111 protein-coding genes and 1 other annotated feature (2 of these 112 only partly in view) are annotated in these 115,343 nt (G+C 46.4%); of the genes, 39 read left to right on the top strand and 72 right to left on the bottom strand.

Going from position 1 to position 115,343, the window contains the following annotated elements:
- Both hpf and KNQ14_RS01850 read right to left on the bottom strand, forming a co-directional pair.
- Positions 1-289, bottom strand: the 5' portion of a protein-coding gene (gene hpf, locus KNQ14_RS01855; RefSeq protein WP_023469247.1) for a ribosome hibernation-promoting factor, HPF/YfiA family. It extends 275 nt beyond the left edge of the window; 289 of the gene's 564 nt are visible here — the first part of the coding sequence; the start codon lies at positions 287-289; the stop codon falls past the left edge of the window.
- Positions 290-568: 279 nt separating this feature from the next.
- Positions 569-769, bottom strand: a complete 201-nt coding sequence (locus KNQ14_RS01850) for a cold shock domain-containing protein (RefSeq protein WP_023469248.1) — start codon at positions 767-769, stop codon at positions 569-571.
- Between the two features lie 252 nt (positions 770-1,021).
- Between KNQ14_RS01850 and KNQ14_RS01845 the strand changes: the two genes are divergently transcribed.
- From KNQ14_RS01845 to KNQ14_RS01810, 8 genes are all read left to right on the top strand, one after another.
- Positions 1,022-1,528: a competence protein ComK gene (locus KNQ14_RS01845; RefSeq protein ID WP_023469249.1), complete on the top strand. Its 507-nt coding sequence runs from the start codon at positions 1,022-1,024 to the stop codon at positions 1,526-1,528.
- Between the two features lie 94 nt (positions 1,529-1,622).
- Positions 1,623-3,464, top strand: a complete 1,842-nt coding sequence (locus KNQ14_RS01840; RefSeq protein WP_214859436.1) for a hypothetical protein — start codon at positions 1,623-1,625, stop codon at positions 3,462-3,464.
- An 11-nt stretch (positions 3,465-3,475) separates the two neighbouring features.
- Complete coding sequence (locus KNQ14_RS01835; protein WP_053454192.1) at positions 3,476-3,766, top strand: EscU/YscU/HrcU family type III secretion system export apparatus switch protein; 291 nt, start codon at positions 3,476-3,478, stop codon at positions 3,764-3,766.
- Positions 3,763-4,155 carry a flagellar export chaperone FliS gene (locus KNQ14_RS01830; RefSeq protein WP_214859433.1) on the top strand — a complete coding sequence of 131 codons (393 nt, stop codon included), beginning with the start codon at positions 3,763-3,765 and terminating at the stop codon, positions 4,153-4,155. Before KNQ14_RS01835 ends, KNQ14_RS01830 begins: the two co-directional genes overlap by 4 nt.
- Positions 4,152-5,039, top strand: coding sequence for a flagellin N-terminal helical domain-containing protein (locus KNQ14_RS01825; protein ID WP_214859431.1), 888 nt, complete (start codon positions 4,152-4,154; stop codon positions 5,037-5,039). Before KNQ14_RS01830 ends, KNQ14_RS01825 begins: the two co-directional genes overlap by 4 nt.
- A gap of 16 nt (positions 5,040-5,055) precedes the next feature.
- Positions 5,056-5,496 (top strand): YaaR family protein, encoded by a 441-nt coding sequence (locus KNQ14_RS01820; RefSeq protein ID WP_214859429.1) that lies wholly within the window; start codon positions 5,056-5,058, stop codon positions 5,494-5,496.
- Positions 5,497-5,520: 24 nt separating this feature from the next.
- Positions 5,521-6,189: a DUF2225 domain-containing protein gene (locus tag KNQ14_RS01815; RefSeq protein WP_214859427.1), complete on the top strand. Its 669-nt coding sequence runs from the start codon at positions 5,521-5,523 to the stop codon at positions 6,187-6,189.
- A 29-nt stretch (positions 6,190-6,218) separates the two neighbouring features.
- Positions 6,219-7,952, top strand: a complete 1,734-nt coding sequence (locus KNQ14_RS01810; protein WP_214859426.1) for a GGDEF domain-containing protein — start codon at positions 6,219-6,221, stop codon at positions 7,950-7,952.
- A gap of 38 nt (positions 7,953-7,990) precedes the next feature.
- On the opposite strand, the gene KNQ14_RS01805 is transcribed toward KNQ14_RS01810, so the two are convergent.
- From KNQ14_RS01805 to KNQ14_RS01750, 12 genes are all read right to left on the bottom strand, one after another.
- A complete protein-coding gene (locus KNQ14_RS01805) occupies positions 7,991-8,167 on the bottom strand; it encodes a hypothetical protein (RefSeq protein ID WP_214859425.1) in 177 nt (58 codons plus the stop codon).
- A gap of 27 nt (positions 8,168-8,194) precedes the next feature.
- Positions 8,195-8,548: a hypothetical protein gene (locus tag KNQ14_RS01800; protein WP_214859424.1), complete on the bottom strand. Its 354-nt coding sequence runs from the start codon at positions 8,546-8,548 to the stop codon at positions 8,195-8,197.
- Positions 8,545-8,913 (bottom strand): flagellar export chaperone FliS, encoded by a 369-nt coding sequence (gene fliS / locus KNQ14_RS01795; RefSeq protein ID WP_214859423.1) that lies wholly within the window; start codon positions 8,911-8,913, stop codon positions 8,545-8,547. The genes KNQ14_RS01800 and fliS overlap by 4 nt, the downstream gene beginning before the upstream one ends.
- Before the next feature lie 15 nt (positions 8,914-8,928).
- Complete coding sequence (gene fliD, locus KNQ14_RS01790) at positions 8,929-10,512, bottom strand: flagellar filament capping protein FliD (protein ID WP_214859422.1); 1,584 nt, start codon at positions 10,510-10,512, stop codon at positions 8,929-8,931.
- 18 nt (positions 10,513-10,530) lie between these two features.
- A complete protein-coding gene (locus KNQ14_RS01785; protein ID WP_214859419.1) occupies positions 10,531-10,887 on the bottom strand; it encodes a flagellar protein FlaG in 357 nt (118 codons plus the stop codon).
- 167 nt (positions 10,888-11,054) lie between these two features.
- Positions 11,055-13,022 (bottom strand): hypothetical protein, encoded by a 1,968-nt coding sequence (locus KNQ14_RS01780; protein ID WP_214859417.1) that lies wholly within the window; start codon positions 13,020-13,022, stop codon positions 11,055-11,057.
- A gap of 93 nt (positions 13,023-13,115) precedes the next feature.
- Complete coding sequence (locus KNQ14_RS01775; protein ID WP_214859415.1) at positions 13,116-13,943, bottom strand: flagellin N-terminal helical domain-containing protein; 828 nt, start codon at positions 13,941-13,943, stop codon at positions 13,116-13,118.
- A 216-nt stretch (positions 13,944-14,159) separates the two neighbouring features.
- The gene (locus tag KNQ14_RS01770; RefSeq protein WP_235504907.1) at positions 14,160-15,422 is read right to left on the bottom strand and encodes a methyl-accepting chemotaxis protein; all 1,263 of its coding nucleotides are present in this window, start codon (positions 15,420-15,422) and stop codon (positions 14,160-14,162) included.
- Positions 15,423-15,607: 185 nt separating this feature from the next.
- Complete coding sequence (locus KNQ14_RS01765) at positions 15,608-17,116, bottom strand: peptide ABC transporter substrate-binding protein (protein ID WP_214859414.1); 1,509 nt, start codon at positions 17,114-17,116, stop codon at positions 15,608-15,610.
- 98 nt (positions 17,117-17,214) lie between these two features.
- Positions 17,215-17,452, bottom strand: a binding site (T-box leader).
- 62 nt (positions 17,453-17,514) lie between these two features.
- Positions 17,515-17,907: a hypothetical protein gene (locus tag KNQ14_RS01760; RefSeq protein WP_214859413.1), complete on the bottom strand. Its 393-nt coding sequence runs from the start codon at positions 17,905-17,907 to the stop codon at positions 17,515-17,517.
- Between the two features lie 277 nt (positions 17,908-18,184).
- Positions 18,185-19,015 (bottom strand): GNAT family N-acetyltransferase, encoded by an 831-nt coding sequence (locus KNQ14_RS01755; RefSeq protein ID WP_214859412.1) that lies wholly within the window; start codon positions 19,013-19,015, stop codon positions 18,185-18,187.
- A 63-nt stretch (positions 19,016-19,078) separates the two neighbouring features.
- Positions 19,079-19,561 carry a hypothetical protein gene (locus tag KNQ14_RS01750; protein ID WP_214859411.1) on the bottom strand — a complete coding sequence of 161 codons (483 nt, stop codon included), beginning with the start codon at positions 19,559-19,561 and terminating at the stop codon, positions 19,079-19,081.
- Between the two features lie 137 nt (positions 19,562-19,698).
- Between KNQ14_RS01750 and KNQ14_RS01745 the strand changes: the two genes are divergently transcribed.
- Positions 19,699-20,202, top strand: a complete 504-nt coding sequence (locus tag KNQ14_RS01745) for a hypothetical protein (protein ID WP_023469278.1) — start codon at positions 19,699-19,701, stop codon at positions 20,200-20,202.
- Positions 20,203-20,281: 79 nt separating this feature from the next.
- Here KNQ14_RS01745 and KNQ14_RS01740 read toward each other — a convergent pair whose 3' ends face one another.
- Positions 20,282-21,547, bottom strand: coding sequence for a HAMP domain-containing sensor histidine kinase (locus KNQ14_RS01740; protein ID WP_214859409.1), 1,266 nt, complete (start codon positions 21,545-21,547; stop codon positions 20,282-20,284).
- A complete protein-coding gene (locus tag KNQ14_RS01735) occupies positions 21,544-22,200 on the bottom strand; it encodes a response regulator transcription factor (protein WP_214859402.1) in 657 nt (218 codons plus the stop codon). Before KNQ14_RS01735 ends, KNQ14_RS01740 begins: the two co-directional genes overlap by 4 nt.
- A 130-nt stretch (positions 22,201-22,330) precedes the next feature.
- Between KNQ14_RS01735 and KNQ14_RS01730 the strand changes: the two genes are divergently transcribed.
- From KNQ14_RS01730 to KNQ14_RS01710, 5 genes are all read left to right on the top strand, one after another.
- The gene (locus tag KNQ14_RS01730) at positions 22,331-23,482 is read left to right on the top strand and encodes a hypothetical protein (RefSeq protein WP_214859400.1); all 1,152 of its coding nucleotides are present in this window, start codon (positions 22,331-22,333) and stop codon (positions 23,480-23,482) included.
- Positions 23,483-23,681: 199 nt separating this feature from the next.
- Positions 23,682-26,504: a sensor domain-containing protein gene (locus KNQ14_RS01725; protein WP_214859397.1), complete on the top strand. Its 2,823-nt coding sequence runs from the start codon at positions 23,682-23,684 to the stop codon at positions 26,502-26,504.
- 86 nt (positions 26,505-26,590) lie between these two features.
- The gene (locus tag KNQ14_RS01720) at positions 26,591-27,472 is read left to right on the top strand and encodes a YitT family protein (protein ID WP_035396207.1); all 882 of its coding nucleotides are present in this window, start codon (positions 26,591-26,593) and stop codon (positions 27,470-27,472) included.
- Between the two features lie 23 nt (positions 27,473-27,495).
- The gene (locus tag KNQ14_RS01715; RefSeq protein WP_214859395.1) at positions 27,496-28,392 is read left to right on the top strand and encodes an alpha/beta hydrolase; all 897 of its coding nucleotides are present in this window, start codon (positions 27,496-27,498) and stop codon (positions 28,390-28,392) included.
- A gap of 15 nt (positions 28,393-28,407) precedes the next feature.
- Positions 28,408-28,575: a hypothetical protein gene (locus KNQ14_RS01710; RefSeq protein WP_214859393.1), complete on the top strand. Its 168-nt coding sequence runs from the start codon at positions 28,408-28,410 to the stop codon at positions 28,573-28,575.
- A gap of 60 nt (positions 28,576-28,635) precedes the next feature.
- Here KNQ14_RS01710 and KNQ14_RS01705 read toward each other — a convergent pair whose 3' ends face one another.
- From KNQ14_RS01705 to KNQ14_RS01640, 14 genes are all read right to left on the bottom strand, one after another.
- Entirely contained in the window at positions 28,636-29,460 is an 825-nt protein-coding gene (locus KNQ14_RS01705) for a squalene/phytoene synthase family protein (RefSeq protein WP_023469286.1), read from the bottom strand.
- A gap of 196 nt (positions 29,461-29,656) precedes the next feature.
- Positions 29,657-29,881, bottom strand: a complete 225-nt coding sequence (gene csrA / locus KNQ14_RS01700) for a carbon storage regulator CsrA (RefSeq protein WP_023469287.1) — start codon at positions 29,879-29,881, stop codon at positions 29,657-29,659.
- Positions 29,881-30,321: a flagellar assembly protein FliW gene (fliW, locus tag KNQ14_RS01695; RefSeq protein ID WP_041255192.1), complete on the bottom strand. Its 441-nt coding sequence runs from the start codon at positions 30,319-30,321 to the stop codon at positions 29,881-29,883. The genes csrA and fliW overlap by 1 nt, the downstream gene beginning before the upstream one ends.
- A gap of 4 nt (positions 30,322-30,325) precedes the next feature.
- Entirely contained in the window at positions 30,326-30,904 is a 579-nt protein-coding gene (locus KNQ14_RS01690; protein ID WP_214859392.1) for a DUF6470 family protein, read from the bottom strand.
- Between the two features lie 13 nt (positions 30,905-30,917).
- Positions 30,918-31,895, bottom strand: a complete 978-nt coding sequence (flgL, locus tag KNQ14_RS01685) for a flagellar hook-associated protein FlgL (protein ID WP_214859391.1) — start codon at positions 31,893-31,895, stop codon at positions 30,918-30,920.
- Positions 31,896-31,913: 18 nt separating this feature from the next.
- Entirely contained in the window at positions 31,914-33,470 is a 1,557-nt protein-coding gene (gene flgK / locus KNQ14_RS01680) for a flagellar hook-associated protein FlgK (RefSeq protein WP_214859390.1), read from the bottom strand.
- A gap of 12 nt (positions 33,471-33,482) precedes the next feature.
- The gene (locus KNQ14_RS01675; protein ID WP_023469292.1) at positions 33,483-33,890 is read right to left on the bottom strand and encodes a flagellar protein FlgN; all 408 of its coding nucleotides are present in this window, start codon (positions 33,888-33,890) and stop codon (positions 33,483-33,485) included.
- Positions 33,891-34,011: 121 nt separating this feature from the next.
- Positions 34,012-34,230 (bottom strand): flagellar biosynthesis anti-sigma factor FlgM, encoded by a 219-nt coding sequence (locus KNQ14_RS01670; protein ID WP_241492300.1) that lies wholly within the window; start codon positions 34,228-34,230, stop codon positions 34,012-34,014.
- Positions 34,231-34,296: 66 nt separating this feature from the next.
- Positions 34,297-34,605, bottom strand: a complete 309-nt coding sequence (locus tag KNQ14_RS01665) for a hypothetical protein (RefSeq protein ID WP_145981725.1) — start codon at positions 34,603-34,605, stop codon at positions 34,297-34,299.
- A gap of 114 nt (positions 34,606-34,719) precedes the next feature.
- Positions 34,720-35,268, bottom strand: coding sequence for a ComF family protein (locus KNQ14_RS01660; RefSeq protein ID WP_251138259.1), 549 nt, complete (start codon positions 35,266-35,268; stop codon positions 34,720-34,722).
- A gap of 86 nt (positions 35,269-35,354) precedes the next feature.
- Complete coding sequence (locus KNQ14_RS01655; protein ID WP_214859389.1) at positions 35,355-36,590, bottom strand: helicase-related protein; 1,236 nt, start codon at positions 36,588-36,590, stop codon at positions 35,355-35,357.
- 159 nt (positions 36,591-36,749) lie between these two features.
- A complete protein-coding gene (locus tag KNQ14_RS01650) occupies positions 36,750-37,592 on the bottom strand; it encodes a DegV family protein (RefSeq protein ID WP_058713362.1) in 843 nt (280 codons plus the stop codon).
- A 130-nt stretch (positions 37,593-37,722) separates the two neighbouring features.
- Positions 37,723-38,418 (bottom strand): response regulator, encoded by a 696-nt coding sequence (locus KNQ14_RS01645; protein WP_023469298.1) that lies wholly within the window; start codon positions 38,416-38,418, stop codon positions 37,723-37,725.
- Positions 38,415-39,587 carry a sensor histidine kinase gene (locus KNQ14_RS01640; RefSeq protein ID WP_023469299.1) on the bottom strand — a complete coding sequence of 391 codons (1,173 nt, stop codon included), beginning with the start codon at positions 39,585-39,587 and terminating at the stop codon, positions 38,415-38,417. Before KNQ14_RS01640 ends, KNQ14_RS01645 begins: the two co-directional genes overlap by 4 nt.
- Positions 39,588-39,684: 97 nt before the next feature.
- Between KNQ14_RS01640 and KNQ14_RS01635 the strand changes: the two genes are divergently transcribed.
- From KNQ14_RS01635 to KNQ14_RS01625, 3 genes are all read left to right on the top strand, one after another.
- Complete coding sequence (locus KNQ14_RS01635) at positions 39,685-40,326, top strand: YigZ family protein (RefSeq protein WP_214859388.1); 642 nt, start codon at positions 39,685-39,687, stop codon at positions 40,324-40,326.
- A gap of 67 nt (positions 40,327-40,393) precedes the next feature.
- Positions 40,394-41,425: an LCP family protein gene (locus KNQ14_RS01630; protein ID WP_023469301.1), complete on the top strand. Its 1,032-nt coding sequence runs from the start codon at positions 40,394-40,396 to the stop codon at positions 41,423-41,425.
- Positions 41,400-41,816, top strand: coding sequence for a GNAT family N-acetyltransferase (locus KNQ14_RS01625; protein WP_214859386.1), 417 nt, complete (start codon positions 41,400-41,402; stop codon positions 41,814-41,816). Before KNQ14_RS01630 ends, KNQ14_RS01625 begins: the two co-directional genes overlap by 26 nt.
- Positions 41,817-41,876: 60 nt before the next feature.
- On the opposite strand, the gene chrA is transcribed toward KNQ14_RS01625, so the two are convergent.
- The 6 genes from chrA to KNQ14_RS01595 all read right to left on the bottom strand — a co-directional run bounded on the left by chrA (position 41,877) and on the right by KNQ14_RS01595 (position 49,162).
- The gene (gene chrA, locus KNQ14_RS01620) at positions 41,877-43,028 is read right to left on the bottom strand and encodes a chromate efflux transporter (RefSeq protein ID WP_214859384.1); all 1,152 of its coding nucleotides are present in this window, start codon (positions 43,026-43,028) and stop codon (positions 41,877-41,879) included.
- A gap of 52 nt (positions 43,029-43,080) precedes the next feature.
- Positions 43,081-44,187 carry a DUF418 domain-containing protein gene (locus KNQ14_RS01615; RefSeq protein ID WP_214859382.1) on the bottom strand — a complete coding sequence of 369 codons (1,107 nt, stop codon included), beginning with the start codon at positions 44,185-44,187 and terminating at the stop codon, positions 43,081-43,083.
- Between the two features lie 54 nt (positions 44,188-44,241).
- Entirely contained in the window at positions 44,242-45,285 is a 1,044-nt protein-coding gene (locus KNQ14_RS01610) for a glycosyltransferase family 4 protein (RefSeq protein WP_023469304.1), read from the bottom strand.
- Between the two features lie 85 nt (positions 45,286-45,370).
- Entirely contained in the window at positions 45,371-46,180 is an 810-nt protein-coding gene (locus KNQ14_RS01605; RefSeq protein WP_214859380.1) for an SLAP domain-containing protein, read from the bottom strand.
- Positions 46,173-48,548 carry an accessory Sec system translocase SecA2 gene (gene secA2, locus KNQ14_RS01600; RefSeq protein WP_214859378.1) on the bottom strand — a complete coding sequence of 792 codons (2,376 nt, stop codon included), beginning with the start codon at positions 48,546-48,548 and terminating at the stop codon, positions 46,173-46,175. The genes KNQ14_RS01605 and secA2 overlap by 8 nt, the downstream gene beginning before the upstream one ends.
- A 212-nt stretch (positions 48,549-48,760) precedes the next feature.
- The gene (locus tag KNQ14_RS01595) at positions 48,761-49,162 is read right to left on the bottom strand and encodes a Rok-like winged helix domain-containing protein (protein WP_023469307.1); all 402 of its coding nucleotides are present in this window, start codon (positions 49,160-49,162) and stop codon (positions 48,761-48,763) included.
- 301 nt (positions 49,163-49,463) lie between these two features.
- Here KNQ14_RS01595 and KNQ14_RS01590 point away from each other — a divergent pair, with 301 nt between their 5' ends.
- Entirely contained in the window at positions 49,464-50,990 is a 1,527-nt protein-coding gene (locus tag KNQ14_RS01590; RefSeq protein ID WP_041255198.1) for an N-acetylmuramoyl-L-alanine amidase, read from the top strand.
- Positions 50,991-51,137: 147 nt separating this feature from the next.
- On the opposite strand, the gene pgmB is transcribed toward KNQ14_RS01590, so the two are convergent.
- The 3 genes from pgmB to KNQ14_RS01575 form a co-directional block, all read right to left on the bottom strand.
- Positions 51,138-51,800, bottom strand: coding sequence for a beta-phosphoglucomutase (gene pgmB, locus KNQ14_RS01585; RefSeq protein WP_023469308.1), 663 nt, complete (start codon positions 51,798-51,800; stop codon positions 51,138-51,140).
- A gap of 183 nt (positions 51,801-51,983) precedes the next feature.
- Positions 51,984-52,316, bottom strand: a complete 333-nt coding sequence (locus KNQ14_RS01580) for an Asp23/Gls24 family envelope stress response protein (RefSeq protein WP_035396186.1) — start codon at positions 52,314-52,316, stop codon at positions 51,984-51,986.
- A 57-nt stretch (positions 52,317-52,373) separates the two neighbouring features.
- The gene (locus tag KNQ14_RS01575) at positions 52,374-53,435 is read right to left on the bottom strand and encodes an acyltransferase family protein (RefSeq protein WP_035396182.1); all 1,062 of its coding nucleotides are present in this window, start codon (positions 53,433-53,435) and stop codon (positions 52,374-52,376) included.
- Positions 53,436-53,477: 42 nt separating this feature from the next.
- Between KNQ14_RS01575 and KNQ14_RS01570 the strand changes: the two genes are divergently transcribed.
- Together KNQ14_RS01570 and KNQ14_RS01565 are read left to right on the top strand one after the other, a co-directional pair.
- Complete coding sequence (locus KNQ14_RS01570; RefSeq protein ID WP_023469311.1) at positions 53,478-54,218, top strand: SGNH/GDSL hydrolase family protein; 741 nt, start codon at positions 53,478-53,480, stop codon at positions 54,216-54,218.
- A gap of 344 nt (positions 54,219-54,562) precedes the next feature.
- The gene (locus KNQ14_RS01565) at positions 54,563-55,030 is read left to right on the top strand and encodes a hypothetical protein (RefSeq protein WP_214859376.1); all 468 of its coding nucleotides are present in this window, start codon (positions 54,563-54,565) and stop codon (positions 55,028-55,030) included.
- 67 nt (positions 55,031-55,097) lie between these two features.
- On the opposite strand, the gene KNQ14_RS01560 is transcribed toward KNQ14_RS01565, so the two are convergent.
- Together KNQ14_RS01560 and KNQ14_RS01555 are read right to left on the bottom strand one after the other, a co-directional pair.
- The gene (locus tag KNQ14_RS01560) at positions 55,098-55,691 is read right to left on the bottom strand and encodes an alpha/beta hydrolase (protein ID WP_035396177.1); all 594 of its coding nucleotides are present in this window, start codon (positions 55,689-55,691) and stop codon (positions 55,098-55,100) included.
- Positions 55,688-56,626, bottom strand: a complete 939-nt coding sequence (locus tag KNQ14_RS01555; protein ID WP_174316564.1) for a VOC family protein — start codon at positions 56,624-56,626, stop codon at positions 55,688-55,690. The genes KNQ14_RS01560 and KNQ14_RS01555 overlap by 4 nt, the downstream gene beginning before the upstream one ends.
- A gap of 176 nt (positions 56,627-56,802) precedes the next feature.
- On the opposite strand from KNQ14_RS01555, the gene KNQ14_RS01550 reads away from it, so the two are divergent.
- The 3 genes from KNQ14_RS01550 to KNQ14_RS01540 all read left to right on the top strand — a co-directional run bounded on the left by KNQ14_RS01550 (position 56,803) and on the right by KNQ14_RS01540 (position 59,389).
- Positions 56,803-57,696 (top strand): ABC transporter ATP-binding protein, encoded by an 894-nt coding sequence (locus tag KNQ14_RS01550; protein ID WP_149427805.1) that lies wholly within the window; start codon positions 56,803-56,805, stop codon positions 57,694-57,696.
- On the top strand, positions 57,686-58,885 hold the full coding sequence (locus tag KNQ14_RS01545; protein WP_214859375.1) for an ABC transporter permease: 1,200 nt from the start codon (positions 57,686-57,688) through the stop codon (positions 58,883-58,885). Before KNQ14_RS01550 ends, KNQ14_RS01545 begins: the two co-directional genes overlap by 11 nt.
- Positions 58,886-58,951: 66 nt before the next feature.
- Entirely contained in the window at positions 58,952-59,389 is a 438-nt protein-coding gene (locus KNQ14_RS01540) for a hypothetical protein (protein ID WP_023469318.1), read from the top strand.
- A 45-nt stretch (positions 59,390-59,434) separates the two neighbouring features.
- On the opposite strand, the gene KNQ14_RS01535 is transcribed toward KNQ14_RS01540, so the two are convergent.
- The 8 genes from KNQ14_RS01535 to KNQ14_RS01500 form a co-directional block, all read right to left on the bottom strand.
- Positions 59,435-60,064 carry a helix-turn-helix domain-containing protein gene (locus KNQ14_RS01535; RefSeq protein ID WP_214859373.1) on the bottom strand — a complete coding sequence of 210 codons (630 nt, stop codon included), beginning with the start codon at positions 60,062-60,064 and terminating at the stop codon, positions 59,435-59,437.
- Positions 60,065-60,094: 30 nt separating this feature from the next.
- Positions 60,095-62,026: an ABC transporter permease gene (locus tag KNQ14_RS01530; protein WP_055969051.1), complete on the bottom strand. Its 1,932-nt coding sequence runs from the start codon at positions 62,024-62,026 to the stop codon at positions 60,095-60,097.
- A complete protein-coding gene (locus tag KNQ14_RS01525) occupies positions 61,992-62,756 on the bottom strand; it encodes an ABC transporter ATP-binding protein (RefSeq protein WP_023469321.1) in 765 nt (254 codons plus the stop codon). The genes KNQ14_RS01530 and KNQ14_RS01525 overlap by 35 nt, the downstream gene beginning before the upstream one ends.
- Complete coding sequence (locus KNQ14_RS01520; protein WP_214859370.1) at positions 62,749-63,741, bottom strand: sensor histidine kinase; 993 nt, start codon at positions 63,739-63,741, stop codon at positions 62,749-62,751. Before KNQ14_RS01520 ends, KNQ14_RS01525 begins: the two co-directional genes overlap by 8 nt.
- Entirely contained in the window at positions 63,738-64,424 is a 687-nt protein-coding gene (locus KNQ14_RS01515) for a response regulator transcription factor (protein ID WP_214859368.1), read from the bottom strand. The genes KNQ14_RS01520 and KNQ14_RS01515 overlap by 4 nt, the downstream gene beginning before the upstream one ends.
- 97 nt (positions 64,425-64,521) lie before the next feature.
- Positions 64,522-66,438, bottom strand: coding sequence for an ABC transporter permease (locus KNQ14_RS01510; protein WP_214859367.1), 1,917 nt, complete (start codon positions 66,436-66,438; stop codon positions 64,522-64,524).
- Positions 66,425-67,186: an ABC transporter ATP-binding protein gene (locus KNQ14_RS01505; protein WP_058264636.1), complete on the bottom strand. Its 762-nt coding sequence runs from the start codon at positions 67,184-67,186 to the stop codon at positions 66,425-66,427. The genes KNQ14_RS01510 and KNQ14_RS01505 overlap by 14 nt, the downstream gene beginning before the upstream one ends.
- A 157-nt stretch (positions 67,187-67,343) precedes the next feature.
- On the bottom strand, positions 67,344-67,847 hold the full coding sequence (locus KNQ14_RS01500) for a PTS sugar transporter subunit IIA (protein WP_035396161.1): 504 nt from the start codon (positions 67,845-67,847) through the stop codon (positions 67,344-67,346).
- Positions 67,848-68,022: 175 nt separating this feature from the next.
- Between KNQ14_RS01500 and KNQ14_RS01495 the strand changes: the two genes are divergently transcribed.
- The gene (locus tag KNQ14_RS01495) at positions 68,023-69,729 is read left to right on the top strand and encodes a M3 family oligoendopeptidase (protein ID WP_087681385.1); all 1,707 of its coding nucleotides are present in this window, start codon (positions 68,023-68,025) and stop codon (positions 69,727-69,729) included.
- A 104-nt stretch (positions 69,730-69,833) separates the two neighbouring features.
- Here KNQ14_RS01495 and KNQ14_RS01490 read toward each other — a convergent pair whose 3' ends face one another.
- Both KNQ14_RS01490 and KNQ14_RS01485 read right to left on the bottom strand, forming a co-directional pair.
- Positions 69,834-72,620, bottom strand: coding sequence for a putative bifunctional diguanylate cyclase/phosphodiesterase (locus KNQ14_RS01490; RefSeq protein ID WP_214859366.1), 2,787 nt, complete (start codon positions 72,618-72,620; stop codon positions 69,834-69,836).
- A gap of 136 nt (positions 72,621-72,756) precedes the next feature.
- Complete coding sequence (locus KNQ14_RS01485) at positions 72,757-73,179, bottom strand: CBS domain-containing protein (RefSeq protein ID WP_023469329.1); 423 nt, start codon at positions 73,177-73,179, stop codon at positions 72,757-72,759.
- A 173-nt stretch (positions 73,180-73,352) separates the two neighbouring features.
- Here KNQ14_RS01485 and KNQ14_RS01480 point away from each other — a divergent pair, with 173 nt between their 5' ends.
- The 3 genes from KNQ14_RS01480 (at position 73,353) to KNQ14_RS01470 (ending at position 79,148) form a co-directional block, all read left to right on the top strand.
- Positions 73,353-75,626, top strand: a complete 2,274-nt coding sequence (locus tag KNQ14_RS01480) for a methyl-accepting chemotaxis protein (protein WP_214859365.1) — start codon at positions 73,353-73,355, stop codon at positions 75,624-75,626.
- 118 nt (positions 75,627-75,744) lie between these two features.
- Entirely contained in the window at positions 75,745-76,905 is a 1,161-nt protein-coding gene (locus KNQ14_RS01475; protein WP_023469331.1) for a helix-turn-helix domain-containing protein, read from the top strand.
- Between the two features lie 101 nt (positions 76,906-77,006).
- Positions 77,007-79,148, top strand: coding sequence for a bifunctional glycosyltransferase/CDP-glycerol:glycerophosphate glycerophosphotransferase (locus KNQ14_RS01470; RefSeq protein WP_214859364.1), 2,142 nt, complete (start codon positions 77,007-77,009; stop codon positions 79,146-79,148).
- A gap of 49 nt (positions 79,149-79,197) precedes the next feature.
- On the opposite strand, the gene rlmD is transcribed toward KNQ14_RS01470, so the two are convergent.
- From rlmD to KNQ14_RS01425, 9 genes are all read right to left on the bottom strand, one after another.
- Positions 79,198-80,556 carry a 23S rRNA (uracil(1939)-C(5))-methyltransferase RlmD gene (rlmD, locus tag KNQ14_RS01465; protein ID WP_035396153.1) on the bottom strand — a complete coding sequence of 453 codons (1,359 nt, stop codon included), beginning with the start codon at positions 80,554-80,556 and terminating at the stop codon, positions 79,198-79,200.
- A gap of 25 nt (positions 80,557-80,581) precedes the next feature.
- Entirely contained in the window at positions 80,582-81,544 is a 963-nt protein-coding gene (locus KNQ14_RS01460) for a diacylglycerol kinase (protein ID WP_023469333.1), read from the bottom strand.
- A gap of 147 nt (positions 81,545-81,691) precedes the next feature.
- Entirely contained in the window at positions 81,692-83,125 is a 1,434-nt protein-coding gene (gatB, locus tag KNQ14_RS01455) for an Asp-tRNA(Asn)/Glu-tRNA(Gln) amidotransferase subunit GatB (protein WP_035396151.1), read from the bottom strand.
- 14 nt (positions 83,126-83,139) lie between these two features.
- Entirely contained in the window at positions 83,140-84,582 is a 1,443-nt protein-coding gene (gene gatA / locus KNQ14_RS01450; protein ID WP_023469335.1) for an Asp-tRNA(Asn)/Glu-tRNA(Gln) amidotransferase subunit GatA, read from the bottom strand.
- Between the two features lie 15 nt (positions 84,583-84,597).
- Entirely contained in the window at positions 84,598-84,888 is a 291-nt protein-coding gene (gene gatC / locus KNQ14_RS01445) for an Asp-tRNA(Asn)/Glu-tRNA(Gln) amidotransferase subunit GatC (protein WP_023469336.1), read from the bottom strand.
- A gap of 199 nt (positions 84,889-85,087) precedes the next feature.
- A complete protein-coding gene (locus tag KNQ14_RS01440) occupies positions 85,088-86,332 on the bottom strand; it encodes an Nramp family divalent metal transporter (RefSeq protein WP_214859362.1) in 1,245 nt (414 codons plus the stop codon).
- Positions 86,333-86,443: 111 nt separating this feature from the next.
- Positions 86,444-87,955 (bottom strand): sodium/proline symporter PutP, encoded by a 1,512-nt coding sequence (gene putP, locus KNQ14_RS01435; protein WP_023469338.1) that lies wholly within the window; start codon positions 87,953-87,955, stop codon positions 86,444-86,446.
- A 78-nt stretch (positions 87,956-88,033) separates the two neighbouring features.
- Complete coding sequence (gene pruA / locus KNQ14_RS01430; RefSeq protein ID WP_029342578.1) at positions 88,034-89,578, bottom strand: L-glutamate gamma-semialdehyde dehydrogenase; 1,545 nt, start codon at positions 89,576-89,578, stop codon at positions 88,034-88,036.
- A gap of 129 nt (positions 89,579-89,707) precedes the next feature.
- Positions 89,708-89,995: a HesB/YadR/YfhF family protein gene (locus KNQ14_RS01425; RefSeq protein ID WP_023469340.1), complete on the bottom strand. Its 288-nt coding sequence runs from the start codon at positions 89,993-89,995 to the stop codon at positions 89,708-89,710.
- 122 nt (positions 89,996-90,117) lie between these two features.
- On the opposite strand from KNQ14_RS01425, the gene KNQ14_RS01420 reads away from it, so the two are divergent.
- From KNQ14_RS01420 to KNQ14_RS01405, 4 genes are all read left to right on the top strand, one after another.
- The gene (locus KNQ14_RS01420) at positions 90,118-90,957 is read left to right on the top strand and encodes a hypothetical protein (RefSeq protein WP_023469341.1); all 840 of its coding nucleotides are present in this window, start codon (positions 90,118-90,120) and stop codon (positions 90,955-90,957) included.
- A gap of 12 nt (positions 90,958-90,969) precedes the next feature.
- Positions 90,970-91,419, top strand: a complete 450-nt coding sequence (gene bcp / locus KNQ14_RS01415) for a thioredoxin-dependent thiol peroxidase (protein WP_023469342.1) — start codon at positions 90,970-90,972, stop codon at positions 91,417-91,419.
- Positions 91,420-91,746: 327 nt separating this feature from the next.
- The gene (locus KNQ14_RS01410) at positions 91,747-93,396 is read left to right on the top strand and encodes a peptide ABC transporter substrate-binding protein (RefSeq protein WP_023469343.1); all 1,650 of its coding nucleotides are present in this window, start codon (positions 91,747-91,749) and stop codon (positions 93,394-93,396) included.
- 268 nt (positions 93,397-93,664) lie between these two features.
- Positions 93,665-94,315: a homing endonuclease associated repeat-containing protein gene (locus KNQ14_RS01405; protein ID WP_023469344.1), complete on the top strand. Its 651-nt coding sequence runs from the start codon at positions 93,665-93,667 to the stop codon at positions 94,313-94,315.
- Positions 94,316-94,412: 97 nt separating this feature from the next.
- Here the strand turns inward: KNQ14_RS01405 and KNQ14_RS16905 are convergent, their stop codons facing one another.
- Positions 94,413-96,110: a GGDEF domain-containing protein gene (locus KNQ14_RS16905; protein ID WP_214859354.1), complete on the bottom strand. Its 1,698-nt coding sequence runs from the start codon at positions 96,108-96,110 to the stop codon at positions 94,413-94,415.
- Positions 96,111-96,244: 134 nt separating this feature from the next.
- On the opposite strand from KNQ14_RS16905, the gene KNQ14_RS01395 reads away from it, so the two are divergent.
- A complete protein-coding gene (locus tag KNQ14_RS01395; protein ID WP_023469346.1) occupies positions 96,245-96,853 on the top strand; it encodes a YktB family protein in 609 nt (202 codons plus the stop codon).
- Positions 96,854-96,882: 29 nt separating this feature from the next.
- On the opposite strand, the gene KNQ14_RS01390 is transcribed toward KNQ14_RS01395, so the two are convergent.
- The 6 genes from KNQ14_RS01390 to KNQ14_RS01365 form a co-directional block, all read right to left on the bottom strand.
- Positions 96,883-97,392 (bottom strand): hypothetical protein, encoded by a 510-nt coding sequence (locus KNQ14_RS01390; protein ID WP_023469347.1) that lies wholly within the window; start codon positions 97,390-97,392, stop codon positions 96,883-96,885.
- A 162-nt stretch (positions 97,393-97,554) separates the two neighbouring features.
- Complete coding sequence (locus KNQ14_RS01385) at positions 97,555-98,628, bottom strand: ABC transporter substrate-binding protein (protein ID WP_023469348.1); 1,074 nt, start codon at positions 98,626-98,628, stop codon at positions 97,555-97,557.
- Positions 98,629-98,631: 3 nt separating this feature from the next.
- Positions 98,632-99,432: an ABC transporter permease gene (locus KNQ14_RS01380; protein WP_029342587.1), complete on the bottom strand. Its 801-nt coding sequence runs from the start codon at positions 99,430-99,432 to the stop codon at positions 98,632-98,634.
- Positions 99,432-100,241 carry an ABC transporter permease gene (locus KNQ14_RS01375; protein WP_029342588.1) on the bottom strand — a complete coding sequence of 270 codons (810 nt, stop codon included), beginning with the start codon at positions 100,239-100,241 and terminating at the stop codon, positions 99,432-99,434. The genes KNQ14_RS01380 and KNQ14_RS01375 overlap by 1 nt, the downstream gene beginning before the upstream one ends.
- Positions 100,238-101,332 carry an ABC transporter ATP-binding protein gene (locus KNQ14_RS01370; RefSeq protein ID WP_023469351.1) on the bottom strand — a complete coding sequence of 365 codons (1,095 nt, stop codon included), beginning with the start codon at positions 101,330-101,332 and terminating at the stop codon, positions 100,238-100,240. The genes KNQ14_RS01375 and KNQ14_RS01370 overlap by 4 nt, the downstream gene beginning before the upstream one ends.
- A 13-nt stretch (positions 101,333-101,345) precedes the next feature.
- The gene (locus KNQ14_RS01365) at positions 101,346-101,909 is read right to left on the bottom strand and encodes a helix-turn-helix domain-containing protein (protein ID WP_035396133.1); all 564 of its coding nucleotides are present in this window, start codon (positions 101,907-101,909) and stop codon (positions 101,346-101,348) included.
- 169 nt (positions 101,910-102,078) lie between these two features.
- Between KNQ14_RS01365 and KNQ14_RS01360 the strand changes: the two genes are divergently transcribed.
- Genes KNQ14_RS01360 through KNQ14_RS01350 form a run of 3 tightly spaced genes read left to right on the top strand, consistent with a single transcriptional unit; the run spans position 102,079 to position 104,114 of the window.
- Positions 102,079-102,924: a DegV family protein gene (locus tag KNQ14_RS01360; protein ID WP_058264628.1), complete on the top strand. Its 846-nt coding sequence runs from the start codon at positions 102,079-102,081 to the stop codon at positions 102,922-102,924.
- A gap of 59 nt (positions 102,925-102,983) precedes the next feature.
- Positions 102,984-103,715, top strand: coding sequence for a tryptophan-rich sensory protein (locus tag KNQ14_RS01355; RefSeq protein ID WP_023469354.1), 732 nt, complete (start codon positions 102,984-102,986; stop codon positions 103,713-103,715).
- Between the two features lie 51 nt (positions 103,716-103,766).
- The gene (locus tag KNQ14_RS01350; protein WP_055969076.1) at positions 103,767-104,114 is read left to right on the top strand and encodes an iron-sulfur cluster biosynthesis family protein; all 348 of its coding nucleotides are present in this window, start codon (positions 103,767-103,769) and stop codon (positions 104,112-104,114) included.
- Between the two features lie 230 nt (positions 104,115-104,344).
- Here the strand turns inward: KNQ14_RS01350 and KNQ14_RS01345 are convergent, their stop codons facing one another.
- From KNQ14_RS01345 to KNQ14_RS01335, 3 genes are all read right to left on the bottom strand, one after another.
- Entirely contained in the window at positions 104,345-106,387 is a 2,043-nt protein-coding gene (locus KNQ14_RS01345; protein WP_214859353.1) for a putative bifunctional diguanylate cyclase/phosphodiesterase, read from the bottom strand.
- 188 nt (positions 106,388-106,575) lie between these two features.
- Positions 106,576-107,313 (bottom strand): anti-sigma factor, encoded by a 738-nt coding sequence (locus KNQ14_RS01340; RefSeq protein ID WP_035396129.1) that lies wholly within the window; start codon positions 107,311-107,313, stop codon positions 106,576-106,578.
- Complete coding sequence (locus tag KNQ14_RS01335; protein WP_023469358.1) at positions 107,294-107,857, bottom strand: RNA polymerase sigma factor; 564 nt, start codon at positions 107,855-107,857, stop codon at positions 107,294-107,296. Before KNQ14_RS01335 ends, KNQ14_RS01340 begins: the two co-directional genes overlap by 20 nt.
- 227 nt (positions 107,858-108,084) lie before the next feature.
- On the opposite strand from KNQ14_RS01335, the gene KNQ14_RS01330 reads away from it, so the two are divergent.
- Positions 108,085-108,348: a metal-sensitive transcriptional regulator gene (locus KNQ14_RS01330; RefSeq protein ID WP_023469359.1), complete on the top strand. Its 264-nt coding sequence runs from the start codon at positions 108,085-108,087 to the stop codon at positions 108,346-108,348.
- Between the two features lie 91 nt (positions 108,349-108,439).
- Here KNQ14_RS01330 and KNQ14_RS01325 read toward each other — a convergent pair whose 3' ends face one another.
- Positions 108,440-110,647, bottom strand: coding sequence for a phosphodiester glycosidase family protein (locus KNQ14_RS01325; protein ID WP_214859352.1), 2,208 nt, complete (start codon positions 110,645-110,647; stop codon positions 108,440-108,442).
- A gap of 175 nt (positions 110,648-110,822) precedes the next feature.
- On the opposite strand from KNQ14_RS01325, the gene KNQ14_RS01320 reads away from it, so the two are divergent.
- Together KNQ14_RS01320 and KNQ14_RS01315 are read left to right on the top strand one after the other, a co-directional pair.
- Positions 110,823-111,629: an SMP-30/gluconolactonase/LRE family protein gene (locus KNQ14_RS01320; RefSeq protein ID WP_023469361.1), complete on the top strand. Its 807-nt coding sequence runs from the start codon at positions 110,823-110,825 to the stop codon at positions 111,627-111,629.
- A gap of 127 nt (positions 111,630-111,756) precedes the next feature.
- The gene (locus tag KNQ14_RS01315; protein ID WP_023469362.1) at positions 111,757-112,485 is read left to right on the top strand and encodes an MBL fold metallo-hydrolase; all 729 of its coding nucleotides are present in this window, start codon (positions 111,757-111,759) and stop codon (positions 112,483-112,485) included.
- A 74-nt stretch (positions 112,486-112,559) separates the two neighbouring features.
- Here KNQ14_RS01315 and KNQ14_RS01310 read toward each other — a convergent pair whose 3' ends face one another.
- Complete coding sequence (locus tag KNQ14_RS01310; protein ID WP_214859351.1) at positions 112,560-114,170, bottom strand: glycoside hydrolase family 13 protein; 1,611 nt, start codon at positions 114,168-114,170, stop codon at positions 112,560-112,562.
- A gap of 148 nt (positions 114,171-114,318) precedes the next feature.
- Here KNQ14_RS01310 and KNQ14_RS01305 point away from each other — a divergent pair, with 148 nt between their 5' ends.
- Positions 114,319-115,343: the 5' portion of an aminotransferase class I/II-fold pyridoxal phosphate-dependent enzyme gene (locus tag KNQ14_RS01305; protein ID WP_058264623.1), read on the top strand. It continues 163 nt past the right edge of the window; only the first 1,025 of its 1,188 coding nucleotides appear in the window; it begins with the start codon at positions 114,319-114,321; its stop codon lies beyond the right edge, outside the window.

Raw genomic sequence — 115,343 nt, 5'->3', positions numbered from 1 at the left:
GGTTCAACTTCGTTTTGTGTTTCCGGATTTGACGTTCGAGCTTATCGACGACGAGGTCGATGGCTGCATACATATCGCCATTGATATCCTCTGCGCGGAGCAAGAGGTTTGGCATTGGAATCGTCACTTCGACTTTTTGCTTCTCATTGTTGACTTTGAGATTGACATAAGCCGTTTGCGCTTCCGTAGGAGTTGTAAAATAACGAGTTAACTTTTCAAGCTTTTTCTCGACGTAATCCTTGAGAGCATCTGTGACGTCCAAGTTTTCACCGCGAATGTTGTAGATCATGTAAACTCCTCCTTAAGTAACCGGTTGAACCTATGAATTCGAGATGATCCAGTCGTTTCCTTCTGAATATTCGAAATTCTTTGGTTCGTTTTTATTATAGCACGATAAGTGAAGGAAGACCATGAAAACGATGACATTCTCATGAACGTTCACTTCGATTCTTAGCGTACGATAATATTGAAGCATGTTGATGTTAACGTATATACCCGTTTCAAATGGATTCAAAACAAAAACCGCTTTTAGGCGGATGGCCTAAAAACGGTGGCGGCTGCTATTGGATTAGATCTTTGAAACGTTCGCAGCTTGTGGACCACGATCGCCTTCAACGATTTCAAATTCCACTTCTTCGCCTTCTTCAAGTGATTTGTAGCCATCGACTTGAATCGCTGAGAAGTGTACGAAGACGTCTTTCGCGTCAGACGTTTCGATGAATCCATAACCCTTTTCAGCATTAAACCATTTGACTTTACCTTGTTCCATTCGAATTCACGTTCCCTTCGCAAACCAGAGTACGAGAGCAAGCTCTCACGAATTAGTCTATCAAAAGAAGGAATTATTGACAATTAAAAATTCTGATTATTTAGAAACCATTACCACGTAATTATCAATTTCCACCAAGACATTGTTCTATATTTCAAAAAATTACATTGTCATTACATTTGTAATATTGTATTATATCGTTAGTAATTACCTGTTTTATCCATTGTCCCATTTGAGGAGGATGTAGTCGACATGCGACCATTCCATAATGATGAAAAGTATCGAATCACGAAGCGGACCGTAGCGATCTTACCTTGCTACGACATGATGAAGCAGTCCATCATCGTGCTAGAAGATGGTTCTACCATCATGACGCCACTTCGACCGTATCAACTGTTGCAATTATCGTGCAGGCAGTACAATAGTTCTATTGAGGAACGGATCGTCACCGCAAAACGTGTCGCATCCGTGAAAGGAAAAGTCCCGATTGTCATCGAACCGTCACTCGGCCTCGTCTTTTTCCCTACCAAATCACCGAAACGTGATGATTGCGAATGGTACGCTTGGAGTCATATGATTGATGTCCTCGAAGAGGATGGACAGACTAAGCTGAAGACCCGCAATGGCATGATCCTTCCCGTGAACGCCTCTCCTTACATCGTCCGCAACCAAATGAAAGCAACAGGTGAGCTTATGGCTCGCTATCAACAATTGAACGCGATGACATTAGAGGAACGCTTTAATGCAATCAAATCTTGAAAAAACGAAGGTTGGGCGATATTTTCGCTCAACCCTTTTTCGTTTCTGCCGATATATAATAAGATGATGTATTTTGAAAAAAGGAGGACGTTTGATGAATATCCAGTTGAATCCAGCTCGTTCGACGGTACCTGCCGGACAAACCGTGCTTTCGGAGACGAAGACATATAAAGGAACCGTCTTGGAACAAACAGGACCGCATACGGCGCTCGTTCAAGTCGGACGGGATAAAATCGAGATGACATTCACTGGAGATGTTCCGACAGGTGATTTCCAGTTTAAAGTGAAAGGTCAAACGGCAGAAGGTTATCTGATCGAACAGCTACCGGCCGTCTCAGAGTCTGACGCTGAAACACCGTCCGCCGTCTCGATTCCGTCAAACGTCGATCCTGCTTTACTCGAAGGCGTACCAGCAGAACTGAAACCAGCTGTCGCAAAACTCCTTGCGAGCGGTCAGTTGCCTCAAACACCGGAAGTCGTCGCCCAACTGGTCACAGCTTTACAAGGCAGCTACAAGGATCTTGTCCTTGAACTCGTCTCGCGTCCTGACAATTCCCTTCCACCGGAAGCGGAACTATTGATCGATAGTCTGTTAGCGACGACAGAAGAATTCGTCGATGTCCTTCCGGAACGTGACGCCTTACGCGACCAACCGACATTCGAAAAAGCCGTTGCGCTTGACGTCGCACGCGCTACTTTACCGACGCAGCGTGATATCGAAGACGCAACACCATTGCATATGCGTCAGTACATTGAACACTTGCCAGCAAAGGAACGTCCCGCACTCATCACGGCGCTTGAGCAAGGAGACGTCGAAACGGTCCGTAAACAACTAACGCCTCACTTCCCGCAAGCTCCACTCGAGACGAAGACGAGTGTCCGTGAGCAATTGATCGGTCTGACGGCGCGTGCTGCAAGTCCGGTCGAGCCCGCAACTGCGACGCGTTCAGCTCTGACCCTCGTCCGAGAGGTGACCCCTCGCTTAGCGGAGGTGACGAACGACTTCAAAAGCCAACAGCGAACGATTGTGTCACAACTACGACAAATCGAACCACTCGTCGAGTCCCGCCCGGTGCAAATGGTCGCTGTCATTGAAAGTACGGCACACCGGTTGAAGCAAATGTTCCAGCAAACGGACGCGATGTTGCATACGACGATGCGGGATGAAAAACAGTTGATCCACTTTTTATCGAAGCTCGAACGCGGTGCTGAACTCGCTTCCCTCGGTCGGGGAACAGAAGCGAAGGCACTACTGCAAGAAGTCCGGACGGGCTTTGAAGCCTTCCGCTACGCGCCAGCAAACGTCCGTCCGACCTATTTACCGGAATGGAACACGTCAAGCACACGAACGCCAAATGACGCACCAGCAAAGCTCATACCGTATGAGCCAAAGCAAAATAGTCCGCGGGTCTTACAAGAAACGGTTCAAAAAGCACTGCAGCTACAAAGTGCCGAGTTGAAGCTCGCTGCTCCGACTCTCAATCCGGAAGCTTCGAAACTTCAGTCATTCTTGACGACGCAACAGCAAATCAATAAGCCTGATAATCAACAACAGTTGAATCAGATTCTATTATCGCTTCCGGTACAGATCGTCGAAGCGACAGCCGGTCTTCATGTTCACCTTCAAAATAAACGACCGGATGAAGTGATCGACTGGGAAAACAATACATTGTACGTCCAGCTGAATACAAAACGTCTCGGTGACATTGGCGTACGTGTCGAAACCGTCAACCGGAAGATGCAAATCACAATTGAAAACGATCTGCCGATTCTCGAGCGACTCGCTGCACCGTTCCTTGAACGGACGACGGACGCCTTAGAAGCGACCGGTTATCAAGATGTCCGGATTCAGTTCCGACCGTTCACGAAGGAAGAACGACAAGACGTCGCCAAACAAAAAGATAAGACACCAAACGGGTATGATTACCGGATTTAAAGGAGGAAGCCATGTACCAGAAAATCGATTTGAAGCACCGGAAATCTGCTGCCGTTCTGCGTTACGATGAAGCGTCCGGACAAGCACCTGTCGTTGTCGCCCGCGCGACAGGACAAGCGGCCGACCGAATCTTGCAGGAAGCACGCGCCAACGGAATCGCTGTCGAACACGATACCTCATTACTCGGTCATCTGCTCGATCTCGACCTCGGGACCGCGATTCCACCGCAACTCTACGACGTCATGGCAGAACTCCTCTTATTGATCGAAGAACTGGACCACGCGAAAGGACGACAGACATGACAGAACAAGAACTGTATCAGATGACCCCACAACAATTGACAGAAAAGATGTTGCAAGGACTTGTCTTTCAATATGAACAGGCGATATCAGCGATTGAAGTAAAAGCGTTTGATCACATGAATGAACGTCTGCAAAAAGCCTACGCACTACTGACGAAGCTTTCGGAAGGACTGCATGACGACGGCGGAATCATCACGTCCCAACTCGAAGCCTTGTATTTCTACCTCGGTCAACAGACGCTGCGTGCCTACACAGAACATCACGTGCTCACGGAAGCACTTTTCCTTGCTGAAGAACTGTTGGTTACATGGCAAGCAGCAAGTACAAATAAGCGCCCGCTCGCTCGGGCAGCCCATCATGCAGGATATGAAAGGATGGCATACGAATGAAAATCTCAAACAATGTCCAAGCACTAAAGGCGTATCGCAACCTGACGGCGAATCAATTAAATGTCAAGACAACGATGGATAAACTCTCAAGCGGTCAGAAGATTAACCGTGCTGCGGACGATGCAGCCGGTCTCGCCATCTCTGAAAAGATGCGGAATCGCTTGCAAGCACTCGATAAAGCGGAACAAAATGTTCTCGATGGCATCTCGATGGTGCAGACGTTAGAAGGCGGCATGAACGAAACGCATAGTCTCTTGCAACGGATGCGTGAACTCGCTGTCCAAGCAAGTAACGGAACTCTTGCGCCTGAAGACCGCTCTTCGATTCAATCGGAAATCGATCAATTGACGAATGAAGTGACACGGATCGCAAAAACGACCCAGTTCAACGGAAAAGATATCTTAACGGGTGACTTTGCTGAAGGGAAAAGCGCCCTCTTCATTCAAACGAACGCTGGGGCAAACGAAGGTATCTCGGTTACAGTCGAAGACATGCGTGGGCTGGCGCTCGGCATCAGTACGACAACTACACCAGCAACGGGTGGTGTCGCTATGACGGAAACGAGTGGCACGACGGAATATGCGTTAAGCGTCCTGTCGAGTGACAGTGCAAGCACTGCGATCACCCTCTATACGAAAGCGATCGACAACGTTTCGAATCAACGCGCGAAGCTTGGTGCGATCCAAAACCGCTTTGAAGCAACGAATTCCGTTCTCAGTATCAGCCGCGAGAACTTGACGGCGTCCGAGTCACGGATTCGCGATACCGATATGGCACGGGAGATGATGGAGTATGCGAAATATAACATCCTCAACCAATCCGGTATGGCCATGATTGCCCAAGCGAACGCATTACCGCAAGGCGTCTTGCAACTACTCAACTAAGAAGGAAGTGTCAGCTATGGACATTCGCCGCATTCAAGAAACCCAACGACTTCAGTCAGCTCGGTCCGGTCCTCGGGAAGTCGAGGCATCGACGACCTTCTCTGCCTTAATGCAGGATAAACGAGAACATAAAGGTTATGAACGTCTCCAGCAAAAGTTACTGCTCGTAGAAGAGCACGGTCAACTCCTCGCTGAGAGTCATACGATTGAAAACCTAGAGAGCTACAAGGAGAAGATCAAGGACTTCCTAAAGGATGCACTGGATCAGTCGCAACAACTAGAAGAGAAACGCGGCTTCAATCGCCGCGGACGGACGAAAATCTATAAAGTCGTCGAACAAGTCGATACGAAGCTATTGCAATTGACGGACACCGTCTTATCTGGAGAATCAAGACGACTTGATATTTTAGATCAAGTCGGGGAAATCAAAGGCATGCTCGTCAACGTCTTTGTCTAATCCGACAACACGAGGAGACTATCCATGCCTGAATTGTATTTAAAAAAATGTAAGTGTACCTATTGCTTAAAAGAAACAGAAACGAAGCGTGTCTTGTCTCGTCATATTCGGGTCGATCGAACGGATTTTGACGGCTTCGTCCATTACCAAGGATCGAATCCCTATCTGTACGAACCGATCCAGTGTTCCCACTGTCGCTTCGTCTTTCATGAATCGTTTGAAAAGTTGCGGACGGACGTGCGTCAGACACTCGAAGAGCAAATCTTGCCGACGCTCCCGGTATTATCGTTCGCAGCAACGGAACGAACAATTGAACAATCCTTACAGCTATATAAATTAGCGCTCTATACCGCGCAAGTGACCGGACAAAAAGAAGCGATTCTTGCCATGCTCGGCGTCCGGATTGCTTGGATGTACCGGATGCTCGGAGACGAAGCACAAGAATTACAGTGGATGGAACGGTCGGTTACGAAGTACGAAGCCCTGTATCTCAACTATACCGACGCTGTTCGTACTGGTATTCCTCACGATGTCCTCTTACTGCGAATCAGTGACTTATATGCTGTCTTAAAACGGACGGATGATGCAAAACAATGGTATGGTCTCATCTTCCAAAGTAAGACCGTGTCGGACCGGACAAAAAAAGAAGCACGGGAACATTGGGAATTGTATCGTGAAACACATAACGTCTAACGAAACTACATAAAAAAGGAGGATCATGCATGCGACACATGTCTCGCGTCCAGTGGTATGTCATCGTTACGTACATTGCCATTCTCGGATCAAGCTGGTTTCATGCTGGTCCGATTTTTGCTGTCTTCAGTACAATCACCGGACTTCTCTATTGCTCATGGGTAGCTCGTGCGTCTGGAACGTTACCAATCATCCGGCGAGCAATCGAGTGGTTCACGATCGGTATCATCTTGAACTTCGCCTTCAGCTTCTTACCAACTGCCTGGCACCCCCCAGAACTCGATACCGTCGTCAACCTGACGATTACCGGCTTTTTTATCCTGACAGCGATAACTTTCGCGAAACAAATCAATTGGTCGACGGTCCGGCGCTTACCGCTTCTATACGTCGACGGGATTTTACTCTTCGGTATGACATTCGTCTTCGGCTACACGATCATCTTGCGGTATATACCGGATATTGCTCGTTCTTCCATTGAACTCGTGGGGATGAGCGGTTTTGCACTTAGCTTCATTGCACAACTGTTCTTTTTCTTCTTACTTTATACGACCGGCTTACACAATAAATCGCATCGCTTACTGATTCAATCGATGCTGTTGTTCATCTTTGCGATTTTTGGTTACTATACGTTTTTCATCCGGGATCAGCTCGACATTGCCAGTTGGTTCTTTCCGCTTTATCCGGTCAGCTTATATGGTCTCTTGCAGTATTATCGAAAAACGTACTCTCCGGAAGCCTCTGAACGATGGACAATCTCGTACCTTCCCTACCTCAGTCTCTTGATTGTCGTTGGTGGCATCTCGTACGCGCCGATTCCATCTACCATATACTGGAGTAGTCTCATCGGTCTCTTCTCGCTCTTTTTCGTACGCCAATTTTTCTCCGAGCGTCAAAACACACGGCTCTTACGCGAGCTGAGCCTTTCGGAAAATGAGTTATTGCAACGCGTCAGCGAAAAAACGGAGCGCCTGGAACTGCGAAAGGAAGAGTACCGTCGGCTATTTTTGAATCATCCGTATCCGATCGTTCGGATGGATGCCAATGGTCATGAAAAAGCGATGAATCCGATCGCGGAACAGTATTTCCCTGCCGGACAGCTTCCGGATCAACTGATGGAACAGATCGTCCCAATCAGCTGGCAAGGAACACCAATCGAACATCAACTGATGCAACTCGACGACGGACGCGCCTTTGAAGTGACGGTCATCTCGATTCCGCGCGAGCATGACTTCTATATCATCTTAGCGGACAGGACGCATGCCTTGACGGAAGAACGGATGTTGCGTTCGCTCGGATACCAGGACGCGCTTACCGGATTACCAAATCGTCGCTATTTCGAGGAAGTCCTATCGAATGAATTAAAACATTGGCAAGAAGGATCGTTACTGTTCATCGACTTGGATGGCTTTAAAGGCATCAATGATCAGTTCGGTCATGATGCGGGGGACTTCGTTCTACAAGAGACCGCACGACGCTTAGAAGCCGATTTGCAGGAAGCGGAGATGGCAGCACGACTTGGCGGCGACGAATTCATCGTCTTCCTGCATAGGGATCGCACAGGTACGATCCATTACGCAGAAAGCATTCTCAAGCGGCTGAATAAGGTATTCCTTTATCAAGCGCAGACGATGCATGTCACGCCTTCGATCGGAATAGCACGTTACCCGGAAGACGGAACGACGACGAGCCTTCTGCTGATTCGCGCCGATGAAGCGATGTATACCGTCAAACAGGAAGACAAAAATGCCTATCGCTTCAAATAAAAAGAACGGAATCCGCGGATTCCGTTCTTTTTATCGTGTCATGATTCACGGCGGTACTTTTCTTCCTCATACACATCCGGTTGTTCCGAGATTGGACGCTCGAGCGCTTCCCACGACTCTGTCTCGACATCCGGTTCAATGAACTGATCATATGAACCGTCCGATTGGAAATAGGTTTGTGGTGCACGGCGTTTAGCTGGCTCTTGTTTCTTCACGAAAGATTCCTCCCTCACGCAAAAACATTACTGACGCGAATCAAAATACGGAGAAAAGCTATTGTCGACATCCTCATACGGATCGACGTATGATTTCCGACTCGACTGGGTCTGACGCAACTGACTAATTTGTACCCCTAATTTAGCCGTTTCTGCTGATAATTTCAAGTCGATTTGTCGACTGTCTGCTACCAACTCCTGAATGATTGCTTGATTTGCACCGGCTAGTAAATTGGAGTGTGCGGCAATGAATGCTTCCCGTTCGTTGAGCAGATGCTGAATTTTTTCAATCCAATCATCATACGTCTCGTCGTTCGGCGTCTGATCCAGTAACTCCATCAGCCGTTTCGTCTTGAAGCGAAGCGGGTCAAGCGGACTCATCGTTGCTTCGCGAGTTTCATCGCTTCTTTCCACGTCTCACGGAACTCTTCCGCAAAGCCAATCACTTCCTCGATTGCGACGACATCATTCTTGACGTTCGCATCCATCAAACGCCCTTGCATATAATCATAAAGCGCGTTCAAGTCTTTGGATAATGCAATCGACTGATTAAGTGTCAATTGAAGTTCACTGATGATCGCTTGTGCTTTTTGGATGTTCGTATTTTTTTGTTCGATCAATCCTTGTTCAATTGATCGTTTCGCGAGCATCGCGAATTTGATTAATCCTTCATAGAGCATGAGCGTCAAGTCTTGTGGTAATGCGGTTGTGACAGAGTTCGTTTGGTATGTGGCATATGGATTCATGTTAGATCCTCCTTCTTACTGGCCTTGTGTCAAATAGTTCGTCAATGTTGCCGATTGGCTGTTTGCTTGGTTCATCGCTTGTTCCATCGCCGCGAATCGACGATAGTAACTGTCTTCTTTACGCTTGAGCTTGTCTTCCCAAGACAACATACTCTTATCAATGTCAGCGAGCGACTTCCCGAGTCGATAGGTCGTCGCGACGGACCCATCACGTCCGGCGACGCTTGAAACTTTATCACGTAAAGTCGTCGTAAATGCTTGAATCTGACGAATGAATCCACTTAGTCCATCTGGATTTTTAATTTCTGTTCCATCAGGTTGTGTAACTTTTTGAGGTGCCTCGACTGTAAAGAGACGATAGACGCTATCCGGATGTTTTTCAAGCATCTCTTTTAATTTGGTTTCATCGAGTTTGATTTTCCCACCGTCTCGGAAATCACTCGTCGTCGTAATTCCGATTTGCGACAACGAATTCAGTGTGATGGGGCCTGACGCAGATGGAATCGTGTAGTCCGTATCAATCTTTGCTGATAACGTACTGCGGAAATCATTTATCCCGTCTCTTAATAAAGGATCATTCTTCAAGACACCGCTCATCGCTTTCTCTTCCCACTTCTTGACTTCATCTTCACTTAGTTCTTTTCGCTGGGCATCCGTCAATGGTTGATAGTCCCGGAACTTTTCTTCTCGGACTTTTTTATTCATCTTATCAATCAAATCATTGTATTTATCGACGAATTTTTTAATTGTATCAAAGTTCGTCTGTGTATCTAACTTTGTCGTCAACGTCGTCGGACTAGTTGTCGTATTGTTCAACGTAATCGTAAGTCCGTTTTGGACGAAAGTATTGGACGTTTGTTCTAGCGAAGTACCTCCGATTTGATAAGAGGCGTTCGCTCCCGCTTTAGCAGTTTGAGCAGGGAGAGTCGTCAGCGCACTTGCATTCTGATCCGTCCATTTAATCTCATCACTTGTATTCAATTGTCCTGTCGCTTGACGAGATAATACCAGTTTCCCCGTTAGATCGTTAAATACCGCACTGAGTCCTAGCTCTTTTGATCCATTGATTTGATTGACAAGATCACCAATCGTCGCTGTCTCATCCAAATGAAGTGTAACCGTCTTTACTGTTTTTGAACCGTCAGCTGCGTATGTCTGAAGCTCTAGACTTGCTTGTTTCGTTGCGCTGTCTATACCAAGTAGCTGACTATCTTTGAGCATCGTCGTAGTAGAAATAGGAGGTGTAGTGGGCGCCCCTTGACTAATAGTAAGTGATGCTGGAGTCGCTAATCGGTCGATTCTATCGATCGTGATACTTCCTGTTGCTGCTGTTGAGTTCGCTGTAACACTCAAGACATTCGAATTCGAACTCACCACAGACTTTGCCGAATAGTTTTTAGATAACAACATATCACTGGCTGCTGTACGTAGATCAAGTAAAGCGCGATTCATCTCACGATAGGCGTCACGTTGCCAGGTCAAGGTCTGTTTTTTTTGAGAAAGACGATCCACAGGTGCTCGTTCTGCTTGCATCAATTGTTTAATCATTGATTCCGTATCGATTCCACTCGCAAGTCCACTTAGACGTATGTTTGCCATCAAATCCGTCCCTTCTTCTTAAATTCGCTTGTCAATCAATTGATTGAATTCCATGAAAGCCGCAAAAAAATCGAGTTCCTTTTTATTCGGAATTTCTTTGACGACTTGATTATTGGCATCTACGACCTGAATGTAGTATTCATTTAGCTTTTCGTGTTTGACAAACTTCAATCCTGTCCGCTGGACTTCGAGTTTGATGTTCGCCTGTTCGATGGCCGTTTCTAATTTCGTAATATGCTGAGGGGTAGGAAGAATGATGACGCCCTCTTCTGACAAGGATTCCTGATTCGCTTCTATAAAAACGTTACGTGTCGCTTTATAAGGTAAAACATTTTGAGGCAAGTGTAGCCGAATTTCCGTATTAATGGAATTCATTCAAATTCCTCCTTCTATTCTCTACTCTATGTATCGGTCACTCCTTTTGTTTTTATAACAGTTCAGTGAAATTCCTAAAAGTTCTCAATAAAAAACTGTTACCATCAGGCTATAATTTGCCCGATGGTAACAGTTCTGTAATGGATCTTAATAATTTTTGATTAGTTTTAAGGTGCTACACCAATATCTGCTGTTTTCACTGTCAATTCAACCCATTTTGTGATTTTTGAAGAGCTATCTACTTCAACTACATATAGTCGATCACCCGCAGCTACAGAAACTTCAGCCGCGTTCACGATTGCAGTAGCGTACGTAGTAGCTGCGTCGCCCACTTTAGGTTTTGTTAAAGCAGTGCCGGCAGAAGCAACTTTTGCATACTTGAACTTACCCGTTTCCGGTAAAGTTACTTTTGTTTTACCTTCAGCACCAGCACTTAGCGATGCCGTCAATGCTGCTGCATCAGCCGCTACTACTTGTTTGTCTGTTAATGTTAATGCTTTGTACTTCAGTACCTGTCCAGCAGCATTCACTTCGTATACAGCCAAATATTTAGTCGTTTTGGCATCTACACCAGTAATTTCATCACCAGCTTTGTATTCAGTTGAATTAGCCACCTCAGAGTATAGCTTTGGTGCAGTCGGAGCTGTGCTACTCTTCGCATATATAATCTTATTTTGAGTTTCAGCAGTTGCTGTTACTTTAAGTTTTGTCCCTGTCGTTCCTTTTTCAGCTACGACTGTAAGAGCAGGCGCAACGGCTGTTGAGGCAACAAGTTTTTGGTCAATAGTCGATTTTGTAGTATCAAAACCAGTATCAACAATTGAGAATGTATAGTCTTGTGCTTTTGCTGCAAAGTTTTTGACGAAGTATGCTGCATTAATCGTGATTTTTCCGCTCGCAACACTGTAGTCTTTTACTTTATCCCCGGTAGTTCCAGTACTTTTCACAAGAGTTTTATAAGTGTTATCGTCAGCACCTTTAACTTTTACTTTAACAACTAATTTATCAGAACCCAATGTTTTTGTAACATCTGTGAAAGTGATATCGATTGGTTGACCAATTTCTGCTTTTGTAGAGTCCTCTTTAAATTTAGGATCAAGTAAATCAAATTTAAAGTCTTTTTCGAACGTATTAGCAGCAGTATCTCTTACAATCACTTTGATTATTTTCCCAGGTTGTACAGCTGGTACTTTCAAAGAAAATGGTGCAGGAGTTGCTTTTTTACTATCGTATTTTGCGGTAGTTTCAGCGAGAAGTGTGTAGACATCATCAGTTTTCACTTCAGTCCCCTTCTCATCAACAGCATATGCCGAAATAATTGCGTCCCGATCTACCGTTCCTTTATATTCCTTAGAGATGTTTGAGAACGACTCTGAAGTAGATGTCGCAGACACTTTAGATTCAGTAAATTTAAACCCTTTTTCTCCATTTGCCCATGCAACTGTCGCATCCATCTGTTCTAAAGGAGATGATGTTTGACCTGCTTGAACTTTAACAGCTTTATATAATGTATTTTTTTTATCGTCTGTAGAAGTGTCTGTATCTTTTCCAACAACGATTACATCATATGTGCCTGCTGGTAAAAACACATTAAACACTCCGTTAGCATCGGCTTTCGTTGTCCAAGTTGCATCTTTTCCAACGATAGCTACTGTCGTTGTTGCATTAGCACCTTTGATTGTTCCACCGATGGCTCCAGAAACTTTTTTATCGACATCAGCTAAAGCTGGGAGCGCTGTTACTTTTGTAATTAATTCCGTTGCTTTCGGTGCATATGTTACAAAACGAGTGACAGTTGTAGTCGCATTCACAGTCATCGTCAACGCATATTTACCTGCTGTAACATTTTCAAACGTAGCTTCTCCAGCATCACTTGTCGTTTTTGTATCGGCTGCAGCATTTACCCACGCTTCTGCTAATCCGACAACTTTCCCTGTTTGAGTATCTAGTTTTGTCAGTTTTACCTCTTTACTTTTTACAAATGTACCTTTAGTATCATCGAGCGCTACAAATTTAATTTTTCCATTTTTTGGTGCTTCAACTGCATTCACTAAGCCTTGATTCGAAAGTACCAAAGGTGCCACTAGAGCTGCAGATAATCCAAGCGATAATAATTTTTTTGTATGTTTTTTCATTTTTTCACCTCGTGTTTTTTTTGAAGGGTATGGATTAGTTTTACATACAGAAAGAGAGAACGAGAGGAAGCTCCCTATTCTCTCTTTTATCGATTAACGGAGTAACTGAAGAACACCTTGTGGTTGTTGGTTTGCTTGAGCAAGCATCGCTTGAGCAGCTTGAGCAAGGATTGAGTTTTTCGTTTGATTCATCATTTCTTTTGCCATATCAACGTCGCGAATACGAGATTCTGCTGCTGTTAAGTTTTCAGACGATGTTTTTAAGTTGTTGATCGTGTGTTCGAGACGGTTTTGATTCGCCCCTAAGTAAGAACGTGACTTACTAACACTTTCAATTGCTACATCGATTGCAGCTGTAGAAGTACCGCCAGCAGAAACATCTAACCCACTGATATTTAGAGACCCAGTATCTGATTTTACATCCTCAAGTTTTAATTCTAAAGATTCATAAGCAGCAGTACTTGTACTATCATTAGCACCAATTTGTAGCTTAATGTTTGCAGCATCTGCAGAAATTAAATCTTTACCATTGAATTTAGTTGCCGAAGCAATACGGTCGATTTCTGTAACAAGCTCATCACCTTCAGCTTTAATCGCAGCTAAATCTTCAGTGTTATTTGTACCGTTTGCTGCTTGTACAGATAATTCGCGCATCCGTTGAAGAATATCGTGTGTTTCGTTTAAAGCGCCTTCAGCTGTTTGAATCAATGAAATACCATCTTGTGCGTTGCGTGATGCTTGATCAAGTCCGCGAACCTGAGCACGCATTTTTTCAGAAATTGCAAGACCTGCTGCATCATCACCTGCACGGTTGATGCGAAGACCTGAAGCAAGTTTCTCCATTGACTTGCTTTGAGCTCCAGTTGCTGCAGATAATTTGTTGTGTGTGTTGAGTGCTGTTACGTTGTGATTGATAATCATGTTAATTTCCCTCCATAGGATAAGTTTTTTGTCTCTTTGAAGATCCGTCTTCTCCGAGATGTGCCCCCTGGCCGGCCCAAGGGTGACACGGTAGAATTAGTCGATGACTGCTTCCACCCTATATATCGTCGTCCCTCCGAAATGTTTAATGCTTTTTTCAAAAAAATCCAAAAAAAAGCATACATCCTGTTTTTAGGATGTATGATTTCTCATCAATCAGAGACGCGTTGCGCCTGTTTCTTCCTGTAATTGCTCCGCTACTGCGACCAGTTCTTCCATGGCACCATTGACTTCACCGAGTGAAGCCGCTTGATGGCTTGATGCCTGCAAGACTTGCTCTGCGTGTTTGGATGCTTCCTCAACCATCGCGAGGATATTCGCAGTCGTCAGACCGACTTGATCAATCTCTTGATCCGATTTAACGACGAGTTGGTCGACCGATTTCACGCGTGAGTAGACATGCTCCGTCGAATGATGAATTTCTTCGAATGATGAACCAGCTTGTTCGACAAGACCGACGCCTGTTGCGACTTCATTTTGGACATCCGTCATCGCATTCGCTGTATCATTAACGAGACGTTTAACGCCTGAAATCAGATCCGTGATTTCTTTTGCTGATGTTGCAGTTTGTTCTGCGAGTTTCTTAACTTCTGCTGCAACGACGGCAAAACCACGACCTGCTTCACCCGCACGTGCCGCTTCAATCGAAGCATTCAAGCTGAGTAAATTCGTCTGAGCAGAAATATCACTGATGACGTCCGTAATGCGCGAGATCTCACCTGTCATATCCGTCAATCGACCGTTGAGCGTCGCTGACTGCTCCATCTTCTTCGAAATCATATGCATCGCTTCGACTGAATCCGTCGCGAGGGTCTTCCCGTTCTGCGCTTCCGTCTGCATGACTGTCGCTGATTTCAACGCTTCGTTCATTTCTGCTGCGACTTCATCCATCGTCCGCTTGACCGCACCGAGTGCGTCCATCGAAAGATAAGCTTGATCGACGTTTTCGTTCATTTTTGCGGATAGTTCTGCCATCGCTGAACGAATGCTTTCACCAGACGCGTTACCTTCTTGAACAGCAGCTGCGATTTCTTGCGCTGACGCAGTTAATTTATCGCTTGAGCTCCCCATCTGCGTTGCTTGTTTGCGGATATGTAAGACCATTACTTCAAGCTCATGCATGAGCTGATCGACTTCATCTCCACGTTTTGCTTCTTCAAAATCAACATCGAAGTTGCCGTTTGCGACTTCGCGTGCTGTCTCAGTCGCTTTTTCAATCGCTTTGATCGGCTGGCGGAGAATAAGTTGTGTCAACGTCGTTCCGATCAAAGAGAGGAGAAGACCGATACCCGCCCCAACCCAGATCGCATTCGTATCCGCGACATCGAGCCCACGATGTAGATATAAGACGAGTTGTGCTGAGATACCACTTGTGACGGCTGAGATCACCAATACCCAAAAGAACAATCGTAACTTCAAGTTTCTTCGAAATCTTTTCATAACTGCGACTTCCCTTCTTGGTTCTTCTTTTCACCGTTCTATCTATCGGTTAATGATGAAAGCGGTTTTAGCAAATTGACCTGATTTCAGAATAAAACTACCAAATCTCTCCTATACAAAAAATCCTCTTTTCCTTATGTCATCAGGAAAAGAGGATACGGGTGTCAGTTACGGTTGATTTCGACGTATTTATAGGAAATGTCCGTTCCGACATTGTGTCGCGCGAGGTTCTTCACTTGTGTGTTTTGCAGGAAGGCATTCTTCCGTTGGTAGACCGGTGAGATCGCTTGATCGTCGAGCAATACGCTTTCCGCCTTACTGAGTAATGCAAGACGCTTATCCTGGTCGAGCTCACTTTCAGCCTGTTTCAAGAGACGGTCATACTGTTTGTTCGAGTAGTCCATCATGTTGAACGGGTTACCGGTCGTGAACAAGTTCAAGTAAGTCGTCGCGTCTTGATAGTCTGGTGCCCAGCTCGCGAGTGATAGATCGTAATCCCCGCGTCCTTCACGAGCAAGACGTTCTTTCTTCGGCAGTGACAACAGTTTGACATCGACGTTCTGCTTCTTCAACGCCCCTTGGATGTACTCGCCGATTTTTTTCGAGACGTCGTCATCTTCAATCAACATCGTCAATTCAAGATTTTGGTTTGCGAGCACTTTGTTCGCCGCTGTTGCATCATACGATGATTCGATTTGACGCGTACTATCGTACTTCGGATCAAGTTCTTGCGGCACGATGTAATCCGCTGGCAGTGAACCGTTTCCGAGCAATGTCTCCGTCAACGCCTTTTTATCGTACGCCGCGTCGATTGCTTGACGTGTCTGTTTATCTTTTAACGCGTTCGTCTTTTCATTTATCCGGATGAAGAACATCCGCGAATCGCTGAACGTGTTGTACTCTTTTTGATCCTTGTACGTCACGACGTTCTCCGAGTTGAGTGGTGCGACATCGAGTTCGCCTGACTCGAATAGGTTGATCGCAAGCATCGGATCCTTGATGATTTTAACGTCGACTTCATCGATTTTGACGTTTTTCCGGTCTGCATATTCAGCGTTTTTCGCGAGCGTATAACCTTGTTCCGCTTGATATTTCTTGAATGTGAACGGTCCGTTGTAGACGTTCGTCTTTGGATTCGTTCCGAACTGGTCGCCTTCTGCTTTGACGATATCTTCCCGCACCGGCATATATGTGCCGAACGTCGTCATGCTGAGGAAGTATGGTGTCGGACGTTTCAGTTCGATTCGAAGTGTCTCGTCGTCGACCGCTGTCGTTTTTTCGACTGGCTCGAGCAAGTAAGCGAACGGTGAGTTCGTTTTGATGACACGCTCGAACGCATAACGGAAGTTCTCTGCTGTGACGGGCTTTCCGTCCGACCATTTTGCATTCGGATCGAGCTTGAACGTATAGACTTTTCCGTCTTCTGACACGCTATGTGATTTCGCTGCCGCCGGAACAAGTTCGTTGTTCGCGTCGAAGCGATAGAGTCCTTCGTAGATTTGGTTGAAGATGTTTGACGTGATGGCGTCTGCCGGGTCGACCGACAGGAGGTCGTAACTCTCCATCGTATGCAGGATCTTTTTGTCCGCTTGTTTGTCTTCTGCTGGTTCTGTCGTTGCACATCCTGCTAATAGGACTGCCGTACTCGCCGCTGCGATCAATGTCTTTTTCATGTGTAGTGCCTCCTGAGAAATATGATGAGCGTTGGATGATTCGGCATACCTTGACGTACAACAAAAGGCGTCCTCTACGCATAGCTAACAGCTAATGCGTAGAGGACGCCTGTATCCGCGCGGTGCCACCTCTGATTGAGACGAAGAATCGTCTCCACTTGTCGCTGGTCCAACAACCAGCTAGCCCGGTAACGGGGGCAACCGTCCTGTCTACTCGAAGGTTCAACAGGCTCTCAGCGGTCCATTCTCGTTCAGCTTACCGTGTCAGGCTCTCACCATTCCTGACTCGCTTGGTCGGCAGTGTTGACGATACTTACTCCGCGTCGTCGATGTAATTGATATGGCTTAACTTGTTGTTTACTTTACACGGCTTATTTTTCTCTGTCAACGAAAAAGACTCAGAACGGATGGTCTTCTTGTTTTTCTTGTTCCCGACGGACCGGACGTGGTCGAATCGGTTCGACGTGTTTTACGTACGTCCGTGCAACAATTCGGTTGCTAAACGCTGCGTCAAGTAAGATTGTGATCGCTGCTGCCATGTGTAAGAACATCCCTACGACCGGAATGACCCCAACCGTTGATGCGACGATCCCGACGATGTTCCCTTTTGAGACATTCCCGGCACGTGCCGTCAATACGACGACGACGATGTGAAACGCGAGCATCAACCACAGGGCATTATAACCTGAGAAAAAGACGATTGAACCACCTAGGAGCGGAATCCCGAGCACCGCTTCCATTCCACCTGATACCCACTTCAACGTCCGCAATGAATCCTGTCGACTCTCCATGACGTCGCCTCCTCTTTTTTTCCATATGTCTAGTATACGACGGATTAAAGAAAAGGTTCCAACGTTTTTGTTTAGTTTCTGTAATAATAACCATAAAAAAGAACGATCCGGAGACCGTTCTTCAATAGGCATCATACGTCCACTCGACTCCTACAGGAAAAAGCGCGTCTGCGCTGTCAGAGACGAACAAGACCCGGCTCTGCGTCAAAGACGACAGAGTCGCGGCTTGTGTCTCGCCTGAGTAAAGCGAGTGGAAAAGTCGTGATGCTTATTTCAATTAGACCGCCAACACGTGGAACTGATAACCACGATGCACGACGAATCCCGCTTCTTTGTAAAGATCGAGTGCCCGGTCGTTATCTGTTTCAACATCGAGTTCAAGCTGTGTCCGACCAGTTCGGAACAACGCTTGAACCATCAGCTTCAGCATCTTCTTCCCGTAACCATTGCCTTGCGCTTCTGGACGAACCGCAAACGCATGAATGCTCGCTTGTGTATCGGAAGCAAGGTAAGCACGGATGACGCCGACTGGTTTGCCGTTTGCGACACCGACAAACGTAATCCGGTCGTCAGATTCAATCGCTTGATAGATCGACTCGGCTTCCTCGTCCGTGTTCCCGAACGATTTACCGAGCGTCTCAACGATGAACGGACGATCGTCCGCTGTCGCTTCGCGTAATTCGAAATCCGGATCGGCTTTTAAGAACAACTGTGCTTTTTTTAGGATCATGTTGTACTCGGTCATCCGGTACTCAGCACCTAACCCTTCAAGGACAGCTTGACCTGATTCACTTGCGTCATCAATAACGAACGTGAATGCTTCGACGCCTGCTTCCGCTGCCCGCGTACGTGCTGCTTCAACGAGTGCCGTGAAGACACCTTGTTTCCGGTAATCCGGATCAACGAAGACGTTTAGTTCCCATTCCGTCGGTAAGTACGCGAATGCTTGTAAATATCCAATCAATTGCTTACCATCATAGATCGCGAAGTCGTTCTCGCCAACCCAATCGGCTGCGACTTTTAATTCAATGCCATCGTGATCGTTGACACATTTTTCGAGTTGTAATACATCTGTTGTCTGTTTGACGTCTGTGACGTTCCATTCCATATTCATTCACCTCATTTTCAACTATACCGAACGAACAAAAGAAGCACTAGCAAAAGCTAGTGCTCATTGCAGTTTGAATGTCTTCATCATCTGCGGGACGTCCTTGACGATCAAGTTCTCGATCGCTTTCTTACCGATAGCGCCTTCGACGGCTTCCGTCGGTAAGACGTAGTAGTAGGTTTTACTCCCTTTCGTCCCGAGATATGTACCATATCCGATTTCACGGTCGAACTGTTTTTTTGAGAGCTTCTTCGGCTCGTAGTTCAAGTTGACGAGCAGTTGATCCGCTCCCTTAACTTTATAGTACAATGCGAACGTACCGCTCCGCGTGATGACACCGTATTGGGACTTGACCGTCTTATTCTTGACGAGCTCGACTTTATCTTGTTGGATCGCCTTTTTTAACATGTCCGTCGTCTTGACGGTATAGCCGAATGTCTTGTTTTCGACGACTCCTTTGCTATATGTCACGTTACTTGCGGCAAAGCCCGTCACCGGAGTCAGACATGCTCCGAGTAAGACTCCTGTCATTGCGATTCGTTTCATGCTGACTCCCCCTTAAAATAATCGATAGTAATGGATTCCCTTTTGTGAAATAGGTAAACTCTATTCTCGAAAAAGATTTGACGGAATTGTCTAAATTTCTTACGATAGGGATAACGAAACGAAATGGGGTTAAAGCGATGACTGAACAAGAACAATTAACGCAAGAACAGCTCGATAACTTGCTCAAAAATGCGTTTGCAATGCAGGTTCCGATCCTCGAGAAGTTCATGAAGGATACACACGATCGCTATGCACTCGCAACGACGTCGTTCAAGCGTGACATGGAAGCGATGAAAGAGACGGAATGGCATCAGTTCTTCGCGAGTAAACTGTTACCACACTTCTTCCTCGAACACCTCGGATTCGGTGCCTCGTTCCGCTTCAACGGACACGATAAGGAAGTCGATCTTCCGGAAAACGTCGTACCGGTCCGTAATGATGCCGATGAGCAAATCGATAAAGTCGTCCTTGGGGTCAAAAAGGCGATGCAAGACGAGCACATCAAGAACCACGATCTCGTCGCGAACTTCTATAAAGAAACACTCGAACTCGCTTGCCAGATGGGCAGTCGTGTCGGGATGAGCGATGAGTTCTATACTCTCGTTAAACCAAGTCTCGTTCATGCGAACGAAGGCGAATAATCGTTGAAATTCAAGAGAGGTCAGTTCCGGAAAGCTTTCCGAGAACTGACCTCTCTTTTTGTGTAACGAATTGGTCCAATCAAAACCGAACGTAGAACACCGCTCCCCCACCACTCCGGTCTCGAACACCATAATCAAATTGATGACTATCAAGTATCATCCGACTGATCGCAAGACCAAGTCCATGACCGGCACTGCCTTCTTGTTTGACGTAGACGTCCCAAATCGTCGCCCGGTCTTCTTCTCGGACTCCCGCTCCTTCGTCCTCGACCGTCAATTCGTCATGCGTTAAGCGAACGGTAACCCTCCCGCCGACGGGTGAAGCAAAATGGGCGTTCATCAGAAAGTTCATCAAGACGCGTTCAAACATGCGTAGATCAAGGGACTGCCTAACCGGTTGCAACTCTGTCGCCAGCGTCAGTCCTGCCTGCGTGAACGTCCCGCGCAGGCGTTCGACTGTCGCAAGCACGAGTTCATCGAGTGCCACATCCGTCTTTTCAAGCGGCATCCGTCCACCAGCAAGCTTCGAGTAAAGCAACGTCTCATCAATCAGATGACCGAGTCGATCCGTCTCCTCGATGATGCTTGTCGTCACGTCGGGCAGTTCAGCGACGGGAATGACACCTGCTGCGAGCGCCTCCGTCTCGTTTCGAATGATCGCGAGCGGCGTCCGCAAATCGTGGGTGATGCCGGCAATGAACGTCTTCTGCAGATGATCCTTTTGTTTCAATTGTGTCTGCATCTCATCGACCGCGTCAATCAACTCCCCGACTTCATCCTTCGGTCGTGCTGGCAAGACGACGTCTGTCTCGCCGGCACCAATCTTTTGAGCGACAGACCGAAGCGTGACGATCGGTCGCGTCAGGTGTCGTCCCATATAGTAGGCGAGCAAGGATGCGAGTAATAGGGTCACGAGTAACGCGAGTCCGATTGCAAGATAAACACCACTCAGCGCACTACTCGCCAGTGGTGCTTGCCGGACCGTCGTGATGCGCGTTCCGTCAACAGTCAGCTGATACGTCAGCAATCGTTCGTCTTGTACTTCGATGACGTCTTCCTTCTTAAGACCGTCGAGAAGTGGTAACCGTCCGGCCGGTCCGCGCGCACCGATCCGTTGCGTTAATCCATCGGTCGTCAAAAATCCTTGGATGTCACGCGGAATCGGCGTGTCGGCTTCAATCGCTTGTTTAATGATGTTCGCTTCCCGGGCAAGTTGATCGTACCGTTCACTTTCTGCGAACCGATTGACGAGAAACGCCGTCAAGACGAAACTAAGGACGCCCATCACGAGCAACGGACCGACGACAGCGTATAAAAACTTACGCATCAAAGGACGTCGTTTCATTCAATCGCCTCCAATCGATAGCCGACCCGGTGGACCGTCTTCAATTGTTGTTTAATGACGGGTAACTTATCCCGCAATTGTTTGACATGCGTGTCGACCGTCCGGGTATCACCACCAAATGCATATCCCCAGACGTCGTCAAGAATCTGATCCCGGCTGAGTGCCTCCCCGAGGTGTTCAATGAAATAGAGCAACAGTTCGAACTCCATCTTTGCGAGACTGATCGCCCGTTCTCCCGCTTTGACTTGGCGTCCCTTCTCATCGATCGTCAAGTCACCGAACGCATGGCGAGCGACCGGACGGACTTTAAGTGCCCGTTCAAGCCGGATCGTCAACTCCTTCAGGACGACCGGTTTGACGAGATAATCATCGGCACCGAGTTCAAGTCCAAAGACGCGATCATCTGCCTCTCCACGCGATGTCATCATGAAGACGACCGGCGGCTGAACTTGTGATTTGATACTTGGTACAAGTGACCAACCGTCACCGTCCGGTAAGCGGACGTCGATCAAGACGGCATCAAACGCTCTCGTCAGGCACTGTTTCGCCTCTGCTAACGAACTAGCAATCGTTACCTCATACGCATGGTGCCGGAGGAAACGTGCCGTCACCTGTGCTAATTTTTGTTCATCTTCAATCAATAGTACGTTCATATTCATCCCTCCACTCTTAGTGTAGCGTCTTTTTGCCCGCATTTGCCTTTCTTCGCAGTTTCTTTGCAACTTCCTCACAACTTCTCTTTCATGACCCTCTACCATAAAAGGTGAAAGGAGTGATCATCCCATGACATTCAAAAAACAATGGATCACTGCATTGACAATTAGCGCATTAACAGTCGGAGGCGCATCCGCATACGCTGCGACGAACGACGACTCGAGCACGACAAAACAAGCGAAACACGGGCACCACTTCGAAGGTATGAAAAAGCACGACATGACGTTACTGTTGAAAAAATTGAACCTGACACAAGCTGAGGCAGACGCCGCCCGCGAGAAAGGACAATCGATCGCCGATCTCGCGAAAGCAAAAGGGATCTCGTTCGCTAATTACAAGAAAGCGGAACTCGCAGCAGCGAAGGAACAACTGGCAAGTCTCGTCAAATCAGGCGACTTAACGCAAACGCAAGCAGACGACATGCTGAAGCGTCAAACGGAACGGTTCAGTGGCGTCAAGAGCTACGCTGAACTCAAAGACAAGATGCCGATGGGTCGCCACGGTGGACCAGGTTTCTTCAATGAATCATTGATCGCAGACGTCCTGAAGGCACTTGGACTGAGCCAGTCGAAGTTCGATGCAGCAAATCAATCGCTCGCTGCTTATGCGAAGGCACAGTCAATCAAGTTCGCCGACTATAAAAAAGCATTGCTTGCGGCGCAGACGAGCGAACTCAATCAACTCGTCAAAGACGGGAAGATGACGAAAAAACAAGCAACGGAAATCAAGTCTCGTCTGACTGAGGAATATAAGGACGCGAAGAGCTACGACGATCTTCCCGATCGCGGCGAACACGGCAAGCGTGGTGACCATGGACCAGGTGGCGTATTCGGCGACTCGACGTCAGCGATTCTAAAAACACTTGGACTCGATGAAGCGAAGTTCAAGGAAGCGAATCAACCCTTACCTGAATTCGCGGAAGCAAACAAGATTGCTTACGCCGATTTCGAGAAAGCCGTCCTGACAGCACAAACTGCTGCGATTGATCAACAAGTCAAAGATGGCAAGCTGACAGAAAAACAAGCGAAACAGATCAAGGAACACATCCAGTCCCGCGCAGATGATGTCTCAAGCTACGCTGACCTCAAAAAAGGTCCAGCACGCGATGGTCATGGTCCAGGACACGGGCATGGTCCGGATGGTGACATGCCAGGCGCACCGGATCAAGGAGCAGATGCGGATCCGAACGCCAGTGACACTTCGGTCGATTTAGCGATTTAACATATAAAACGAAGCTCATACCGTTGAGCTTCGTTTTTTGTCGTACTTGACCTCTTAATTTTGAAATAAAATTGCATCGTTTTCTAACTTTCCATTCGTTTTTTTGAAATAATAGTCTATTGTTTAAGGAATCATTGCAACGATTCTCCCCTTCATCCGATAGTAAGACTGAAGCGTTACTACGTATGGAGGTGAAGAGATGGCGTTTTTTGAGGCCATGAAAACAATCCGACGATCGGATACAGCACCGATTCATATCGGTGGGCTTGAAGTATCTCGTCTTGAACAATCAGAAGCCTTTTTCCATCATCAAACCGATGCGATTTTTGTCTTTGATGCTGCTGGTACGATCATCTATTTCAATGAACATCTCCCAGAAATCCTGGGATATTCAGAACATACCTTATATGAGCACTTTTCCGTGTTTAATCCGCCGGATCAAATGGAGGCGGTCTCGCAGTTTTTCCAGCGCGCGTTACAAGGGGAAACCGTTCACTATACGGCGAGAGGCCTGCATGCGGACCAACATCTCGTCACCTTAAAGATCACGAACATGCCGATCGAACAGGAGGGACACGTCATCGGTGTCTATGGCGTCGCACGTGATGTGACACGCGAAAAACAACTCGAAGAGGACGTCTCGGAAATTCGCTCCCAACTGGAGCTGACTGAGCAAGTGCCTGAGTTAGTCTTATTCTATTATGACTTACGGTCGCATCAAATCGAGCCTTCACCGTCACTTCTCAAGTTTCTCGGGCTAAGGGAAGATCAGTCATCAATCGAGCAACAACGGTTACTCGAACGGATTCATCCTTGGGATTTTGACCCACTCCGCTTTGAGATCGAGCGCATGGCAGCTGGAAAGCAGGACCAGTTCGAACAAGAACTGTCCTTGCTGACGTCAGACGGTTCGTATCAATTGTTGCGCTTGAAGGCAGTACGTCGCGCAGGCCATGCGCATCAGGCTTCAATCGTCTTGTATGACTTATCGGAAATCGATGCGGCTCGTCAACAATTGAAGATGGAACGCGCACAAGCCCGTGACATTTATGAGGCTGTGAACGCGGCGATCTCACAAATTGATTTGACGACCGGACGGATTTTATTTCATTCGCAAGGGTTTTTACACATCTACGAGGAGTTACCAAAAAATTTAATTTTAAATGATACGTGGTTGTTGTCGCGAATCGACCCCCGAGATCACGATGCGATGCGAAAGTTCATGCAACGCTTGTTACAAGGGCATGCCGGAACACTTCAGTATCGTCTCCGTTTTCCCGATGGACGGATTAAATGGGTCGAGGATCAACAAATTCCAATCTTTCACTCTGACGGATCAATTGCGTATTCCAACAGCATCTTGCATGACATCACGTTACAAAAAGCGTACGAAGAACAGTTACGGCAACTCGCTCTCCGAGACGTCGTGACCGGTCTTCCGAATCGCCAAGCACTGATTGAGACGATTGAATCGTGGCAAGCACGCACTGTTCCTTTTTTCGTTCTCTCGGTTTCTTTCAACCGTATTACGGAGATCAATAACGCGTTCGGTCACGGTTCCGGCGATCAGTGGCTCCAAGCGACTGCTGCCCGCTTAAACGATGTCAAACCGGACGAGGTCTTCCTCGGTCATCTCGGTGGGGATGAATATGCACTGCTCGTCTCGACCGACTATGAACAAGATGTCACGCCGTGTGCGGAAAAACTGCTTGCGATCTCGACACAACCGATTTCAATTGAACCCTACGCCTTGTTCGCTCGGGTTTCGATCGGTATCAGTCGCTATCCTCAAGACAGCACGGACGCCGTTGAGTTATTAAAGCATTCTTACACAGCACTCCGCCGCTCACGACGCGACGATCACAGTGCGTTTCATCATTATGCCTCGAATCTCGATATTGACTATTATCGTCGCTATCGTTTGGAGCAAGACTTGCATTATGCCATCGAACGTGATCAGTTATTCCTCGAGTACCAACCAAAGGTCGATAGCTGGACGGGGAAGATCGTCGGAATGGAAGCCTTGATTCGCTGGCAACATCCGGAATGGGGACGGATCCCGCCGAACGACTTCATTCCGCTTTCAGAAGAAAGTGCGCTGCATATCGACATCGGGGACTGGGTCCTCGAAGCAGCCTGTCGGCAGATGAACGCGTGGTCCAAGACCGGTGCCTCTCTCATCCCGATCTCAATCAATGTCTCACCAAAGCGGCTATTGATTCCAGGATTCGAGCATCAAATCGAACAGACCTTAACACGATATGCGCTCGATCCGGCCCTGCTTGAACTAGAGATCACAGAAGCGGCCCTCATTATGGATGATCCGATGACGAGTCGCACGCTTGAATCGGTCAGTGCCCTGGGTGTCCGGATCGCCTTAGATGATTTCGGTAAAGGTTACTCTTCGATGGTCTATTTGCAACGTTATCCGATTGACGTCATCAAGATTGACCGACAATTCGCGACGTACATTTACGATGATGCGAAAGCGCAAGCGATTGTTAAAAGTATCTTGTACATGGCAAATGAATTTAACCTACATGTCGTAGCAGAAGGCATCGAAACGATTCAGCAGCTGGATACGTTCCGAATGCTCGAATGTCCATGCATCCAAGGATATCTCTTCAGTCGACCTGTTCCGAGTGATGTGATGGAAGGATTTTTAATTCGAGAAATTCTCTATCCGATCGAGGCTTGTGCCTTATCGAGTGATACGGTTCCACGGTTTTCCGTTCCCGGAAAGATCCGGATGCTGACGCATCATACGGAGTCCTTCACGCTCGCTTTTTCTGACTTACAGGCACATCAGACAAGTACGAAGGTCTTGTATTTCTCGACTGAGACACCCCTTCCTTCACATGCCGCGACGTGTGAAATTCGATTAAACGAAGGGCTGCAACTCGTCACCTGTACTGTCACGATCATCGGTCAGCAAGACGGACAATATATGGGGGAATATACGAACGAAACGGAAGCCGAACAGATCATGCGCTTCTTCCAATCGTTACGTTACACTCCTTGACTCACTCACGAAGACGTTCACAGACGTCTTCGTGCTTTTTTGTTATAGTAATCTTAAAGTAATTTACTCTAGATGGGAGGAATGACATGCAGTCCCCACTACCGATAAAACATCATCGTCGTTCGACGAAAGGTCAACTCTTTCGACGTCTCCTCATGCTAACGATCGGTGCCATCATCTTTGCAATCGGTCTGAAAGGATTCTTAGTTCCGAATAACATCATCGATGGCGGAATCGTCGGGATCTCGATCATCGGCTCGAAAGTCACGGACACGACCCTCGCCTTTTGGTTATTCTTCCTGAATATCCCGTTTATCTTCTTCGGCTATAAACAGATCGGGAAGACGTTCGCCCTATCGACGTTATACGCGATCTTCATCATGGCGATCGCAACGAAACTCCTCGAACACATTGGTCCGTTGACGAGCGTCGACTTACTTGCGACCGTCTTCGGTGGATTGATTCTCGGAATCGGTGTTGGCATCGTCATCCGATCGAGTGGATCACTCGATGGAACGGAGATTCTTGCTGTCTCGTTTAGCCGATCGACACCGTTTTCGGTCGGTGAGATCGTCATGTTCTTCAACGTCTTCATTTTGGGTGCCGCTGGTTTTGTCTTTGGATGGGACCGGGCGATGTATTCCTTGATTACATATTTCGTCGCTTTCAAGACGATTGACGTCGTCATCGATGGACTCGATCAATCGAAAAGCGTCTGGATCATTTCCGAGAACTATGAAGAGATTGGTCTTGCGATCATGGATCGTCTCGGACGAAGCATGACATACTTAAATGGAGAAGGTGCCTTTACGGGTGATGGGAAAAAAGTGATTTTTTGTGTCATCAGTCGCTTGGAAGAATCAAAGTTGAAAGACATCGTTCGTGACTTTGATGAACAAGCCTTTATTGCGATCGGCAACATCCATGATGTCCATGGCGGTCGCTTCAAGAAAAAAGATATCCATTAACCGAACGAAAGGAAGGAACGCGGGTGTGGAAAAAACATCGTAAAAAAATCATTGCTGCCATCATCATCATCGTCACCTTAGTCGTCGTCATCATCGTTGGTATTTCCGGTTATGTCGGCTCATCCTTGACACAACCAGAGCGCGAGGCACTGACGACAAATCCGAAGAAGGCAGAAAATCTAGACTATGAGGACGTGACATTTCGGTCCTATAAAGATCGGACCCGCTTATCCGGCTGGTGGATGCCGAGTGAGGATGCAAAGTTAACAATCGTCTTTGCGCATGGATACGGGAAGAACCGGGAACAAGAAGATGTTCCAGTTTTACCGCTCTTTAAGAAATTTCATGATGCCGGCTACAATGTGTTGACGTTTGATTTCCGAGGTTCCGGTGAATCGGACGGCAAACGCGTCACGGTCGGAGCCAAGGAACAAGACGACTTGTTGACGGCTGTGCGGTACGCGAAGTCACGTTCGGCGAAGCCGGTCGTGCTCTATGGTATCTCGATGGGCGCGGCGACTTCGCTCGTCACCGCTCCGAATGCCGATGTCGTCGGCGTCATCGCCGATAGTCCATTTAGTGATTTAGAAAACTATCTCGCCACGAATCTTCCGGTTTGGAGCGGGCTGCCGAATTTCCCGTTCACACCGATCATTCTAGAAATCACACCTCCGTTGACAGGACTCAATCCCGAACGCGTCAAACCGGTCGAATCCGTCCGACGGATTGATTACCCGATCCTGTTGATCCACGGGAAAGATGACGATGCGATTCCAGTGACGGAAAGTATGAAGATTCAAAAGGCAGCGCCACGATCGGAACTTTATGTGACAGAGAACGGCGGTCATGTCCAGTCGTATGCCCACGACCGAAAAGCTTATGAAGAGAAGGTGCTCGCGTATTTAGCTGACTTGCACTGATGGGAGGAAATCGGAATGCAGCAACTCTCCGTGTTCTTGACGTTTTTCATCGCACTGACGGTCATGGGGATCGGTTTACTCATTTCGCGTCGTGCCGGGTATCGCTTTCCTTACGGACGAGCGATTCTCCTCATTTGGATTGGTTCCGCACTGATTGGATTGACGATGTATGTCTTACGATGACAGACAAAAACAGCCGCCTGCTTCCTCTATGGAAACGGGCGGCTTGTTCGTTAGTGAAGCTTATCGTTTTAATACAGCAGCACCGACGATTTTCAAAACTTCCGGACGACTCAGTTTCTCCTTCCCTCTTGCAAGAGCATCGAGCGTTCCATGCGCGAGTGCAAGTGGAATGTGACAGAATTCATAAATCGTCGTCTCCTTCGGAATGGACGCAAGGTAGGCGTCGGCTTCTGCGAGATTCTCACGCGCATAAGCAAACATCGTATCCGTCGTCCAACCAGGTGGGAAGTAACCGACACCACGCTCCGCATCCTCCTGTTGGTTACGCAGAATGTTGACGGCTTGTAAACCACGACCAAATCCAATCGCTTGTTGCTTATCCGTGACAATGCCTGCTTTCCAGTACCAAATGTCTGACAGCATCACACCGACAAGTCCAGCGACATAATACGTGTACTCATCGAGATCTGCTTCTGTTTTGACTGTCCAGTCGCGCTCTGCCCAGACCGCCATTCCTTCTGCCATCTCCGCCGTCGAATCGAGGACCTTCGGACGAATTGCGGCCGGACAATAGGCGATCCACTCCGGTAGACGGAGTGTCACTTCCGGCAGATGCGCCGTGTAAGGCGCGATCAACTCGAGATAGGCCGTAGCGGAGAATGTGCCACGCATCATCAATGCCGTCTCACGTAGTAACGTCGTCTTGATGTCCGTCGCTAGTTCTTCATGGTCTTCGATCTCATCGATGGCACGCATGCATAGATAAGCAGCACCGACCGCTTCCTGTAAATCTTGCGATAGTCGACTAATCGGGATGTAGAAGGTGCGACTCGTCGCTTTTAGTACACGGTTCGCGTCTTTTTTCAGCTGCTTCGTCTCATTCATTCCTGACAACTCCCTCTTTGATTCAAAAGGTTTCTTTTCTTCTCCATTTACTATACACGATTCAACGCGTTTGAGCATTTATTTCATGATAAGAAAGACTCCCTGCAGTCGTATAATACGTGCAGGGAGTCGATTTGTATTCTTTTTTCCAGAGAATGCCTGAATCACAAGAGGATACACTGGCATTCACTTGACCTTACTTTTCTTGTTGTTTCAAGAGTTGTCCGATCAACCCTGTACTCCGTGATGCTTCCGTATTCTCTTCTTGGATGGCTAAATAGACTTCCTTCCGATGGATGTCGACTTGTCGCGGAGCACGGATTCCGAGCTTAACTTGATCTCCTTCAATTGCAAGAATCGTTAGTTCGATATCGTCTCCGATTTGAATCGCTTCGCCGTTCTTTCGTTTTAATACGAGCATCAGCGTCCACCTACTTCTGTCAGACTTCCAATCTTTTGACGATTCGGATATGTATCTTCTAAGATGATTTGTTTCGCGAGCCGCTGTTTCGTTTCCATAACGAATGGTGCCCGTAAGTTCGTCGTCGATTCCTGGAAAGGCTCACGTAACGTCACCGTCGTGTATACAGCGACTTGCGCTGTTTCTTCGATACTCAACTGTTCTTTTGCAGAATCTGTTAACTCAAAGACATAATCTGGATCAATCCAAAACGGATTCGTGACGATGAATGCGCATTCTGGCTGATCAATGGATTGGAAGGACCAAAACGGTACCCCTTCTCCAAACGGCAACAAGACAAATTGTTTGGCATCCGGAAACCCCGGTAATTCAGAAGCGAAGGTAATGATCTCACTTGGCTCGATCGTAATCACCCCAAAAAAATCTGTTTCGATTTGCATAATATTATCCTTTCTCGTCGTATATGCCACCCACTGGCCACATATCTAGCTGATTTCGTTCCCGAAGGAAAATGTCGGTTTTCCCTTCTGTGACCTCTAATTCCGGACGATGCGTCGTGACATCGATGACCGGCTTACGAGCAGTGTAACGAACATTCACTTCAGCCGGTGTGAAATTAATTTTGACCCGGTCTAAACTCCGAGGAATGAAGCCCATCGTCGTCACTTCTGCTGGAGGCGTATCGTTCATCTTCGCAATCCGCGCGATGACCTCGCCTTTTTGCTCGATCCGCATCAATTGATCTCCTTCACTCGCGACGCGTCCCGTTCCTTCACGTACCATTTGTTGACCGAGATCCGCATACCGTCTGACGGATTCGAATGCTGGGATTCGTCCCATCTCGATCCAAGCTTGCGACGAATCGATTTCGAGACGAGCCGCTACAGTTTCAATCGCTAGCTCCCCTTGCGGTTGTTCAATCGAAAGATCAGCCGGACGTTGCGTTTGCCGCATCTCAAGTGGTGTCGTCTGCATACCGATTTTAGCAGAGGTCTGTCGCATCTCTAGATGAGGAAGATTCATCCCGGTTCACCCCTTATCGAAGAAAATCAAGTAACGATGGTTGGATGATGCGTGCTCCGGCACTGAGTGCAGCACGGTGCAACGTTTCATGTGATTTCAGTTCCATGATGACCTGTTCGGTTTCGATGTCTTCATTATCAGACATGACCGTTTTTGCGATGATTTCTTGATCTTCTAAGCGCGACGCGTTCAGTTCCAGTCGATTCACGCGTGCGCCTAAGTCAGAACGGATTTCAACCGTCTTATTCAACATCGCTGTAAGATCCTTAAGCATACCGGATAATTCTAATCCATTGTTCGTGCTGTCGTCTTCATTGCCATCTTCGCTCGTTCCACCAAGAGCATTGAACAGCTTTTTCAGCGTCATAAAGGTATCTTTACCAAACACACCGCCATCGGCTCCATCTGTCGGTGTAACGTTGACCTGAACTCTAATTCCAGACGAGATTTCATATTCGATTTTCCCATTATCCGGTCCTTCAGACGCTTTGAAAATAGAATCAATTTCTCCGATACCAATATCACTTTTCAAAAAACGCTTCAACTCGTCAATATCAATGAAAGATGTATCCGTTTTAGTACCACTAAAAATTTGTTTATCATTGTATTTCGTATTCGCTAGCGTTCCGATATGCTCAATCAACTGTCCAACTTCACTTTGAATAGCTTTTCGTTGGGTACTATCATACGTATCGTTCGCTGCTTGTGTCGTTAATTCATTGATCCGACGCATGGCAGACGTCACTTCGTCTAAGGCGGAATCCGTTAAATCCATCCAACCTGTCGCTTCATCGACATTTTTCTTGAACTGATCGACTTCCCGGACTTCTGTCCGGTACCGGATCCCCTGCATTGCAACGACCGGATCTTGTGACGGCTTTTGAATTTTTTTACCGCTGATTAGTTGTTCCTGTAACGTACTTAATTTTTGATAGCTCGAAGACAAATGACCGATATTTGTTTTCGTCAACATCGTTTGTGTGACCCGCATGTCCTCATTCCTTCCTTATCAGCGACCGACTAATCCCATACCGTTAATGATTTTATCGAGCATTTCATCGACTGTCGTGATGTTTCGTGCTGCTGCATTGTATGCATGCTGGTACTGAATCATCATTGTCATCTCTTCGTCAAGCGAGACGGCTGAGACCGACATCCGGCGTTGATCGGCATTATCCATCAAGACACTGGCATTTTTCCCGAGGTCAATCGTTTGGCTTGTCGCTACTCCCATATCACCTATCAACGACTGATAAAAAGAGCCAAGTGATGCATTTTCTAAATTTTCAATACGTTCACTTTTTACGTTAGCTAGTGCAAGTGCTCCTGCGGAATCGCCAATATTCCCGTCTTGTGATGTAGCAATGTTCGAAAGACTACTCCAAATCATGTCACCCACTGAAATATTTTTAGCACTTATTGAATCAGAAGTAGATGATACAAAAAATTGATCCGTTCCATTCTCAATCGTTTTAGTACCGTCCGCTTCAGTAATCACGGTTTTATTATCACTATGAATTTTATTGAATGTATTGGCGAAACCTAACGCCATGCTATCGAGTTTTTTTAATACATTCGCATATTCACCAGATACCTCTGACTGATCGCTATTTTGATACCCATGCATTTGAATCAACGCCCACAGTTTTCCATTTGAGAAGACCATATCACTCGCAAACTCTGTTTCTTCAGATCCTGCCTTAAACGCTGTATAGTTACCATCTTCGTTAGTTATGAATTCTAATACTTGAACATTTTCATCATCAGCTTTCATTGTAACTGCTTTAATAGACTCTTGATTAGGAATGATGATCTCAATGTCGATACGCCCTTCAGCAAGCTTTGAAGCGTTCCCCATGCTTCCACTTATAATATCAGTTGCATCAATCGGCACTTTTTTAAAATCCACATATGTCGATAATTCATCGAAGTAACGATCACGTTCATCGTATAAGTCGTTTGGCAAGACGCCAATCGGTTCAATTTCGTGAATTTGTGTATTGACGTTATAGATTTTCTGAAGGAGATCATTTACTTTTTTCGTCGAGACGTCTAGTTCATTCTTTAAGTCCCCTTGTACCTTCGTCAAAGAAGTCGCTAAGTAGTTGAATGTCTTTGACACGGTATCCGCTTGCTGCCGAACGACGCTTCGCGCTCCCGAGTCTTGCGGGTTCTTTGACAATCCTTGTAACGATGCCCAAAAACTATCGAGTGTTTTCGCGAGCCCCGTTTCAGACGGTTCGTTGATGATATCTTCCATTCGCCCGAATGCTGCTGCTTTCGTTGAATAGTACGCATACTTCGTCGATTCATCGCGATATTGTTTATCGACCATTACGTCACGTAATCGCTCGACGAGTTCTCCACGGACACCGGTTCCGAATTGAACGTTTTTTCCGCCGCCTAGGGAGACCGAAAGTTGTTCCGTTGTCGCTTGGACGAGACGCTGTCTTGAAAATCCTGCTGTTCCGGCATTTGATACGTTATTTCCTGTCGCTTGTAACGCCCATTGACTCGTCGTCAGCGCACGACGTCCCGTTTCAAGCCCCATGAATGTTGAACCCATTCGACTTCCTCCTTATGCATTTCGATTGAAGTGTGTCCGGTCAAACGTCGATTGACCATATGTAAAGTCATCCGCTTCCGGTACGAGCAATTGCAAATGCCATTCGATGTAATGTAACGATTGTTCTAATAACTCTGCGTTCAGCGCGTTCGCTTTTCGCAGTTGCCCCATCGTCGATAAGAGAGCTCGAAGCGTTTCGACATCTTCAGGGTGCGACGCGATCCACTCCGTCATCGTCACGGTTCCCATGGATTCGATGCGCTCTTGCTCTAATGTCGCGATGCGTTTTAGCAAAACGGGTTCTTCCTTGACGATTTTCGAAAGGCGACTCATGTCGTTTTGAATCAATGCCTCTTTTTTCGAAAAGGCGAGCGCTAATAATGCTTCATGCGCCTCCGTCAACTGTCGGATGATTTCCATATCGTGTTTGCTCCTTTTATCATGAGTCCGACTACTTTGCTACCTTGCTATCGTTTCATATAAAAAGCGACCCGCGCATCCGTGCCCCGAGTCGCTTCTAATGTCAGTTTCATTCACCTTATTACAAGTTCAAGAAACGTTCCGCGATTTTGTTCGCATCCGGTTTATAGGTTCCATCCTGAATGGCTTGTTTAAGGGAGGCAATTTTATCTGCCCGCGATGAAGTCGTTCCTTCGAAGCGCACGCGTGCTTCTTTTGAAATCGTCACTTCGTCTGTTCGATTCATTCGTTTTGTTTCGGTTCCTTCTACGGGTTGATTTCTTTCATACGTCTTGGGCATGTTCACCCATTTAGTCGAATCAATTCGCATGTGAACACCTGCTTTCTAGATTACGAGATTCTTGATTTAAGTTCGATACGTTCTCGGTTTCGAAGGGTCCACAGAATCTTGCATCGCTTGGGCGAGGTCACGTCGCAATTTATCACGACAGTCAGCACAAATCGTCCCTTCATGAGAGGGTTTTCCGCAACTCTCACACGTGATTTCCATTTGAGAAATCTCAGAAATCAACAAGCGCCCTTCCTTGATATAACGAAAGACGGTTTCGCGTTTGACTCCTGTTTGCATCTCGACATCATTCGGTGAAGTTCGGACTTTTCGCCGCTCTCGCAAGAATTCGCGTACCTTTTCGAAATTCAGATGATCTTGACGCATACACGTCGGACAAAGATCAGAAGATTGTTTTACAAAAATTTTCCCGCAAGATTTGCAGTTTACTACATCCATTTCCTTCACCTCATTCAGAGTATCGGCAGGAATGATGAAATATTAAATACTCCGAAATAAAGTTACTGCAGAAATTTCACTTGCGCCCGCTTCCTTGAGACGCACCATCGCTTGCCGGAGTGTTATTCCTGTTGTGTAGACATCGTCGACCAGCAAGATATTTTTCCCTGCAACTTCTTTCGTGACATGAAATGGATTCGATCGTTTAAGACGTTCTTCTCTTGATTTCCTACTCTGCGGTGTCCCTTCGTCGCGCTTTAATGCTAAGGTGACCTTCCCATTCATTCGTCTAGCGATCTCTTCTGCTTGATTGAATTTTCGTTCAGACAAGCGGTCACGGCTAAGCGGAATCGGAACGATCCATCCTCTTCTCATTTTTACCTTCTTCAACTCGTCGGTAAACATCCGAATTAGGACAGTATCTCCTAAAAATTTATAACGATGCATGAATGCCTTTGCTTCTCCATTGTAAAGATACATCGTACGGGTATGAAGTGGTAAGCCGAGATTTTGCCATCGTCGACAGTCCTGACAGAGCTCGATACCTGGTTTGCCACAGTCCACACATCCACCACTTTTTACAAATTTCATTTTACAGGGATTACAAATGTTTTGGCTAGTCCACATATTACTCAGTTCCCAGTTAGGTATAAAGTCATGCTGACAGCATAAACACTTCATGAAGTCGTCCATCGATTCGCTTTTTGAATCTGATGGATGGCATAAAATAGGGCATCCGACCGATCATTGGCGAAAAATGAAATATCCCCGTCCGGGTAAGCCGCATCTCGTCCGACACGACCACTGATTTGAATCAAGGCTTTCGTACTAAACCCTTGATCAGCATCCAGGACGGCCACTTGTACGTTAGAGATCGTCACGCCACGCTCTAAAATCGTCGTCGTGAGCAAAATACCGTTCGTCGTACGAAATGCTTGGATTTTCTCAATGCGGTCCGGATCTTCCGCATGGACGGTCGTCACATCAATACCGACTTCTTTCAATCGTGTTTGCCATGCTTCGAGCGCTGCGATTCGGGGGACGAACACGAGACGCGGTTGCTGTTCATACTGATGCAACCACTCAACGATCGACTGCATCGTAAACGGTGACTTCAATCGGGGAACCGGTAAAGGATATCCATGATAACGCCGCATTAATCGTACTGTCGGATAGCGACGATGCCACATCGATGGCGTCGCACTTAATAAAATCAACGCTGCTTTTTGCGTCATCGCCCGTTTGACGTATCGATGTAGCGTCCAGTTCATATGAAACGGAAAGGCATCGACTTCATCTAATAAGACGACATCAAAACAAGACCGGTAATGAATCAATTGATGTGTCGTGCTGACCGTGATTTCACCTAAGAGAAGACGATCCGCTGATCCACCATATAAAGATACGACGTGAGCAGTCGGAAATGCCTGTTTGATATGATGCGTCAATTCACGGACGACATCCGCACGTGGCGCCGTCACAAGAACACGCTTTCCGTTCGCCAATGCTCTTTCGATACCGGGGAAGAACATCGGTGTCTTCCCTGCTCCACAAACCGCGTGAACTAGCAACCTTCCACCACGGAGAATCGTCTGTTCAATTGTCCGCGCGACAGTCGTTTGAGCAGGTGTCAAACGAATCGGTTGATGCTGTGCTGGATGTACCGGATCGAGCGGACGGGTATCCGTAATGAGCTGATCACATGTGCGCAACTTCCCATAAGCAATGCATCGTCGACAATAATAGCAACGTTTTCCGCACGTGCAAGGGCCTTTGACCGGAAAGGCTCCACACCGCTGACACGTAAACGTCACGGCTGGAATGAGTTGATGCGTCGGCAATCGGGTTTCCATCTGTTTTGCTAAAATCCATCTCCCGCGTATATCCATTGCTTCACTTCCTTCGTTTCCCATTTGCTTCATCTTGACGGACGGATAGGAAGATCGACAACGTATGCTGTATAAGAGATGTATGGATGGAATACGCGGTTTCTCAAAAAATAGTTTTGCTATCTCATATATCTGGACAAGAAAAAACACATTGACGATAGAGTCCGTCAATGTGTTTTCATCTTATTTTTTGTACCATGTGATACCGATCGCGCCCGGTCCGAGGTGTGTACCGATGACTGGACCAAATACACTCATCTCGATTTGCGCATTTGGAAACTTCGTCTGTAAGGACGCAATTTCCTGTTCTGCTTTCGTAGAATCTTCTGCATGAATGACACCGATCGTATACCCGGTTCCGTCTCCTTCGATATCTTCTTGCATCATCTCTTCGATTCGGTTGACGGCCCGCTTGAACGTCCGAATTTTTTCGAACGGAACGATTTTTCCATCCACGAAATGGAGAACGGGTTTAATCTTTAAGAACGAACCGACGAATGCTTGCGCGACACTGAGACGACCTCCGCGTTGAAGGTGTTCGAGATCATCCACGACAAAGTACGCACGAATGCGTTCTTTCAGTTCCTCTAAATGATGGACGATCGTTTCCGCCGTGGCTCCTGCATCTCGCAAACGAACCGCTTCTTGGACGAGAAACGCTTGCGGCATACAGGAAATACGTGAGTCGATAGGATGGACGTTCACATGATCAATCATCATATTGATCGTGTGCAACGCTTGATATGTCCCACTGATCCCGCTTGAAAGGGTGATGCCAATGATATCCGTTCCTTCTGGCAGCTGTTCAAACGTCGCAACGAGATCTCCAATATTCGGCTGTGAAGTCGTCGGAAGGCTACCCGTCCGAATCCGTTCATAAAAATCAGCAACCGAGATATCAAATCCTTCCCGATAAGCCTCCCCTTCAAAGATGACGCTAAGCGGTGCGACGTGCACTTGATGTTCTTCACAATACGTTGTTGGCAGATAGGCAGTGCTATCCGTTACGATCACAATCTGACTCATCCGTGATTTCCTCGCTTTTATAGTTCCGTCGTGACGTATACTTTCATACGTCACAATCGTTTATAAGTGTAGCACTTCTGAGTGGATAAAAAAAGGAAGATGGGAGTCCTGCTCCCGTCTTCCTATCCGTTCATACGACGACGACCCATCCTCGGCGAATCGCTTCGACGACCGCACCGGTGCGGTCTGGAACGTTCATTTTCCGAAGAATCGAAGATACGTGGTTTTTAACTGTCTTTTCACTGATATATAATGTATCGCTAATCGCACGGTTCGAGAATCCATCTGCCAGTAGCTGCAAAACTTCACATTCACGCCGTGTCAATACGTGTAGTGGTGCCTCAGCCACCTGACGTTCAACGGGTTGTGACGCCATCGTTTGTTTCATCTTCATGAGACGTCTGTATTCCTGAAGTAGATTTGGTGTCACTTTCGGGTGTACATATCCACCTTCACGATAGACGGAACGAATCGCGTTGACGAGTTCATCCGTCGCCATCTCCTTCAATAAATATCCGACGGCTCCCGCTCCTAAGGCGTGCATGACATATGTCTCATCATCATGGATCGATAAGATGATGACCCGAACTTCCGGGTGTACTTCCATTAAACGTTTCGTTGCATCGACACCGTTGACTTGTGGCATATTGATATCCATCAATACGATGTCTGGTTGGTGTGCTTCGACGAGAGGAATGACATCTACGCCGCTCTCTCCTTCCGCTACGACTACGAACTCTTCCTCGAAGTCAAGAATTCGTTTTACTCCCTCACGGAATAACTGATGATCGTCAATGATGACTACTTTCACTTGCTCGTTGTTCACAGTGTTTCCCCTCTCGCTTCGGATTCCTCGATCGGAATCTTTACCTTGATGACCGTCCCGCCCCCAGGGTACGTTTCGACCTCGAATTCTCCATCGATCAATTCAATGCGTTCACGCATCCCGATCAATCCAAACGACTCGTCATGTGAGTCGACGATCGAGTCGAAGTCGAATCCGACTCCGTTATCCTTTACGTGAATGCGAATGGAATGTTGATATTGTTCTATGATAATACGAATGTCCTTTGCATTGGAATGCTTCACGGCATTTTGGACAGCTTCTTGAACGATCCGGAAGACCGCGACCTCATAGGTGGAGTCGATCCGTTCGCCACCACCTAGGTATTTAAATTGAATCTCAATATTCGAAATTTCTTGCATATGTCGTAAATACCGCTCAAGCGTCGGGACGAAACCAAGATCGTCCAACGTCATTGGACGGAGATCATAAATAATGCGACGAATGTCCGCTAATCCGTCTCGAATCAAGACACGAAGACGATGAATTTCCTCAAAAGCAGCTTCTGCTCCATTGTGTTGATGAATTTTTTCAATCAGATCCGCCCGAATTAATACGTGCGCCAATGTCTGCGCTGGACCATCATGCATTTCGCGAGATAACCGCCGTCGTTCGTTTTCAGCAGATTGAAAAACTTTTAAGCCCATTTCCTGTTTTTGCATCGCTTTTTCGTACTTCTCATTCATGACTTGCATATCGTCCGTCAAAAAATTCAAGACAACGGATACACGTCCAATCAGCATATCCGCTCGTTCGATTGTTTCGTCTAACTGAATGAGACGACGTTCCAACTCATCACGCCGCTTCCGGCAATTCATCTCATCCCGTTGATTGATAAACGACTCCAGTTGTAGTGAGTTCGCTGTTTCATAGGCTTTCCGAACATCTTGCTCCGAATAGTTTTCGAAATTTTTGCTGACGATGACTAGTCGTGTCTTGGCATCCTTAATATGACGTTCTAGTCGCTCTGCTTCTTTTATATAATCATGGACACGAACTTTCAAGTCGCGCAATTCTTGCTGGATTTCAGCATATTGCTCTCTCGAATCCTCCGTGATCCGAACGATTTCTTCGCGACTTTCCTCTACGACACCAATGATGTTTTGTACGATATCATTCAACGACAGTCGCTCCTTCATTTCATGCGTCATCGTGACTCCCTCCGGTCCTTACCACTCAAATGGTTGTCTCTCTCTCTGAACGTCGTTATGCTAGAAAGAACTAGTCAACGAGGAGGACATTAATAGTATGACATTATCTCATTATTATACAGTAAAAGAAAGCGGTTTCCACGAAATCATTATTCAAAAGTCTCGATTCATTACATATATTTCTCGCATTTCTTCCGAAACAGAGGCACAAGACTTCATTGCGCAGATTAAAAAGAAGCATCATGATGCAAATCATAACTGTTCTGCGTATGTCATCGGGGAACAAAATCAAATCCAAAAAGCGAGTGATGATGGTGAACCTAGCGGAACAGCAGGCGTCCCGATGCTTGAAGTACTGAAAAAAAGAGATTTACGCGATACCGTTGTTGTGGTCACACGTTATTTTGGCGGCATTAAGCTTGGTGGCGGTGGATTAATTCGTGCCTATGGCTCAAGCGTCTCGGAAGCATTGAATGCAATCGGCGTTGTTGAACGGATTCAGCATCAAGTGGTAGAAGTGCACATTGACTATACGTGGCTTGGAAAAATTGAGAATGAACTTCGATCAAGCATTCATCCGATTGATCAGATTCATTATTTGGATCAAGTTCAAGTCGATGTCTTAGTCAAAACGGCAGATGTTCCTACCTTTATTGAATGGATGACAGATCTGACGAATGCGCAAGCCCACTTCCAAGAAGGTGCTTTTCGCTACCTCGAACGTGACATTCTTTCCTGACCTGCTATACTGATTGTAAAGATTCCGAAAGTTTTTTAATAATTCTGTTAAGTAAGGAGTACTTGAAATGGATGAACCGATACGATCACGGTCAAAGAAAAAAAAGAAGCGTTCTTGGTTCAAGCGTCTTGTTTTTTTATTTTTGATCATTTTAGTAACTGGCGGTGCAGCATTCGCTTACGTCGCCAACAAGACTCTTCAAACGGCTAATGAGACAAAAGTCGACTTAGCACGTGGAGACAAGTCAGAAAAACGTGAAGCGGCAGTCGACTTGACGAAGGACCATTTCTCCGTCTTGCTTGTCGGAACGGATGAACGTCCCGGAGACACTTCTTCTCGCGCTGATACGATGATCATCGCCACATTCAATAAAACAGATCAAACCGTAGACATGGTCAGCATCCCTCGAGATTCTCTCGTACAAATCCCTTCTGTCGGATATGAAGATAAAATCAACCATTCGTATGCTTATGGAGGAATTGATTCAACGATTGAGACAGTCGAAACGTTGTTTGATATTCCTGTAGACTATTACGCCTCCATCAACTTTAATGGTGTCGTTGCTATCGTCGATGCGCTTGGCGGTATTGATGTCGACGTCAAACTACCGATCGACACACTCGACTCTTCCGATAAACGAAACAGTATCAAACTCGAACCTGGTCAGCAGACACTCAATGGGGAAGAAGCGTTGGCCTACGCCAGAATGCGTTATGAAGACCCTGAGGGTGATATCGGACGTACAAAACGCCAGCAACAAATCGTACAAGCGATTATCGAACAGTCGACTTCCTTCGGTTCGATCACGAAACTCAATGACTTGATGGATGCTACAGGCGATAACTTCAAAACGAATATGTCACTAACGGAAGCCTTCCAGCTACAACCGTTCGTCAAATCACTCGGATCCATTAATCGTATTGATTTAACGGGATCAGATACGAAAATCAATGGCGTCTATTACTATCAAATCGATCCACTTTCACTTGCCGAAGCTAAAACAACATTAAAAGAACAGCTCAATTTACCTGCTGATGACGCTACTGACATGACGACATCAGAAGAGGCGACGGATGATACGACGACTACGATCAACTGATCATGCAGCTTTGCTAGAACTTCAACGTCTTGCTTATCGAATCGAAGCGCGTCTACTGGAAACAGTAGACTTTCCACCTTTATCGGAAACGATCGATGACATCGAAGCGGAGCAACCGAACGGGTTCGTTTATCTCTTGTATGATAGCGTAGTCGGTGCGATCACATATGTTGATGGAACGATCACGCGCCTCGTTGTGAATCCGGAATATTTTCGCCAAGGCATCGCCCAATCCTTACTGCACCACCTGCTTCAGCATGATCACGTGAAGCATGTCATGACAGGTGCGCGTAATCTTCCTGCCCTTACGCTCTACGCTCGTTTTGGCTTTACGGAAGTCCAACGTGAGTGGCGCCACGATATCGAACTTGTCTTTTTGACTCGAATTTAAAGCTTCATTAAGCGAAAACAAAGAAGCAGCAGACGCATGTCTGCTGCTTCTTTGTGCGGTTTAAAAGAATAGGAATCCGAGAACGGCTCCAATCAACACGATTCGTAACGGCGACTGTTTATAAAAACGAAGTAAACAGAACAAACCGAAGGCAATCAAGAAATCAAGACCACTCTTGATGCTTGACGTAAAGATTGGATCATAAAGAGCGGCAAGCAAAATACCAACGACGGCAGCATTGACGCCAATCAAGATCCGACCGACCGATTGATTCTTCCGAATACGATCCCAGTTCGGTAAAACACCGATGACGAGTAGGAATCCTGGTAGGAAGATCGCGAGCGTCGCAAGAATTCCTCCAGAAACACCAGAAACGATCGTACCGAGATACGTCGCGAACGTAAAGAGTGGTCCTGGTACCGCTTGTGCAGCGGCGTAACCAGCAAGGAACGTATCCGTGTTCATCAATCCAGGTACGAGTGTCTGCTCAAGGAATGGCAAGACGACATGTCCGCCACCAAAGACGAGGGCACCGGCACTGTACATGATACTCGTCAGTTGGACGGTTCCCGTCGCAGATTGCGCGAGAAACGGTGTGACGGCAAGTAAGACGAAGAATAAGACGAGTGCCGTGATGCTAAGTAGGCGTGGTACGCGAATCGACAAGGACCCACCCGTCTCCGTCTCTTCTTTAAACCAAAAGAACGCAAGAAGACCTGCGAGCAACAAGACACCGACTTGTGCCAGTGGATGTGCGATCAAGAGTACGCCTGCTAGCGCCAGTAGCATCAACGTCATTCGTTTGACGCCTGTCGCAAGTTTCATTCCCATGCCCAGGACGGCGTCAGCAACGATTGCAACCGCAACGAGTTTCAAGCCATGAATGAATCCGGCTTCTGCGACATCGAACTGTGTCGCAAGAATCGCGAACAGAATCAAGGCGATACTCGACGGTAACGTAAAGCCGACGAAGGAAATGATCGCCCCTGCTACGCCTCCACGGATCAAACCGATTCCCATTCCGACCTGACTCGAAGCGGGACCCGGGAGGAATTGACAGAGCGCAACTAAGTCAGCATATGCTTTCTCATCAATCCATTTTTTCCGTTTGACATATTCTTCATAAAAATACCCGAGATGGGCGACCGGACCTCCGAACGACGTCAGTCCGAGCTTGAACGATACAAGAAAGATTTCAATTAAACGATGCATGTTTCACCTCCATCCTTCATTCTACATAAAAGATGTTAAGTTCTTGTGAACTTCAACGGTTTTTCTTTCCATAAGTCCCTTTTCGCCACAATTTCTCCATGGGACCTTGTGGATGAGACTGGAGATATCTGTTTGAAGCAACACCTTGTGCGATCAAAAGCAGGAAAACGAGTAACAGTCCTTGCCATAACGGTGTCGTTCCATGTTGTCCACTGAAGAAGACGAACACGGTAAAGACGACTGTATGCATCAAATAATTCGTCAATGCCATCCGTCCCAGTCCAGCAAACCATTGCATGCGTCCAGCACGAACGAGTAGCGCAACGGCACAAGCATAGGTGATCGCAAGCGTGCGTCCTGAGAGCCAGACGTAAAATAGATTGATGGATCCGTCTGGTACGTCAGCATGCGCCTGTATGATTCCTGCAAATGATGGAAGTGTCAGGAGTAAACTAATTCCAAGCGTCCACCACAGGAAACGATTCGTCGGTGGCGCTGCGCTGAAGCGTTCCATCAAATAGGCTCCAATCAAGAACAGGGATAAAATTTCTGGCCAAATGACACCAGAATTCATGAGGGCTTCCGGTAATTGAACTGTCGCGTGATGTGATAAAAATCCGAGGAGATCGCGCGATGCGACGAACGACTGAAGTGTCTTATCTAGCTCGACGACGGGAGTGTCGCCCAATTGACGAGCCCCAAAGAAAATAAGTAGGTAGAGCAAAAGGGCATAGATTTGAAATGCTGTCGCAAACAAAAGCTTCGTGATCGGCTTTGTTTTTATAAATAACAATAAGATAAAACCGGTCAACGCATACGTATGTAAAATATCTCCCTGCCAAATACATAAGTGTAGTAGTCCAATGACGAGAAGAATCCCGAGACGTCGTGCAAAAATTGTCTTCGGTAATCCTTTTTGCTGCAAACGCTGGATGAACAGATAAAAACCTGCTCCAAACAAGACACTAAACAGCGTATAGAATTTTGTCTGGATGAAGAGGTCAAACACCAAACGAATCGCTTGATCGACGTCTCCCATCATCGCATTCGGTCGATCGCCAAGAAAACTTGGCATGTTGACAAATAGAATGCCACATAAAGCAAATCCCCTCAAAATATCCAAGTACTGAATGCGTTCATTTTTATTTATTTCTTGCATTTTCTCATCTCCCTTAAAAAAAGACCGCACATTGAGATGAGCGATCTTTTTAAATCATTTCGTTGTAAGACGTTCTAATAGTTTGAGAATGGGTCGATATTTATCCCCTAACAATCCCAACGATTCGACTAAAATATCTAGTACGATCAATAAGATAACGAGAGAAATAAAAGCACCGAGCGAATTCGTTTGCGAAAAGAGGATTGCCGTCATTCCGAACACACCACAAAGTCCATAAATCACTAAAACGGCTTGTCTCATCGTAAATCCCAAATCGAGTAAGCGGTGATGCAAGTGCTCTTTATCGGGTGCGAACGGTGGTCTCCCTTGTAACATACGACGCACGATAGCGAATAGCGTGTCTGAAATCGGAATCCCGAGCAAAATGACTGGTACAGCAAGTGAGAATAAAGTTACATTTTTGAATCCAAGTAGGGAAAGTACGGCCAGCATATATCCAAGATACAGCGAACCTGTATCTCCCATGAAAATCTTTGCCGGATAAAAATTATGAAACAGGAAACCGAGCGTACTCATAAGCAAGAGGATCGCAACGATCGTCACGTAGACGTTCCCTTGAATCACAGCTAAACTGATTAGCGTCAACAAGACGATACTCGATACGCCAGCAGCTAGTCCGTCTAATCCATCAATCAAGTTGACGGCATTCGTGATACCGATGACCCACAAGAAGGTCAGTGGCACACTCCACCACCCGAGATACAGCTGTTGATCAAACGGCAAATTGATAAACTCGATTCGAATCCCACCATTTAAAACAATGACTGCCGCTACGATTTGTCCCATTAACTTCAGCCTAGCATTCAGTTGAAAACGATCATCCAACATACCGGTCATGATGATCACGAAACTACCGACTAATATATGAGTCGCATATGGACTCGATGGTTGTAAGATAAAGTATCCGATCATGAATGAGATATAAATCGCAAGCCCACCTAGACGTGGCATGATTCGAACATGTACTTTTCGTGCATCCGGACTATCCACCGCGCCCACTGCAATGGCAAAACGTTTGACAACGGGGGTAATCAGCAATGCAGCGATGAAACAGACAATGGACGCTGTCCATAACATAATAACATCACGCTCCTGCGCGAATTATACCACATTCTTCTTCCAAAAATCGTTCGTTCCCATTCTGTAAACAAAAAGCATATGCTTATGCTTGTGCGACTCGGAATTGCAACACGTCTTGGTCTTGCCACTCCGTCACGTCTAAGACGACTTTGATTGCAAGGGTCGTTTTAGCTTCGATTGGGGACGTTAACGCTACCTGCAATGTCTGCAAGATTTGTTCCCCGTTCATAAGTTGTAACGGAAGCGTTCCGAGTTGAATCGCCTGTTCATATCCGTTTCGAATCAAAAACAATCCTGTCATCCTATTTTCGTTCTTCTCGTTCCAAACATTCATGACATTGACTTCTTCATTCTTCAACGTCGGGGTTGAATAGAATGTCTGACGTACACGTCGCGCTTCAGTATCAAGGAAGTCCGGTGGAATCTCGAGATCATGCGTCTCTTCTAAACCAAATAAGAGACGAATCTTTTCCGGGAAATTTTCTTCTTCCGTTAAGAAAAGTTCTTCCTCGGAAAAATCAAGCCAACATGGCATACTACTAATCGGTACGAACTCCGGAATATCTTCCGTCGTCAAAACCTTTCTGCCAATCAGACGATTGGCATCGTCTAACACGAGTAATGGAAGACCATCTACATGAAAACTATTTTCTAATGTATTTCGAAACAACGCGACGATTGAAATCGGCGAGGAGGATAGGTCCACTTGCAGCGCTTCGACGGACAGTTGATTTAACTCCAAGTCTGGCAATTGATTAGCATGGTAACGGAAAAGATATTCATCTTCTTTCTCGATCAACATATCTTCTGTAAAAATCAATCGAGGCTTATACAGTCCTGTATTTTCTTGTGTCTCTGCTTCTAAAATGATTTGTTTTCTGCGATTAAACATCTAACTCCATCTCCTCGATTTCTTCATCTAGCATGATATATTCGGACAATCGTTGTAAGACATAGGCAACGGGATACTCGATTTCAGCAATCGTGTAGTTGAAGATTTCAAAGCCTTCCTTTTCGTACATCCGAACAGGCTGTTCTTGACCGTAACTCCGAAGATGAATGCCTTCTTTTAGCGTATTCATCGTCGTCAAATGTTCCGTCCAGTGCTCTTCGATCGATGCCAATAGCTGATCTCGGATCAGCTCGTCTACTGCAGGATTCTTTAGTTCCTCTATCCATTTTTCACGACGAGCGGAAACAATGTTCACATAATACGCTTTGACCTCTTCCGGCTGTTCTAAATCATCTGGAAGTGGTACTTCGTCGTTTAGTAATTCGTCCATCGCGAACTGGAACTCTTCCTTTGGCCACTCTTCCGGTACGAGTTCTGCAGATAGATAACGATCCACGATACGTTCGACCGTCCGCTCGACCATTGGTAGTACCATATCTTGAATGTCTTCCGCATCTAGTACTTGGTTACGGATCGCATAGATGACAAGACGGTGCTGATGAAGGACGTCATCGAGTTTAACAAGTTCCTCTCGAATCGAATAACCTGTCCCCTCGCATGTTTCTTGCGCATAGCTCAATAACGCTTGTGCTTCTTTTAACGTAACCGGTTCATGCTGACTCGTCTTCACTTTTTTCAAGACTTTCTCCAATCGATCCTTTGCAAAACGCCGGACGAGGTCATCTTCGAGTGATACGATGAATTGACTTTTACCTGGATCTCCTTGACGTCCTGAACGTCCTCTTAGCTGGTTATCAATCCGAACCGACTCATGACGCTCGGTACCGATGACAAACAACCCACCTGCTTCTTTCGCAATCTCATCCAACGTAATATCTGTCCCTCGGCCTGCCATGTTCGTCGCAATCGTGATGCGTCCGTGTTGCCCGGCTTCACGAATGATGTCAGTTTCTTGGTCGACCGTCTTTGCATTCAGGATTTGATACGGTAACTGATGTGTATCTAAAGCTTCAGCTACAGCAAATGATTGTTCGATGGACGTCGTTCCGATCAATACGGGTTGCCGTCTTGCGTGTGCTTCCTTCGTCGCACGCGCCACAGCTTCATATTTCTCCTCTTTCGTCGCGTAAATGATGTCAGAAGCATCTTCACGGAGTTTCGGGCGATTGGTCGGGACTTGTACGACATCCATTCCGTATGTCTTTAGAAGCTCTTGTCGTGAAGTTTGTGCCGTACCTGTCATGCCTGAAACGAGCTCGTACATCCGGAAATAATGTTGGATCGTAACTTGGGCCGTCGTTTTATTTTCTTCCGTGATGTCAATGCCTTCTTTTGCTTCAATGGCTTGATGGAGCCCATCCGACAAACTTCGTCCTTCCATGATGCGTCCTGTAAATAAATCAACTAACTCGATTTTTCCATCTTTTACGATGTAATCAACGTCTCGTTTCATGACGACGTGAGCACGCAAGGCTTGAACCATGTAATGATAAAGTACTTGATGCTCAGCTGCGAAAAGATTATCGATGGCGAAGTTCTCTTCGATGATCGAAATTCCTTTATCCGTAAGCGAAACTGCTTTGATCTCTTCGTCGTATTCGTATGCATCCGTAGGAAACTTTGATACGATCAGCTTAGCGACGGTTTGTAACCCTTCATGCACCGAGCCCTTACCTGCCATGATGAGTGGTGTTTTCGCTTCGTCGATTAAAATACTATCGACTTCATCGATGATGGCAAAGTGATGTTTTCGTTGTACACGGTCTTCCTTCCGATTGACGAGATGATCGCGCAAGTAGTCGAAGCCAAATTCTGTACCGACTCCATATGTAATATCTGCGCCATAGGCAGCACGTTTCTCATCAGGTGACAGATCGGGAACATTTAGTCCTACTGTTAAACCAAGAAAACGGTGAATTTCTCCGATCTGATCCACGTCTCGTCGTGCCAAGTAGTCATTGACGGTGATGACATGAACCCCTTTACCACTTAAGGCTTTTGTAAAACTCGGTAACGACGCGACTAATGTTTTTCCTTCCCCCGTCGCCATTTCTGCGATATGACCGTCTAGTAACGCAAGACCACCAATCAATTGAACATCGTAATGACGCATGCCTAACGTACGAACACTTGCCTCTCGGACAAGAGCAAATGCCTCCGTCTTTAGTTGATCAATCGTCTCACCGGCTTCGATGCGTTCCTTTAGGTGGATTGTTTGATTTTTTAATTCATCATCCGTCATCGCTTGATAACGACTTTCTAACGCATTGATTTCTTTTACGATTTTCATATAGTTCTTCAGTCGCTTAGACTGTTCGTTGAATGTATTTTTTACGAGTTGAAGCACTGTTTTTCTCCTCTCCCCACGTCCACGTGACGTCAGGTCCGACAATTTTTTCATCTACGTATCCATTATATCAGTTAAAAAATGGAACAGAAGAGATAAAAACCATTTTTAAGAAAATCATTTACTTATTTTAAAAATAAATCTTTATTTTGGAATTCATTCAACAAAAAAAACGCCTTTCTTTAAAAAAGAAACGACGTTTTTTGAAAAAACTACATAAAAATCGGAACTTCTGCCGATGAATCATATGTATAGATTCCACGACCCACTTTTTGAATCGCCGGGTTTGCCTGTTCAACTTTCGCCATAAGCTGATAAATGTTACTGATTTGGTGACGATAACGAAGTTCGAGTTCCATCTGAATATCTCGTGCTGACATCGACTCGCGTTCGCGCATCAAATCACTGATTTGGTGTACGTAAACTTCCAGTGGATATCGCTGATTCACTCTTCGTTGTTTCAATGGACGCTCTAGTGCAACAGAAACTTCCTGTGCATGATCTTGATTCGTTCGACTTAATTCAGCTACTAAGTACTCTGCTCTTCGTTGAAGACGGCGATATTCTTCTTCGATTTCCATCAGCTCTCTGTAAATATGTTCATTCGGATCCATACTTTTTACCTTCTTTCTTGTATTGATGACACAATAATATTTCAATTATGTTTCAATTGTATGTTTTTTGAAATAATATTACCATTTATTTACCTTTTTGTTATATGATTTCTATGTTATTTTAATTTTTTTGTAATATTGGCAATTTTTTATCTGTTGCTGATTTCCATTTTTATCTTAACAGAAAGGAGCGAACCTAGAACATAAAATTATTGTTTTTAATATATAATTTTAAATCTTTCTTCATTTTGTCATTTTTATATCCTGTTTTACAATACTAAATTTAAAAGGAGAGCACACTATGCCTACTAAAACTTCCGTCTTGATCGCAAGTATTGCTTCGGCCGTACTTTTCACGGTAGCCGCCCCAACACCCGAGGCATCTGCTGCTTCTATCACGAAAGCTACTTATCAAACAACAGATGCACTAAATCTTCGCGCTTCTGCTACTACTTCCTCTAAAAAATTGTTGACGATTCCTAAAGGAAAATCAGTCGTTTCTTCGTATAAAACAGGAAACTGGTACAAAGTCTCTTACAGTTCTAAGACGGGTTATGTCTCAGGAAGTTACTTAAAGAAGAAAGCGGCCGTTAAAGCTAGTACTGTCGGTACATCCTTTACGAAGACGAACTACACGACGACGGATTCGTTGAGCCTTCGTAAGTCTGATTCTGCTGCTTCGACTAAATTATTGACGATTCCTAAAGGAACAACACTTTCCTCTTCTTACAAGAAGGGAAGCTGGTATAAAGTATCTTACAAATCAAAAACTGGTTATGTTGCTGGTTCTTACTTGAAAAAGAAAGCGGTCGTCACAGCAAGTGCTACCGGTACGACATTCGCGAAAACGAACTACATTACGTTGGACGCTTTGAATTTACGTACATCGAATTCTGCTACCTCAGCTAAACTACTAACGATTCCTAAAGGAAAGATCGTTACCTCTTCGTATCGGAAGGATAACTGGTACCAAGTGTCTTACGGTAGTAAAAAAGGCTATGTCTCAGGAAGTTACTTGAAGAAAACGACGTCTTCTTCTGCTTCTTTACCACCTGTCGGATCTGCAGCTGATTATTCAGGTACGACGATGTATGTTCTCGTTCCTTTTAATGATTCATTGACATTACGGTCTGGTGCAAGTTCGATCAGCCCTTCTATCGGTACACTGCCACGTGGTTCCGTTGTTACGGTAACGAATGCTTTACATAAGACAAAAGGATTCGTCGCTGTCAAAACATCTGATGGACGTTATGGATATGTCGAAGCGACGTATCTCTCGCTCTTCCAGCCTTCTATGTCTGCTCGTCCACTCGTCGTCTTAGACCCAGGTCACGGTGGACATGATGTCGGCGCTGCGCGCTATGGCATCTATGAACGCGATATCGTCATGTCAGTCGCTAAACTCGTAGCCGAGCGCCTATCTAAAACAGTCGATGTGAAGTTGACACGTTATACGAATGATTACTATCCTTCGTTAACAGATCGTAGCGTCATCTCGAACGCCCATAAGACAAACATCTTCGTCAGTATCCATATTAATGCTGCATCTTCAACAAGTGCTTATGGCGCTGAAAACTTCTATTACAGAGGTAATGCATCTGTTGCTCTATCACGAAATCTCCAAAACAATCTTGTTAACTCGATTGGATTACGTGATCGTGGTATTAAATTCGGGAACCTCGCTGTTCTTCGCGGTACGAATGCACCCGCTACATTAACGGAACTTGGTTTCCTATCCAATGCTAATGACCGGGCGAAACTCGTTTCTCCTTCTTATCAGCAACGCTATGCTGATGCAGTAGCAAACGCGATTCTTTCTTCCCTCTAACCAAAAAATAACGCTCAGCCGAATCATACGGCTGAGCGTTATTTTTTTGAAAAAGAAGAGATTCAGGGAAATCACTTCTTTTTCTGACACATAAAAGAAAAGAGAGGTTGATTGCGATTCAATCATCAGGGAATGAATGAATCTCAGTTAGCGACTAGCGAGGATTTGCTCAAGGGAAAGCAAATCTGTCGAATCGACACGATAGTCTGCCTCATGGAGCGCCGACTCCGGTCCTACGCCGACGGCATACATACCGGCAGCGTGGATGGCAGTGATGCCCGCTGTCGCATCTTCTACACCGATGCAACGGCTTGGTTCGACGTCGAGCGCTTCCGCAGCACGGAGAAACACTTCAGGGTGTGGTTTCGATTGTGCAACAGTTGCAGCATCTACGATGTCATCGAAGTAATGTCGAACCTTTAATGCCTCGACGACCATCAGCGCATTTTTAGAAGCGGACGCCATCCCGATTTTCAGCCCAGCGTTTCGGATTTCATCAAGGAATGCAGTGATTCCAGGAAGAAGATCCTGTTCAGAGATGTGCTGGATCAATGTGACATAGTGTTCGTTCTTCTTCGCAGCGAGTGCTAGCTTCTCGTCTTCCGAAAAAGCATCCTGTTTTCCACCAAGCGCAAGGATACGCTCGAGTGAATCCATCCGGCTGACACCTTTTAATGTCTCATTGAATTCCCGGTCGAACGGGATATCCAAATCCTCTCCTAATTGTTTCCACGCTAAGTAGTGATACTCTGCTGTATCCGTGATTACGCCGTCTAAATCAAAAATGACCGCTTCGATCGTTGGTGCCATCCGACATCCATCCTTTCATACATCGTCCATGAAAGGCAAGAAATCGAATGACACGTTGTGCAAACGATTGCACTTGCCTCACAAACAATTTTACTAATTCTCTCATCTCTTTGCAAGCGTTATCAAATGTTTTACTTAAAAAGAAAAACACCTTGCGATTTCAGCAAAGTGTTTTTCGTCCTGTTATCCTTTTAAGAGACCAATCACTCGGACGTTGATTGCTTTCGGTTGGAACGCGAGCATGTTCTCCATGTCTTGCGCAATCCGTTCCTGCACTTTCCCCGCCGTCTTGATGATCGACATTCCGTACTTGATATGAACAGACAAACTGATCGTAATCTCGCCGCCGACATCCTCGACCTTCACGAGTTTAACCATCTGTTTCTCTTGCAGTTTTGAATCATCTGCTGTGAAGGCGATCCCTTCCGTTTCTTGAACGGCTACGCCTGCGATGACCTCGATGACTTGTTGCGAGACGTTCACGACACCGTCTGCGTTATTTAAATTATATGACATTCCTTCCACGCCCTTCGTCTTGTAATCCATCTATCTTAAAGTGTAAAGCATTCCGTCTTATTTTGAAAGGTCTTCCCGTTTCTCGACGATTGGACGAATATCAATCTCAATCAAAGGACGGAGGACACGAACGACGAGCGGGTGTATGATGATACCGACGATCAGCAAGGCAACGCCAATCATGATCAGTAACGCTAGCCACGGTTGCGGTACGAATGCTTCCGTCACATACTGGCGCCACGCCATGACGAAAAAGACGTGAAGCAAATAGACATAGAGGCTGAGTTCCCCCGCCCGTGTGATGAGCGGAAGGCGACGCATCGGAATCAACATCATGAAACCAAGGGAAGCCGCAATTGACAAGAAATAAATGACACTATGTTTGATGACACCTAACCAGGCATCGCTATCGTATTGATCAACATAAGGGAAACGATGCTTGAAGGCATTCGCGAAATCAACGATCTCTTGTGGTGTGTCACGCCACGCTTCAAATAACAAAAAGCCCATGACGGCCACAAATGTGATCCCACCGATTAAGCGGACGTTCATCCGTCGTTTAAAGTTTTTCGGCATTTCAAATATCCGGATGAATTCGTGTTCTGATAAATAGTTTCCGAGTAAGAAGTACGGATAGAACATGATCAACTTACGAAGTGCTAAGAAGCCTGTATTCTCAAGCTCAAAACCATATAATAGAGCGAACGCGAGACCGAACCAGACGTAGCCGCGTAAATGGACGACATAAGGCGTCACGATATACCAGACGACCATGACGAATAAATACCAAAGTGCCCAGTATGGCCGTAATAGATGCGTTCCAATGTTTTCTCCTGAGAAAATCGGGTTTCCTTCCCCGAGTGTCGCCCAAGATCCGATCAAGATCTGCCAGACACAATACACCGCGAAAAGCTGGATGACACGTAAATACTTGTTTTCGCGGAAGAAATAACCGCTTAAAATAATGAATAATGGCATATGAAACGAATAAATCAATAGATAGACCGTTTCGAGTAATTTTCCATCATAATCAAACCGTAAATCTGTCAGCATGTGACCGATGACGACGAAAATGACAAGAAAACCTTTAATATTATCAAACCACGGATTCCGATTCATGTTACACTACCCCTTATACTCCCTCGAAAGGAACGAATGTTTATGAAAAAGACACTCCTGATTCTATCCATCGTCTTGAACGTCGTTCTCCTTGCATTGTTACTGGGACGTAAACCGCTCGAACTGTTCGAAAGCGTCTTACCTGCAACGAGTACGACTCCAGTCACGACATTCCAATACGATAAGAATCCGAACTATGTCCGTTTGAATAGTCTATTCCATACTTATCAATACCCAAAATCAGCGAACGCTGTCATGTTAGGTGACTCGATGACGAATTTTGCCGATTGGCGCATCTTGATGGATGATCCGACAATTATTAATTTCGGGATTCCTGGCGATACGACAGAAGGCTTTTTGACTCGTCTCGACCTGATTCTCGAGATGAAACCAAAACGCGTCTTCCTGATGGGTGGTATTAATGATATCCGTCACTATACGCCGATTCCACAAATTACCGAGAACATGACGACGATCGTGACGACACTTCGAAAAAATAACATTGACGTCGTCGTTCAGTCAACCGTTCCTGTGGCACCGAAGTATTCAGACTCCGTCCGAATCAACCGTGATGTCGAAGCGTTGAACCGGAATTTACAAAATCTCGCTCAATCGCTTAAGGTTCCATTCGTCGACTTACGACCTGTCTTGACGAATAAACAAGGATATCTTCAGAATCGCTTGACGTATGATGGATTACATCTCGTCGGTGGCGGTTATCTACGCTGGAGCGATGCCCTGAAACCTTATGCATTGCAAGCAGATATAACAGCAAACAAATAATCGATGGCACATCAAAAAAACGGCTCATCCCGATGATCAGGATGAGCCGTTTTTCGATTCTTAATCTTCTTGGTTCTTGACACCCATGTACGCTGCGACACTCGATGCTGAGAAAACCGCAACGGCAACGATACCGACAGCAATCCAAATCACTTGATCCATCATTTCTTTATATCCCCCTTTATGTAACCGCTCACTTCTACATTTAGCGTACACGAATTTCGTCAAGAAAGAAACACATTTTCCATGTCTAATGACTAGACGATTCGGGAAAAAGTAACTATAGTAGAAGGACAACTACAAATTGTCAGAAAATTCGATTATTTAACAAGGAGGTGTTTCTGATGGCCACTTCATTGCTTACGCCGAAAGTGACGTTACGACATCGAAGTACTCTCAACTTTGGATATTGGCTTGTCATCGGATGCATAGGATGGGGGATGCTTGCCCTCGTCACGAATGTTGGTACCGTTATTAGTCGTCTTCCTTTATATGAAAGCATTCCCCTCGCCATCCTTGTACTTGGCCTCACAGGTGTCGTACTAAAAATGGCGCGTGACGAGTGGTGGATTCGTTATCTCGAACGTCAGACCCAGTATTACATCGGACACGAGACCGTGACCGGTTGGTGTACGACGATTGATAGCATGTGGCTGATCCGTAAGACGATGCGCCGTGAACTTCGCTTGCTCTACCGACAACTTACCAAGACGAAAGCATCGGAAGAAGTGAAACAGACGCTCGCCCTCCAGCTCGTCGAACGTGGTGTGCTCATCGTCTATTCTCGACCAAAAAGTGATCATCCTGCTTGAAACGAAAAAAGGACTGCCCCATCATCTTCTATGAAAGAAGAAGAAGATGGGACAGCCCTTTTTTTTACTATTTCAGCCAATCCGTTGCTGCTTCAATCGTTGGCATGACGAGTTGGTGACCATAATTCGACCACGTGACGTCGACTGATGCACCAGCTTGTTTCAAGAGCGCTGATAACTCTTCCGTTTCCTGAGCCGGACAGATCGGATCATTGCTTCCGGCACCGATGAAGACGCGCACGTCCGATAGGTCAGGTAACGTCACACCACGACGTGGTACCATCGGATGCAACAGAATCGCTTGTTTGAACAAAGCTTCTTCGAACAACATGTTCGCCGCGATGTTCGCCCCGTTCGAGTATCCGACTGGAATCAGACGATCGAGATCAAAACTACGCTCTGCTGCTTGATCACGTAAAAACTGAATTAAACGTGCTGTCCGTAAAGCGAGGTCTTCTTCATCGAAGACGCCTTCCGCGAGTCGTTTGAAGAATCGTGGCATCCCGTTTTCCGAGACTTCTCCGCGGACGGACAAGTAGCCTGCTTCCGAATCGAGCAACGAGACGAGCCCGACGAGATCTTGTTCCGTTCCACCTGTGCCATGTAAGAATAAAAAGATCGGTGCGTCTGCTGTTTTTGGTGCTTGGTATAAATGAATCATACGAGTCTCCCCTTCGGTACAGTAATAGGTGTTACATGATTTGTGATCGCACTGCGATGTGCTTCGAATTGTTCCGGCAACTTCAAGTCTTCTCCGAGCATCTCAAACTCTTCATCGATTGCGAATCCTGGATTGTCGGTCGCAATTTCATGGAGGATCCGACCGCGGTCATGGAAATAGATTGATGTGAAGTAATTGCGGTCCTTCACTTCAGTCGTCAGCAAACCGAACGCGTTGATGGCGTTCATCCAGTCGAGTTGTTCCTTTTGATCCGTTGCCCGCCACGCGATATGGTGAACCGTTCCCGTTCCCGGACGACCGACTGGCATTTGACCATGAACGACGTCAACGACATTCCCGAACTCGCCTTCTGCGATATATCGGTCAACGGTTTCCGTCCGTTTGCTAAGTGTCAGCCCGAATGTGTCTGTCAGTAATTTTGCTGTGTCTGATGGATCCCGCGACAGTAACGTCGCTCCGGCGAATCCTTTGATGGCGACGTCACGCGTGATGCCATCGATTTCATAGCGACTGTCTGATCCCGCCTCGCGTTCGACGAGTTCAATTTGGAGACCATGTGGATCTTCGAAGGCGATCTGCTGCTCTCCGAAACGAACCGTCTCTTCAAACGAGACGTTTTTTTCTGTCAGTCGCGCTTTCCAAAAATCTGCTGCACCGACCGGAATCGCGTAAGCTGTCGTTCCGACTTGTCCGGCACCGACTTTCCCTTTTGCCATGCCTTTAAACGGAAAGAACGTGATGATCGTTCCCGGTGCTCCGGATTCGTTTCCAAAATAGAAGTGGTATGTTCCTGGATCATCGAAGTTGACCGTTTTTTTGACGAATCGTAGTCCGAGAATGGTTCCGTAAAAATCGAGATTTTCTTGTGGATCGCCGACCATTGCTGAGATATGATGGATGCCTTGCGTTTTCATATGATGCGTTCCTCCTTCAGTCGTATCTATTAACACAATAATAGTAACTAAAGAACAAAAAGTAAACTAATAAGCCTTTCCTCGTTTTTCTGGAACCTTTATCCAATTTAAACCGTAGGACACTAGGTAACAATGGTACACTTGTCGTGCAACAGACGTCTTTAAAGGAGGTTCATATGTTAGAAATCAAACACATCACGAAGCGTTTCGGCGATTTTACGGCCGTAGATGCTCTGACGATCGAGGTACCACGGGGGCAAATCTTTGGTTTGCTTGGTGCAAACGGTGCCGGGAAGACAACGACCTTCCGGATGCTGCTCGGTCTACTGCAACCAACTGAAGGATCGATCACCTGGAACGGGGAGCGCATCCCGACTTCAAAGATTGGATACCTTCCGGAAGAACGAGGGCTGTATCCAAAAGTCCGCGTCGATGAACAACTTTTGTTCCTCGCAGAACTCCGCGATATGAAGCGAAAAGATGCGAAACGAGCGCTGACGGAATGGCTCGAATATTTCCAAATTCCGCAGTATGAAAAAATGCGCGTCGAACAACTCTCAAAAGGAAATCAACAAAAGATTCAGTTGATCTCTGCCGTCCTACATAAACCTGAACTGCTGATTTTAGATGAACCATTCAGCGGACTCGACCCGGTCAATGCGGAACAATTAAAACGTGCTGTCAAAAAGTTAACCGTCGACGGAACGACGATCGTCTTCTCAAGTCACCGGATGGATCATGTCGAAGAACTCTGCGAACACGTCGCGATCCTCGATCACGGAAAACCCGTCGTTGCTGGCTATCTCCCTGACATCAAGGCGGGATACGGAAAAACACGTGTCCTCTTGACGACAGATGCCCCGCCACTCCTGTGGGATAGCTTGCCAGGTGTCCTACAAGTCGAGTCAGACAATAATGGACATATCGTCCAAGTCTCTTCAAAAGAAACGGCTGATCAACTTCTTCAACATATCGTCAGCCATGGACACCATGTCGATCGTTTCGTCTGGGATCAGTTATCCCTGCAGGATATCTTCATCGAGGAGGTCGGCAAACGTTATGAACCGTAAATTTCTGACTTTATATCGCTTCAATCTACTTCAAAAATTACGTGCTAAAAGCTTTTTGATTTCGACGGTCCTAATGGTCCTGTTCCTCGTCGGCTTCGGCAATATCGAACGGATTCTCGACTGGTTTTCTGGTGACGATCCGAAAGTTGCTCTCGTCAGTGAACTATCGACCGATCTTCGTCCGGCCTTGAAGAAAGCTGGTGTCACTTCAGACATCACAACGAAGGAATATACGGTCGCACAAGCACGAAAGGCAGTCGACCGCGGTACATTCGATGCCGTGGCAATCGTTCAGGATTCGTATGACGTGACACTCGTCAGTGCTAGTCCTGAGTCTGAATTACAGACACAGGTCGCAACGGTCGTCAAACAAGTCCGTGACCAAGCCGTCATCACGGATGCTGAAATCGATCCGAACGTCCTTGCTTCGCTCGCTGAACCTGTTCCTGTCAAACAGGAGTTGACGTCGACGGGTGGGAAAAGTGAAGATGAACTCTTTGCTGCCTCGGCGCTCGTCTATGTGTTGCTATTCTTGATGTACTTCACGATTGCGATTTACGGTGGGATGATCGTCACAGAAATCGCGAACGAAAAGTCATCCCGTGTCATGGAATTGCTGATTTCAGCAGCGAGTCCGATTCAACATATGCTGGCGAAGATCCTCTCGATCGCTACGGTCAGTCTCGTACAATTATCGATCCTCGTCGGTGTCGGCTACTACAGTGCTCAAAACAGCAGTTTATTCGATCAGTTATCACTCGATTCCTTGAGTGCCCGGACGATCATTTATCTGTTCGTCTTCTTCCTGCTCGGATACTTCCTGTATGCGACGCTCCTCGCGGCACTCGGTTCACTCGTCAGCCGGGTCGAGGATGCGCAGCAAGTGACGTTACCAGTCATCTTGCTGATCGTCGCAGCTTTCATGATTTCGATGTTTAGTCTGAATGCACCGACGAACCAAGCTGTCGTCGTCCTGTCGTTCGTGCCGTTCTTTACACCGATGGTCATGTTCCTGCGCGTCATGTTGACCGATGTACCGCTATGGCAAGTGTCGATTTCGCTCATCTTGATGTTGATCAGCATCTCGCTTTCCTTATTCGTCGGAACGAAATTCTACCGGGGTGGTGTTCTGTTCTATGGATCGAATCCACTCAAACAGTTGCGCCGAATCTTAAGCGGTCGCCGGTAACAGTTTACAAGACGAATCGTTTCCGCTATCGTTAGGTGAGAAAAAGCCTTTAGGAGGAACTACGTTATGCGGTCTCGTTTTTGGGCAGCGATTCTTTTCACAGCTGCTGCCATGGTCTCGTCACTTGTCATGTTCACGAAATTTCCGCAGGCGAGTGCGACATGGGAACTCGTCCTTGCTTACGGTGGGATGACGTTCGTCGCCAGTCTATTTTGCTGGTCCTTCGTTGCGGTTCGCCGTCAGTCTTCTCGCTTATACGGAAGCTGGGTTGGTGTCTTCATCGCTGGATTGACGGTTTTACTTGTCTGTATCGCACGCTTCGTCTTGCGTGGTGATTTGATGATGATTTTCAAATGGCAAGCGATGCTCGGTAGCTTAACCCTCAATTTCGGCTATGTCGGTTGGGTACTCGTCATCGCGAATGCAATCATTGGATTCATCATCGGTCGGACACGTATTAAGAATCCACGTTTACGTCAGATGTCACAAAACAATACACGTTAAAAAAAGTCGCTGTCTTCTGAACGTCAATCAGAAGACAGCGACTTTTTATTTGCGATGATAACGTGAACGGCTTTTCCGGTCACTATAATCCGCGTAATATGTCGAACGAGCTAACGATACACCTTCTGTCATTCGGTCGAGATACTCGTCGAGTTGCATCATGGCTGGAAGTTTATCCTCAAATAGTTCAAACGTCTCTTCTGCTTGATCGCGTCGTAACTCTCCTGCTTCCATCACAGCATCGACCAGTTCATGAAAGATACGTTGCTCGGTTGCGCTCATCGTCTGCTCGATCCGTTTGACATCTTCGTCGTACATCAGGTCAAACAGGCGCATTCGCTCTTCGAGCTGCTCTTCGACCCATGTCCCGTCTTGTCCGAGCGTCTGCTCATAAGCAAGCTTCATCTCTTCAAGTGGCGTCTTCTGTTGCATAATGAACTTCAAGGATTCTCCTGTCCAGATATGACGGGCCAAGTAACTCGCATCGATGTTCAAAGCGTCAGCCAGTGCCTCGATGTACGCTTTTGTTGGATAGACTTCGCTAAGTTCCGTTCGGCGAATGAAGTACGGTGCGACACCGAGTCGTTCTGCCAGCTGTTCGATCGTAACCCCGGCACGCTCTCGTAAAATCCGAATCCGATCACCGTAACCTCGATATGGTGAATGGTCTAGCATACGTTTCCCTCCCTTGTTCCTATGGTATCATCATACCCTTGAATTCGGTGTTGGATACATCGAACTTTCGGAGGATTTCCGGAACAGATGACGCGGGTACCGTAGCCAAATCGGTAAGACACTTAAGAAGTATCCAACGGTGACGATACTGATCCAAAACATAGCGAGATTAAGAAAAGGTTTCATTTCCAGTCCAGCCTGTGTCACGACGACTTGGAACAACAAAAAAGCATGAAAAACGGAAATCAGATAGGGAATGAGTAAGACCGCACCATACTTCATGAGCAAGTAACGACGAATGTTTCCGGATCCGAATCCGAGTGCAAACAATGTCTTCATCCGTTTTTGTTCCTGCTCTGCCGTCATCTGCATCCATACATGCAGGAAACTCGCATTGATGACGAACAACCAGATCGTCAGAAGGATGACGACGAACGTGACGAGTCGTACGATCCGGATCCCGTCGATCTCATCTTCCGTCTCATTGATCAACTGATAGGGAACCGGCTGCTTCTCATCCAGCTTGGCTGCGGATTGAATATTGCGAACGATCTTCATCCACTGCTTCCAGTCCCTCGTTCCATAATCATGGTAGGCTGGCGTATCGAAGACGACGATTTGCCGAACAGGTTGTTTAAGTGTCGGGAAGACCGCGTCGCTGACGACGAATATCGTTTCGATCTGATAGTTATAGCCGAACACTAAATCATGGGAAGACGGCGAGAGCAGCTTAAACCCTTCTCGTTTCATCGCCTGTTCCGCCTTTTTCATCGTTGGTGTATTCTCTTCGAGTTGCACCGGTCGCGCGGGTACGAAGAAACTCTGTCGACCGGTCGCCTTCCGCTCCTCAAGGTGCAATTGACGCATCATTTTGTTGTAGGCAGAAATCGGTAAAAAGATACGCTTCCCTTCTGCCTTCACTTCAATATCTTGCTGATAGCGATCCGGAAATGCGTCCGTCATCGTCTGTTTAATATCCTTCAATCGCTTCGTCGGCTGAGCGGATTCTTCATAATAGACGAGACCAAATTGATTTTGGGACGAGAGATCGAGTCCGATCAATTGAAACAAGAAGACAAGTCCGACTGCCGTCAGCGCACATGACGTCAAGATCGTCCCGAGGGCAATCAGCGTACTATTCGTTCGTAACTGATTGGCGATCTCCGAAACGATCAGTTTCCGAAGAGACAACCGACATGGACGATATAGCTGGATCAACCACGGTAAGATATAGCGGCAAATGAAAAAGGAACCGATGAAGATGACAAGCGGGAATAACATATAAAATCCATACATTCGAACGAACGCGAGGACATATCCGTAAATCAAGAGCAATAGAGCGAGGACTTGTGTCAGAATCCAAACTCTTCTTCGAAAAAGTGAACGGGAACGGACCGGTCGATCCGGACGAAAACGGTAAATCGCCAGAACGGTCGCGATCAGTAAAACAAGGAAGGCGCCACCAATCAAGGCAAGAATCGCATAAAACGACAGCTCAAACTCGATCGGTGGCAAGAACATGATTTTGACGACAGAAAGTAACAGCATCTTCGTCAAGACATTTCCAAGTATCATCCCTGCCGTGATCGCTAATCCGCCAACAATCAGAACCTCAATCAAAAAATACTTCAAGAAGTGCGATAATCCACTACCGAGCGTCCGCATCGTTCGGAGATCGTTCTTCCGGTGCTCAAGCATCGTATAGGTCGTCGAATAGATGAACAGGATACTAAAAAATAGGATGATCAGTTCTGCGATGAAGACGAACAAGATCGTCATCTCGATGACTTGGTTCAATTGGCTGAGTATCTTGGCGACGTTTTGAAACGATCCGTTCGTCAGCAAGTTCCAGTAACTCGTCACGATCGTCATCGCGATGATGATCGTCAAGGCATACCCATAGTACAACCGCTGGTAGCGCCGGATATTACGTAGGGCGTATTGCAGATAATTGATGCTCATCCCCTCCTAACAACGATAACGACTCAATCACACGTTGAAAGAAGATCCGTCGTGGCTCATCACGGAATAACTCGGTTTGCACGCTACCGTCCTTTAAAAACAAGACATGATTACAATACGAAGCGACTTGCGGATCATGCGTCACGATGACCATCGTCATCCCCGTCGCGTTCAGTTCTGCTAATACATCCATGACATGTTTTGTCGCTTGAAAATCAAGCGCTCCGGTCGGTTCGTCCGCAAGTATCAGACGCGGCGTATGAATCAAGGCGCGACCGATCGCTGTTCGCTGCCGTTGTCCACCACTTACTTCGTCCACCTGCTTATCGAGCAAATCATCAATCTGAAGGCGACGAGCCAACTGCTCCATCTCTTCACGCGCCAGTTTTGCTTTTTTCCCAGACAACATCAATGGAACGAGCATGTTCTCACCGAGCGTCAAGGAGTCGAGTAAGTTGAATTCCTGAAAGATGATCCCAAGTGTCTCGCGTCGGAAGCGTGTCATCTCTTTTCGCTTAAACGTCGCTGTATCGACGCCATCAATCAGAATCGATCCCCAACTTGGCTCGTCGAGTGTCGCAAGCAAGTTGATCAGGGTCGATTTGCCACTACCGGACGGTCCCATGACTGCGACCATCTCGCCTTCTTCAACTCGGAAGTTCACATCCGTCAACGGCTGTTCCGTCACCTTTCCGGGATAGACCTTTCCTAATTGTTTCACCTCAATCATGTGCGCGACCTCCTACTAAACGAATCCGACATATCGTCCCGATGCCTTCCTCGCTCTCAAGTTCAATCTCGTGTCCGAGTTTCATCGAGACCTGCTGGACGAAATACAGTCCCATTCCGGTCGATTCCCCGTAACGTCGTCCATTCTCACCGGTAAAGAACGCATTAAAGACGCGTGGGACATCTCGTCTTGGAATCCCGACGCCGTCGTCTCGAATCGACAAAACGACCTGCCCATTTATCTCCTCCGCCTTCAAGACGACTTCTCGTCCGTGACCTGTCGTATATTTAATCGCATTCGTCACAAGCTGTAAGACGAGGAATCGAAACCACTTCGCATCCGTATAGACGTACATATCCTCCGCGATATCGAGTTTCGGAAAAACCTGATTTTTGACGAATAGTCGTTTTTCCTGATTAATGATGCCGGTAATAAGTGGCTTTAAGGATAACTGCTCTGCCTTCAGATCCGTCTCGATCGCTTCTAGACGTGACGAATAGAGCATCTGGTCGAGTCCACTGCGCAGCCGATCGACCTCTTGGCGCAAATCAGCTTGATAGTGCTCCCCCGGATGTTCGAGAATCAGTTCGATGACGGATAACGGCGTCTTCATTTGATGAATCCACTGGTCGACATACCGATGCCGCTCTTTTTCCTTCCGTCGCTCAGCAAACAGACTGTTTCGAAACAAGGTCTGTTGCCGTTCTAAAAATTGTTCGACAGCGACGGAAATCGGTTCTTCACTATCACTGCGAATCGGTTCTGCGACCGATTGGACCGGCTGTTGCATCCGTCGCAGCAACGGAAGCATGCTGAAGAAACGATAACTGAGATAAATCAAGAGACCGATACTGTTCAAGAGCACGATATAAAAGAAGGCTGCTGGGCGATAAAGATCGTAGAGCCATAAGACGGCATATAAAATCAGCATTTGTCCGGTAAAGAAGATGATGCCTGGTATCGCGTGCCGTAAAAAGAGCTTCATGGTTCAAGAACCAGTTTATAACCGACGCCTCGCACCGTCTCAAGTCCAGCGACACCGATCTCGGTAAGCCGTTTGCGGACACGCGTGATGTTGACGTTCAACGTATTCTCATCGACGAATGCTTCGTCATCCCAAATCCGTTCGAGTAGATCGCCTCGACTGACGATTCGTGGACTTGCCGTCAGCAACATCTCAAGGATCAGTCCCTCTTTTTTTGACAGCTCGATCGACTGTTCCCCGTATTCGACGATATAACGGTCCAAGTACAGCGTGACCCCTTCTTTCGTCACCGTCCGCTCATCCGTTTCGTTCGACAGCGTGCCATAAGCTCGGCGAATCTGACTTTTAATCTTCGCGATGACGACCGCTCCTTGGAACGGTTTGACGATGTAATCATCCGCTCCGTATTCGAGCGCCATGACTTGATCCATCTCCCCGACCCGTGCTGAGATGAACAGGATGGGTGCCCGTGTCTTCATCCGCAATTGCCGACACCAATAGAAACCGTCAAACTTCGGCAAATTGACATCTAATAGAATGACGTCTGGATTCGTCTCTTCATAGACGGCGACGACATCTCCTCGTCCATCTTCAACGACGACTCTAAAATCATAGCGTTCGAGTAGTTCTTTCAATAATGTGGCAATCTTCATATCATCTTCGACTAATAAAATCGTATGCATCGTTCCTATCAACTCCTTCTCCCTTTATCATAACGAACTCAAAAAGGACTGGAAACGATTATTCCGTTTCCAGTTCTGTGTACCCCTATTTAGTTCATCACGTGACGATACGGCGATACGCACGAACCGTGACGATATAGTAGATCAGATAGACGATCGTATAACAAACAATCGCAAGTAATGTCGGACGAACGATGTTGTAGTTCAACAGTTTCTGCAAGACTTGCATCGCAACTAAACTATGAACAAGTCCGAGCGCGTACGGTAAGGAGAAGACGAATCCGACAAGGCGACGGATGATGCCCGTCTGTTCTTTCTCATCGACACCGATTTTCTGGATGATGGCAAACCGTTGTTTCGATTCTTCTGCTTCCGCGAGCATCTTGAAGTAGATGATTGAACCCGTCGCAAGCAAGAAGACGAGACCAAGGAAGCCGGCAGCAAACGCGAGCAAGCCGGTCGTTGCTGTCGTCATCGTATAGACAGGATAATACGCCGCCATCTCCGTGTCCGCTTGTTTTCCATATAGTTGTGTCAATTGTTTCATCAATCCATCGTCATGACGTTCATCTGAGAACTGATAATTCGTCAGTGTGAAACCTTTTTCCGGCATCTTCGCGAACGTATCATCGTTTACGACGAAGGCGAGCCGCTGTTTCTCATAAAGTTGAGCGATTGGTAGATTCGTCGCAGCGGTGATGCGAAAGGACTCATGAACGTCCTTGATTTCAACACCGACCGGCGATTTGACTTTCATCTTCAACAAATCGTTTACTTTGAATGTCTCAAGGACGATCGCTTCGCCTTGTTTCGGTTCTTTGATGACCGTTTTCCCGTTCGCTTTCGCGAGCTTGACGTAGTCCGAATAGTTGACGTAGCTGAATTGTCCCGGCTGGTCTTCATACGCATACGTCGCGTAGTAGCGCGTGAACGTCAGCGGGTTCGGCAGATCGGTCATCTGATGGTCGACGTTCTTGACGTTGACCATCGTCCGGCTGTCGATCTTTTGGTCAGACTTTGCAATCAGTTGTTCCGCTTCAGATTGTTTACTCGCAATCGATAGACTGTACGGAACTTGCTCCTCGACGGTCTGATCGATGAAATAATAAATCGATGTCGCTGTACCGACTGTCGTCAATGTGACGGCAGTGATGACTGTGATCGTCGACAGCATGACGGCATTCGATTTGATTCGTGACAACAATTGCCCGTGCAAAATCAAATTCGTTCCTTTGAAGTGTCGCGCTTGGTTACTTAAGACGCGCAATAAGAAGATCGTGAAGTAACTCATCGTTCCGAACGTTCCGAGAATGACGCAGAGCATCAAGAGTGGGGCAACGATCGTAAAGTGATCCATCAACGGTTGTCCGGTCAAATAGTACCCAACACCGATCAAGACGACCGAAAGCACGGCTAGGATCGGATGGACTTTCGGAAGCGATTCCGCTTGTTGTTCTGCCTTGAACAGTTCGATTAATGTAAAACGATAAATCGTCCGAGCCGAACGTAAAGCGATGATCAGAAAGATTAAAAGGAAAACACCGATCGTCTGCAGGACGGAAGCTCCGCTGATCGTAAAGGTCGCATCGACTTGCATCGCCATGACGGAAGCGAGCAACTGCACGAAGTATTTCGAAGCGACGGTACCGATCGCAATTCCGAGAATCAGACCAATCACTCCGTACCCCATCGTCTCAAGGAAAATCAGGCGAGCAATCTGCCCTCGCTCTAAACCGAGTAATGCATAAAGCCCGATTTCCTTCTTACGACGACGTAAGAAGAAGTCACTTGAATACCAGATGAAGATAGCAGAGAAAAGCGCTAGAATGACACTTGCTCCGGTAAAGACCGTTCCCAGTTTGCCGTACAATTCGTTCGCCTGAAGCATCGCTTCATTCGATCGAATCGCGAGGAACGTGTAATAAATCAGAATCGCAAACGTGACCGCACCGAGGTACATCACGTTTTGACGGATGTTCTTCAAATTTTGAAACGCCAGTTTAGACAAGCTCACGGACGGCACCTCCGAGTTCACGCTGAACTTCCATGATCTGTTCGAAGAATTCCTTCTGCGAACCAAAGCGATGGACTTCCTTGAACAGCTCTCCGTCCTTGACGAACAGAATCCGTTCCGCATAAGACGCTGTCATCGGATCATGCGTTACCATTAAAATCGTCGCGCCTTCGTTGTTGAGCGATTGCATCGCTTCGAGTAACCCAGTCGCTGACTTCGAGTCAAGTGCACCGGTTGGCTCGTCGGCTAAAATGAGTGACGGATCATGAATGATCGCACGCGCGGCAGCTGTCCGTTGTTTTTGTCCACCCGATAGTTCGACTGGACGTTTATCGAGTAAGTCGTAGATACCAAGTTGACGCGCCACACGATCGACACGTTCTAAAATTATTTTTTTATCGACGTTCGCGAGTGAGAGCGGTAAGGCGATGTTTTCCCGGACCGTCATCGTATCGAGGAGATTGAAATCCTGGAAGATGAAGCCGAGTTGTTCCCGGCGGAAACGAGCCAATTGTTTTTCCTTCATCGCCGTCACGTCTGCTCCATTGATTAAAATCGAGCCGTCCGTTGGCTGATCAATCGTCGACAGCAGGTTAAGTAATGTCGATTTCCCGGCACCGGATGGACCCATGATACTGACGAACTCTCCTTCGTGGACACGGAGCGTCGTCGGACGCAGTGCTTCGTGGCGCGCTGTTTTCGTTTGATACGTTTTTGAAATCTGTTCTGCTTGTAAGATTGCTTTCATCTGTAATGCCTCCTGTGTTTGATTCGTTACACTCAGTCTAGCCCTTCCCTGCTTTTCTCAAAATGGACTTTGCTTTCACTTCTCTTACAAAACGGTAAGACACGGGAGGAGACGACAAAAAAGCCCCCATCCGCAAGGAATGGAGGCGTATCGTATCTTATTTGTGTGTTGCTTTGAAGAGCTCTGTATCGCCTGCGACAACAGAAGTTCCTTCCGCTGGTACAGCTGAAAGCGTGAATTGATCGTGGTTCGTTACGATGATCGGTGTGATCGTCGATGGTGCGTTCGCACGGATGTAGTCAAGGTCGAACTCGACGAGGACGTCTCCTGCTTTGACTTTGTCACCTGACTGGACGTGAGCCGTGAAGCCTTCACCTTTAAGGTTAACTGTATCAAGACCAACGTGGATCAAAAGTTCAAGACCATCTTCACCTTTTAGACCGATTGCATGTTTTGTTGGGAAGATCGTTTCAACCGTTGCGTTGATCGGCGAGACGACTTTACCTTCAGTTGGCTCGATCGCGACACCGTCGCCCATCATTTTTTGAGAGAAAACTTGATCGGGTACGTTCTCGATGTTGACGATTTTACCTGTAAGTGCAGAAGCGATTTTCGCGTTTCCTGCGTCGTTACCACCAAACAATTTTTTTAAGAATCCCATGATACTATCCCTCTACTTTCTCGATCGTTTTTCTTCCGAATGGAAGTTTCGATTTTTTATAGGAGTAAGCTGTCAGACAGCTCGCTCACGTTCTCACAAAAAGCATACGTTTGTCCCTCTGGTTTTGCAAGTATTTTTGTGTGATAATAGTTAGAAATCATAAGGAGGCGCTTACATGTTACCATTTTCAGAAATTACATATGTCCGTCCTGACCTTGCCTTGCTTGAAACATCCATGAATCAAGCGATCGCTCGACTGACGGAAGCCACACAGGTAGATGAAGCAAACGCAGCCATCACTGAGATTAATACCCTCAGAAATCAATTTGAAACGGCAAGCCAGCTCGTCGAGATCCGCCACACGATCGATACACGCGATACGTTCTATGAGACGGAACAAGGATTCTTTGATGAAGCGAGTGCGATCTATCAAGGATATGTCTCAAGCTATTATCAAGCGTTGACGACGCACCCACTCCGCAATGAACTCGAACAGACACAAGGCAAACAGTTATTCCTGATTGCGGAAGCGAGTCTGAAGACGTTCTCAGAAGAGATCATTCCAAAACTCCAAGAAGAGAACCGTCTCTCAAGCGAATATACGAAACTGATGTCTTCTGCTCAAATCGAGTTCGATGGCAAAACGCTCAACTTGTCGCAGTTCGGTCCCTATCTTCAATCACCTGATCGTGATGTCCGTAAAGCAGCTTCTGAAGCACGCTACGGCTATTTAAAAGAACAAGGCGAAGCAATCGATACGATCTACGACAAACTCGTCCGCATCCGGACCGAGATCGCGAAGACACTCGGCTTCCCATCGTTCGTCGAGCTCGGATACGCACGGATGCTTCGCGTCGATTATAACCAATCGATGGTCGAACAGTACCGCGAACAAATCCGTGAAACGATTGTTCCGCTCGCGACACAACTCAAAGAACGCCAGCAACGACGGATTGGCGTCGATCAGTTGTATTACTACGATGAAGGATTTGCCTTCAAGTCTGGTAATGCGACACCGAAAGGCGAAGAGTCGTTCATCATCGAAGGCGGCAAAAAGATGTATGCAGAGATGTCACCGGAGACGAACGAGTTCTTCAACTACATGCTCGACCGGGAAGCACTCGATTTAACGGCGAAACCTGGGAAAGCCGGCGGTGGGTATTGTACCTACATCGCAGACGAAAAACTCCCGTTCATCTTCTCGAACTTCAATGGAACGGCAGGCGACATCGATGTCCTGACGCACGAAGTCGGACACGCCTTCCAAGTCTATGAGAGCCGTCACCTGACAGCTCCAGAGAGTGCTTTCCCAACGTATGAAGCGTGTGAGATTCACTCGATGTCGATGGAATTCTTCGCTTATCCGTGGATGGAAGAGTTCTTCGGTGAAGAGACAGCGAAATACAAGTTCAATCACCTCGCAGGAAGCGTCACATTCCTTCCGTACGGCGTTGCGATTGACGAGTTCCAACACGTCATCTACAACCAACCGGAATTGACACCAGCTGAGCGTCGCGAAGCATGGCGGACGATTGAGAAGAAATACCTGCCGCATCGTGATTACGAAGCAAACGATTATCTCGATTCAGGTGCATGGTGGCATCAACAAGGACACGTCTTCGGCAGTCCGTTCTACTATATCGATTACACGCTCGCTCAAGTCTGTGCCTTCCAGTTCTATGCTTGGATGGAACAAGACCGGGAAGCGGCTTGGAAGTCATATCTAGATCTCTGTCGTGCCGGCGGCTCGGAAAGCTTCCTTACGCTCGTCGAACGTGCTGGATTGAAGTCTCCGTTCGCACCAGGTACGGTCGAGGCAGCAGTCGCACCGGTCAAAGCGTATCTCGAACAAGCAGACGACCTCGTACTCGATCGCGTCTAATTATTCGTTTTCCTCAATTTATCCAATGAAAAAGGTGAGTTTCCGTCCGGAAACTCACCTTTTCTATTTTAAGAGACCTCAATCTTTAGACTGTAACTAGTGATTCATTCAGATAAAAGCGTTTCATGATACTTTCCGTGCCAGACGCGGAACTCGTCTGCCGGGATTGGTCTTGAATAATAAAAACCCTGTGCATACTCGCAATCTAGCTGTTGCAGATGATTCGCCTGCTCCAGTTCCTCGATGCCTTCGGCGACAACATCATATTTCAATGTATGCGCCAGTTTAATGATCGTCTCGATGAGCGGTGCGTTCGAACAGGCATCCGGACCGCTGATGAACGAGCGATCGATTTTCAGTCGCTGAATAGGCAATCGACTCAAGTAGGACAAAGACGAATAACCAGTACCAAAGTCATCGATCGCCAGACGATAACCCATTTGGTGTAACGTCTGAAGCGCCTCGAAGACACGTCCGTCCGAAAAGACACCGAAAGATTCCGTGATTTCGAGTTCCATCCGGTCTTCAATTCCAGGATGAATTTCTCGGACGCCCGTCAGGTAATCCACAATCCGACCAGAGACGAGCTCTTTTACGGATAAGTTCGCTGAGACGCGAAGCGATCCGAGCTCCGTTTCTTTCCACGCCTCTACTTGGCGAACCGTTTCAGCGACGACCCACATCCCAATTTCTTCGATGAGCATCGATCGCTCGGCAATTGGAATGAAGACTGCTGGACTGATCATGCCACGTTCTGGATGGAACCAGCGCAAGAGCGCCTCACAACCATCCACCTGCCGTGTCGCAAGGTTGATTTGCGGTTGGTAGAACAATTGTAACTCGTTCTTTTCAATCGCATCCCGTAACTCCCCTTCCAATACGACCGATTCCAGATATTCCGCGCTCATCCATGGTTCGAACCAGACCGGTCCACCTTCTGTCTGTTGTTTCGCATGTTGCATCGCGATATCGACAGAGGATAATAACGAAGTGACAGCTACTGCATCGTCCGGATAGCGGACCATACTCATACTGATGCTGACGTTCACGAATTCTCCGTTAATTTCATAAACATGTTCGATGACTTGCTTTAATTTCTCGTAATCAACGATATCCTGTTGCGCGACTAATACAGCGAATTCATCTCCACCAATACGTGCTGCTTGTCCCGTTCCGATGAAATGATGCTTCAGTCGATTCGCGAGATCCTTTAAAATCTGATCTCCTGCCCCATGACCGTAAATATCATTGATTCGGCGGAATTGACGAATGCTGATAGTGACGAGCTCGCCTGTTTGTGGTGCTCTCAGTGCATCCTGCATCTTTTGTTCAAATCCATTTCGATTCAGTAACCCCGTCAACATATCAAAAAGCGCAAGTTGTGTAATGCGTTCTTCTCGCCGAAACTGATCTGTCTCATCATGACAAGATAGATATAAGGCAACACCTGTTTCATCCTCTTTGTTCGGAACGTGAATGATGTTGACGAACATATTTAAAATATCTTCGTCAAATAACATTTTACAGCGAATCGTCTGACTGTTCCCTTCGATGGCTTGTTGAAGTGCTCGTCGCATTCGATTCAAATCAGCTGGATGCACCAATTCTTCAATCGTCCAACCCGAAGTGGCATGCGTTAACTGTCGAAAACGATCGTTTCCATTTAAAATCGTATAGTCCGACGATAAAGCAAGAATTGGATCTGTATTTTGAGAAAAGAGAGATTCGATTTCGGCTTTCTTCTGCTTAATCTCTTTTGTATTCGCATCACTATGATCGAGTAATCCAGCTATGATTGCTGTCATCGTCCGAAAGGCTTGAACGACTGGCTTGAAGTCATTTCTTTCGTGTACATGATACCCAGATTGCCGTCGATCCTCAGCAAACGTATTCGCTTCGTTTTGTAGTAAGGAAATATCTTTTCGAAAAGCACGTAATAATAACCAATTCAATATTAATAATGCCGCAATGACAAGAATGATTGTTGCAAATAGCAGCCAAGCATTTTGAATGATCTGCGATCCTCGGTGCTGCATCTCTTGTTGTACCTGTTTTAACTTTTGATCATATATCTGGTACATGCTTGTTTCATATTGTTTAGACTGATTAGCTAGTTTCGCATAGTTTTGATCGTTTGATGTACTCAACAGTTCATCTAGCGTTTCTGTGTAATTTCGCATCTGACTTCTCATGTTTGCAATTTCTTGGCGCCCTGTGTCGTCTTGTAACGAAACTACCTCATACAAGGCATTCATGAGCGATTGTTGTCGAATGGGCAAGTCGATCCGCATTTGTTGGATGCGTAATCGATCAATCGAACTGATTTCGTTGTCCCGACGTGCTTCTCGTAGAATCTGTGCCGATTTTCCAAGTTGCTCTTCCATCATGATAAGATGCGAGAACACATCGTAGTATGAACCAGTCTCTTTACTTAAGACGAGTTGATTAAAAATCACTTCACTTTTAAAATTCGTAGAGGCTGTGAAAAAGCGATGATTGGACTCGTATCCTTGACGCTCTAATTTCGTGAGTTCCTCCAACAACTCTTTACGTGCTGGGCCAATCGCTTGCTCTTCCTTTAGCTGTTCATATAAGTGGAAGAGAGAGGTCTCTGCTTGTTTTGTTACTTGTGGTTCCTCAACCTGTTTCTCTAAGGAAGCAAGATAATAAGACGTTAAATCTTGAGTTGCATGATTTGCTGGGATCACGATGTCAATCGCTTTTGCCGCCTCTTCGAAACGTTTTCCTTCTTCGAGTGTTTTGTTCAATTGGTGTAACGCAACGATAATCGCAAGTAGACCGATGACTGCAATCATCCACGAGAACGTTTTATAGTAGGATCGTCTTCGAAAAGCTTCTTCGATGAAGACTGGTGATAAACGTCGCAACACATCGTCCTCCCTAAAATGTCATTATGCTTCTATATCGTCTCTTTTTGCTGTATGTTGAAGTCGATTTAAGTCAATAAAAAGCACTTCTTCTCACATTTCGTGAAAATAAGTGCTTTCTTTACTAGTTTTATATTTTTTAGTAACTGACATTTTCGCGCGCTACTTTTTTCGCGAAATAATCGATGATATCCCGACGACGAATGATTCCGATAAAGTGCTTTCCATCATCGATGACAGGAACGAAGTTTTGGTCCGTGATGACCTCAATCATCTCTTCCATTTGCGCAGTAATCGAGACTGGTTTATAACGAACACGTTGTTTAATATCCGTTAACCGTGTTTGCAAGACGTGATCGTAGTCTGCATGCTCTAGATTAGCCTCGAGCGCCCACAAGACATCCCCTTCCGTTAATGTCCCTGCGTATTTACCTTTATTATCGACGAGCGGAACGGACGTAAATCGATGATGTTTCATCTTTTCTAATGCCTGTCTGACCGTCGATTCAGGATCTAAATATTTCACCTCATCTTTTGGTAGTAAGAAAAAAGCAATGTTCATTTCTGTTCCTCCCTAGCCACTCTGTGACACCTTCTTCATTTTATCACGAAGCCTCACTGGATTCATTTCTCAAATGATGAAAATCTCTACATAATTCCTTCATATTTATCCGTACCCTTCCGATAGTCAGAATAGACAGATTTTAAAGACTATTTAGGATAGGAGAATTCATCATGCGCCTCCCGATCACCCGTCGTTTGTTCATCGGGCTTATTTTGTTGCCTGCTCTTACTCTCGGTGTTTCCACTTGGTTTTCGTATGACCAAACAAGCCGAACTGTCGATCAATTGGTCGACTCGACATCCCAAACTGCTTTAAAGCAACTCGAACAATCGTTTTCCCGCATCATCGATGATACTAAAAAAGATACAACACTCCTTGCCGGACTCCCTTCCAACCGTGAAGACGGTACTCTACCGAACTACATAGATACAACCAAACAACCCGATGCTTCGGAGGCTCCTTCTCAAAAAGCAACAGATATCTATAATGTCCTTGAGAAATATGGCTCCTCAAAAATCGAAAATTCATTTATCCAATACGCTGATACGAAAGGCGGCTATCTTAACTGGCCAAAACAAGACGTCGCACCTGGATACGATCCTCGAAAAGAGATTTGGTATAAACAAGCGCTGGAGAATTCAAGCACTGTCGCCATGAGCGAGCCTTACTATGATAGCGCGACGAAATTATCCATCATCGGTTTCTCTAAGGCGACACTAGATGCTCAAGCGAACATCAAAGGTGTATTGTCTGTTTATAAAAGCATCAATCGTCTTGCTGAAGATATGAAACGGATTGAAATCGGACAAAAAGGATTTGTTTTCAGCTACACACAAGACGGTAAGGTCGTCACGCACCCGAACCGAAATTATTTCTTCAAAAAAATCAATCAACTACGTGAAGACGGAAAAGCATATTTCTCTGCTCCAAAGTCCATGTTAGAGCAAGAATCCGGTACGAAGATCATGGACGTCGCCGGAAAAAAATCGGTCGTCATTTGGCAAACTTCTTCGAAAACAGGATTCAAACTAGCCGTCGTACTGGATTACGCTTCCTTGTATGCGCCTAAAGAAGCCATGCTCAATCAGTCATTGATCAATTTCGTCGTTGCGATCGCCCTCGCGACATTGATCGCTTGGTTGATCGGGCGTTCGATCAATCGCCCGCTGTTGATGCTCCGTCGTGAAGCATTAGCAATCGCATCAGGTGATTTGCGAACACAGCATCGTCCTAAACGATTCATCCGGGATGAATTAACAGACCTCAGTGCAAACTTCGACGCGATGCGCGCGCGCCTGCGACAAACGATTCTAGCGATGACTACATCCGCTACGACCGTTCGCGATGCGTCAGAAGAGCTCTCAAACAATGCGACTCATGTACAAAAGGCTTCACGTCATATCGGACAGACAATGGAAGAAATCGCTGCTGCTGGTGAAACTCAAACGAAACAAGCCGAACGTTCTTCCCATGCTGTATACGGTGTCAAGGAACGTTCTACAGCAATGCAACAGGTCGCGTCCACGACACTTTCTGAAGTCGCTTCCGTCGCTTCCGCTGCGACACGAGGAAGTGACGTGACGAAACAGACGATTTCTGATCTATTGAGCCATTCGGACTCATTGGAAAAAGAAATCGAGAACACTTCTGATTTCTTAGGCAAACGTTCTGATGAGATCGGAAAGATTCTTGGAACGCTGCAAGCCATCTCGAGTCAGACGAATTTACTCGCCCTCAACGCAGCAATCGAAGCCGCACGTGTCGGTGAACAAGGACGTGGATTTGCTGTCGTCGCGAGTGAGGTAAGAAAACTGGCCGAGGAGAGCGACGAATCCGCTAAACAAATCAAACAGCTCCTCGATAATATTCAACAAGAAACACATACTGCCATGAGTGCGATGCACCATGTCATGAGTGATTTGAAGCTGTCTCTTGAGTCTGTCAAAACGACAGGCGATGACTTCGAGCGCATCGCAGGATCCGTACATCATGTCTCGAATCGAACAGAAGTATTGACTGGTGACATCGAGGCGCTGACGCTTGCTACGGAAGAAGTATCCGATGCCATGGGAACCATTCTTGCTTTAACGGAAGAGAATGCAGCAGGTCTTGAGACAAGCGCTGCAAGTATTCAAGAAACGAACGCAACACTTGAATCCGTGACGACGGCAGCGGCTCACCTCGCTCACATCGCAGGTGATCTCCATGCGCTCACATTGGAATTCCAGTTAGACGAAACCGTATCTGAAAAACATTTGATCGAAGAACAAGAAGACGTCCTTTCATCAGAACCCGACACAAGTCATTCTGCTGACGATGCCTATGCGGAAGTCGCAAGCACAGAATTGACGGAGCACGATATCGAAACGAATGATCCTGAAGTCGAGACGTGGCACGAGGAGGAACCAACACCTGAGTCTTCTCCGTCTCCTACGAATCCATAAGCCTATCGATCCGGAGTCTTGAAGAAAGACTTCGGATTTTTTCATTCCCTACTCGACTATCGATTGCCGAGCACATACACTAGATACAATCGATGCATCATTCGAAAGGAGTCGCTTCATGAATCCCTTAAGCCCCTCAGACTTGACACAAATCGCGGAACATTTATTTGGGATGACTGGTTTTTTTATTTCCTATCAAGATCAAGAGCATGTCTCAATCGAGTTACGTCCTTCCGCACCCAAGCATCCGGCGAATCTATTGATTGAAGATACGTGGCCTACTTTGAAAAATCATCGCCCTCTACTTCATACCTTAAAAGACGGAACGGCTTACCTGTTCGTAGACGTTCCTGACCAAGGCATGTACCGGATCGGTCCCGTTCTCTTACAGTCAGCACTTTTTCGGGCTCATATTCAAGATGAGACCTATCATCAATTTTATAAAGTTCTACCCCGAACGACGGAAAATCGTCTGATCGACTGTGCCCATTTGCTCTATCGCCTTCTACATGGTGAAGGATTGTCCTCTCGTGACATCGATCATGTTTCAGATATACAGGAAGAGGAAATTCCTTTAGTGTCTGAAGCCCCTTCGCACACAGGTGTGACCGCCTATCGAAAAGCTTGGCAACGCGAGCAACAAATCATCGACTGGATCTCATCCGGACAGAGCGAACGGTTGGCGACGACCTATTCTCTTCCCGCATACGGTGAGTTCGGAACACTCGCACGTCACCAACCACTCCGAGCAGAAAAGAATCTACTTCTAGGAACGGTTCTTCTGAGCGCACGTGCCGCTATTCGTGGGGGACTCGAACCAGACGAAGCCTTTTCGCTTAGTGATCGGATGATTGAGACGATCGAAGCTGCGACGAGTATTGCAGAATTGCGAAATCGTCACGTTCGGATCACGGTATCTTTTGCGGAAGCCGTCAAAGAAATACAGGCGTTGCGTCATTCGCCACACGTCTTAGCTGCCATTCGATACATTCAGCAGCATCTCTACGATCCTTTATCGGTCTCGTCCATCAGTCAGGCGATTCACGTATCCTCCAACTATTTATCCGTTTTATTTAAAGATGAAACGGGTTTACCGCTGGCTCGTTACGTCATTCGTGAACGGATTCGCGAAGCGAAAAGATTGCTACGTTCATCTGACGACTCGCTATTGACGATTTCAAACCGACTGCACTTTTCAAGTCAAAGTCATTTCAGTCAGGCCTTTAAACAAATCACGGGCGAGACGCCTACTCATTACAGACAAAAGACAGATTTTTAGGAACACTGCTACCTTTTTCAGATTTGTGATATCCTATTCAACAGAATACAATTTTGCCGAATCGAATCTTTTTCGATTCTTTCATCAAAAGGAGAGTCAACATGAATTCAATTAGTGTGATCATTCCAGTCTATCAAACCGAATCTCAAGCAAAAGCTGCGATTCAATCCGTTCTCGACCAACACGTTTCGATTCCTGTAGAAATCGTCGTTGTCTTTGATGGACCAAGTTCTTATGTCGATGATATTCGTGCACTATATCCAACGTGTACCATCATCGAACAATCACATCAAGGTGTGTATGCGGCTCGACGTAATGGAGTTCAAGCTGCTTCAGGAGACTATGTCATCTTTTTAGATAGTGATGATATTCTTGCTCCCCGTGCGCTTTACACATATATCAAGGCATACGAGAAGTCTCGTGGGGAAGTCATCATCGGTAAGATCTCCCCTGTCTATAACAAGAAGAAATGGCTGATGCCGATCGATGACGATCGTTACTTCTTTTACTCGCGCACGAAGTTTAATTCGCGTCACTTGACGACGATCCATGGATGGATGATCAAAAAAGAATTGCTCCAGACATTGCCTAGCCTCGAAACGACATGGTTTGCGGATACGCTAATCGCCCATACTGTCATTTCGCAGTTAACGAACATTACTTCCGTCAACTACATCGTGTACGGACGGAATTCAAGAAGTACACCACTGGATGGTCAATCGCTCTTCCAACTACGTGACATTACGACACTCTCAGATATCTCTCGAATTTATGGCATATTATCAGCAGAGACAAAAGATGAAGAAGTCCAAAAATTCTTAAATACGTGGTATAAACGGTTCATTTCAAAACGTGGACGTACATTACTCGAACGGAGTTCATCTAATACTCAACAAGCAGAAGTCTTCAACCATGTCGCTTACGACTTAAAGCGGATGCCATCAAAGAGTAAATATCTACAAGCTTGGTCAACGGGATCGTACGCGATGTTCAAGCTGTACATTACTGCTGTCAAAACAAAACGTTCCTTACGTACGGCGCGTCGTAAAAAAATTAAAAATGGTCTTATGCTATATCGACTATTCCAGAAGATGCCGATCAAAGACAATCTCGTCTTATTCGAAAGTTTCTTAGGGCGGAGTTACTCTGACAATCCGAAGGCACTTTACCTTCACCTAAAAGAAAAACATCCGGAACTAGAACTTGTTTGGATTTTCGCTCAAGAACCTTCTGATGAAGTGAAGGAAGCATGTCCGAATTGGGTACTTCGAAACAGCTTTACGTACTATCAATACATGGCTCGTGCGAAATACTGGATTTTCAACACGCGTCAGCCGCTCAGCTTGAAAAAACGCGAAGAAACTATCTATCTTCAAACATGGCACGGTACGCCATTAAAACGACTCGGTCTTGATATGGAAGATGTGCATATGGCTGGAACGAATGCGATTCGCTATAAAAAGAATTTCTATAACCAAGCGCAAGAATGGAACTATCTGATTTCGCCAAACGCGTACTCGAGCGAAATCTTCAAAAGCGCATTCGGGTTCCAAAATACGATGCTTGAAACGGGCTATCCTCGTAACGATCTCTTATATGCCGATAATCAAGCGGGTCTCATTAGTGAAATCAAAACACGCTTAAATATTCCGGCTGATAAAAAGATCGTTCTTTATGCACCGACATGGCGAGATGATGAGTTCATCGCGCGAGGAAAATACCGATTCGACTTGCAATTGAATTTAAATGAGATGCAAGCACGCCTCGGTGACGAGTACGTCGTCCTTTTACGGATGCACTACTTGATTGCTCAAAACATGGATATCAGTGGACACGAAGGATTCGCTTACGATGTCTCTTCATACGGTGATATCGCAGAACTCTATCTGATTAGTGACATTCTGATCACGGACTACTCATCTGTGTTCTTCGACTATGCCCACTTGCAACGTCCAATGATCTTCTTTACGTACGATCTAGAGAAATATGCTTCAACGTTGCGCGGATTCTACTTCGATTTCGAAGAAGTCGTCCCTGGACCACTTCTGAAGGAAACAGATCAAGTCATCGATTATATCGAACAAATCGATACGAAGTCCGTCGCTTACCAAGAAAAATACGATCGCTTCCTCGAACAGTTCTGTAGCTTAGATGATGGTACGGCGAGTGAACGCGTTCTTGCTGAATTGTTCCCAAGTACAGCACAATCGACGGTCGAGGACGAATCAACAGAAACGGAATGATAAATCAAAAGTGCCTCCTTCCTTAACTGGAAAGAGGCACTTTTTTAATTTAGTTACGGACGAACAAGGCAACGCTCTCGACGTGTGTCGTATGTGGGAACATATCGACCGGTGTCACTTCGACGAGTGTATACCCGAGTTCTGTCAACAACTTCGCGTCACGCGCTTGTGTCGACGCGTTACAAGAGACGTAGACGATCCGCTTCGGTGCGACATCTGCAGCAGCACGTAAGAACTCTTCGTCACAGCCTTTACGGGGTGGGTCGACGACGATGACGTCCGGTTGGATACCGGCTTTAACGAGATCTGGCATGACCTTCTCAGCTGCACCATACTCGAACGTCACGTTCTCGATCCCGTTCGCTTGTGCGTTCCGACGTGCATCATCGATCGCTTGCGGTACGATTTCGATGCCGTAGACGTGCTTCGCTTGTTTAGCGAGTGATAAGGAAATCGAACCGATCCCACAGTAAGCATCGACGACTGTCTCATCGCCTGTCAACTGAGCGTACTCGAGCGCTTTCGCGTAGAGTTTCTCTGTTTGCAGCGGATTGACTTGGAAGAACGAATGCGGTGAGATCTCATACGTCAATCCAGCGATTTGATCGCGGATGACGGACGGTCCATATAAGACGACGTTCTTTTTCCCGAGAATGACGTTCGTATCATCCGGGTTGATGTTGTGCTGGATCGACGTGACGTTTGGTAACGCCTTTAAGATGCCTTCAACGATCTTATCGATCCCACGCAATTGTTTGACCTTCGTGACGAGCACGACCATCAACTCGTTCGTGTGATACCCATGACGTGCCATGATATGACGGATGACACCTGCTTTTTTCTTCTCGTCGTACGCTGGGACTTTCAAATCAGCGAGGACTTTACGAACCGCTTGGACGGCTTCGTCGTTTTCTTTGTTTTGGATCAAGCAGTAGTCCATATCGATGATCCGGTGACTCCGTTTTTGATAGAAGCCAGCCATCAATTTGTTCGATTGGAAGGCGACCGGTACTTGTGCTTTGTTACGGTAACCCCAAGGATCTTCCATCCCGATCGTCTCGTGAACGGGGATTTCAAGACCTGCTAGGCGCGCGAAAGCGTCACGGACACGGTTGTGCTTGAACTTGAGTTCTGCATCGTATGATAAGTGTTGCAATTGGCAACCACCACACTGGTTGTAAACCGGACAAGGCGGCTCGACACGATCGACACTCTTCGTCTTTTGACGGATGATGCGACCGAATCCGTAAGACTTCGTCGTTTTCGTGATCTTGATCTTGACCTGTTCCGTCGGCAATGCGCCCGGGATGAAGACCGTATATCCATCGATGCGCGCGACCCCTGACCCTTCATGTGTCAGGTCGACGATCTCGACGACGTGTTCATCGTTCTTTTGTACTGGAATCATGAATATCCTCCTTAAAAACCTCGCTTCACGCGAGGTTCGTTTCTGCTTCTTGTAGTTGTGTATTGATTTGTTCCATCTCTTCGATCCGGAACTTTGGTGTCATGACTTCGAAATGAGAGCGAAGATTCGTCATCTCGCCTTCGCAAATGCCGCCAAACTCACCATCGATGTTCAAACTCATCTCTGATGTATTCTTCATGCGGACGAATGAGGTCGTGACATGCTCGATGCAAGGGTCCGAGAAATGATCCCCTTTTAAGGCAAGACGCATGACACGAATCAGTTCGACGAGGTTACATTTCTTGAGAATGAAGAGATCGAACCGACCATCATTGAGTGACGCGTTCGGTGACAATTTCTCGAATCCGCCGACGGAGTTCGTATTGGATGTCAAGAACAGCATGACTTCTCCTTTGAATATACCCTTTTCATGCTCCAGTTCGACATATGTCGGTCGGATTTGCGGAAGTTTCTCCATCCCTTTGACGTAGTACGCGAGCTGTCCGAGTGCCGTCTTCAGCTTCGAAGGCACTTCGTACGACAGTTCTGTCATGATGCCACCACCAGCGATGTTGATGAAGTAATGGACGCCTGCCGATCCTTCGATCTTACCGATATCGACCGGCATCGTATGTCCTGTGCAAATGACATCCATCGCCCCTTCGATCGTCAATGGAATACGCATCGCCCGACCAAAATCATTCGTCGTTCCAACAGGTAATACACCAAGCTTCGGACGTTTGTTGTAGGCAGCCATTCCGCTGATCACTTCGTTCAACGTACCATCGCCGCCTGCTGCGACGACGAGATCAAAGTCTGCTTCGCATGCTCGTGCTGCTTCATACGTCGCATCGCCGACCGCTTTCGTCGAGTAGACAGATGTCTCATAACCCGCTGCTTCGAGTCGGTCGAGGATATACGGTAAATTTCGTTTAACCATCTCTTTCCCGGAAGTCGGGTTATAAATCACGCGCGCTCTAGGTCTCATAAGATTTTCTCCTTTTTGACTCAACCGTTCATTTGATACATAACTGTTTTATTTTACATGAACTCTCGAGACATTACAAAGCCAAAAAAGACAGCGTCCGTTTCCTCGCAGAAGTAAAGGAGGAACGAACGCTGTTTGATCAGGTACTTATTTTAATTTTTCAAGCTCTTCATAGAAGAGTTGATCAAGGAGGGCAGGGTTCGCCATTCCTTTTGTTTTCTTCATGATTTGACCGATGACGAAGCCTTTCTTCCGGTCACGTCCACCGAGTAATTCCTCGACGACGGCTGGGTTCGCTTCGAACATCTCGACGATCAGACCACGTAGCAATCCTTCGTCTGAAATTTGTGCAAGACCGTTTGCTTCGACGTATGCACGTGGCTCGACACCTTCTTCGATGACGGCCGTGAAGACTTGTTTGGCGATTTTCGAAGAAATCGTGCCGCTTGCGATCAAGTCGATCATCTCTGCCAGACGAGCTGGTGTCATCTTGACTGTTTCAAACGTTTCCGTCGATTTATTCAAATGACCTTGGATCTCACCGATCGTCCAGTTGGCTGCTGCTTTTGGTTCTGCGCCTGCTGCGAGAGTCGCTTCGAAGTACTCTGCCATCTCACGTGTGACCGTTAGTTGTTTCGCATCATACGCTGAAAGACCAAGTTCTTCTTGGTAACGCACGCGACGTGCATCTGGAAGTTCCGGAATACCGGCACGGATCGCTTCTTTCCAATCGTGATCCAGCACGAGCTTGACGAGATCAGGCTCTGGGAAGTAACGGTAATCCGACGCCCCTTCTTTGACACGCATGAGGACGGTTTGTTTTTTTGTCTCATCGAAACGGAGTGTTTCTTGGCGCATTACACCACCCGCAAGCAATAGTTTGCGGTGACGATCTTCTTCGAACTCAAGACCTTTTAAGACGTTTCCGAATGAGTTCAAGTTTTTAAGTTCTGTTTTCGTACCGAACTTTTCTTGTCCGTATGGGCGAACGGAGATGTTACAGTCACAACGAAGTGATCCTTCTTCCATCTTGACGTCTGAGACGCCTGCATATTGCAAGACTTCCTTAAGACGTTCGAGGTAGGCGACTGCATCTTTCGGTGAACGCATGTCCGCTTCACTGACGATTTCGATGAGCGGTGCACCTGTCCGGTTGAAGTCGACGACTGAGTGATTCGCACCCGTGTGGTTCATCTTACCAGCATCTTCTTCCAGATGGACACGTTCGATTCGGAAACGTTTCGTTTCGCCATCGACTTCCGCATCAATGTAGCCATCGAAGCCGATCGGTTGATCGAACTGTGAGATTTGATACGCTTTTGGCGTATCTGGATAGAAATAGTTCTTCCGGTCGAATTTCGTTTGATCGGCCACTTGGCAGTTGAGTGCCATAGCTGCACGCACAGCGAGCTCAACGGCTTTTTCGTTGATTTTCGGCAAGACGCCCGGATGTCCAAGACAAATCGGACACGTTTTCGTGTTCGTCTCCGCGCCGTATTCCCGCGCACAACCACAGAACATCTTCGTGTTCGTGCTCAGCTCGGCGTGGACTTCGATCCCGATGATCGTTTCAAAGTTCATGATACATTCGCTCCTTATAACTTCGGAAGCGCGAATCCACCTGTCGCAAGCTCAAACGCATGCGCAGCGCGGTAGATCGTCGCCTCATCGAAATGTTTTCCAATGATTTGTAAGCCGACCGGAAGACCGTCGACGAATCCAGCTGGAACCGAGATGGCTGGGACACCTGCTAAGTTGATTGGAATCGTCAGAATGTCATTCGCATACATCGTGACGGGATCATCGAGTTGTGCACCGAGTTCGAATGCTGGTGTCGGCGCTGTTGGTCCGATGATGACGTCATAGTTCGCGAGGACATCGTCGAAGTCCTTTTTGATCAACGTTCGAGCTTGTTGTGCTTTTTTATAGTAGGCATCGTAGTAACCTGAGCTGAGCGCATACGTTCCGAGCATGATCCGGCGTTTGACTTCGTCTCCGAATCCTTGTGAGCGAGAATACTTGAAGACATCTTCAAGTGCGTCCGCTTCCGCACGGACTCCATAACGAATACCGTCAAAGCGCGCGAGGTTCGATGATGCTTCGGATGAAGCGAGTAAGTAGTAAGTCGCAAGCGCATATTTCGAGTTCGGAAGTGATACTTCATCAACCGTCGCACCGAGTGCTTCGAGTTTTTGGATTGCTTCACGGATGTTAGCTTTGACACCTTCACTGACACCCTCACCGAAGTATTCTTTCGGAACAGCGATCTTCAACCCTTTGATATCACCTGTCAACGCTTGTGTGTAATCTGTTGCGGCGACATTCGCAGACGTCGAATCCATCTCACAGTGTCCTGCGATCGCGCTCAAGAGATACGCGTTGTCTTCGACTGTTCGTGTCAACGGACCGATTTGGTCAAGCGACGACGCGAACGCCACAAGACCGAAGCGTGAGACGAGACCGTATGTCGGTTTCAACCCGACGACACCACAATAGGCAGCCGGTTGACGAATCGAACCACCTGTATCCGAACCAAGGCTGAACAAGACTTCGCCTGCTGCGACAGCTGCTGCTGAACCACCTGAAGAACCACCTGGAACGTGTTTCGTATTCCATGGATTGCGAACCGGTTTGTACGCTGAGTTCTCGTTTGAAGAACCCATCGCGAACTCATCCATGTTCAATTTCCCGATCGTGACCGCCCCTGCTTCATGCAGACGCTCGACGACCGTCGCGTCATGCGCTGGTACGAAGTTCTCGAGGAATTTCGAACCACATGTCGTCGTCATCCCTTTTGTGACGATGTTATCCTTGACACCGATTGGAAGACCAAACAATGGATTCGCTTCGTGTTTCGCGACATCATCCATTCGTTTTGCTTGCTCGAATGCTTCTTCGTTCAATGAAAGAAACGCACCGATTTTTCCATCGACGCGGTCGATTTGATCAAAGGATTCTTGGACGAGTTCAGAAACTTTGACTTCGCCATCCTGAATGAGTGTGTGTAGTGTTTTGACACCATGTTCAAAAAGTGACATCGGGTCATTTCCTCCTTATTCGAACACCGCTGGGACGCGGACTTGTCCGTCTTCCCAATCGGGTGCGAGTCGTTCTACTTCCGTACGAGGAAGTGATGGACGTACTTCGTCCTTACGTAGGACGTTCTTTAAATCGAGGACATGAGTCGTCGGTTCGACGCCTGTCGTATCGAGTTCATTTAATTGTTCAGCGAACCCAAGAATCTTCTCGAGTTGTCCTGTGAATTGTGCTACTTCTTCATCTGTCACGGCAAGGCGTGCCAAATGCGCCACGTGGCGGACTTGCTCCTCATTAATCTTTGCCATGTCATTCCACCTCCGGAACTTTTGCGATATATTTTACACTATTTCTAATCATAGCACTTTTCGTCCAGACAAAAAAGACGATGGTGCATCGGGGGGAGGTCCGCACCATCGTCCTATAGGGGTAGCAAAGCTTCCGGGCGGAAAGCTTCTAGTTATGAAATACCCGCTTTAAATCAGACGAAACAAAAATACTGAATATTCATACTAATACATCGAAGAGCAGATAGACATTGAAGACGATGACGATCGAGACGATGATCCAGGCCAACGTGTTCATGAACCGACTGTTCCGATGTTCCCCCATGTACTGTTCACTCGCTGTCGCCCGAATCAAGGGAATCAAGGCGAACGGAATCCCGAACGATAAGGCGACCTGACTAAGGACAAGTGCTCGTGTCGGATCAAAACCGGAGAACAGCAACAAAATTGCCGGCAACATCGTCACGGTCCGGCGAACGAACAGTGGCAGTTGAAGATGAAGAAAGCCGCGCATGATCGCGTCCCCTGACATCGTCCCGACGCTTGAAGAAGCGAGACCCGAGACAAGTAAAGCAATCGCAAACAGATACGGTGCGCTACCACCGAGCGTGACATGAAGTCCCTCGTAGATCGCTTCAAGCGAACCCGCTTGATACGTCGTGCCGTAAAACACACTGGCGGCGATGACGAGCATCGCTCCGTTGACCGCTCCAGCAATCAACATCGCTCCCCAAATGTCGAAACGCTGAATCCGTAACATCGACAATTTATTCGCAACGTGTCCCATCCGGCGTTTCGTTAAATCGGAATGGAGATAGATCGCATGCGGCATGACGGTCGCTCCGAGCATCCCGGCAGCGAGGACGATGCTCGACGTACCTTCAAATCCCGGTAACAATCCTGCCGATAGATCACGAAAGACCGGATGAACTTCAAATACTTCAATCGCAAAAGCAGCGGCGATGATTAAGACGAGTACGGCGATGACAGCTTCGAAATGCCGGAGTCCCTTCTGCTCGAAGCCGAGGATGACGAACGACAAGACTGCCGTCAATAATGCTGCCATCCGTAAATCGATTGCAAACAGTAAATGAAATCCGAGTGCGGCCCCGACGAACTCTGCGAGATCGGTTGCCATCGCGACGAGCTCCGCTTGTACCCAGTAGAAGAAGCGCGTGACCGGCGATAACTCCTCCCGGATTACTTCCGCTAAACTGAGATTGCTGACGATTCCAAGCTTGGCTGACAGGAACTGAATGACGACCGCCATCAAGTTCGAGGCAACGATGACCCAGAGCAACAAATATCCGTACTGGGCGCCTGCCGTCATGTTCGTCGCGAAGTTTCCCGGATCGAGATACGCGACGGCAGCAACGAACGCCGGTCCGAGATATGTCCATTTTCTTGGTAAATCTTGTGTAAGTGGCTGTGTCGCCATCTCGTTCACCTCACTTTTTGTTTTCATTATACGCTCATTTTGCACAAGAGCAACAAATATGTTTATGGTAAATAACAACGTATGAAGTGAATTAAAAAGGGATGTCTCCTGTAATCAGGAAACACCCCTTTTTGTTAATTAGACGATCTTCCGCTCAGGCTCCGCACCTTTTAGCTGCGCTTGCACTTGATCGAATTCATCATAGATCGCTTGACTCGGTTCCTTCGTCACGAGACTACCGACGACGAGCGCAACAGTCGAAGCGAAGAAGGCTGGAATCATCTCGTACATCTCAGAAATGTAGAATGGCAACCCTTCGACATTTTGTTTGATGAGAATCCAGGCGATGACGACGACAGATCCCGTAATCATCGAAGCAAGTGCTCCTGTCTTGTTCATCCGGCGCCAAAGCAAGCTGAACAGAACGACTGGTCCGAACGCGGCACCGAAACCAGCCCACGCATAACCAACGAGAGTCAAGATCGACTTCTGTGCACCGAACGATAAGAGAATCGCTAGAGCAGCGACGACAAGGACCATCACGCGCCCCATGACCATCAATTCACGATCCGAAGCATCACGCTTGAAGAAACGTTGATAGAAATCATTCGTTGCCGCACTCGAAGAGACGAGTAGCTGTGTCGAGATCGTCGACATGATGGCAGCAAGTAAGGCTGCAAGCAACAGTCCCGTAATGAAACCAGGGAAGAGATCGCGTGATAATTGAATGAAGACATTCTCTGGTTCTCCTAAAGGACTATTTTGTTGCGTGAAGTAGGCATATCCGATCAAACCTGTCACCATCGCTCCAACGATTGAGAACGTCATCCAGATCATCCCGACGCGACGTGCTGACTTCATCTCGTGTAAGTTCCGAATCGCCATGAAACGAACGATGATATGCGGCTGACCAAAGTAGCCGAGTCCCCATGCGAGTAGCGAGACGATTCCAATGACCGTCGTACCTTTGAATAACTCGAGCTTTGAACCGTCCGTCGACCGAATCGTTTCGAGCGTCTCGTTGATCCCACCGCTTAAAGCGAGGGCAACGCCTGGTACGATCAGCAACGCGATCACCATGATCATCCCTTGGACGACGTCTGTCCAACTGACGGCAAGGAAACCACCGAGGAAGACGTATGCAATGACGACGCCCGCTAGAATCCAAAGACCTGTCGTGTACTCGAGACCAAAGACTGCTTCGAACAAACGACCACCCGCGACAAAGCCACTTGATGCGTACATTATAAAGAATATTAAGATAACTCCAGCTGAAACAGTACGCAAGACACCACTTTTATCGTGGAATCGTTTTTCGAAGTAATCGGGAATCGTGATCGCATCCCCTGCATGTGCCGTATACGCACGCAGACGCGGCGCGACGAGTAACCAGTTGGCGTATGCGCCAAGTAACAATCCAACGACGATCCACCCACTGGACAGACCAGTTGCATACATCGCACCCGGTAATCCCATCAACAGCCAGCCACTCATGTCACTTGCTCCAGCAGAGAGCGCCGTGACGACTGGACCAATCGTACGTCCCCCAAGCATGTAGTCATTCATGTTCTTCGTCCGATAATACGCAATGACGCCAAGTGCGACCATCAGTCCGAGATACAACAAAATCGCAAACCACATTCCGTTCATCCTTGCTCCCCCTTTTTCCATGATATAAGAAAAACGGGCATGCAGGTCGCACACCCGTTTCATCTATTAAACACCATTTCAGAACATTTCTGAAGTTGTTTTTGCTTGAAGATGTAAAGTCAAGTAATCTGGTCCGCCCGCTTTCGAATCCGTTCCAGACATGTTGAATCCACCAAATGGTTGGTAGCCAACGATTGCGCCTGTGCACCCACGGTTGAAGTAGAGGTTACCGACGTGGAAGTTCGCACGCGCGTACTCTTGGTTCGTCCGGTCTTGCGTGATGACAGCACCTGTCAATCCGTATTCCGTGTTGTTCGCGATGTCGATTGCTTCTTTGAAATCTTTCGCTTTCGTGAAGGCGACGACTGGTCCAAAGATCTCTTCTTGCATCAAACGATCCGTTGGTTGAACGTCCGCGACGACTGTCGGTGAGACGAAGAATCCTGTTGAATCATCTGCCGTACCACCTGCGACGATGCGTCCTTCTTCTTTTGCGACGTCGAAGTACGACGTGATTTTCTTGAATGCTGCTGCGTCGATGACTGGTCCGACGTTGTTTGAGACATCCGTCGGGTTACCGATGCTGAGTTTGTTCGTGTTCGCGACGACTTTTTCGAGCAACTCGTCATAGACAGAGTCGAGTGCGACGACACGTGAACAAGCTGAACATTTTTGACCCGAGAATCCGAATGCCGCTTTCGTGATCATGTCCGCTGCGTAATCGAGGTCGGCCGACTCATCGATGACCATCGTATCTTTTCCGCCCATTTCCGCGATGACGCGTTTGAGCCAGATTTGACCTTCGTTTAGTTTCGATGCCCGCTCGTTGATGCGAAGACCGACATCACGTGATCCCGTGAAGCTGATGAAACGTGTTTTCGGGTGATCGACGAGGTAGTCACCAACTTCTGCCCCTGAACCTGGTACGAAGTTCAAGACACCAGCTGGAAGGCCAGCCTGCTCCATTACTTCGACGAATTTCGCTGCGACGACCGGTGTCGTCGATGCGGGTTTCAAGAGGATCGGGTTCCCTGCCACGATTGCTGCGACAGCTGTTCCAGCCATGATCGCGAGTGGGAAGTTCCATGGTGAGATGATGACACCAACACCGAGTGGGATGTAATCGTAACGGTTGTATTCGCCTGGACGACTCTCGACTTTTTTACCGTCTTTTAAGACGAGCATCTGACGTGCGTAGTATTCGAGGAAGTCGATCGCTTCTGCTGTATCAGCATCCGCTTCATTCCAAGGCTTCCCTGCTTCTTTAACGAGGTAGGCAGAGAACTCATGCTTCCGCTTGCGGATGATGTTCGCTGCTTTGAATAGGACGTCCGCACGTACAGACGGATTGACGAATTTCCATGTTTCGAAAGCTGTGACTGCTGCTTGCATCGCTTCTTCTGCATGTTCCTGTGTCGCTTTCGAGACACGTCCGACGATCTCTTCTTTGTTAGCCGGATTGACGGAGACGATTTTATCTTCCGTCGTCACATGTTTTCCACCGATGACGAGCGGATAATCTTTGCCGAGTTCTTGCGTGACGAGTGCAAGTGCCTCTTCGAACGCTTTCTTGTTTGCTTCTTGTGAGAAGTCCGTGAATGGTTCGTGTTTGTACGGAATCATCTCTATTCCCCCTTTAGTCTCTACTTTAAATCGCTTACATTCTCCATTGTACAGAAGCATGAGTCCGCTTACAATTATTCTGGTCAAAAAAATAGAGGAGCGACCAAATTGATCTCTCCTCGTCTCTATTTATTCCTTCGCTTGTGAAAAGACGATCTCTTCGTGTTCAATTGAAACTTTGACGTCTTGCCCTTGGAATAACCAATCATCTTGATCCGAGACGACGAAGTGGATGCCGTCGACGACCTCTTCGACCGCTGCCCGCTCGACTTCTTCCATATGAACACCAACCGAGAAACCTTGTGTTAAATCCGTTGAGCCACCATATTTTGCGAAGAAGCGAATCGTATCGCCTGATTTTGCTTCCATCTCATCTTTGAAGTATTGTAATGCCTCATCTGTAATATGAATTTTCATATCTATCACTCCCCTTTCGTTTAGTGTACCGATATCCTACTCAAAAAAGCGAATTTCCTGTATGGTAGAGACAAGATTAGCTATGGAAGCACCATGAAACATTCATCTTAGGAGGAATTCGAATGAAACGATCGCTCGTAGTGCTGCTTGCGACCAGTCTCGTACTCGTCGGTTGCGGAAACGATTCCCCGTCTTCTACAGATACCAAATCCCCGAAGACGACGGAAACGAAACAACAGAAGGCTGAACAAGCCGTTCTTGACGTCTATCAAACATACGAAAAAACGCTCGGTCAATCCGGACGAGCAGATGCGAAGGATCTTGCATCGATTGAATATACGGCTGACGCAAAACAACTTGAACCGCTTGCCGTTGGTGCGAAGAACTTGAATGTCGTTCCCGGTAAGGTCGTCAAGTCGTTCCAAAAGGGCGACGTCGCCTATATCATCCACGAATTCAAGGATGCGAAAGGATCGATTCTCCCAAACCGGGGATCGAAACTGTTATTGAAGAAAGACGATGAGTGGAAAATCGTCCTGACACCGACGACATTCGATCCGTCCGTCTTCTCGACGCTTGGCGATATGTTCACTGGATTTAACGCTGATGAATATGGTGTCAATGCGAAGGCGGCTGATGAGATCGGAAAAACCGATGAAAAAGAGCAGGATGCCGTCTTCTCTCGTGTCAATGCGCAAACCGATTATATGGCGCTTGAGATGAACAGTAACATCCTGATGATTTACGGTGAGGCGCTCAAGAACGAAGGAAATCCTGAAACGCTCGTTGATTACTATCAAGACTACGCAGACTGGTATGAAGAAGAACAGCCACTCCTCATGAAGACAGCGAAAGCCGGTTCGGATTATGAGAAGTACTTGATTGCCCTCGATCCATTAAAAGAGAGTCTTCAAAAGAAGCTTGAGAAATATGCGGATCAATTAAACATGGAATTAGGATAAGGAGGAATTTTCATGCAAGCACCAACATTCACCCTTCCGAACGCACAAGGAGAACCGATTTCCCTCGAGGATTATCGCGGAAAAAAAGTCGTACTCTATTTCTATCCGAAGGATTCAACGCCTGGTTGTACGACCGAGGCATGTGATTTCCGTGATGCGACGCAAGCGTTCGAAGAAAATAACACCGTCATTCTCGGTGTTTCTGCTGATAGTCAGAAACGGCATCAAAACTTTATCGCAAAATACGAATTACCGTTCCAATTGTTATCAGATATCGAGCATGAAGTGTGTGAGCAATATGGCGTCTGGCAACTGAAAAAGAACTACGGTAAGGAATATTTTGGAATTGTTCGTTCAACTTTCCTAATTGATGAGTCTGGTGAAATCGTCAAGGAATGGCGCAGTGTGAAAGTAAAAGATCACGTCGCAGAAGCACTTCAGTACGTCCAAGAGCAGAAATGAGTTCAAGAACCAGTTGTTTTATACAACTGGTTCTTTTTGTATTAAACCCTTTTAAAAACTCCTAATTTTATCCTTCAAAAAATAATTTAATAAAAAAACCATTGGTATTACACACAAATTTAATGATTTTGAAATAATCTGAAAATATTCTATTGATTTTTCTGAATATTGTATTTATTATTGATAACAAGTTGATCCGGTGCTTTCCACAGCTTAAGAATAAAAGGCGATGACCCCTCTTATTTTTAGTCGGACACCGGATCGCTATCCTATCGGTTCTTATCGTTTCACCAGATATATCTATTTCTTTTGGGAGGGATTTACTTTATGAAGAAGAAAAAGGCACTTGCACTCGTTGGAGCACTGACAATCGCTGGATCAAGTCTTGCGGCATGTTCGACGACAGATGAAGGTAAAAAAGAAAGCGGTTCGACATCTGGAGAGAAATCTTCAGACAAACAAATCTTAAATTTAACGAGTGCTTCAGATATTCCAGCACTTAGCCCAACCGTCGCAACAGACTCTGTTTCCTTCACAGTGTTAAACAACGTCCAAGAAGGTCTATTCCGTCTTGATGACAAACAAGAAGCTACACCTGGTGTTGCTGAAAGTGTTGATGTTTCGGAAGATGGACTTACATACACGTTCAAGCTTCGTGATTCGAAATGGTCGGATGGCAGTGATGTCACAGCAAAAGACTTCGAGTATGCATGGAAACGTGTTCTTGATCCGAAAAGTGGTTCGCAATATGCGTATATCATGTATCTCATCGATGGCGCAGAAGCGTATAACACAGGAAAAGGAAAAGCTGACGATGTTGCAGTCAAAGCTGTTGACGACAAAACGCTCGAAGTTAAGCTGACACAACCGGCTGAATACTTCAAATCATTAACTGGTTTCGGTTCATTCATGCCACTGAAACAAGAGTTCGTCGAAAAACAAGGGAAAAACTTCGCGACGAAACCAGATACATTCCTTTACAACGGACCATTCGTCCTATCAGACTGGAAAACAGAAGTCGGTTGGAGCTACAAGAAAAACGATCAGTACTGGGATAAAGATAACGTTAAACTCGAAGAGATCAACTACAAAGTCGTTAAGGAAACATCGACTGCAGTTAACCTTTACGAAAAAGGTGATATCGACCAAGTTGGTCTGACAAGCGAATTCGTGGATCAGTACAAAGATAACGAAGACTTCGATACACGCCTTGATGCATCGATGTACTATATCCAAATGAACTTCAAGAATGAACTCTTGAAAAATAAAGACATCCGTAAAGCAATCGACTCTGGGTACGATAAAGAGCAGATGGCAAAAGTTCTCTTAAACAACGGTTCAATCCCAGCTTATTACTATGTCCCGAAAGAATTCGCAAAAGGTCCAGACGGTAAAGACTTCCGTGATGGTAACGAAGGCTTCGGTTCATACGATGCTTCTTCTGCAAAAGCATCGTTCGAAAAAGGATTGAAAGATATCGGTAAAAAATCAGTCAAACTCGAGCTTCTTTCATACGATGATGATAACTCGAAGAAAATCTCTGAATACCTTAAAGGCGAGTGGGAGAAAAACCTTCCAGGTCTTGAAGTCACGATCAAACAACAGCCGTTCAAGAACAAACTTGAGCTAGAATCAAAAGGTGAGTTCGAACTATCATTCGCAGGATGGGGACCTGACTACCAGGATCCGATGACGTTCCTCGATATGTGGGTAACAGGTGGACCATACAACCGTGGTAAGTACTCAAGCGATAAATATGATTCACTCATCAAATCAGCTCAAAAAGAAGTAGATGCTGAGAAACGTTGGCAGGCACTGAAAGACGCTGAGAAAACTCTCCTTGAGGACGATCAAGCGATCTCTGTTATGTATCAGCGCGGAGCTTCCTTCTTACGTAAGCCGTATGTCAAAGGAATCGTCAACCATAAAGTAGGTGCCGATACTTCATACAAATGGGCATCAATCGAAGGAAAATAAGTTACACCAAAAGACCAGATTCGCTGACGAGCGTGTCTGGTCTTTTTTTCCACCTGTGTCATTTGTCCTATTTTTCTGAATAGCATTAAAATTTCGTGTCATTCTGTTTTCATTTTTATATCTTCGTTTTATACTATCAAAGAATCCGATTCACTATATTTACAATAATTCATTAAAATTATTCATAATTAATGGAAATGAACCGATATATTTACCACAGAGGACTTTTGCCTCAATACTCTACTTCACTAGGAAGGAGGACTCACTCATGAAGCAACGCGTACTTACAAATCAAAAGAGTTATACGGAAGAACAACTCGAGATGATCGAAGCGATTCGCGCAGTCGGTGAACTCATCCAGGATCGTCCAAGGCGTACAGTCTACCGTCGTTATGCGCTCGTCAATGACTGGCCACAGCCAGAGAATATCGTTCGTCAATTCGGGTCTTGGCCTGAAGCTTTATCTGCAGCAGGTTACGAATGGAATGTAGATCAGCAACCCGAAGAACTCGAGCGGGCGCCGAAGTATACAAAAGATGAGATTTTAAAATCGTTTCATCGCTATGCGCAGGATGTCGGATCGACAATCACCTTGAAAAAGTATCAAATGTGGCGAAAATCCGTTCACCACGCGCCGAGTCACTATCACATCGTTAAGATGTTCGGATCATGGCATGATGCCTGTACGGCAGCAGGTCTTGAAGCCAGCGTGACCTATTCTAAAGCAGAGCTCGCTGCATCGCTTCGTCAAGCCATCGAAGAAGTCGGATTTTCTCTTTCATTTGAAGCCTATCGAGAATGGGCGAAACGGAACAATAAACCCTCGACGAAAGCTCTATTACACCGATACGGCTCTTGGTCGGCTGCGATTCATGCGATTGAAAATGAGATCCGTCTCAACAAACAACAAGCTCAATGAACTCATCCATTCTTCAGTCCTTTCCGATCTTCGAGACGGAAAGGCTTTTTTTCACCAAAAAAAAGATGACGTTTCCGCCATCTTTTTTTGGTGTGATTCAAATGACTTTCTCTTTCCATTCATGATACGCTGCGACACGATCGCGTCCTTGGAACTTCGCACCGACATACATCGCACGGTCCGCGTTTCGGATCAAACTGGCTAGATCGCCCAGTTCCTTCAGCGTATCTACCCCTATGCTCGCTGTAATCTCAAGAGTATGACCCTCGACTATTATCGGATTAGCATGCAACGTCTCACGAATTCGTTCTGCCACGATGCGGGCGGACTCTAGATCCGTATTCGGAAGCAAGATGACGAATTCTTCCCCACCATACCGAGCCACGAGATCCGTGATTCGCGTCGCTTGCATCAGCAACTTAGCTACTTCAAATAGGACGACATCGCCGATTTCATGACCGTACGTATCATTGATTTGCTTAAAGTGATCGAGATCGATCATCAATGCGGAGAAAGGATACAGATCGCGTTGTTTGATTCGACGATCCCCCCACTCTTGTAACGCACGATAATTGGGTAATTTCGTCATCGCATCCGTCCGGCTATCAATCAGCAATCGCTCTCGTTCATGTGCGCGCTCTACAGCCCATGACAGGACACGCAACGCGCGATACAACTCGTACCCAAAGTCTTTCGTAAACTCTCCACTGGCTTCAGAGGCAAGTAAGAGTGAGCAATTGATCGTCTCCGTTGCTTCAGGCTGTATGAATAAGACGGATTGAATTTCCTCTGGTAAACAATCATACAATCGAATATCCCACTCCTGTTGCATACCATAGAGTAAAACTTCCTCTTTTTCAATGATTTCCTCTATGACCTTCCCTTCTACATGGTCCGCCTTTAATTTACGCCCATCCTTTAAGGAATAATAGACACTTTGTTGTCCCTCTTCGAAATCGAATTTAATCCATGCAATATCCGGTTTGACGAATTGATTGAGTTGTCGCAGGTATCGTTCGATGATAAATTGCGCGTCACCGTCTTTCCACGCCGCTTCTTTTAAACGTTCAATTTGTTCCCAATGCTCAATTCGGTCCGATGCTTGGACCGAACTACCGAGAGAACGCTTGATGATGAAAAGTGCAAACGCTGCCATTACAAGCCCGCTATTCCCGTTTCCTTGCACGACAAGTGTACTGAAAATACCATAGAGTAGTTCTGCCGTGATGACGACTGCTTCGAAGCGTAGCAGCTGAAACATGACATCACTTGGAATATTTTCACCCAAAAGAAATCGTGAAAGTTGGTATTGCAGCAATAAGACAATCCATAAAATAACGACCATCGCAAGCAACGGGATGATGTTGTCAGTTAATTGAAAGGCATCACCATGCGTCCCACCTAAGAGATTATAAGCTAGACCTGCTGGTACGATTAAGAAAAGTTCTAGCGCCACATTAAACGGATAGTTATGTAGCATCCGTCGTCTTCCGACTGGTGTATGAATCGTACGTAATTGATAAATCAACATGGTGACCTGTCCTACACAAATAGCAGAAAGCATGCCATACGTTAAAAATGTGAACAATACAAAACCAAAATGAAACGTGAAGCTCATATGTCGTCGGCGAACCGGATCGACGACAAAAATAGTGGATAATGCGGCAATCAATAAAAACGTGAACAAGTCGACGCTGAGGCTATAATCCTTAGACTTCGCAAAAAGATCGATGCCAATCACGATTAAGAAAAATACGACCCAGCTTCGAAGGAGATATTGTTGAAAACGGCGCACTCGAACTTCCCCTTCCTGTTTAATCTATTTTTTTAAAATTGTAATAAATTGTTAATTCTATTATTCAATTTTTTGAGCAAAATGTCGAACTTGAATCGTTTCATTTGATACACTCATTAAAGAGGTGATCTTTCATGACAAATACGTTTACTCAATATGCTTTTGACACGTTTCACATTGATGGTCTTGATTCACGAATGCATGCCATTCGCGAGCGCATCCAACCGATTTTTCGCGATATCGGACAAGAAATCACGCCCGACTTGACCGTCGCGATCGAAGAGGACATGCACGTCCATATCGCACAACATGCTAGACGCAAAGTAAATCCGCCACAGGATACATGGATGGCTTTTTCACCAGATAAACGCGGCTATAAAAAGCATCCTCACTTCCAAGTCGGACTGTTTGATGACCATCTGTTCATTTGGCTCGCCTATATCTATGAGTTGCCGAACAAACAACAATATGCCTCACAATTACTAAAGCATACGGATTTACTAACCACACTCCCTGAAGACTTCGTCATTTCATATGATCATATGAAAAAAGATGCTGTTCCCGTACACGAGACCGACATCCATTCAGGGTTAGAACGCTTCCATGATGTCAAAAAAGCAGAATTCCTCGTCGGTCGTCACATTTCAGCACAACAAGTGAGCGAATTGACACGCGAGGAGTTGTTAGATGTGATTCGAAATACCTATTCGCATCTCGTACCACTCTATAAAACGATTAAATAAAAAGGATGGCCGAATCGGTCATCCTTTCATTAGTTATATTTTACTAGAATTGACATGACTTGTGTACGGTCAGAGTTTAAATTTAGATAAATGTTGACCTGTTTTGAGGAAACGGTCATGACATTGAACGTTTTATCGAGTTTAGCTGTCGGATAGGCTTGTTTGACTTCCTTGACTGTAACCGTCCGTTTGACTTGTTTCGGATCATAAACGATGGCACTGACTTTCGCTTTTGCATCCTTCACACCATACGTTGAACAGTAGTGAAGGGCACGATCTGCTGAAGCAAGACCATTTCCACTTTGACACCAGTTCGAGCTCTTTTCGCCTTTGTACGCTTTATGTACTTGCGCAAGTGTCGTTTTTTCAAGAACAACTTTTCCATCGAGGGAATGTGCTTGTTTTGCTTGCGTCTGAATTTCTTGAAGCCATTTTACATCAGTTTGTTTTGTTGCTTCGACCGATTGATTATATGAAGTGCCTGACACGATGCTGACAGTGAGTGCGGCAGTTAAGATGATTCCTAAGACTTGTTTCATGCTAATGTCCTCCTCGGCGCCTATATAAAGCGTTGATAATAAACTGATTCCCCTATTTCAAAAAATTATTCAGTTTTTATAGTTTTTTTATGGAAGTTTATTTTTATTTTTTATACATGCAAACAAAAAGAACCTAGTGTCGGCGGGACACTAGGTTCTTCCTCATTTCTTATGCATCTTAAACTCTAGGAACAACTCATTGTAATGTGCGAGCATCTTCTTCCCGAGGTTCTCATAAACTTCAAGTGTATCGGTGACTTGTTTATCAGGATAGAATCGCTCATCGGTCCGAACCGATTTGTCGAGCAGTTTTAAGCCTTCTTTGTTTGGTGTCGAATAACCGACGTAATCCGCATTTTTCGCTGAAACATCTGGACGCAGCATGAAGTTGATGAACTCATGTGCCCCCTCGACGTTTTTCGCGGTCTTCGGAATGACGACATTATCGAACCAGACGTTTGATCCTTCTTTTGGAATGACGTAGTCAAGATTTTCATTCTCGCTCATGATCTCGTTTGCATCACCTGACCAGACGACACCGAGCCCCGCTTCTTCATTCGCGAGCAATAACTTAATCTCGTCTCCGACGATTGCCTTGACGTTTGGTGTCAGGCGCATCAAGTTCGCTTTTGCTTCCTGTAGTTTCGACTCATCCGTTTCATTTAACGAATAACCGAGACTATTCAAGCTCATCCCCATCACTTCACGGGCACCGTCAGCGAGTAGAATCTGATTCTTTAGCTTCGGATCCCAGAGATCCTTCCAGCTCGTCGGTTTCTTCCCATCAATCAAGTCTTTATTGTAGACGATACCAACCGTTCCCCAGAAATACGGAATCGAGTACTTGTTGTTCGGATCGAACGATAAATCTAAAAAGCGCGAATCGATGTTTTTGAGATTCGGGATTTTTTGATGATCGATCGGAACGACGAGCTTCTCATCGATCATCTTCGCAATCGCATAGTCGGACGGAACAGCGATATCGTACGTCGTTCCTCCCTGTTCGATCTTCGTCAGCATTGCTTCGTTTGAATCGAACGTCTGATAGACGACTTTGATGCCGCTCTCCTTCTCAAACTGTTTGATCAGTGCTGGGTCGATGTAATCGCCCCAGTTGTAGATGTTCAGGACATTTTTCCCTGAATACCCTTGTGTCTCATTTAACTGATTCAAGGTGAATAAAATGACACCCGAGATCAGGAAAATCGCAGCAAATAATTGAATCAATTTTTTCAACGGTCATTTCACCTCCGGTCGCGAAAGCTTCGTAGCAGCTCGTTGGTTCAAGAAGTAGTAGCCGATGACGAGTAAGAACGTAAACAAGAAAATGACGGTCGACAAGGCGTTGATCTTCATCGAAATCCCTTGACGGGCAAGTGAGTAGATTTCAACGGACAACGTCGTAAAGCCGTTTCCTGTCACGAAGAACGTCACCGCAAAATCATCCAGTGAGTACGTCAATGCCGTAAAGAAGCCAGCGAAGATCCCCGGTGTGATATACGGCAAGATGACTTTCGTCAAGACATCCCAACGGCTTGCACCTAAGTCACGCGCTGCATCAACGAGCGTTGGACTCATCTCCTGCAACTTCGGCAGGACGAGAATGACGACGATCGGTACCGAAAACGCGATGTGGGACAGTAGGACTGACGTAAAGCCGAGTTGGATGCCAAGTAGCGTGAAGAAGATCAAGAACGATGCCCCAATGATAACATCCGGACTGACGATCAAGATGCTGTTGAGCGTCAACAACGACGTCTCGACCCGTTTCTTACGGACGGCTTGAATCCCAATCGCTCCGAATACGCCAAGAATCGTCGAGATTGCGGCTGATAACAAGGCAATGACGAGTGTGTTCAAGACGATGATCAACAAGCGTGAATCTTGGAAGACTTCCTTGTACCAATCCCACGTGAACGAATCGAAGTTCGTCATGTTGTCAGCACTGTTGAACGAATAGAATGCCAAGTAGAATATCGGAGCATACAAAATGATGAAGACTCCGATCAGATAAAGATTTGCTAGTTTCAGACGTTTCATCAAGTCGTCGCTCCTTTCTTCCGTTTCGTACTCGTCAAGGCAAGGATGATCGCCATCGCGATGATGAGGAAGACAGCGATCGTCGCTCCCATGCCCCAGTTCTGTGTCACGAGGAACTGCTGTTCAATCGCTGTACCGAGCGTGATGACGCGGTTCCCTGCAATCAGACGCGTAATCATGAACAGCGATAACGCCGGAATGAAGACGAGCTGACAGCCTGACTTCACACCATCGAGCGTCAGCGGGAAGACGACACGCCGAAACGTCGTGAAGTTCGACGCCCCAAGATCACGTGCAGCGAAGACGAGTGACGGACTCAGTTTTTCAATCGCATTGAAGATCGGCAGGATCATGAACGGAATGAAGATGTACACCGAGACGAAGACGAAACTAAAATCGGTAAAGAGAATCTGTTGTCGTCCAATTCCAATCGCTTCAAGCGTTTGGTTCGCAAGACCATACGTACTGAACAACCCGATGAAGGCATAAGCTTTCAACAACAAGTTGATCCACGTCGGTAAGATGATCAAAAGTAGCCACAGCTGTTTATGCTTCGTTTTCGTCAACAAGTAAGCGGTCGGATAACCGATCAAGAGCGAAAACACTGTAATCAAAAAGGCATACCAGAACGAGCTGAGTGTCATCGTCAAATAGGTCGACGTAAAGAAGTTCTGGTAGTTCTCAAATGAGAAGTTGCCGTCCAAATCAAGGAATGAATAGTAGACGACGAGTACGATCGGTGCGATGACGAACAAGGCAATCCAGAATAGATACGGGATGAGATACCAGTTACGTGATTTTTGCATCATAACACCCCGTCGTAGGATTCCAGACGCTTATCGAATTCTTCTTCCGTCTCGTTCAGTCGCATGACGTGAATCGCTTCCGGATCAAATGTCAGTCCGATCTGCTCACCAACCGTTGCTTTTTTCGTACTGTGGACGAGCCATTCGTTACCGACTTCATCCATACAAGCGATTTCGTAGTGCACGCCACGGAAGAGTTGCGAATCGACGGTGACTTGTAGTTTCCCTTGGGTCACGTTCGTGATTTCGAGATCTTCCGGACGAATAACGATCTCAACCGGTTCGTTCAATTCAAGACCACGGTCGACACATTCGAATTCCTTTTCTGCGAACCAGACCCGATAGTCTTCCACCATGCGCCCTGGAATGATGTTCGACTCACCGATGAAGTCCGCGACGAAGCGGTTGATCGGTTCATCATAGATATCCGTCGGTGTGCCCGATTGTTGAATGACACCGTGATTGAGGACGAAGATTTCATCTGACATCGCCAGTGCTTCTTCTTGATCGTGCGTGACGAAGATGAACGTGATGCCAAGACGACGTTGCAAGTCGCGGAGCTCATACTGCATCTCTGTCCGTAATTTCAAGTCGAGCGCTGACAGTGGCTCATCGAGCAAGATGACTTCCGGCTCATTGACGATTGCCCGAGCAATCGCGACACGTTGCCGCTGTCCACCTGACATCTCGGTGATTTCTCGTTTCTCATAACCGGACAAGTTGACGAACTTCAACGCGTCCGTCACACGTTTAGCGATTTCTGCTTCTTTCACCTTCTTGATGCGAAGACCGAAGGCAATGTTCTCGAAAACGTTCAAGTGCGGGAAGAGTGCATAGTCTTGGAAAACCGTATTGACTTGACGTTTGTTCGCCGGTACATCGTTGATCCGTTTTCCGTTGAAGATGATGTCCCCTTCTGTTGCTTCCGAAAAGCCAGCAATCAGTCGTAAGATCGTCGTTTTCCCACAACCCGATGGTCCGAGTAACGTATAGAACTTCCCGCGTTCGATTTCGAAGCTGACTTGGTCGAGGACGGTCTGATCGTCGTATCGTTTCGTAACGTCCTTGAATTGAATGATCGTAGTATCTGCCAATCTAGTTCCTCCTTTATAAGTATGAGTCAGTCGCAGTCACGAGGACCTTCGTCTCTTGTGTTGACTCATTGCGTAGTTGATGGATTTCTGAAGCCTTATAGTAAAGTGTCTCTCCTTGTTTCGCTACAAAAGACTGACGTCCGAGCGTCAGCGTGACGTTTCCTGCGAGCACATAGACGAACGTCTCGGCACCTGATGGTTCATACGTCTTGAATGCTCCCCCTGGCGCGAGTGTGAGCAGGACCGGTTCCATCTCTTTTTCATTCGATTCCGGAATGAGCCACGTGACATGATACCCCTGTTCCTCATCGGCATATGTCGTGACATCCTCTTCCCCATAGACGACTTTTTGATTGAGTGTATCCTCATCAAAGAAATCCTTCGGTGAGATGCCAAGGACTTCGAGGAGATGAAACAGCGTCTCGATCGACGGTGAACTGATTTCCCGTTCGAGTTGCGAGATGTACCCTTTACTCAGGTCTGTTCTTTCCCCTAGTTCCTCTTGCGTCAATCCCTTTTGAAGACGGAGGTTCTTGATTTTTTGACCGATTGAGTACAATCGACGTCCTCCTCTCATCGGCTTAGTTTAGTATAAGATGACTAAAAGTTTACTAATCACGTACCGATTATAGCGTATTTCATTATTTAATCAACTAAAACGTTCGATATTTTTTAATGTTCATTTGACAGCGAGAACGCTTACACCTACAATTAATATCAGGTACTAATTTAAGGAGGAACTTGTTATGCGGATCGCTTGGATCACTGATAGTACAACGATTTTACCGGATACGATCGCTCAGCGCGATGATCTTTCGGTCGTCCCTTTACTTGTCATGAAGGATGGAGAAAGTTTCGTCGATGGTGTCGACGTTGATGCGGAGACCGTCTATAGCTGGATTGACTCAAAACACAAGGTAACGACGAGCCAACCTTCAATCGGAAGCTTCACCGAGCATTATGAACGGTTGAAAGAGGATTACGACGTCGGCTTCGCTGTTCACTTATCGAGTGAACTGAGCGGAACGTACAACGCTTCCGTTCAAGGGGCAGAGATTGCTGGCTTTCGTCTGATTGCGATTGATTCCCGTTGTGGCATTTACCCGGCTGGTCAACTCCTAGCAGAAGCGATCGAACTCGTCGAAGCGGGACACTCGATCGAATCCGTCGAACAGATCATTCTCGAGCGTCGTTTCGATCATCACATTGAATTCACGGTCGCAAACCTCGATCAATTACAAGCAGGTGGACGGATCTCTTCGACGAAGGCATTCGTCGGTAACTTGTTGCAACTTCGTCCGTTGTTCCACTTCGAGGAAGGAAAGATCGTTCCTTATCAAACCGTCCGGACGTTCAAAAAAGCGCATTCGAAGATTTTTGATCACCTTGTCGCAATCATTGAACGGGGACAGGTCACGGATATTTCACTATTCCACGCGACAGCGTACGAACTGGCACTCGAGTGGAAACAACGCCTCGAATCGCAATACGATGTGCGTGTCCGGATCGATGACTTAACACCGGTTCTCGGTTCGCATACAGGAAATCCAGCGATCGGGATGTCCTTTTTGAACCCGACGCGCCGACCGTGATGACTAATGAATTTGATTTTTGGGTAAACCTTCTTTAGAGAATAAAGGAGGTTTTTTGTTTGAAAAATAATAAATGGATTTGGCTCAACTGGGTCGGCTTCATCTTCACGATTGCCGTGAACGCCCTTGATGGTGGAAAGACAGGACGAATCTCTGATTCGATCATCACATTGTTCAAACCGGCTGGGTATGCGTTCTCGATTTGGGGATTAATTTATACGATTCTACTCATCTGGTTGATTTTACAATCGATTCCGAAGTTCAAGGAACACGAACTGGCGAAGAAAATCGGACCGTGGTTCTTGATCAGCTGTCTGTTTAATGCTGGCTGGATCGTTTCCTTCACGTTTGAACTTTTCGTTGTCTCCGTTGTCGTCATCGTTGGTCTCTTGTTGTCCTTGATCGTCATCTACTCAAAAATTGACCGTGAGACGAAAGGATTACGCTTTAAGCTACCGTTCTCGCTTTACCTCGGCTGGGTATCGGTCGCGACGATTGCCGACATCTTCCTGACGATCAATGCAGAAGGTGTAACATCTTGGCTTGGAATTGGAGATGCGGGTTGGACGATGATCATACTCGTCGTCGGAGTCATCATCGCTCTTCTCTTCATGTTTGCGAACCGTGATCCGATTTATCCGCTTGTCTTCGTCTGGGCGTATATCGCGATCAACTTCGAGTCCGATAATGGTCTCGTCGATACGACAGTTCTCGGTAGCGTCGTCTTATTATTAGCCGGTTATATCTTCCTTCTCGTTCGGATGCGCCGCCAAGTCAGCGTGAGCAAGTGACGTTCCTTTCTCGTTCAAACGGCGTATACTAAAAGAAAGGAGTGAATGACCATGAACATCACATTTACACCGTCTGCTCAGGAGCGAATCCGCCAATTACGCGGTGAAGTATCCGGTCAACTGCATCTCTATTACGATACAGAGGGTTGTGGTTGCGGAAACTCTGGTATTTTCAGTATTCGCATCGTCGATGAAGCGACACCGGAAGACATGACGATTGATTCAAACGTCGGTCCTGTTCTCGTCAAGCGGTGGTCGAGTCATTTCCTCGATCAAGAAATGACACTCGATTACAACGAGGAGAAAAAAGCGCTCATCTTAAAAAGTGATGGCCAATACTTCAATACGAATGTGCTCGTGACGGATCAAACAGGCTGCGTCCTGACGGTTCGCTCATAAGCGCAAATGAAAAAGGCAACTTCCGTCGTGGAAGTTGCCTTTGTTTGTGTTCGAACAGACAGGTGCTGCGTCGAAAGCTAGATGGTCTGAGTATGATTGAATGTACTAGATGTCTGTCTGCGTCGTGCACGAGCTGGTAATATCCCAGCGCTTTGCGTCCCCCCAGACGTCGCATGCATCATCCTCGCATGCTTATCTAGTATACGAACGAAAGTCATGTTTGGATTGCCTTATCCGACATTTAGAACGGTCTCTTCGATCGCTTGCTGATTTAAATCCTTCACATGCATCGGTCTACTATAGTAATAGCCTTGTCCATAATCACAACCGAGGCGTTTCAAGAAGAGATGCTGTTCGAGCGTTTCGACACCTTCTGCGACGACTTCGATCCCAAGACTCTTCGCAAGCTGGATGATCATTTCCGTAATCGCTGTTCCCCGTTCGTCATGTGGGACTTCATCGATGAACGACTTGTCGATCTTTAAGATATCGATCGGCAAATGCTTCAAGTGCGTTAGCGACGATAGACCCGTTCCAAAATCATCGAGAGCGATTGTCAGACTAAGCTGTTTCAATTCACCAAGCATCGTCATCGCCCGGTCCAGATTCTCCATAACGGACGTTTCCGTTATTTCGAGTTGTAGTTGCAATTCACTTCCGTTCTTCAAGGAATGATGAACGATTTCTTTAATCATCATATTATGCGACTCCGATCGGAAATGCATCGCGGATAAGTTCACCGAGACTTGGCGAATGAAATAATCTTCTTTCTTCCAAATCTCCATCTGTGCAACGGTCTCCTTCAACACCCACTCGGTCAAACGATGAATTAAACTATACTTTTCAGCAAGTGGAATGAATTCCGCCGGTGAGATGAAACCGAACTTCGGATGATTCCAGCGAATTAGAACTTCCGCCTGATCCACCTTGCCTGTCGCGAGTGCGACCTTCGGTTGGTAGACGAGAGCGAACTCCTTGAAATCCGTCATCGCCCGTCGTAAGGAACCGACGATCAATTGCTCTCTTTTGTCGGAATGCAGGGAATCATCGTACACGATGAATCGATCTCTTCCTTCGTTTTTGCCGACCCGGAGAGCACTTTCCATTTGACCAATTCGCATTTCTAACGTTTCTCCCATATCCGGTAAGATGACACCCATCGTTGCTGTCAAATGGATTGGTTGATCATCTAAGTGAATCGGTTGTCGAATATCTTCTAAAATTTGTTCGAAAGTACGAAGTAATGCATCAGTAGGTACTTTTTTGATAAGAAAAAACTGCGTTCCATTATAACGAATACATGCTTCATCTTCCGATAAGGACGCACGCATCCGATCTGCAAACTCACGAATGACGGCATCTCCTTTATCAAAACCAAACGTATCATTGACCCATTTGTACCCGTCCAGGTCAAGTATAGCCATCGCCATCTCGTCTTTAGACTTTCCGTAATGCACATCTACTTTTATCATATGGTGATCTAACCATCTACGGTTATGCAAACCGGTCAAATGATCAGTATATGCCATCATCTGTAAGGCACGTCGTTCTAAATGAATATAGAGTCCAGCGATTAAGATCAAAATCAAAAATACCGGAATGGCTACATCGTTTAAAATATTCGATGTAATAGGACCATCACCAATACGTCCTGCTTGATCAATCGGGATACAAAAAGATGTTCCTAACATACCTACATAATGCATGGAAGAGATAGCAAAGCCCATTACAATCGCAATGGGAATAAGAATTCTTTTCTTATCAACATGTCGTAGACGATGTAAGAGTAACAAGGCAACATATGCTACAGTGATCGCAATTAGGATGGATAGAGCGAACAACCCTGTTTCATAACGAATCGCGCCACCAAAATCCATTGCCATCATCCCAAGATAATGCATCATCGCAATACCTACGCCCATCAAAGAACCTGCTAAAATGACTTTGTTTCGTGTAATCGCTGATGAGTAGAGTAGATAAAAGGCGATGAAGGCAGCTAAAATAGCTGGAATGACGGATAAGAACATTAAAATCCAGTCATAACGAACCGTGACGGGTAAAGCGAAAGCACCCATACCGACGAAATGCATCCCCCAAATCGATAGTCCCATCGTCAAAGAAGATAAGAATAACGCTCGTTTTTTCAAAGAAGTCGCCTTAGCCAAACGTCGATTTAATTCAAGCGATCCATACGATCCAATGATCGCGACGAGTACCGACAGTACAACTAAGCCCACTTCATAGTGCTTTGTTAAAATAATCCATTCATTCATTGTATGTGGCCTCTCCTTATAGAACTGACTTTCTTCTTAGTATCGACGGTTATGAAGTATATTTTCAGTCGAAACTTGCATTTCATGCGATTTAATTGATATTTTCTATTTTTTAGTCTTTTTTTCTTAATGTAAAACGCACAAAAAAAACGAATTCGTCGTAGACGAATCCGTTCGTATTTTTTAAGTTAAAGTGCAACTGAGGCCACGATTTCTCCCGTAGGTTTCGCTAAATCCGGCTCTGGTTCGACAGTGATTGCTACAGCATCGACGTCACCATTACCTTTGAGTTGAAATACCGCTGCTGCTTCGCCGTCTTTTTCAATAATACCGTTCGCAGTCGGTGTCTCACCTTTGATGGTCCATAATTGATACAATTCTCCTTTTTTCAATGGAGGCAGATCTTTCAATTGAACGAGCATATACGACTTATCGTTTTGTGTAAATACCATGCTTGATCCCTTGATCGACTCGTTGCTTTCAAAGTTTCCCATTCCTTTAATTTCATCCATCGCCAGTGTTTCCGGTGTATCTGTACTTTCTTCCTGTGACAAAAAGTAGGCATTCGCACCAAGTGAAAGAATAAGGGCGGCAGCAATGCTCATCAACCAGCCAAGTGGGACACTCTTTTTCTTCGTTTGTTGCTGACGTGCTTGTTTAATGTCTACTGGAGTAGTCATCGGTTCTTCTTTAGGAGACTCCGTCTCTGTTGAACCAAGAACTTCTCCAAGAATACGTGCTTTCATTCCTACAGGAACAGGACGCTCCGGAAGCGATTCAGCGATGGGAAGCATGAGTTCTTCCATTTCTAAAAGTGCTTCGCGACATTCTTCGCACGTCGCAAGATGCGCTTCGAACGCGTCGCGATCTGCTGAAGAGAGTGTTCCATTGAAGTAATTGATCAAGTCATGACAACGTTCTTCCATCTCGTTCCCTCCCATCTAATCGTTTTCTTAATGCTTGAATCGCACTTCTGATACGTGTTTTGACTGTTCCGAGTGGTAAGTCAAGTTGATCTGCGATTTGTTGTTGCGTTAGTCCCTGAAAATAGACTAGTTCGATCAAATCCTGTTGCTCTGATTTTAGTTCACTTACGGCGCCCCGCACTTCCGCTGCAGTTTCGCGTTGCATGACGGTCCGCTCAACAGGTTCATCATATCCGCCATCTCGTTCTTCAACTTCAATCGTCGGTTGTCGTTTTTCACGACGTAAACAATCAAGAGCCGCATTACGCGTGATCGTCAAAATCCAAGATGAAAACTTTCCTTTTTGTGTATCAAAATCAACACGACCATTCCAAATTTTCATCCATACTTCTTGAATGACTTCTTCAGACAATCGATCATTATTCGTAAAGCGATAGGCGAATGAAAATAACAATCGCTCGTACTTCTCATACAAAGTCTCGAGTGCCTGTTCATCACCGCTACGCATCAGATGATAAAGCGATTCATCGGATTGAGTATGCATCCTTTTCCTCCTCCTGATATCAGCTTCATCATATAGTATACGAGAGCTAACACCAAATCGTTTTAGTTTTCATCAATTTTCTAAGTAAATTCCTCACCACATCCATATTCCCTGATTTCAAGAAAAGTATATCTTAAAATTCGATAGAATTGACAGTAATACCGTTATGGGCATAGCATAAAGGTATTACTCAGACGTTAGTTCTACTATGAAACGGAGGAACATATATGGATTATGATCGCAAAATGAAAAATCGCGTCAGCCGAATCGAAGGGCAATTACGTGGTATCCTTCGTATGATGGAAGAAGGGCAAGACTGTCGAGATGTCATTACTCAACTTTCCGCTGCTCGCTCCGCGATTGATCGTACGATTGGTGTCGTCGTAAGTTCCAATTTAATTGAGTGCGTAAAAGACGCCGAACAAAATGGTGACGGTCAGACAGAAGAGCTTGTGAAGGAAGCTGTAAATCTTCTTGTCAAAAGTCGCTAATTACTATAGACAATCCGTCAGAGTAATTTTTATCTGATAAAAAAAACAGGGTCAAGATTTCATTGAAATCCGATTCCCTGTTTTTTTAGGTTTAGTATAAAACTTTGAGTTGATCCAAGTACACCTTACTCTTAATGGTTGTTCCTTTTTTCGATGTATCCGTTTCAACAAAATACAACGATTCGATTTTAAGAGGTGTTGGCCACGTCGGATCGAGTGTCGCTTGTACCGTTTTAAATCCTTTCCAATCTACCTTCTTGACGAAATCCACGACATGTCGATTTCCTGCAGCATCTTTGACTTCTGAGCGAAGCCAAGGCGCGCGTCCATCTCCATACACATCCATCGTCAATCCACGAGCAGGAGAAGGAATGATCCAGGATGCTTTTTTAATGTACATGGCTCCGTTTTGTTTCTTCCATCCTGAATAATCATATGTCATTTCAAGCGATTGTTTGCCACTGGATTTCTGTAAGGAACTGAGACGGACAGCATAACTCGAAACATAAGGAGATTTCGCTTCGTAGACTCCCTGTTCGAAGGAATCGATGACTTCCTCTTTTTTCATAGCAGAGACGGTGACCGGTAGTCGAACCGTCTTCCCTCCAGATGAGACAGTTAGTTCTGTCTTCCCGATTTTCTTTGCAAGAATATTCCCTTTTGTAATCGATGCGGTCGCTCCGTTTGCAACCTGGTAATTGAGTTGCGAAGCAGGGATTACGACACGTCGTCCGTTTAGCCATCCTTCTGATGAAATCGCGAGGCGTTGTCCTACTTTCAACAAGATCGGACGCCCTCCATTGACTGTAAGACCGGTCAAGCGATTCGTGACTGGAATCGATACGGTTCGTTTAGCACGATCAACTTGCATCGTACCTGTCCATTTTCCAGGAGTCAGCGGTGCCGTGACTTGTAAGCCTTTGACACCTGTCCCTTTCCAAATAATCGATTTCTTCGTTGCATCTACAGGCTGTCCATTTGCATCCGTCAGCTTTAATCCAAATCCACCTTTTTCACCTACATATAATTCTTTAGGGGCAGTCAATAAAATCGTCGTCGCTACATTCGATGGAACATAATGAGTGGCTAATATTAAACCGTTCGTAATAGAGCGACTTCTTCCATCTGCCGGTACATTCGCTGTTTTAGGTAAAAACTCTCCAGCGCGTCTGACCATTATCTCTGTCGATCCCCCACCATCAAATGCGAGGGCCGACGTTACACCTAAACGCTTCATTTGCTCCACTGCCTCAAGCATCGTAATCCCTTTTGAATCAAGACGAGCTTGGTCCACCGTAATGATTTGAACTGTCCCGTTTGACGTTGTACCGATAAGTGTCCGCGCCTTACGAGCGAGCATCAAAAAGCGGTCATGGTTCAATGCTAGGCTGTCTAAACTATATCCAACTCCATTTTGAATCAACCAGTTATATCCGGATACAGCTTCTTGAATATCGTTACGCATTTGAAGATTCGATAATTGAACTAGATTTAATTGTGTTGATAACAGACCATTTGATTTTTCTTCTGCTGCTTTCACAAGTGCGAGTAGTGCCGCTTTTTGTTTTCCGAGACCGACGAGGACAACTCCAGCATCGGGTAAGCGAATTTCTTTACGGAATGTCGTATCTACCGATTCAACGGTCCATTGATAGTTCTTCCCGAGTGTAAACGCCGATGTCGCGGTTCCTTTTAAATAGACGATAGCAATTTCTTTTTTCATCGCTTCTGACGGCTCAATTAGCTTCAGCATTTTTGAAGCATGATGAGCTGAACTAAAGATACCGATTCGATTCGCTAAGTTCTCGTTACGGTTAACTGAGTGGATCGTTACCCGCTTCGTATTAGTCGTCGCAGATCCGATGATACCGAACGACCCGATCTCTGGTTTCCCTTGTCCGTTGATCATGAATGATGGGAATTTTGTCGCAGAATCTTTTACACTATGACTAACCAGTACTTGATTTTGCTGAATTTGAAGTCCAATCGGTAACCCCGAAGCTACTCGATACATATCGGCATTGATCGCTGTTACGACACGCCCCCCGCTCGCTGTCACGCGACTAACTTGAGAAGGTAAAGATTCTGTTGCTAATACACGATCTCGTCCTTTCGTCGTCATCCAGTAGTTACCGGTATCGGGCTGAACCGTTATATGTCGAAATAACTGTGGTGTACCCGAAAGTGTTTCTGATTTTGTCGTATAGGTCACACCTTTTGAAATCGTTTCTGCCTGAGTGGTAGAGACAGATTGAAAAAGACAAAAAGTTGTTAATAAAATACAAATTTTCTTGAACATAACACACCTCCGTTATATATTATGCCTTTTTTAGTAAATAAATGACATAATTAATTTAGGAGAGGTTTATTTTTATTCATAACAGGTATAGAAAGTAGTTAACTGATTCCTTTTAAGCCACATATGTTGCAATCAACATATGAATCTATTCATACATGATGTAGGAGGCCTTTTCATGAGTGTATCTGTATTTATTGATGTCGCGTGTAAGACAGGTGAATCTCCTGTCTACGATGCGAAAACAAAACGCTTTTATTTTGTCGACATTCCGAATCAACTTCTTTTTTCATATGACCTTGCCACAGAAGCACTCAAGCCGTACACGTTACCAAGCGCCATCACATCAATTGCCTTGACGGACGCTCCAGACTTATTACGTGTCACGGCTGAACACGGATTTGGGACGTTTGATCTCAAGGAAGGTCATCTGTCTCTTGAGCATCAACTGTCACTGCCCGATTCTGACCGAATGAATGACGGAAAGCTCGATCCGACTGGACAATATGTCGCTGGTAGCATTAATGAAGAAGACGGTAAGACTGCTGGATTGTTCCGTCTGCGTCATGACGGTTCCATCGATGTCTTGCACGAAGACTTGACGAACTCGAATGGACTCGTCTGGTCAGAAGATGGCAAGACGCTCTATCACATCGATACACCGACAAAAAAAGTCTATGCCTTTGACTACGCTCCGGACGCACCACTTTCCAATAAACGTGTCGCCGTTGACCTTGAAGAAGAAGAAGGGTTCCCGGATGGTATGACGAAGGACGCGGAAGGTCATGCTTGGATCGCGCATTATGCTGGATCATGCATCACCCGTTGGAATCTTGCGACTGGTGAAAAACTCGATCATGTCGACTTCCCTGTTTCGAATCCGACGTGCCCGATTTTCTATGAAGATCGATTGCTCGTCACGACGGCTGCCGACGGAGATGATGCACCACATGCCGGTGCCGTCTTCGCTGTGACATTTGAATGATTCATAGAAGAGGGATCATCTTTTTACAGGTGATGCCTCTTTTTCCACATAATGCGTCTAGACGCATCTAAAAAAACAGACGATACTAAAGAAGAAGACTATTCATTTTTTTGAAGGAGTGAAGCCGATGCGTGTCACGACAATCGAACGTTTACACCAACTGCAGACGACCCCATCCTTTTTCCCGGTCAACTGCTACCTGTTTGAAGAAGCAGACAGTTTGACATTGATTGATGCCGGCCTCGGGATCAACGCAAAGGCGCTCTATCACTATATTCGAAAGCAAGAGAAACCGCTTGGTGCAATCATCCTGACTCATGCGCATGCCGATCATGTCGGTTCGCTTGATTTCCTTGCGAACGCCTTTCCTCTCGCTCAAGTCTGTATCAGTTATCGCGATGCTGCATTGCTCAGTGGGGACGAGACGCTACGCGAAGGCGAAACGACACCTTTAAAAGGTGGTATTCCGAAAAACATCAAAACACGTCCGGATCGCTTGCTCGAGAGTGGTCAACAAGTCGGAAGTCTCAGTGTCATCGCCTCACCCGGTCATACACCTGGTTCGATCTCACTTTGGCATGAAGGAAGCCGGACGTTGATCGCCGGAGATGCTTTTCAGACGCAAGGAGGACTCGCCGTCTCCGGTGACGTCCGCTGGCAATTCCCGTTCCCTGCACTCGCAACATGGGATCCGGACGTCGCCCTTCGCTCGGCTGATCAACTGACGGAACTGTCTCCGGATATACTCGCTGTCGGACATGGTCCGCTCTTTCTCGGACCGAGTTATGAGATGCGCCAAGCCGTCGATCGATTCTCTCACGTCTTACAGACGAAAAAAACATCACCTTTCAAGTAATGTACGCATATGAAAAAACATCCGCGAACGTGTTCCTGACATGTCCGCGGATGTTTTTCTTTTCAACAGACGACTCACGTCTGTTCTGTAACAGCATAACGATAGACGCGTGCTTCGTAGGGACGCAAGATATCCGGGCTATCCGGATAGTTTGATACGAGCAATTTTTCATGCGGTAAAATGAGGGCGGTCTGCATCGGTTCATCATGTACGTTGAGGACGATCCGCCAGACTTCTCCCTCTAATTCCCGCTCATAGATATAGAGATACGGATCATGAAGCGCTAAGTCTCGGTATGTACCGTAGACCATAATCGGATGATCCTTTCGCATCTGAATCAGCGACTTGTAAAAAGCAAGCACGGACGATGGATCGGCTTCTGCTTGCGCGACATTGATGTCCGTATAATTCGGATTGACCGCTAACCATGGTTTACCACTCGTAAAGCCAGCTGCATGTGTATCGTCCCACTGCATCGGTGTACGGGAATTATCGCGCGCAAGTAACTGCATCGATGAGAGCACGACCTCTGGGTCCTCTCCGCCAGCGACGCGCTCCGCGTATCGATTTCGAAAGGCGACGTCCTGATAAAGCGACGGATCCGAGAAGCGAATCCCCGTCATCCCGATCTCTTCTCCTTGATACACGTATGGAATGCCCGGTAACGTATGCAACATCAAACCGAGTAGTTTCGCACTCTCAACCCGGTATCGTTCACTGCCGAAGCGCGTCACTTGTCGTGTATGATCATGGTTGTTGAGGAACTGTGAATTGACACCTAATGGGTATAAGACGTCGTACCAGCGTTTTTGAATCTCCTTGAATCGTAAGAGATCCATCGCTTCCATGTCGTCCGCGATTTCGAAGTGAAACAGTGTCCGGAGTTCTTTTCGTTCGTCACTGACATATAACAGTCCATCTTCTGGACCGACGAACGGAATCTCACCAACTGTAAACAAGTCTTTACCAGCGAGAACATTCGCATGCATCTCCTGCAAGAAGTCATGCACACCTGGCTGATTCCCAAGGTACGAGAGATCAAACGGATTGGCGACATCCTCGAACGACCGTTTTTTGATCAAGTTGATGACATCCATCCGGAAGCCGTCGATCCCTTGAGCAATCCACCAGTTCATCATATCGTAGATTGCTTGCCTCACAGCTGGGTGCTCCCAGTTCAAGTCCGGTTGTTCTTTGGCGAAGGAATGAAAATAATACTGCCCGCGCTCTTCACTCCACGTCCACGGACTTGGCGCAAAGTACGAGCGCCAGTTGTTCGGAGGCGTCTCTTTCGTGCCGTCTTTCCAGATGTACCAGTCATCCTTATCGTTGATCCGCTCACATGACTGACGGAACCAGGCATGCTGGTCACTCGTATGGTTCACGACTAAATCGAGAATGATCTTTAATCCACGGGCATGAGCAGCCGTGATCAACTCCTGGAGATCTCCCATCGTTCCCGCTTTTTTCATGATCTCGTAATAATCGGCAATATCATAGCCGTTATCGACGTCCGGGGAACGATAACATGGATTCAGCCACACGACATCGACACCAAGTGAAGCGATGTAATCAAGCTTCTCGATGACACCTCTTAAATCACCGATCCCATCCCCGTTCGAATCTTTAAAGCTACGCCAGTAGACTTGATAGACGACTGCCTCTTTCCAGTTAGCTCGCTTCATCTTCCCACTCCTCTCCCTACTCTTTATTCCCGCTCCACTTATCTGTACCTGTTTATCCGACAATTTTTTTAAATTTCGAAAAAGTTCTTTTCTTTTGACTGAATATTCGTTATCCTTGACGACAATACCACGAAGGAGGCATTCATCCATGAAACATTTCGCTCCATCCATCGCCATTGATCGGCTTCCTGCTCCCGTCTTCGCTGAACTTGCGAACCGAATCGGTGCTGTAAAAGCTGCCGGACATGATGTCATCACACTTGGTCAAGGAACACCCGACCAAACGACGCCTGTACATATTCTCGATGCCTTAAAACAAGCTATCGACGAGCCAACGAACCTTCAATATCCACCATTTCGTGGACATGATTTTCTAAAACAAGCTGTCGCAAACTTTTACGCGACTGAATTCGGTGTCACGATCGATCCGGCAACGGAAGTCGCGATTCTCCTCGGCAGTAAAGCCGGAATCGTCGCCTTACCGCAGACGATCGTCAACCCTGGAGAAGGTGTCATCGTCCCGGATCCAGGATACCCGGATTACCTGTCTGGTGCAGCACTTGCTGGCGCTTACCCGATTACGCTTCCGTTGCTCGAGAAAAATGATTTCTTGCCGGATTATGACTTACTTGATACGACGGACGTTGAGCGTGCCCGGATGTTGTTCCTCAACTACCCGAGTAATCCGACGGGTGCGACCGCGACGGCAGAAGCCTTCGAACAGACAGTCGCTTTCGCCGATGCCCATGATATCTGTGTCGTTCATGACTTAGCATACGGCGGTATCAGTTTCGATGGTCCGACGCGAAGTTTCTTGCAGACGGAAGGTGCAAAAGACGTCGGGATCGAATTGTTCTCACTCTCGAAACGCTTCAACATGTCCGGCTTCCGGATTGCCTTTGCCATCGGAAATCCGTCCGTCATCTCAAGCATCGAAACGTACCAAGAACATCTCTACGTCAGTGCCTTCACACCGATTCAGCATGCGGCGACCGTCGCCCTCACGAGTGACCAGACGTGCGTCCGTGAGTTAAGTCGCTTGTATGAAACACGACGCGATGCGTTGTTCGCAAAACTCGATGCGATCGGTTGGAGTGGACCACGACCGGGCGGTTCCTTCTTCGTCTGGCTTCCTGTTCCGGAAGGTTATACGTCCCAAAGCTTCACCGATCA

This window comes from Exiguobacterium sp. s161, from assembly GCF_018619045.1.
GTDB lineage: Bacteria > Bacillota > Bacilli > Exiguobacteriales > Exiguobacteriaceae > Exiguobacterium_A > Exiguobacterium_A indicum.
The sequence above is the reverse complement of the archived record's forward strand: the minus strand, read 5'-3'. Positions and strand labels throughout refer to the sequence as shown.

Excerpts from the sequence above, each read along its gene's own strand:
- KNQ14_RS01480 (WP_214859365.1), top strand. The coding sequence starts at position 73,353 with ATGCGCCTCCCGATCACCCGTCGTTTGTTCATCGGGCTTATTTTGTTG.
- KNQ14_RS01775 (WP_214859415.1), bottom strand. The coding sequence starts at position 13,943 with ATGATTATCAATCACAACGTAACAGCACTCAACACACACAACAAATTA.
- KNQ14_RS01315 (WP_023469362.1), top strand. The coding sequence starts at position 111,757 with ATGCGTGTCACGACAATCGAACGTTTACACCAACTGCAGACGACCCCA.
- KNQ14_RS01810 (WP_214859426.1), top strand. The coding sequence starts at position 6,219 with ATGCGACACATGTCTCGCGTCCAGTGGTATGTCATCGTTACGTACATT.
- KNQ14_RS01640 (WP_023469299.1), bottom strand. The coding sequence starts at position 39,587 with ATGACGCATGAAATGAAGGAGCGACTGTCGTTGAATGATATCGTACAA.
- KNQ14_RS01325 (WP_214859352.1), bottom strand. The coding sequence starts at position 110,647 with ATGTTCAAGAAAATTTGTATTTTATTAACAACTTTTTGTCTTTTTCAA.
- KNQ14_RS01375 (WP_029342588.1), bottom strand. The coding sequence starts at position 100,241 with ATGATGCAAAAATCACGTAACTGGTATCTCATCCCGTATCTATTCTGG.
- KNQ14_RS01850 (WP_023469248.1), bottom strand. The coding sequence starts at position 769 with ATGGAACAAGGTAAAGTCAAATGGTTTAATGCTGAAAAGGGTTATGGA.
- KNQ14_RS01550 (WP_149427805.1), top strand. The coding sequence starts at position 56,803 with ATGTTAGAAATCAAACACATCACGAAGCGTTTCGGCGATTTTACGGCC.
- KNQ14_RS01340 (WP_035396129.1), bottom strand. The coding sequence starts at position 107,313 with ATGGAAGAACGTTGTCATGACTTGATCAATTACTTCAATGGAACACTC.
- KNQ14_RS01675 (WP_023469292.1), bottom strand. The coding sequence starts at position 33,890 with ATGGAAATCATCCGACAGTTGACGGAGGCGCATGAAGCATTATTAGCG.
- KNQ14_RS01750 (WP_214859411.1), bottom strand. The coding sequence starts at position 19,561 with ATGAAACGAATCGCAATGACAGGAGTCTTACTCGGAGCATGTCTGACT.
- chrA (WP_214859384.1), bottom strand. The coding sequence starts at position 43,028 with ATGCATCGTTTAATTGAAATCTTTCTTGTATCGTTCAAGCTCGGACTG.
- KNQ14_RS01755 (WP_214859412.1), bottom strand. The coding sequence starts at position 19,015 with ATGGAATGGAACGTCACAGACGTCAAACAGACAACAGATGTATTACAA.
- KNQ14_RS01785 (WP_214859419.1), bottom strand. The coding sequence starts at position 10,887 with ATGAATTCCATTAATACGGAAATTCGGCTACACTTGCCTCAAAATGTT.
- KNQ14_RS01515 (WP_214859368.1), bottom strand. The coding sequence starts at position 64,424 with ATGCATACGATTTTATTAGTCGAAGATGATATGAAGATTGCCACATTA.
- KNQ14_RS01380 (WP_029342587.1), bottom strand. The coding sequence starts at position 99,432 with ATGAAACGTCTGAAACTAGCAAATCTTTATCTGATCGGAGTCTTCATC.
- KNQ14_RS01460 (WP_023469333.1), bottom strand. The coding sequence starts at position 81,544 with ATGAGACCTAGAGCGCGCGTGATTTATAACCCGACTTCCGGGAAAGAG.
- KNQ14_RS01410 (WP_023469343.1), top strand. The coding sequence starts at position 91,747 with ATGAAGAAGAAAAAGGCACTTGCACTCGTTGGAGCACTGACAATCGCT.
- KNQ14_RS01830 (WP_214859433.1), top strand. The coding sequence starts at position 3,763 with ATGACAGAACAAGAACTGTATCAGATGACCCCACAACAATTGACAGAA.
- KNQ14_RS01610 (WP_023469304.1), bottom strand. The coding sequence starts at position 45,285 with ATGTTATGGACAGCGTCCATTGTCTGTTTCATCGCTGCATTGCTGATT.
- KNQ14_RS01765 (WP_214859414.1), bottom strand. The coding sequence starts at position 17,116 with ATGAAAAAGACATTGATCGCAGCGGCGAGTACGGCAGTCCTATTAGCA.
- KNQ14_RS01615 (WP_214859382.1), bottom strand. The coding sequence starts at position 44,187 with ATGCAAGAAATAAATAAAAATGAACGCATTCAGTACTTGGATATTTTG.
- KNQ14_RS01345 (WP_214859353.1), bottom strand. The coding sequence starts at position 106,387 with ATGAATGAATGGATTATTTTAACAAAGCACTATGAAGTGGGCTTAGTT.
- bcp (WP_023469342.1), top strand. The coding sequence starts at position 90,970 with ATGCAAGCACCAACATTCACCCTTCCGAACGCACAAGGAGAACCGATT.
- KNQ14_RS01815 (WP_214859427.1), top strand. The coding sequence starts at position 5,521 with ATGCCTGAATTGTATTTAAAAAAATGTAAGTGTACCTATTGCTTAAAA.
- KNQ14_RS01500 (WP_035396161.1), bottom strand. The coding sequence starts at position 67,847 with ATGGGATTCTTAAAAAAATTGTTTGGTGGTAACGACGCAGGAAACGCG.
- KNQ14_RS01530 (WP_055969051.1), bottom strand. The coding sequence starts at position 62,026 with ATGAGCATCAATTATCTGCAATACGCCCTACGTAATATCCGGCGCTAC.
- flgK (WP_214859390.1), bottom strand. The coding sequence starts at position 33,470 with ATGGGTTCAACATTCATGGGGCTTGAAACGGGACGTCGTGCGCTGACG.
- KNQ14_RS01350 (WP_055969076.1), top strand. The coding sequence starts at position 103,767 with ATGAACATCACATTTACACCGTCTGCTCAGGAGCGAATCCGCCAATTA.
- gatB (WP_035396151.1), bottom strand. The coding sequence starts at position 83,125 with ATGAACTTTGAAACGATCATCGGGATCGAAGTCCACGCCGAGCTGAGC.
- KNQ14_RS01590 (WP_041255198.1), top strand. The coding sequence starts at position 49,464 with ATGCCTACTAAAACTTCCGTCTTGATCGCAAGTATTGCTTCGGCCGTA.
- KNQ14_RS01740 (WP_214859409.1), bottom strand. The coding sequence starts at position 21,547 with ATGAAACGACGTCCTTTGATGCGTAAGTTTTTATACGCTGTCGTCGGT.
- KNQ14_RS01595 (WP_023469307.1), bottom strand. The coding sequence starts at position 49,162 with ATGGATCCGAATGAACATATTTACAGAGAGCTGATGGAAATCGAAGAA.
- KNQ14_RS01320 (WP_023469361.1), top strand. The coding sequence starts at position 110,823 with ATGAGTGTATCTGTATTTATTGATGTCGCGTGTAAGACAGGTGAATCT.
- KNQ14_RS01845 (WP_023469249.1), top strand. The coding sequence starts at position 1,022 with ATGCGACCATTCCATAATGATGAAAAGTATCGAATCACGAAGCGGACC.
- KNQ14_RS01505 (WP_058264636.1), bottom strand. The coding sequence starts at position 67,186 with ATGAAAGCAATCTTACAAGCAGAACAGATTTCAAAAACGTATCAAACG.
- csrA (WP_023469287.1), bottom strand. The coding sequence starts at position 29,881 with ATGCTCGTATTAAAACGAAAGAACGGCGAAGCGATTCAAATCGGAGAC.
- pruA (WP_029342578.1), bottom strand. The coding sequence starts at position 89,578 with ATGATTCCGTACAAACACGAACCATTCACGGACTTCTCACAAGAAGCA.
- KNQ14_RS01800 (WP_214859424.1), bottom strand. The coding sequence starts at position 8,548 with ATGAGTCCGCTTGACCCGCTTCGCTTCAAGACGAAACGGCTGATGGAG.
- KNQ14_RS01545 (WP_214859375.1), top strand. The coding sequence starts at position 57,686 with ATGAACCGTAAATTTCTGACTTTATATCGCTTCAATCTACTTCAAAAA.
- KNQ14_RS01660 (WP_251138259.1), bottom strand. The coding sequence starts at position 35,268 with ATGAAATTTGTAAAAAGTGGTGGATGTGTGGACTGTGGCAAACCAGGT.
- KNQ14_RS01625 (WP_214859386.1), top strand. The coding sequence starts at position 41,400 with ATGATACGACGACTACGATCAACTGATCATGCAGCTTTGCTAGAACTT.
- KNQ14_RS01535 (WP_214859373.1), bottom strand. The coding sequence starts at position 60,064 with ATGCTAGACCATTCACCATATCGAGGTTACGGTGATCGGATTCGGATT.
- putP (WP_023469338.1), bottom strand. The coding sequence starts at position 87,955 with ATGAACGGAATGTGGTTTGCGATTTTGTTGTATCTCGGACTGATGGTC.
- KNQ14_RS01395 (WP_023469346.1), top strand. The coding sequence starts at position 96,245 with ATGACAAATACGTTTACTCAATATGCTTTTGACACGTTTCACATTGAT.
- fliD (WP_214859422.1), bottom strand. The coding sequence starts at position 10,512 with ATGGCAAACATACGTCTAAGTGGACTTGCGAGTGGAATCGATACGGAA.
- KNQ14_RS01825 (WP_214859431.1), top strand. The coding sequence starts at position 4,152 with ATGAAAATCTCAAACAATGTCCAAGCACTAAAGGCGTATCGCAACCTG.
- pgmB (WP_023469308.1), bottom strand. The coding sequence starts at position 51,800 with ATGGCACCAACGATCGAAGCGGTCATTTTTGATTTAGACGGCGTAATC.
- KNQ14_RS01730 (WP_214859400.1), top strand. The coding sequence starts at position 22,331 with ATGACATTCAAAAAACAATGGATCACTGCATTGACAATTAGCGCATTA.
- fliS (WP_214859423.1), bottom strand. The coding sequence starts at position 8,913 with ATGAATCCATATGCCACATACCAAACGAACTCTGTCACAACCGCATTA.
- KNQ14_RS01560 (WP_035396177.1), bottom strand. The coding sequence starts at position 55,691 with ATGATTCATTTATACCAAGCACCAAAAACAGCAGACGCACCGATCTTT.
- KNQ14_RS01735 (WP_214859402.1), bottom strand. The coding sequence starts at position 22,200 with ATGAACGTACTATTGATTGAAGATGAACAAAAATTAGCACAGGTGACG.
- KNQ14_RS01425 (WP_023469340.1), bottom strand. The coding sequence starts at position 89,995 with ATGAAAATTCATATTACAGATGAGGCATTACAATACTTCAAAGATGAG.
- KNQ14_RS01720 (WP_035396207.1), top strand. The coding sequence starts at position 26,591 with ATGCAGTCCCCACTACCGATAAAACATCATCGTCGTTCGACGAAAGGT.
- KNQ14_RS01575 (WP_035396182.1), bottom strand. The coding sequence starts at position 53,435 with ATGAATCGGAATCCGTGGTTTGATAATATTAAAGGTTTTCTTGTCATT.
- KNQ14_RS01440 (WP_214859362.1), bottom strand. The coding sequence starts at position 86,332 with ATGAAAACAAAAAGTGAGGTGAACGAGATGGCGACACAGCCACTTACA.
- KNQ14_RS01420 (WP_023469341.1), top strand. The coding sequence starts at position 90,118 with ATGAAACGATCGCTCGTAGTGCTGCTTGCGACCAGTCTCGTACTCGTC.
- KNQ14_RS01820 (WP_214859429.1), top strand. The coding sequence starts at position 5,056 with ATGGACATTCGCCGCATTCAAGAAACCCAACGACTTCAGTCAGCTCGG.
- KNQ14_RS01570 (WP_023469311.1), top strand. The coding sequence starts at position 53,478 with ATGAAAAAGACACTCCTGATTCTATCCATCGTCTTGAACGTCGTTCTC.
- KNQ14_RS01475 (WP_023469331.1), top strand. The coding sequence starts at position 75,745 with ATGAATCCCTTAAGCCCCTCAGACTTGACACAAATCGCGGAACATTTA.
- KNQ14_RS01580 (WP_035396186.1), bottom strand. The coding sequence starts at position 52,316 with ATGTCATATAATTTAAATAACGCAGACGGTGTCGTGAACGTCTCGCAA.
- flgL (WP_214859391.1), bottom strand. The coding sequence starts at position 31,895 with ATGCGGGTCACACAAACGATGTTGACGAAAACAAATATCGGTCATTTG.
- KNQ14_RS01495 (WP_087681385.1), top strand. The coding sequence starts at position 68,023 with ATGTTACCATTTTCAGAAATTACATATGTCCGTCCTGACCTTGCCTTG.
- KNQ14_RS01330 (WP_023469359.1), top strand. The coding sequence starts at position 108,085 with ATGGATTATGATCGCAAAATGAAAAATCGCGTCAGCCGAATCGAAGGG.
- KNQ14_RS01655 (WP_214859389.1), bottom strand. The coding sequence starts at position 36,590 with ATGGGAAACGAAGGAAGTGAAGCAATGGATATACGCGGGAGATGGATT.
- KNQ14_RS01725 (WP_214859397.1), top strand. The coding sequence starts at position 23,682 with ATGGCGTTTTTTGAGGCCATGAAAACAATCCGACGATCGGATACAGCA.
- KNQ14_RS01555 (WP_174316564.1), bottom strand. The coding sequence starts at position 56,626 with ATGAAAACGCAAGGCATCCATCATATCTCAGCAATGGTCGGCGATCCA.
- KNQ14_RS01840 (WP_214859436.1), top strand. The coding sequence starts at position 1,623 with ATGAATATCCAGTTGAATCCAGCTCGTTCGACGGTACCTGCCGGACAA.
- KNQ14_RS01630 (WP_023469301.1), top strand. The coding sequence starts at position 40,394 with ATGGATGAACCGATACGATCACGGTCAAAGAAAAAAAAGAAGCGTTCT.
- KNQ14_RS01690 (WP_214859392.1), bottom strand. The coding sequence starts at position 30,904 with ATGAATCTTCCTCATCTAGAGATGCGACAGACCTCTGCTAAAATCGGT.
- KNQ14_RS01650 (WP_058713362.1), bottom strand. The coding sequence starts at position 37,592 with ATGAGTCAGATTGTGATCGTAACGGATAGCACTGCCTATCTGCCAACA.
- KNQ14_RS01405 (WP_023469344.1), top strand. The coding sequence starts at position 93,665 with ATGAAGCAACGCGTACTTACAAATCAAAAGAGTTATACGGAAGAACAA.
- fliW (WP_041255192.1), bottom strand. The coding sequence starts at position 30,321 with ATGCAAATCGAAACAGATTTTTTTGGGGTGATTACGATCGAGCCAAGT.
- KNQ14_RS01565 (WP_214859376.1), top strand. The coding sequence starts at position 54,563 with ATGGCCACTTCATTGCTTACGCCGAAAGTGACGTTACGACATCGAAGT.
- KNQ14_RS01780 (WP_214859417.1), bottom strand. The coding sequence starts at position 13,022 with ATGAAAAAACATACAAAAAAATTATTATCGCTTGGATTATCTGCAGCT.
- KNQ14_RS01310 (WP_214859351.1), bottom strand. The coding sequence starts at position 114,170 with ATGAAGCGAGCTAACTGGAAAGAGGCAGTCGTCTATCAAGTCTACTGG.
- KNQ14_RS01485 (WP_023469329.1), bottom strand. The coding sequence starts at position 73,179 with ATGAACATTGCTTTTTTCTTACTACCAAAAGATGAGGTGAAATATTTA.
- KNQ14_RS01705 (WP_023469286.1), bottom strand. The coding sequence starts at position 29,460 with ATGAATGAGACGAAGCAGCTGAAAAAAGACGCGAACCGTGTACTAAAA.
- KNQ14_RS01520 (WP_214859370.1), bottom strand. The coding sequence starts at position 63,741 with ATGAAGCTCTTTTTACGGCACGCGATACCAGGCATCATCTTCTTTACC.
- KNQ14_RS01365 (WP_035396133.1), bottom strand. The coding sequence starts at position 101,909 with ATGAGAGGAGGACGTCGATTGTACTCAATCGGTCAAAAAATCAAGAAC.
- KNQ14_RS01635 (WP_214859388.1), top strand. The coding sequence starts at position 39,685 with ATGACATTATCTCATTATTATACAGTAAAAGAAAGCGGTTTCCACGAA.
- KNQ14_RS01525 (WP_023469321.1), bottom strand. The coding sequence starts at position 62,756 with ATGATTGAGGTGAAACAATTAGGAAAGGTCTATCCCGGAAAGGTGACG.
- KNQ14_RS01760 (WP_214859413.1), bottom strand. The coding sequence starts at position 17,907 with ATGGAGAGTCGACAGGATTCATTGCGGACGTTGAAGTGGGTATCAGGT.
- KNQ14_RS01390 (WP_023469347.1), bottom strand. The coding sequence starts at position 97,392 with ATGAAACAAGTCTTAGGAATCATCTTAACTGCCGCACTCACTGTCAGC.
- rlmD (WP_035396153.1), bottom strand. The coding sequence starts at position 80,556 with ATGATTCCAGTACAAAAGAACGATGAACACGTCGTCGAGATCGTCGAC.
- KNQ14_RS01745 (WP_023469278.1), top strand. The coding sequence starts at position 19,699 with ATGACTGAACAAGAACAATTAACGCAAGAACAGCTCGATAACTTGCTC.
- gatA (WP_023469335.1), bottom strand. The coding sequence starts at position 84,582 with ATGTCACTTTTTGAACATGGTGTCAAAACACTACACACACTCATTCAG.
- KNQ14_RS01605 (WP_214859380.1), bottom strand. The coding sequence starts at position 46,180 with ATGTTTAATCGCAGAAAACAAATCATTTTAGAAGCAGAGACACAAGAA.
- KNQ14_RS01335 (WP_023469358.1), bottom strand. The coding sequence starts at position 107,857 with ATGCATACTCAATCCGATGAATCGCTTTATCATCTGATGCGTAGCGGT.
- KNQ14_RS01670 (WP_241492300.1), bottom strand. The coding sequence starts at position 34,230 with ATGCCCAAGACGTATGAAAGAAATCAACCCGTAGAAGGAACCGAAACA.
- KNQ14_RS01540 (WP_023469318.1), top strand. The coding sequence starts at position 58,952 with ATGCGGTCTCGTTTTTGGGCAGCGATTCTTTTCACAGCTGCTGCCATG.
- KNQ14_RS01360 (WP_058264628.1), top strand. The coding sequence starts at position 102,079 with ATGCGGATCGCTTGGATCACTGATAGTACAACGATTTTACCGGATACG.
- KNQ14_RS01710 (WP_214859393.1), top strand. The coding sequence starts at position 28,408 with ATGCAGCAACTCTCCGTGTTCTTGACGTTTTTCATCGCACTGACGGTC.
- KNQ14_RS01665 (WP_145981725.1), bottom strand. The coding sequence starts at position 34,605 with ATGCGTCAAGATCATCTGAATTTCGAAAAGGTACGCGAATTCTTGCGA.
- gatC (WP_023469336.1), bottom strand. The coding sequence starts at position 84,888 with ATGGCAAAGATTAATGAGGAGCAAGTCCGCCACGTGGCGCATTTGGCA.
- KNQ14_RS01835 (WP_053454192.1), top strand. The coding sequence starts at position 3,476 with ATGTACCAGAAAATCGATTTGAAGCACCGGAAATCTGCTGCCGTTCTG.
- KNQ14_RS01470 (WP_214859364.1), top strand. The coding sequence starts at position 77,007 with ATGAATTCAATTAGTGTGATCATTCCAGTCTATCAAACCGAATCTCAA.